Origin of the sequence: Vallitalea longa, assembly GCF_027923465.1 — a bacterium.
GTDB classification, from domain to species: domain Bacteria; phylum Bacillota; class Clostridia; order Lachnospirales; family Vallitaleaceae; genus Vallitalea; species Vallitalea longa.
In genome coordinates, this window is sequence record NZ_BRLB01000011.1 from 57,672 (window position 1) to 173,014 (window position 115,343).

91 protein-coding genes and 1 pseudogene (2 of these 92 cut by a window edge) are annotated in these 115,343 nt (G+C 29.7%); 22 read left to right on the forward strand and 70 right to left on the reverse strand.

Features of this window, described 5'->3' with window-relative positions; all coding sequences use genetic code 11:
• Window positions 1-207 carry the 5' end (the start) of a hypothetical protein gene (locus QMG30_RS16055; RefSeq protein ID WP_281817128.1) on the reverse strand. 1,206 nt of this gene lie to the left of the window's left edge, so only the first 207 of its 1,413 coding nucleotides appear in the window; it begins with the start codon at window positions 205-207; its stop codon lies beyond the left edge, outside the window.
• Between the two features lie 534 nt (window positions 208-741).
• Here QMG30_RS16055 and QMG30_RS16060 point away from each other — a divergent pair.
• Genes QMG30_RS16060 through QMG30_RS16075 form a run of 4 tightly spaced genes read left to right on the forward strand, consistent with a single transcriptional unit; the run spans window position 742 to window position 5,415 of the window.
• Window positions 742-993, forward strand: coding sequence for a (2Fe-2S) ferredoxin domain-containing protein (locus tag QMG30_RS16060; protein ID WP_281817130.1), 252 nt, complete (start codon window positions 742-744; stop codon window positions 991-993).
• Window positions 994-1,015: 22 nt separating this feature from the next.
• Complete coding sequence (locus tag QMG30_RS16065; protein WP_281817132.1) at window positions 1,016-2,728, forward strand: [Fe-Fe] hydrogenase large subunit C-terminal domain-containing protein; 1,713 nt, start codon at window positions 1,016-1,018, stop codon at window positions 2,726-2,728.
• Complete coding sequence (locus QMG30_RS16070; RefSeq protein WP_281817134.1) at window positions 2,725-3,894, forward strand: SpoIIE family protein phosphatase; 1,170 nt, start codon at window positions 2,725-2,727, stop codon at window positions 3,892-3,894. Before QMG30_RS16065 ends, QMG30_RS16070 begins: the two co-directional genes overlap by 4 nt.
• Window positions 3,895-3,945: 51 nt before the next feature.
• On the forward strand, window positions 3,946-5,415 hold the full coding sequence (locus QMG30_RS16075) for a 4Fe-4S dicluster domain-containing protein (protein ID WP_281817136.1): 1,470 nt from the start codon (window positions 3,946-3,948) through the stop codon (window positions 5,413-5,415).
• A gap of 110 nt (window positions 5,416-5,525) precedes the next feature.
• Here the strand turns inward: QMG30_RS16075 and QMG30_RS16080 are convergent, their stop codons facing one another.
• From QMG30_RS16080 to QMG30_RS16100, 5 genes are all read right to left on the reverse strand, one after another.
• Window positions 5,526-5,972, reverse strand: a complete 447-nt coding sequence (locus tag QMG30_RS16080) for a Fur family transcriptional regulator (RefSeq protein ID WP_281817137.1) — start codon at window positions 5,970-5,972, stop codon at window positions 5,526-5,528.
• A 208-nt stretch (window positions 5,973-6,180) separates the two neighbouring features.
• Window positions 6,181-6,540, reverse strand: a complete 360-nt coding sequence (locus tag QMG30_RS16085) for a NifB/NifX family molybdenum-iron cluster-binding protein (protein ID WP_281817139.1) — start codon at window positions 6,538-6,540, stop codon at window positions 6,181-6,183.
• 42 nt (window positions 6,541-6,582) lie between these two features.
• Window positions 6,583-7,428 (reverse strand): ATP-binding protein, encoded by an 846-nt coding sequence (locus QMG30_RS16090; RefSeq protein WP_281817141.1) that lies wholly within the window; start codon window positions 7,426-7,428, stop codon window positions 6,583-6,585.
• Entirely contained in the window at window positions 7,416-8,246 is an 831-nt protein-coding gene (locus QMG30_RS16095; RefSeq protein WP_281817143.1) for a nucleotide-binding protein, read from the reverse strand. The genes QMG30_RS16090 and QMG30_RS16095 overlap by 13 nt, the downstream gene beginning before the upstream one ends.
• Window positions 8,247-8,284: 38 nt before the next feature.
• The gene (locus QMG30_RS16100; protein WP_281817145.1) at window positions 8,285-8,647 is read right to left on the reverse strand and encodes a NifB/NifX family molybdenum-iron cluster-binding protein; all 363 of its coding nucleotides are present in this window, start codon (window positions 8,645-8,647) and stop codon (window positions 8,285-8,287) included.
• Between the two features lie 255 nt (window positions 8,648-8,902).
• Between QMG30_RS16100 and QMG30_RS16105 the strand changes: the two genes are divergently transcribed.
• The 4 genes from QMG30_RS16105 to QMG30_RS16120 all read left to right on the forward strand — a co-directional run bounded on the left by QMG30_RS16105 (window position 8,903) and on the right by QMG30_RS16120 (window position 12,132).
• On the forward strand, window positions 8,903-9,379 hold the full coding sequence (locus QMG30_RS16105) for an RNA polymerase sigma factor (RefSeq protein WP_434784563.1): 477 nt from the start codon (window positions 8,903-8,905) through the stop codon (window positions 9,377-9,379).
• Window positions 9,376-9,690, forward strand: a complete 315-nt coding sequence (locus tag QMG30_RS16110) for a zf-HC2 domain-containing protein (RefSeq protein WP_281817149.1) — start codon at window positions 9,376-9,378, stop codon at window positions 9,688-9,690. Before QMG30_RS16105 ends, QMG30_RS16110 begins: the two co-directional genes overlap by 4 nt.
• 161 nt (window positions 9,691-9,851) lie before the next feature.
• Window positions 9,852-10,568, forward strand: coding sequence for a purine-nucleoside phosphorylase (deoD, locus tag QMG30_RS16115; RefSeq protein ID WP_281817151.1), 717 nt, complete (start codon window positions 9,852-9,854; stop codon window positions 10,566-10,568).
• A 409-nt stretch (window positions 10,569-10,977) separates the two neighbouring features.
• Entirely contained in the window at window positions 10,978-12,132 is a 1,155-nt protein-coding gene (locus QMG30_RS16120) for a GNAT family N-acetyltransferase (RefSeq protein WP_281817153.1), read from the forward strand.
• A 172-nt stretch (window positions 12,133-12,304) separates the two neighbouring features.
• On the opposite strand, the gene QMG30_RS16125 is transcribed toward QMG30_RS16120, so the two are convergent.
• The 3 genes from QMG30_RS16125 to QMG30_RS16135 form a co-directional block, all read right to left on the reverse strand.
• On the reverse strand, window positions 12,305-12,982 hold the full coding sequence (locus QMG30_RS16125) for a hypothetical protein (RefSeq protein WP_281817155.1): 678 nt from the start codon (window positions 12,980-12,982) through the stop codon (window positions 12,305-12,307).
• 126 nt (window positions 12,983-13,108) lie between these two features.
• A complete protein-coding gene (locus QMG30_RS16130) occupies window positions 13,109-14,389 on the reverse strand; it encodes a PLAT/LH2 domain-containing protein (protein WP_281817157.1) in 1,281 nt (426 codons plus the stop codon).
• 451 nt (window positions 14,390-14,840) lie between these two features.
• Window positions 14,841-16,172 (reverse strand): P-loop NTPase family protein, encoded by a 1,332-nt coding sequence (locus QMG30_RS16135; RefSeq protein ID WP_281817160.1) that lies wholly within the window; start codon window positions 16,170-16,172, stop codon window positions 14,841-14,843.
• Between the two features lie 401 nt (window positions 16,173-16,573).
• Here QMG30_RS16135 and QMG30_RS16140 point away from each other — a divergent pair, with 401 nt between their 5' ends.
• Window positions 16,574-17,542 carry a biotin synthase BioB gene (locus tag QMG30_RS16140; protein ID WP_281817162.1) on the forward strand — a complete coding sequence of 323 codons (969 nt, stop codon included), beginning with the start codon at window positions 16,574-16,576 and terminating at the stop codon, window positions 17,540-17,542.
• Window positions 17,543-17,742: 200 nt separating this feature from the next.
• On the opposite strand, the gene QMG30_RS16145 is transcribed toward QMG30_RS16140, so the two are convergent.
• The 7 genes from QMG30_RS16145 to QMG30_RS16175 form a co-directional block, all read right to left on the reverse strand.
• Window positions 17,743-20,301 carry a transglutaminase domain-containing protein gene (locus QMG30_RS16145; protein WP_281817164.1) on the reverse strand — a complete coding sequence of 853 codons (2,559 nt, stop codon included), beginning with the start codon at window positions 20,299-20,301 and terminating at the stop codon, window positions 17,743-17,745.
• Window positions 20,302-20,323: 22 nt separating this feature from the next.
• Window positions 20,324-21,094 carry a copper homeostasis protein CutC gene (locus tag QMG30_RS16150; protein ID WP_281817165.1) on the reverse strand — a complete coding sequence of 257 codons (771 nt, stop codon included), beginning with the start codon at window positions 21,092-21,094 and terminating at the stop codon, window positions 20,324-20,326.
• 1 nt (window position 21,095) lies between these two features.
• Window positions 21,096-22,523 carry a leucyl aminopeptidase gene (locus tag QMG30_RS16155; protein ID WP_281817167.1) on the reverse strand — a complete coding sequence of 476 codons (1,428 nt, stop codon included), beginning with the start codon at window positions 22,521-22,523 and terminating at the stop codon, window positions 21,096-21,098.
• A 16-nt stretch (window positions 22,524-22,539) separates the two neighbouring features.
• Complete coding sequence (locus QMG30_RS16160) at window positions 22,540-24,540, reverse strand: alpha-amylase family protein (protein ID WP_281817168.1); 2,001 nt, start codon at window positions 24,538-24,540, stop codon at window positions 22,540-22,542.
• A 56-nt stretch (window positions 24,541-24,596) separates the two neighbouring features.
• Window positions 24,597-25,439, reverse strand: a complete 843-nt coding sequence (locus QMG30_RS16165; protein ID WP_281817169.1) for a carbohydrate ABC transporter permease — start codon at window positions 25,437-25,439, stop codon at window positions 24,597-24,599.
• A gap of 13 nt (window positions 25,440-25,452) precedes the next feature.
• Window positions 25,453-26,337 (reverse strand): carbohydrate ABC transporter permease, encoded by an 885-nt coding sequence (locus QMG30_RS16170; protein WP_281817171.1) that lies wholly within the window; start codon window positions 26,335-26,337, stop codon window positions 25,453-25,455.
• 107 nt (window positions 26,338-26,444) lie between these two features.
• Entirely contained in the window at window positions 26,445-27,770 is a 1,326-nt protein-coding gene (locus QMG30_RS16175; RefSeq protein WP_281817173.1) for an ABC transporter substrate-binding protein, read from the reverse strand.
• 514 nt (window positions 27,771-28,284) lie between these two features.
• On the opposite strand from QMG30_RS16175, the gene QMG30_RS16180 reads away from it, so the two are divergent.
• Window positions 28,285-30,006: a sensor histidine kinase gene (locus tag QMG30_RS16180; protein WP_281817174.1), complete on the forward strand. Its 1,722-nt coding sequence runs from the start codon at window positions 28,285-28,287 to the stop codon at window positions 30,004-30,006.
• Between the two features lie 18 nt (window positions 30,007-30,024).
• Window positions 30,025-31,533 carry a response regulator transcription factor gene (locus QMG30_RS16185; protein ID WP_281817177.1) on the forward strand — a complete coding sequence of 503 codons (1,509 nt, stop codon included), beginning with the start codon at window positions 30,025-30,027 and terminating at the stop codon, window positions 31,531-31,533.
• Between the two features lie 72 nt (window positions 31,534-31,605).
• Here QMG30_RS16185 and QMG30_RS16190 read toward each other — a convergent pair whose 3' ends face one another.
• From QMG30_RS16190 to QMG30_RS16205, 4 genes are all read right to left on the reverse strand, one after another.
• The gene (locus QMG30_RS16190; protein WP_281817178.1) at window positions 31,606-31,986 is read right to left on the reverse strand and encodes a VOC family protein; all 381 of its coding nucleotides are present in this window, start codon (window positions 31,984-31,986) and stop codon (window positions 31,606-31,608) included.
• Between the two features lie 76 nt (window positions 31,987-32,062).
• Window positions 32,063-33,082: a low-specificity L-threonine aldolase gene (gene ltaE / locus QMG30_RS16195; protein WP_281817181.1), complete on the reverse strand. Its 1,020-nt coding sequence runs from the start codon at window positions 33,080-33,082 to the stop codon at window positions 32,063-32,065.
• Window positions 33,083-33,373: 291 nt separating this feature from the next.
• Window positions 33,374-36,025: a glycosyl hydrolase family 98 C-terminal domain-containing protein gene (locus QMG30_RS16200; RefSeq protein ID WP_281817184.1), complete on the reverse strand. Its 2,652-nt coding sequence runs from the start codon at window positions 36,023-36,025 to the stop codon at window positions 33,374-33,376.
• Window positions 36,026-36,262: 237 nt separating this feature from the next.
• A complete protein-coding gene (locus tag QMG30_RS16205; RefSeq protein ID WP_281817187.1) occupies window positions 36,263-37,312 on the reverse strand; it encodes a uroporphyrinogen decarboxylase family protein in 1,050 nt (349 codons plus the stop codon).
• Window positions 37,313-37,428: 116 nt separating this feature from the next.
• On the opposite strand from QMG30_RS16205, the gene QMG30_RS16210 reads away from it, so the two are divergent.
• Entirely contained in the window at window positions 37,429-38,298 is an 870-nt protein-coding gene (locus QMG30_RS16210; RefSeq protein WP_281817189.1) for an AraC family transcriptional regulator, read from the forward strand.
• Between the two features lie 61 nt (window positions 38,299-38,359).
• On the opposite strand, the gene QMG30_RS16215 is transcribed toward QMG30_RS16210, so the two are convergent.
• The 8 genes from QMG30_RS16215 to QMG30_RS16250 form a co-directional block, all read right to left on the reverse strand.
• A complete protein-coding gene (locus QMG30_RS16215) occupies window positions 38,360-41,875 on the reverse strand; it encodes a discoidin domain-containing protein (RefSeq protein ID WP_281817191.1) in 3,516 nt (1,171 codons plus the stop codon).
• Between the two features lie 95 nt (window positions 41,876-41,970).
• Entirely contained in the window at window positions 41,971-43,962 is a 1,992-nt protein-coding gene (locus QMG30_RS16220; protein WP_281817192.1) for a DUF5107 domain-containing protein, read from the reverse strand.
• Between the two features lie 61 nt (window positions 43,963-44,023).
• Window positions 44,024-46,303, reverse strand: a complete 2,280-nt coding sequence (locus QMG30_RS16225) for a glycosyl hydrolase family 95 catalytic domain-containing protein (RefSeq protein ID WP_281817194.1) — start codon at window positions 46,301-46,303, stop codon at window positions 44,024-44,026.
• A 206-nt stretch (window positions 46,304-46,509) separates the two neighbouring features.
• The gene (locus tag QMG30_RS16230; RefSeq protein WP_281817195.1) at window positions 46,510-47,373 is read right to left on the reverse strand and encodes a carbohydrate ABC transporter permease; all 864 of its coding nucleotides are present in this window, start codon (window positions 47,371-47,373) and stop codon (window positions 46,510-46,512) included.
• Between the two features lie 11 nt (window positions 47,374-47,384).
• The gene (locus QMG30_RS16235) at window positions 47,385-48,308 is read right to left on the reverse strand and encodes a carbohydrate ABC transporter permease (protein ID WP_281817197.1); all 924 of its coding nucleotides are present in this window, start codon (window positions 48,306-48,308) and stop codon (window positions 47,385-47,387) included.
• Between the two features lie 217 nt (window positions 48,309-48,525).
• The gene (locus QMG30_RS16240) at window positions 48,526-49,905 is read right to left on the reverse strand and encodes an ABC transporter substrate-binding protein (protein WP_281817200.1); all 1,380 of its coding nucleotides are present in this window, start codon (window positions 49,903-49,905) and stop codon (window positions 48,526-48,528) included.
• 230 nt (window positions 49,906-50,135) lie between these two features.
• On the reverse strand, window positions 50,136-51,557 hold the full coding sequence (locus QMG30_RS16245; RefSeq protein WP_281817201.1) for a response regulator transcription factor: 1,422 nt from the start codon (window positions 51,555-51,557) through the stop codon (window positions 50,136-50,138).
• Window positions 51,557-53,326 (reverse strand): sensor histidine kinase, encoded by a 1,770-nt coding sequence (locus QMG30_RS16250; protein WP_281817202.1) that lies wholly within the window; start codon window positions 53,324-53,326, stop codon window positions 51,557-51,559. Before QMG30_RS16250 ends, QMG30_RS16245 begins: the two co-directional genes overlap by 1 nt.
• Before the next feature lie 240 nt (window positions 53,327-53,566).
• On the opposite strand from QMG30_RS16250, the gene QMG30_RS16255 reads away from it, so the two are divergent.
• Entirely contained in the window at window positions 53,567-55,186 is a 1,620-nt protein-coding gene (locus QMG30_RS16255; protein WP_281817204.1) for an extracellular solute-binding protein, read from the forward strand.
• Window positions 55,187-55,210: 24 nt separating this feature from the next.
• Here the strand turns inward: QMG30_RS16255 and QMG30_RS16260 are convergent, their stop codons facing one another.
• The 4 genes from QMG30_RS16260 to QMG30_RS16275 all read right to left on the reverse strand — a co-directional run bounded on the left by QMG30_RS16260 (window position 55,211) and on the right by QMG30_RS16275 (window position 60,036).
• Entirely contained in the window at window positions 55,211-56,233 is a 1,023-nt protein-coding gene (locus tag QMG30_RS16260; RefSeq protein ID WP_281817206.1) for a DUF6709 family protein, read from the reverse strand.
• Window positions 56,234-56,491: 258 nt separating this feature from the next.
• A complete protein-coding gene (locus tag QMG30_RS16265) occupies window positions 56,492-57,508 on the reverse strand; it encodes a DUF6709 family protein (protein WP_281817208.1) in 1,017 nt (338 codons plus the stop codon).
• Window positions 57,509-57,656: 148 nt separating this feature from the next.
• Complete coding sequence (locus QMG30_RS16270) at window positions 57,657-58,529, reverse strand: NAD-dependent epimerase/dehydratase family protein (RefSeq protein ID WP_281817210.1); 873 nt, start codon at window positions 58,527-58,529, stop codon at window positions 57,657-57,659.
• A gap of 97 nt (window positions 58,530-58,626) precedes the next feature.
• Window positions 58,627-60,036, reverse strand: coding sequence for a hypothetical protein (locus tag QMG30_RS16275; protein WP_281817212.1), 1,410 nt, complete (start codon window positions 60,034-60,036; stop codon window positions 58,627-58,629).
• A gap of 341 nt (window positions 60,037-60,377) precedes the next feature.
• Between QMG30_RS16275 and QMG30_RS16280 the strand changes: the two genes are divergently transcribed.
• Window positions 60,378-62,441 (forward strand): hydantoinase/oxoprolinase family protein, encoded by a 2,064-nt coding sequence (locus QMG30_RS16280; protein WP_281817213.1) that lies wholly within the window; start codon window positions 60,378-60,380, stop codon window positions 62,439-62,441.
• A 117-nt stretch (window positions 62,442-62,558) separates the two neighbouring features.
• Here QMG30_RS16280 and QMG30_RS16285 read toward each other — a convergent pair whose 3' ends face one another.
• The 15 genes from QMG30_RS16285 to QMG30_RS16355 all read right to left on the reverse strand — a co-directional run bounded on the left by QMG30_RS16285 (window position 62,559) and on the right by QMG30_RS16355 (window position 78,212).
• Window positions 62,559-64,436, reverse strand: coding sequence for a DUF5696 domain-containing protein (locus QMG30_RS16285; protein ID WP_281817214.1), 1,878 nt, complete (start codon window positions 64,434-64,436; stop codon window positions 62,559-62,561).
• 72 nt (window positions 64,437-64,508) lie between these two features.
• Window positions 64,509-65,267: a hypothetical protein gene (locus QMG30_RS16290; protein ID WP_281817216.1), complete on the reverse strand. Its 759-nt coding sequence runs from the start codon at window positions 65,265-65,267 to the stop codon at window positions 64,509-64,511.
• Window positions 65,268-65,703: 436 nt separating this feature from the next.
• Window positions 65,704-66,162 carry a hypothetical protein gene (locus tag QMG30_RS16295; RefSeq protein WP_281817218.1) on the reverse strand — a complete coding sequence of 153 codons (459 nt, stop codon included), beginning with the start codon at window positions 66,160-66,162 and terminating at the stop codon, window positions 65,704-65,706.
• A gap of 22 nt (window positions 66,163-66,184) precedes the next feature.
• A complete protein-coding gene (locus QMG30_RS16300; protein ID WP_281817219.1) occupies window positions 66,185-66,703 on the reverse strand; it encodes an NUDIX hydrolase in 519 nt (172 codons plus the stop codon).
• Window positions 66,704-66,807: 104 nt separating this feature from the next.
• Window positions 66,808-67,734, reverse strand: a complete 927-nt coding sequence (locus QMG30_RS16305) for a carbon-nitrogen hydrolase family protein (RefSeq protein ID WP_281817221.1) — start codon at window positions 67,732-67,734, stop codon at window positions 66,808-66,810.
• Between the two features lie 29 nt (window positions 67,735-67,763).
• A complete protein-coding gene (locus QMG30_RS16310) occupies window positions 67,764-68,438 on the reverse strand; it encodes a class I SAM-dependent methyltransferase (RefSeq protein WP_281817222.1) in 675 nt (224 codons plus the stop codon).
• Window positions 68,439-68,535: 97 nt separating this feature from the next.
• Window positions 68,536-69,060, reverse strand: a complete 525-nt coding sequence (locus QMG30_RS16315; RefSeq protein ID WP_281817223.1) for a GNAT family N-acetyltransferase — start codon at window positions 69,058-69,060, stop codon at window positions 68,536-68,538.
• Window positions 69,061-69,140: 80 nt separating this feature from the next.
• A complete protein-coding gene (locus tag QMG30_RS16320; RefSeq protein WP_281817224.1) occupies window positions 69,141-70,214 on the reverse strand; it encodes an HD domain-containing protein in 1,074 nt (357 codons plus the stop codon).
• A gap of 9 nt (window positions 70,215-70,223) precedes the next feature.
• Window positions 70,224-71,300 carry a toll/interleukin-1 receptor domain-containing protein gene (locus QMG30_RS16325; RefSeq protein ID WP_281817227.1) on the reverse strand — a complete coding sequence of 359 codons (1,077 nt, stop codon included), beginning with the start codon at window positions 71,298-71,300 and terminating at the stop codon, window positions 70,224-70,226.
• A 108-nt stretch (window positions 71,301-71,408) separates the two neighbouring features.
• The gene (locus tag QMG30_RS16330) at window positions 71,409-74,705 is read right to left on the reverse strand and encodes a hypothetical protein (protein ID WP_281817228.1); all 3,297 of its coding nucleotides are present in this window, start codon (window positions 74,703-74,705) and stop codon (window positions 71,409-71,411) included.
• A gap of 242 nt (window positions 74,706-74,947) precedes the next feature.
• Window positions 74,948-75,508 carry a methyltransferase domain-containing protein gene (locus QMG30_RS16335; RefSeq protein ID WP_281817230.1) on the reverse strand — a complete coding sequence of 187 codons (561 nt, stop codon included), beginning with the start codon at window positions 75,506-75,508 and terminating at the stop codon, window positions 74,948-74,950.
• A gap of 73 nt (window positions 75,509-75,581) precedes the next feature.
• Window positions 75,582-76,826, reverse strand: coding sequence for a PDDEXK-like family protein (locus QMG30_RS16340; protein WP_281817231.1), 1,245 nt, complete (start codon window positions 76,824-76,826; stop codon window positions 75,582-75,584).
• Between the two features lie 94 nt (window positions 76,827-76,920).
• Complete coding sequence (locus QMG30_RS16345; protein ID WP_281817232.1) at window positions 76,921-77,316, reverse strand: DUF6979 family protein; 396 nt, start codon at window positions 77,314-77,316, stop codon at window positions 76,921-76,923.
• Between the two features lie 141 nt (window positions 77,317-77,457).
• A complete protein-coding gene (locus tag QMG30_RS16350) occupies window positions 77,458-77,928 on the reverse strand; it encodes a GNAT family N-acetyltransferase (RefSeq protein WP_281817233.1) in 471 nt (156 codons plus the stop codon).
• Between the two features lie 158 nt (window positions 77,929-78,086).
• Complete coding sequence (locus QMG30_RS16355) at window positions 78,087-78,212, reverse strand: hypothetical protein (RefSeq protein WP_281817234.1); 126 nt, start codon at window positions 78,210-78,212, stop codon at window positions 78,087-78,089.
• Window positions 78,213-78,575: 363 nt separating this feature from the next.
• Here QMG30_RS16355 and QMG30_RS16360 point away from each other — a divergent pair, with 363 nt between their 5' ends.
• Both QMG30_RS16360 and QMG30_RS16365 read left to right on the forward strand, forming a co-directional pair.
• Window positions 78,576-79,349 carry a TNT domain-containing protein gene (locus tag QMG30_RS16360; RefSeq protein WP_281817237.1) on the forward strand — a complete coding sequence of 258 codons (774 nt, stop codon included), beginning with the start codon at window positions 78,576-78,578 and terminating at the stop codon, window positions 79,347-79,349.
• 9 nt (window positions 79,350-79,358) lie between these two features.
• A complete protein-coding gene (locus QMG30_RS16365) occupies window positions 79,359-79,610 on the forward strand; it encodes an Imm59 family immunity protein (RefSeq protein ID WP_281817238.1) in 252 nt (83 codons plus the stop codon).
• A 675-nt stretch (window positions 79,611-80,285) separates the two neighbouring features.
• On the opposite strand, the gene QMG30_RS16370 is transcribed toward QMG30_RS16365, so the two are convergent.
• Window positions 80,286-81,056, reverse strand: coding sequence for a class I SAM-dependent methyltransferase (locus tag QMG30_RS16370; RefSeq protein WP_281817240.1), 771 nt, complete (start codon window positions 81,054-81,056; stop codon window positions 80,286-80,288).
• Between the two features lie 90 nt (window positions 81,057-81,146).
• Entirely contained in the window at window positions 81,147-81,770 is a 624-nt protein-coding gene (locus QMG30_RS16375; RefSeq protein ID WP_281817241.1) for a GNAT family N-acetyltransferase, read from the reverse strand.
• A gap of 794 nt (window positions 81,771-82,564) precedes the next feature.
• Here QMG30_RS16375 and QMG30_RS16380 point away from each other — a divergent pair.
• The 3 genes from QMG30_RS16380 to QMG30_RS16390 all read left to right on the forward strand — a co-directional run bounded on the left by QMG30_RS16380 (window position 82,565) and on the right by QMG30_RS16390 (window position 85,715).
• Window positions 82,565-82,747, forward strand: coding sequence for a hypothetical protein (locus QMG30_RS16380; RefSeq protein WP_281817243.1), 183 nt, complete (start codon window positions 82,565-82,567; stop codon window positions 82,745-82,747).
• Between the two features lie 648 nt (window positions 82,748-83,395).
• On the forward strand, window positions 83,396-84,232 hold the full coding sequence (locus tag QMG30_RS16385) for an AraC family transcriptional regulator (RefSeq protein WP_281817245.1): 837 nt from the start codon (window positions 83,396-83,398) through the stop codon (window positions 84,230-84,232).
• A gap of 217 nt (window positions 84,233-84,449) precedes the next feature.
• Window positions 84,450-85,715 (forward strand): Gfo/Idh/MocA family protein, encoded by a 1,266-nt coding sequence (locus QMG30_RS16390; protein ID WP_281817247.1) that lies wholly within the window; start codon window positions 84,450-84,452, stop codon window positions 85,713-85,715.
• Between the two features lie 177 nt (window positions 85,716-85,892).
• On the opposite strand, the gene QMG30_RS16395 is transcribed toward QMG30_RS16390, so the two are convergent.
• From QMG30_RS16395 to QMG30_RS16420, 6 genes and pseudogenes are all read right to left on the reverse strand, one after another.
• Entirely contained in the window at window positions 85,893-87,767 is a 1,875-nt protein-coding gene (locus QMG30_RS16395) for a family 20 glycosylhydrolase (RefSeq protein ID WP_281817249.1), read from the reverse strand.
• An 80-nt stretch (window positions 87,768-87,847) separates the two neighbouring features.
• Window positions 87,848-88,132, reverse strand: a pseudogene (locus QMG30_RS16400) (discoidin domain-containing protein); the annotation flags it as partial.
• A 79-nt stretch (window positions 88,133-88,211) separates the two neighbouring features.
• The gene (locus QMG30_RS16405) at window positions 88,212-89,774 is read right to left on the reverse strand and encodes an ABC transporter substrate-binding protein (RefSeq protein ID WP_281817250.1); all 1,563 of its coding nucleotides are present in this window, start codon (window positions 89,772-89,774) and stop codon (window positions 88,212-88,214) included.
• A gap of 97 nt (window positions 89,775-89,871) precedes the next feature.
• Window positions 89,872-90,753, reverse strand: coding sequence for a carbohydrate ABC transporter permease (locus QMG30_RS16410; RefSeq protein WP_281817251.1), 882 nt, complete (start codon window positions 90,751-90,753; stop codon window positions 89,872-89,874).
• A gap of 12 nt (window positions 90,754-90,765) precedes the next feature.
• A complete protein-coding gene (locus QMG30_RS16415) occupies window positions 90,766-91,686 on the reverse strand; it encodes an ABC transporter permease (RefSeq protein WP_281817252.1) in 921 nt (306 codons plus the stop codon).
• Window positions 91,687-91,874: 188 nt separating this feature from the next.
• On the reverse strand, window positions 91,875-94,202 hold the full coding sequence (locus tag QMG30_RS16420) for an AraC family transcriptional regulator (protein ID WP_281817253.1): 2,328 nt from the start codon (window positions 94,200-94,202) through the stop codon (window positions 91,875-91,877).
• A 369-nt stretch (window positions 94,203-94,571) separates the two neighbouring features.
• Between QMG30_RS16420 and QMG30_RS16425 the strand changes: the two genes are divergently transcribed.
• Together QMG30_RS16425 and QMG30_RS16430 are read left to right on the forward strand one after the other, a co-directional pair.
• Window positions 94,572-96,035 (forward strand): hypothetical protein, encoded by a 1,464-nt coding sequence (locus QMG30_RS16425; RefSeq protein ID WP_281817254.1) that lies wholly within the window; start codon window positions 94,572-94,574, stop codon window positions 96,033-96,035.
• The gene (locus QMG30_RS16430) at window positions 96,035-96,541 is read left to right on the forward strand and encodes a DUF2247 family protein (protein WP_281817256.1); all 507 of its coding nucleotides are present in this window, start codon (window positions 96,035-96,037) and stop codon (window positions 96,539-96,541) included. The genes QMG30_RS16425 and QMG30_RS16430 overlap by 1 nt, the downstream gene beginning before the upstream one ends.
• A 733-nt stretch (window positions 96,542-97,274) precedes the next feature.
• Here QMG30_RS16430 and QMG30_RS25060 read toward each other — a convergent pair.
• From QMG30_RS25060 to QMG30_RS16440, 3 genes are all read right to left on the reverse strand, one after another.
• Window positions 97,275-97,493 (reverse strand): GNAT family N-acetyltransferase, encoded by a 219-nt coding sequence (locus QMG30_RS25060; RefSeq protein ID WP_330680762.1) that lies wholly within the window; start codon window positions 97,491-97,493, stop codon window positions 97,275-97,277.
• Entirely contained in the window at window positions 97,474-97,710 is a 237-nt protein-coding gene (locus tag QMG30_RS25065; protein WP_330680763.1) for a GNAT family protein, read from the reverse strand. The genes QMG30_RS25060 and QMG30_RS25065 overlap by 20 nt, the downstream gene beginning before the upstream one ends.
• Before the next feature lie 259 nt (window positions 97,711-97,969).
• On the reverse strand, window positions 97,970-98,260 hold the full coding sequence (locus QMG30_RS16440) for a hypothetical protein (protein WP_281817259.1): 291 nt from the start codon (window positions 98,258-98,260) through the stop codon (window positions 97,970-97,972).
• A 94-nt stretch (window positions 98,261-98,354) separates the two neighbouring features.
• Here QMG30_RS16440 and QMG30_RS16445 point away from each other — a divergent pair, with 94 nt between their 5' ends.
• Window positions 98,355-98,585, forward strand: a complete 231-nt coding sequence (locus tag QMG30_RS16445) for a helix-turn-helix domain-containing protein (protein WP_281817260.1) — start codon at window positions 98,355-98,357, stop codon at window positions 98,583-98,585.
• A 214-nt stretch (window positions 98,586-98,799) separates the two neighbouring features.
• Here the strand turns inward: QMG30_RS16445 and QMG30_RS16450 are convergent, their stop codons facing one another.
• The 12 genes from QMG30_RS16450 to QMG30_RS16505 all read right to left on the reverse strand — a co-directional run.
• Window positions 98,800-99,786 (reverse strand): peptidylprolyl isomerase, encoded by a 987-nt coding sequence (locus tag QMG30_RS16450; protein WP_281817262.1) that lies wholly within the window; start codon window positions 99,784-99,786, stop codon window positions 98,800-98,802.
• Between the two features lie 2 nt (window positions 99,787-99,788).
• On the reverse strand, window positions 99,789-102,152 hold the full coding sequence (locus tag QMG30_RS16455) for a carbohydrate binding domain-containing protein (RefSeq protein ID WP_281817264.1): 2,364 nt from the start codon (window positions 102,150-102,152) through the stop codon (window positions 99,789-99,791).
• Between the two features lie 251 nt (window positions 102,153-102,403).
• Window positions 102,404-102,943 (reverse strand): hypothetical protein, encoded by a 540-nt coding sequence (locus QMG30_RS16460; RefSeq protein ID WP_281817265.1) that lies wholly within the window; start codon window positions 102,941-102,943, stop codon window positions 102,404-102,406.
• 225 nt (window positions 102,944-103,168) lie between these two features.
• A complete protein-coding gene (locus QMG30_RS16465) occupies window positions 103,169-103,999 on the reverse strand; it encodes a carbohydrate ABC transporter permease (protein WP_281817267.1) in 831 nt (276 codons plus the stop codon).
• Window positions 104,000-104,012: 13 nt separating this feature from the next.
• The gene (locus QMG30_RS16470) at window positions 104,013-104,882 is read right to left on the reverse strand and encodes a carbohydrate ABC transporter permease (RefSeq protein WP_281817269.1); all 870 of its coding nucleotides are present in this window, start codon (window positions 104,880-104,882) and stop codon (window positions 104,013-104,015) included.
• 90 nt (window positions 104,883-104,972) lie between these two features.
• Window positions 104,973-106,298: an ABC transporter substrate-binding protein gene (locus QMG30_RS16475; protein WP_281817272.1), complete on the reverse strand. Its 1,326-nt coding sequence runs from the start codon at window positions 106,296-106,298 to the stop codon at window positions 104,973-104,975.
• Between the two features lie 285 nt (window positions 106,299-106,583).
• Entirely contained in the window at window positions 106,584-108,140 is a 1,557-nt protein-coding gene (locus QMG30_RS16480; protein WP_281817273.1) for a response regulator transcription factor, read from the reverse strand.
• The gene (locus QMG30_RS16485; RefSeq protein WP_281817274.1) at window positions 108,133-109,926 is read right to left on the reverse strand and encodes a sensor histidine kinase; all 1,794 of its coding nucleotides are present in this window, start codon (window positions 109,924-109,926) and stop codon (window positions 108,133-108,135) included. Before QMG30_RS16485 ends, QMG30_RS16480 begins: the two co-directional genes overlap by 8 nt.
• Before the next feature lie 201 nt (window positions 109,927-110,127).
• Window positions 110,128-111,012 (reverse strand): alpha/beta fold hydrolase, encoded by an 885-nt coding sequence (locus QMG30_RS16490; protein ID WP_281817275.1) that lies wholly within the window; start codon window positions 111,010-111,012, stop codon window positions 110,128-110,130.
• A gap of 232 nt (window positions 111,013-111,244) precedes the next feature.
• Window positions 111,245-112,780, reverse strand: a complete 1,536-nt coding sequence (locus QMG30_RS16495) for a multicopper oxidase family protein (protein ID WP_281817277.1) — start codon at window positions 112,778-112,780, stop codon at window positions 111,245-111,247.
• Between the two features lie 314 nt (window positions 112,781-113,094).
• Complete coding sequence (locus QMG30_RS16500; RefSeq protein WP_281817278.1) at window positions 113,095-114,624, reverse strand: hypothetical protein; 1,530 nt, start codon at window positions 114,622-114,624, stop codon at window positions 113,095-113,097.
• 14 nt (window positions 114,625-114,638) lie between these two features.
• Window positions 114,639-115,343, reverse strand: partial view of a M56 family metallopeptidase gene (locus tag QMG30_RS16505; protein WP_281817279.1) — the 3' portion only. 282 nt of this gene lie beyond the right edge of the window; 705 of the gene's 987 nt are visible here — the last part of the coding sequence; its start codon lies off the right edge, out of view — the gene reads right to left on this strand; its stop codon occupies window positions 114,639-114,641.

The window sequence follows — 115,343 nt, forward strand, 5'->3', positions numbered from 1 at the left end:
GTCTGTTATTTTTATTGGTTCAATAAAGTATAGTTCCATATCATCATTCGGATTATCCATATCCCTCGTTTCGTTTTCTTTGTCTATAGTAGGAATTTCAGCCTTTGTGGATTCTTTTGTTTGCTTACTGTCATTAATTTCATATATCTTATAGCCTCCTATTATTACACCTATAATTATAACAATTATTAGCAATGTTTTTTTCATTAGTACACTCCACCTTTATTATCGCTTAATTACTTAAAATAGTAATATCAATAACATCATAATTATATACCAAAGATTTTTTTATGTCTATAATAATATATATCCAAACATTATGGTGTTATTTATTGATTTACACACAATTATTATCAATATTACAATTAATCAATGTCATTATAATATTTTTTTTAGTATTTTTCCATAATATATCAATTCTACTAACTTTTAATATTATAGTTTATTAAATGCTATAGATATTAGAAATAATTTATTGTTATTTTTGGTTAATATTTTTTGTTAATTTATTAACAAAATCATTGACTTTTTTTTAATTTTTGTTAATATATATATGAACATACTACTATTGATTATAATGATTAACTTGATTATAAAAACTTATAGTAATCTATTCTTAATTTCGTTAAAATGTTATAAAATCAATATTTATATATTTTAAAATTTAGTTTAACAATGAAATTTTTTCTTAATTAGTATAATAAAATTTGTAAGTTTCAAATAATTAATTTCACAAAAGGAGTGGTTAAAATGTTAACAATTAATATTTGTATAGGTAGTGCGTGCCATCTAAAAGGATCATATTCGGTCATTTCAAAGCTCCAAGAATTAGTTAAAGATCAATCATTAGAAGATAAAGTTGAGATAAAAGGTGCATTCTGTTTAGGAAGATGTACTCAAGCTGTATCTGTAAAAGTTGATGATAACATTTATTCTGTTAGTCCTTCTACTACAGAAGATTTTTTCAACAATGAAATATTAACTAAATTATAATCAAGGCAAGGAGGCTTTTGCTATGAAAATAATGGATTTTTTACCTGCTAACTGTAAAAATTGTTATAAATGTGTAAGAAACTGCCATGTAAAAGCAATTAAAATAGTTGATGATCAAGCCCAAATTATGGAAGATCATTGTATTGGATGTGGACAATGTTTTGTAGTCTGTCCCCAGAACGCTAGAAATATAAAAAGTGATTTAAACAAAATAAAAAATTCTATGCAAAGCACTAAGAAAATGATTGTTACACTAGCACCCTCTTATAGCGGTATATATAAAAAACCAAAGAAACTAATAGCTGCTCTACGTGCACTTGGTTTCGAAATTATTGAGGAAACTGCCATAGGCGCAGAAATAGTTAGTGATCTCTATAAAGAATATATGGATAACCACAATGACAAAAAAAATCTTATTACTTCTTGTTGTCCTTCAGTTAATTTACTAATTCAACGATATTACCCTGAATTATTACCTTATCTGCTACCTGTGGTTTCTCCTATGATAGCTCACAGTATACTACTGAAAGAAAAATATGGACAGAACTCATTTATAACATTTGTTGGTCCATGTATTTCCAAAAGATGTGAAGCTTTTGGATATCAAGAAACAGGTGATATAGATGCTATACTTTCTTTTGAGGAATTAGATACTTGGTTAGCAGAAGAAGGCATAAAACTTAATGATCTGGAAGATGCATATTTAGATTCATCCGCTTCGTCTTATGGACAAAGATACCCCTTAGAAGGCGGTATTTTAAAAGGTATTGAAGATGACATTACAGCCAATGGATATCGTTCTGTAAGTGTTTCAGGTATTGAAGACTGTAAAGACTTATTTGAAACTTTAACTACCGATAATATAGAAAATCTATTTATTGAAGCAAATATATGTGCTAATGGCTGTATTAACGGTCCTGCCGTAAGTAAGGACAGTGAAAATGTATATATAAGACAACTTCATGTTGATGATTATTTAGAAGATAAAGAATCTGAAGATTATACATTAAATAATAGAAGAGTATATAACAGAGTTTTCACTAATAAAAAAGTTACTAAAAAAATAGCTACAGAAGAAGAAATCACTGAAATATTAAAATCCATTGGGAAATACGATAAATCAGATGAACTTAATTGTGGTGCTTGTGGATACAATACATGTCGTGAAAAAGCTCAAGCTGTTTTCGAAGGTATGTCCCAACCTGAAATGTGTATACCTTATATGAGAAGCAAAGCAGAAAAACTCTCTAATTTAATATTTGAAAGCACACCTAATATCATCTTGTTGCTAGATGAAAACCTTAATATTATTGATGTGAATCCAGCTTGCGAAAGCGCATTTTTGATTAATTCAAATTTATCAAAAGGTAATGCTCTATCCACATATTTAGATGATAGCGATTTCAGACAAGTAATGGAAACGAAACAAAATATCGTTAACAAAAGAGTCCATTTCAAAAATTATAATATAACTGTAAATGAAACCATATTATTTCTACCTAAACAGAATTTAATAATGGCTATACTATATGACGTTTCAAAATTGGAAAAGAAAAACAAAGAGCTTATTCATCTTAAGAAAAACACTTTAGAAGCTGCTGATAATGTAATTGTAAAACAAATGCGTGTTGCTCAGGAAATAGCTAGTCTTTTAGGTGAAACCACCGCTGAAACAAAAATCACTTTAATGAAATTACAACAAGTCGTTTTAGGCGAGGAAGGTGTTACTAAGTGAAATATTTTATTGATATTTTTCATAATAGCATCAATAAATATGGAGAACAGCTCTGTGGAGATAAAGTAGAAATAATACGTACAGATAATAGTGTTATAGCTGTCCTATCTGACGGTTTAGGCAGTGGTGTAAAAGCTAATATATTAGCTACACTAACTGCCAAAATAGCAGCGACAATGTTAAAAGAAGGAGCAAGTATTACTGATACAGTTGACACTATCGTTAATACCCTTCCTGAGTGTCAAGTAAGGAAACTTGCATACTCTACCTTCACTATAATCAAAATTGAGGATTCCGGTGAAGTCTATTTAGCAGAGTATGACAACCCTCCTATATTTATATATCGTAATGGAAAAGATTTGGCACTCAATAAACGGAAACTAGATATTAATGGCAAAACCATTTTGGAAAGTAATTTTAAATTAATGGTTGGAGATAATATCTCAGTTATAAGTGATGGTGCAGTACACGCAGGTGTCGGAGCGCTTCTTAACCTTGGCTGGCAATGGGATAATATTAATGATTATCTACGTGATTTATCAAAAGTAGAAAAAACATCACGAAATATTAGTGGTAATTTTATTGGAGTCTGCAATAATCTTTACGAAGATCATCCAGGTGATGATACGACTATAATGAATATCAGGGTTCGAGAAAAAGAGAATATCGATTTATTTACAGGCCCTCCTGAAGATAAAGATATGGATAAATGGGTTATAAATAAATTCACAAAAAGTACTGGTAAGAAAGTGATCTGCGGTGGAACAACCGCAAACATAGCAGCTAGAGAATTACACAAAGAAATTAATGTTGACATAGATACGATGTCAAAGGATGTCCCTCCTATGGCTTATATGGATGGTATTGATCTAGTTACCGAGGGAGTTCTTACTCTAAAACAAACACTTGAACTACTCAGAACTTACTCGAAAGAAGATTTTACTACCAAGGCTGCTTACCTTAATGATAATAACGGAGCCAGCAGACTTGCCAACTTCTTAATAAATGAATGTACCCATGTACATTTCTGGGTAGGTAAAGCTGTTAATCCAGCTCATCAAAATCCTAATTTCCCTACTAGTCTTAACATCAAGCTTAAGATTGTAGGAGAACTAGCACATGTACTTGAAAATATAGGTAAAGAAGTAACTATAACCTATGTATAGATACCGTATAGAACTTAATATATATACTGTTTCACAACTAGGAGGAAAACAATGAGAAAATTTGAAAACAATGTGCAATTGTTAAAATATAAAGTATTAAAAGAAGTAGCTTCATCTGCACTAAACAATTCATTAGAAAAAGATATACTAGATATACCAAATAGAATTATACCTGGTCCTAAGCCAGATACTAGATGTTGTATATATAAAGAAAGAGCAATAATAACAGAGAGAGTCAAATTAGCTCTAGGTGGAACCCCTGATAATACTAATACAATTCAAGTATTGGATATCGCTTGTGACAGTTGTCCAATACAGAAATATTCTGTTACGGAAGCCTGTAGAGGATGTATTGCACATAAATGTAAGGAAGCCTGCCCATTTGATGCGATTGAATTTTCTGGACAAAAAGCTCATATAGATACCGATAAATGTAAAGAATGTGGTAGATGTGCTAAAGCATGTCCTTATAATGCCATCATTGAAGTTCAAAGACCATGTGTAAAAGCTTGCAAAGCAGATGCTATAAGCATTGATCCTGATACAAAAAAAGCTTCTATTAACTATGATAACTGCATAAGCTGTGGTGCTTGTGTATATCAATGTCCATTTGGAGCTATTATGGATAGATCTTCTATCGTAGACGTAATTAGACTGATTCAAGAATCTAACAATAACCAAAATTATAAAGTCTATGCTATGATTGCACCTGCTATATCAAGTCAGTTTACATATGCAAAAATTGAACAAGTGATAACCGGAATCAAAAAACTTGGATTTCATAATGTTGTTGAAGTGGCACTTGGAGCAGATATAATTGCATATTACGAAAGTACTCAAGTAGCACAAGAATTAGAAGAAAAGGAATGGATGACAACTTCTTGCTGTCCAGCTTTTGTTACTTATATCAAGAAAAATTATCCTGAACTTATTGAACATATATCTACTGCGGTATCCCCTATGATAGCTACCTCACAGCTAATTAAACATACTGACAAAACTGCCAAAACAATTTTTATAGGTCCTTGTACTGCTAAGAAATCAGAAATCAATGAACCGGACTTGAAAGGTGAAGTCGATTATGTTCTTACATTTGAAGAATTACAGGCATTGTTTGATGCTCATGGTATAAATGTTGAAGAATGTGAGGAAGGTATTCTTGACAATGCTTCATATTTTGGAAGGATATTCGCTAGATCAGGAGGCGTTACAGATGCCATTAAACATGTTGTTGAAACCAATAATCTAGACGTAGATATTAAGCCTATCATATGTGATGGACTTACAGAATGTTCTAAGAATCTAAAACTTGCGAAATTTAATCGTTTACAAGGTAATTTTCTTGAAGGTATGGCTTGCGAAGGTGGATGTATATGTGGTCCTACTTCACTGTCACATGGTGCTAAAGATAAAAAAGAAGTGGATAAATACGGTAAATTAGCTGTAGAAACTTCTGTTAATGACGCTATCAGAATCTTTAATATTGATTCACTTAACTTGAACAGAGAAGTCAAGGAATAAATACACTAGTAACTAAATTTATATATATTTTTACTATGTCTATATGATGATTATTTAATGCCCCTTTTCCTAATCATTGTATAGGCATATTATATTTTCTCAATTCTATCCTACTCTTCTTTATCTTTACATTCATTACATACACCCTGCATTACAAATGTTAACTTATCAACATGCACACCATATAGTTCTTCAGTATAATTTCTCAGTTTAATAATATCAACCCCAAGCTTAGGATCATTGCAATCAAATACTCTCTTACATTTTTTACACTTAAAATGGATATGCATACATTTCTCACTAAAAGCCCTTAATTCATAATAATTAACTTTATCAATCATTATTTCATTAATTATATTTGCTTTAGTCAACAATTCTACAGTTCTATATACTGTTGCAAAACCAATACCAGTATGTTTTAGTAAATCATATATATCCTCTACTCTAACATGATCTTTTTGGTTCAAAAAGACTTCTAGAACCGCTCTTCTTCTAGAGGTTAGTTTTATATCTTTTTCGTTTAATAATTTTTCTATCATCAATATCTTATTTTCCATAATATCACCTATATATTAATAATTTTAATCAATAGTTCATACTAATAATGGATAGCAAAGACTTTTATCTATTAGATTAACGTAGAGTGAGGAGAATATATTTCTACCTTTGCTATCCATATATATTGAATCAACTTTCCTATTGATTTGTTATTAGTTCTATTTTAACATATAAATTTTTAATTCCTTATATTTATTTTAGATATAATTAATCTTCACATTCTTGATCATGATATGAATGGTCATGACAAACACTACCTGTAGAACTAAGCTTACCATCTACATATGTTTTGATAACATCGCCAATTTGACCTGAAGCTCCAACAACTACTTCTATATTATTTTCTCCAAAAAGTTGTTGAGCTGTTGAACCCATTCCTCCAGCTATTATAACATTAACATTTTTTTCTCCAAGAAACTTAGGTAAGAATCCTGGACGATGACCTGGATTAGGTAAAAATGAATCACCCTTGATCTCATTATTTTCTACGTCATACACTTGGAAACCTTCACAATATCCAAAATGTCCTGACACTGCATTACCTTCTTTTGCTATAGCTATCTTCATATAAAAATCCTCCTTGATTATTCTATTAATTTTATATTGTAATTATAAATAACTATTTACTGTTTTCCATATTTTTTTGATTTCTTTTCCTGCTATACTATCATCATATACAACAATAGGTTTTAATTCGTTTATTGATTTTTCAACTGTTGAATCAAATGGTATCTTTCCAATCAAGTCAATGTTTTTATCCTTACAGAAATCAACTATGTCAGCTGTTACATCTTCATTAATATCATATTTATTAATACATACTAATGGTTTGATCTCAAAATATTCTACTACCGAAAGTACTCTCTTGAAATCATTAAGTCCTGATTGACTTGGTTCAACTATCATCAAAGCCATATCACAACCAGTTACTGATGCCAATACAGCACATCCAACTCCTGGAGTACCATCTAATAAATAGAAATCATCTTTAGTGCCGTAATCAAGTGCATTTTTCCTGACGTCAGTTACAAGTTTACCTGAACCTTCAGCACCTACAATCATTTGAGCTCTTGACAATATACCTGTACTTGATTTAGTTATAATAGTATCACCTGTAACTTCATCTTCCATAGTAATTGCATTATTAGGACATACTACTGTACATGCTGCACATCCTTCACATTTTAGTTCAGCGACTACACCATCTTTTATAGCGTCATATCTACACATATCTTCACAAGCTCTACATAGAGTACACTTATCCTTATCAACATGTGCTACCTTAGCACCTAAATATGGTTCACTTTTAATATCTTCGCCGCCTAATACAATATGAAGATTAGAAGCATCCACATCACAATCACATTTTATACTGTTTTCACTAAGATAGGCAAATGATGCTGCAACAGTAGTTTTACCAGTTCCACCTTTTCCACTTATTATTACAAGCTGCATCCTATAGCCTCCTCAATGTTGTGGGTTATGTCAGTGAACAGCTTTTTATATTTATCATCATTTATCAGAAGTTCACCTTTAGAATACATAACTGCAATATTCCTATCAAAAGGAATAGTTCCAACAATATTAATATTTTCATCTTTCAAGTACCTAGAAGTGGTATTATCTTCTTGTGACAACCTATTTATAACGACTCCAAAAGGTATATCCATCTTACGTACTAATTCTACTGCAATTTTCAGATCATGTAAACCAAATTCTGTAGGTTCAGTAACTAATACTGCATAATCAACACCTAATAAAGGTTTTACTACATTACATGAACTACCAGGAGAACAATCTAAAATTGTAGTCTTGTCATCTATCATACTCTTTAGCTTACTTATAATAGGTCCTGCCATTGGTTCAGTAACATTAAGTGTACCACCTAGACATTCCATATCTCCATTATAGCCTACTTCTATCTTACCAATGGGTCTATCTTTCTCGGTAATAGCCATAGTAGGACACACTGCTCTACAAGCTCCACATCCATGGCATAATTTTTCAAAAAGAATAACCTTATTAGTATGGACTAGCGCATTGAACTGACATATATCTATACATTTCTTACAGTGTGTACATTTATCTTCATCAACATAAGGAACAGGAATGCTGACTTCTTGACTTTTAATACCTTCTGGTTTTAGAAAGATGAATCCATTAGGTTCTTCAACATCACAATCAATATATCTTACATTAATCAATTTAGCAAGATTAGTGGATACAGTTGTCTTACCAGTACCGCCCTTGCCACTTAGAACTGCGATCTGCATAACAAATTCCTCTTTTTCTCATAATATTTATAGTTAAATTATCTGATACCCATATGTGATGCACCTGGTTTACTGATACTAATTAATTTACCTTCATTATAGTAATCTACTTGTTCTTTTACTTTATCTCCTAATATTTTATATATCTTAATATTACCTGATTCCAGCACTCTCATGGCGTTAGGTCCTACATTACCTGTTATGACAACTTCTACACCGTTATCAACTACTTGTTGCGCAGCTTTTAATCCTGCACCTTGAGCTTCCTTAGCTCCATCATTAGCTACAAATTCATATTCTTTAGTAGCGTCATCATAGATTGCATAGAATGGACATCTTCCAAACCTGCCATCTGTCATACCGTTAATATTGTCTACTGTACTTGATATACATATTTTCATTTTTCTTAACTCCTTCCATTTCCTATTATAATGGTAATCTTATACGAATAACAATTCCATTAATTATTTTATTCTTCCTCTCTATTATATACCCATTATTGGCAAATGCCAATAACTTTTTTCGAAATTTTATAATTTAATGCATTAAATCATATTTAAATTGACAACTAACAGCATAGTGTTACACTACATGTATAAAAAATAAATTCAAATGAAACGTTTGCTATAATCATTAGTCATATATATGGAGGTGAAATGGTGATTGATTTTGAAGAAATATACAAACAATATTTTATCCATGTATATAAATATGTATTATCTCTATGTAGAAATGAAACAATAGCAGAAGAAGTTACTCAAGAGACTTTTTTTAAAGCCATGCAGAATATTAACAAATTCAATGGTAAATGCAAATTATATGTATGGCTATGCCAAATAGCAAAAAATACATATTTTACTTTATACCAGAAGCAGAAAAAAATTATACCTGATTCAGAAATATCTTATGATACTCCTTTTGATTTAGAGAAAAGCTATCTTGATAAAGAAACCTTAAGAAATTTACACAATTTACTTCATAATCTGAAAGAACCATATAAAGAAATATTTACTTTAAGAATTTTTGTTGAGTTACCATTTTCTCAGATAGGAGAACTATTCAATAAATCAGATAGTTGGGCACGACTTATTTTTTATCGAGCAAAAAAACAATTACAGGAGGGGTTAAAATGAAAATAGATTGTGAAATAATAAAAGATTTATTACCATTATACATTGATGGTATTTGCAGCGACAAAAGCAAGGAATTAATTGAAGAACATATTAAAGTATGTGATGATTGTAATAACGAACTTCAATTAATACAAAAAAAATTACCTTTGAATCTTATTGAACTAAATCTGAATGAAGCTGAAGCTGTAAAAAAAATTTCTAAGGAATGGAAAAAAGGAATGGCCAAATCTTTGCTTCAAGGAATATTCATCACTGCTATTTTTGCACTTATATTATTTCTTTTTCTCGGAATAAAAGTTGTTCCAAATTAAGATTATATTTAATCAGACATTTGTCCTAGTCTATTTGTTACGAGATAAGTATAATGATATAATATAACTGAATAAACTAAACGGTTTATTCATAAGACTAACATATATGAGTAGCAACTACTTATTATGTTAAAAAATTTATATTGTAAAGGAGAAAATTTATGAGTATACCAACACCACATATTGAATGTAAAGATAAAAATCTAATAGCTAAAACTGTTTTAATGCCAGGTGACCCTTTACGTGCTAAATTTATTGCAGATACTTATCTTACAGATGTTGTACAATTTAATCATGTTCGTAATATGTTCGGATTCACTGGAAATTATAAAGGTAAACGTATTTCTGTTATGGGTTCAGGCATGGGTATGCCAAGTATAGGTATCTATTCTTATGAATTATTTAATTTCTATGATGTAGAAAATATCATTCGTATAGGTTCATGCGGTGCTTACACAAAAGACTTGAAATTATATGATGTACTTCTAGTAGAAGAATCTTGGTCTCAATCAACATATGCAAAAGTTCAGAATGGTTATGACAAAGATGTTATAGAATCATCAAAAGAGCTTAATGAACAGATTGAAAATTACGCAAAAGAACTTAACATTCCTATTGTTAAAGGACGTATACATTCTTCAGACGTATTCTATAACGGCGATTTTGACGCATATAAAAAATATAGAGATGAATATGGTTGTCTTGCTGCAGAAATGGAATCATTCGCTTTATTCGCTAACGCAAAAGTATCTGACAAAAAAGCTTCATGTATCTTAACTGTTTCAGATAATATTGAAACAAAAGAAGAAACTAGCAGTGAAGAACGTCAGAATGCTTTCACTAAGATGATGGAGATTGCTTTACAATTTGCTGAATAATTAGGTCGCAAAGTATTTGATACGATAAAATTTTTATTACAGATATTTATATAGGACTATATCATAATATATATTGTTTATTATGATATGGTCTTTATTTATTTTAACTTTATACACCTTTATTTTACAGAAAATTATAAGTATAAAAGAGATTTATGCCTTAGATATTTATTGAAATCTTTAGTTAAATTTGATACACTCATTATATTATATATAGCACTTCAAAATACATAGTTTAATTTAATTCGACGATAGTCCTATATATAAATAATATCTAAAATCCATAGATATAAGAAATTTATTCGAAAGGAGTTGAATATATAGTGAAAAATGGACTTCAAATCAAAAGGGTGGTAAGTGTTTAGAAACAAGACATTTTCCACCTATAATTGAAAGGTGGAATTATTTAGTGTTTTTAAAATTGGAAAAAGAAGATTACTATAAAGTCAAAAAATTATATAGCCACATGAATTATTATCTAGAAATCATTTCAACAATCGAAAAAAAAAGTGGTCTAATATTTGTTGATGATGAAAAGAACCCACAAACAGCATGTATATATAATAATCAACATAATTTCTATATAACTGGTAAAGCAACCAACAAGACCTTTAATGAAAATCTATCCAAATATATTTTGAATGATATATGTAGCTCCATGGTTGAGACAGATTGTTTGGACTTTTATATACATTTTAGCGATATGGATTCATGGGAAGAGGAAATCAAAAATATATTTGGACAACATTATGTTAGTAGAATTAATTGGAGATATTATCAATTTGATACAGAAAGATCTAATATTAAAGTTGAGTTACCAGAAGGATACTTATTAAAGAAAATTGATGCTGAATTATTAAACCGAAAAGATTTAAAGAATATCGAGAAAATCATTGAATGGACTTCAACTGAGGGATGGTTAAATCAAGAAGATTTTTTGAATAATGGTTTTGGTTTTTGCATTATAACAGGTCAAAATATAGTAAGCTGGTGTTTAGCGGATTATGTAATAAGCAACAGATGTGAAATAGGAATTGAAACCGACGAAGACTATAGACGTAAAGGATTTGCTTCAATAGTAGTATCTGCATGTGTGAAACACTGTTTATCTATAGGGATCGACCATATAGGGTGGCGTTGTTTTGAATCCAATATAGGCTCTCGTAAAACAGCTGAAAAAGTTGGGTTTAAGTTATTAAAGAATTTTGCTCCTTTTTTTGGTTGGTTTAATAGTTTTGATAATTACTTAGTTCATGCATACGATAATTATTGTAATGCAAATTATAAACAGTCTTCAAAATTATATGAAAAAGCCTTTGAACTAATAGAGATTAATAGTGAAAAAGTTAATATTTCTAGAATATGTAATAATAATAATAAATTTTGGTTTTATTTCAATGCTGCAAGAGCATATGCTCATTGTAATAACATTGATTTATCCATAAGTAAGTTAAGACAGTCATTTAAAACGGGATTATCAAAAGATATGGTACTACAAGATAATACATTTAAAATACTTAATGATATAACAGAATTTACAGAACTTATTAATAAAAATAGATAATAACTTATTAATTCATTATATCAATCATATGGACTATTATTATTAAGTATTAATAGACCATATGATTTTTTTAAGAATTCTTAGATTGCAGAAAAATATTTTTTAGATATTCAATAAACATTTTAATATGTTAATTACCTTATACATGAATTTTTATATCTATTTAATTATTTTAAACTGGAATAAATACCCAAGCACCAGGACTCCATGGACTAACAAAAAAATTAGTCTTCAACCATAGAGTACTCTGAAATAATAAATGCTCTAAATCAAACCATGCATAAGAAGTAATAGTTTTTTCAGCTTGATACCAATCACACATCCTGCCGAAACCATCATAATTCCTTGTTACTTTTGCACATCTTATAAAAACTTTATTGGTAGTAGGTGATTTGATAAGCTGTGCTACACCACCATCTGGTGAACTATCCAGACTAACCCAACCCCAACCATTACCATTAATGAAATCAAAATATTCATCATCACCAGCGAACTTGAAACGAACATCATAACCTGATGATATGCTTTCACCTACAGTATCTTTACCTTTATAAAATACTTGTATAGGATCACCTAATCCATTAGTAGATAATGCAGGATAATCAGTAAACCAATAACTTTCCTTTTTGATACCCCTGCTATAATTTTTTTCGATATCATTATCTACAGAAAGATGACCACCTGCAGGTACTAAATAATACTTTTTACCAGTTAACAAAGGATTACCTTCACTATCCAGTATAAATGATGTAGATGATGGTTCTGCATTCACTTGTGAAGAAAAAGCTGTTATAAACAACGAAATGAACATTAACAAAAACACTAATAAAGAATTACTTAATTTTCTCATATGATGTATGCTCCTTGTCTAATATTTTGTAATTTATTACTTCTTATACACCTAATAAATTCAGTGTATAGTTTTCATTTTTTGTATCTATAAAGTAATACTCAATTTTTATTTTATGAACTTAATTTATTCTATTGGTTCAGTATCTAAATCCATGTTACTGAAATCAACACTATCTTTCCAAGTAGAATTATCCTCATCAATCCAAGATTTGATGTCACTGTTATAAGCTGAATGACCATTGATGTTGACATCTAAATTCTCTAAATACCAGTCACCACCAATACCGCCATGTTTTGTAATTTTTTTTATATAAATATTACTTATATCATCAGGATGAATATCTGTACCATTATATAGGTAATATTCGTCAATATCGTCAACTTCAAAATCATTATATCCTTCTTTATCTAATAACCATTCTTTTGTTTCTCCATCCTTGGTCTCAATACCAAAGTATACATCATCATCAGTACCAGCCCATTCACTATGTAGCAAACCTCTTTTTTCATTACCAGTATGTACTGTAACAGTTAATGAACTTATAGGATTATTATCAAGACCTACATCAATATTCCAACGATCAGTGAATCCACTATAATCTCCTTGCTCTGCCTCGGTTAATAACTTAACAACATGAGCATGAGCTGAATCAAAAGAATTTTCTAATCTCTCTCTTCTATTATTCTCAGATAGAAAATCGTTAGCTTCTTCATAAGTCTGATACTTATAACCTACACCTGTTTTAAGACCTGTCATAAGAGTATAGCACCATGATTTCTCTTCTAATGTAGAAGGACAAGAACCATATATATTCTGTACACTTGTATTGAAAGTATCAAAAGGAATATCTGTTACTTCAGCAAAACAATCGGATATACCATCTGAGTAATCAGAACTGTCGAAACCACCTTTATTGACCCATAGATATGGATCAGCAGCTGATTCAAGACTCATATGTAAATCACGTCCAGATGGATCAATCAAATATAGTCCGGATTCAGGATTTACAAATATTCCATGACAAGCGTAATCGCCACATACATGAGTAAGCCATCCAGCAGCAAATGATATTCTCTTCATATCTTTTGCTGCTAGAGCATCTTGTAATAAATTCTTAGCAAAGCTTCCAATCTTAAAATAATGAAATCTATCAGACCAAGGTGAATATCCAAGAACCTGTCTTGGTTGAATTAATGGTAGATCAGGACCATTGGCTCCCCAAGCTGCTATATCTGGATATTTTTCCATAGCACTTTTAATTAGGCTACCTTCTGGTAGGCTTTTCATAGTTTCTTGCATAAGAACATAATGAGAAGCAGGTTGATAAGCTAACACGTTTTTTGGGCATAACATAAGTAATAGTACTAATGCTAAGCAACTAGTAAAAATTTTTCTTATTTTCATAATAATCCTCCTTTTTTGTATATTATATAATATTGTTTGTGAATAAATTGTCGAAATTAGTAGATAAAAACAAAAAAATTCAAAATAAATACTATGAATCAACATTTATCAACACAATATAGGCTATATAGTCTAGACTTTATTAGGTAATCAGTTATAAATCAGACTGATAAAAAGAGAATTTTAGTATATTTTGTACAAATATAGATTATGAAGTAAATATATTACATTGGCATATTATGTATTATATAATACGTTTTCGTGAAATTATTAACGTGAAATAAATGTGATAATTAAACTGAAATAAAAATTACAAAAGAAGTACTGAAAGATAAAAATAGATGATACTATACATATATAATACATGCAAAAAAAAGCTGGCATATAGTCAGCTTTTGAATCAAACTAATAATCTTAGTATATATTTCACTATAATTAAAGCTTCTTTCTACTAATTCACTTCAATTTTTTGAGTTTCAATAAATTTCATACCCTCTGAATCTGGATATGAAAAAATCTTATCAATAACATAATACAGTTTATCTGTAGAGTAATCATAATAAAATTCATTTACTTCTTCAATTATCTTAGCATTAACAAAACGATCATTCATTTTATTACTTATCTCTTTTATATCAACACCCTCTAAAAACTTGTCTCTCATTATAATAATATCATTTTCATTAACTGGTTCTTTCTTATCAAAACCTAGTTTATTAGAGGCATATTGTAATTTATTATTGTTGACTATGATAACTGTTTGATCGGATGTTTTTATATCATCAATATAGTATGTTATCTTAACTAAACCATTACCTGTTCCCTTTTTGTATTCATTAGAAGTCAGCTTATATTTTTCAAGATTAGAATCCTCATTGATTTTACCTAAACTATTCAATATGTATTCTTTATTTATACTACCTTCATTTTCAATATTATAATCTAATTCTCCTTCTATAGATTTTAGATTATTGATATCATGATCTATACTGAAATCAGTTTCTTTAGAGTTCATTATTGTATCTTGTGATTTCAACATACCATGTTCATCAGATAATTTTGATCTAGTATAATGTAAAACAAGATTTTCATCACCTTTAATAACTATATCTGTTCCTAAATCTGACTCAGGTGAAGCAATAGAAGCTAAATTAACAGCTTCCTGTATACTAGAACCGTTATAAAGCGCATTATGAAAGCATTGTAACCAATAAGGTCCTCCTGTATTTCTTGAGTGAATATTGTCATCAAACCCTATTACAGTAGTTGCCCCATTTGATAGAGCTACACTACATAAATTATGGGTTCTACTAGCAGTATCACATCCAACAAAAGATATTAATTTTGTCTTACTAAGATCTCGTCCTTCCAATCCTGCATATGTATATCCATTATATGATTTAAAATCTTCGCCCTCATACACACCACATTTATGGTCTTCATCATCAATCGTATCCCCTAATATGATATTATTATGACATGCATGGCCATTAATAAATACAACTGCACTTCCTAATATATCATCACCAGCTGGATTATCTCCTCTAAGGTATGTATAAGTAGGATTATAAGCTTTATAAGATGTATATCCCATCTTTGCATATACTCTGCTGGCATAATCCACATTCATTGTAAAATCCCCTTCATAATCTTCAACGTACCACAAATCCTTTCCAAAATTATGTCCTAATGAATATGCATATTCTGTTTCCGCATATACAGAAGTTGGTAAAGTTAAAATACTCATCATAAAAATTAATAATACCCCAAAAATTCTTTTCATTAATTGTTCTCCTTATATTTTATTTTGTTCAAGCATTATTTTCAGTAAATTGCAGTTAATATGTGTCTATAGGAATGATGCAAAATAATATCAAAAACAATAATATCATATTTAATTTTATAATTCAATAATTTATATTTTTCTATTTATTTTAAATTATATCAAAAATCAAAATACATACAATCCATATACAAATTTTAAATTTTCATTTTTAATTTTTTATCAGTAAAGTTTTAAATTTCATTAATCCAATTTTCCCTTTATCCTATAAAAACCAAACACCTATTTACATATATACAAAACCAAATAAAAAATTACAAATAACCCTAATATATTTACATAGTTATATTTTCAATTGAAGTAAAATATATACATAATAAAATTTATTGAGAGGTGAAATTATGGATGGCAATTACATAACACAGCTATTAGAAAAAGAAGAAGTACTAGATAAGAACGAAATAGTACAGTTATTGAATGTGAATATGAATTCAAAAGACTTTTATTCCATTCTGAATAAAGCAAATGAATTGACTAGAAATGAATTTCAAAACAAAGGAATAATATTTGCACAGATAGGTTTAAATGCCGAACCATGCTCAGCAAACTGTAAATTCTGTTCAATGGGCGCTAATCACTATTCTCTAGATAGCACTTGGAAAAAATCAGCAGATGAAGTTTTATTTGAAATAAGAGACTTAGTTAAAAAAGGCATAAATGACCTATTCTTGATGACTACTGCAGATTATCCAATGGAAGATTATCTAAAGATAGGCTCAGAAGTTAAGAGAATTCTTCCAGAAGGTGTAAGATTAGTAGCTAACATAGGGGATTTTGACGTTGACACAGCAAAAGAATTAAAAAAAGTTGGATTTACTGGTGTTTATCATATTCATAGATTAAGAGAAGGTATTGATACAGATATCAAACCAGAAAAAAGATTAAAAACACTAGCAGCAATTGCTCATGAAAACCTGGAGTTATATTATTGTGTTGAACCAATAGGTCCTGAGCATAGCTATGAAGAAATAGCTGATGAAATCATAAGAGCTAGAGAAAATAATGTAAGTGTTATGGCTGTCATGAGAAGAATACCAGTAAAAGGTACTCCTTTATATGATAAAGGACAAATATCCGCTAGAGAACTAGCCAAAATTGCAGCAGTTTCTCGAATAGCTTCAAAACCCAAAAGAGCCATGAATGCACATGAGGTTACACCTATGACTTTAATCTGCGGGGTTAATCAATTATATGCTGAATATGGTGCTAATCCAAGAGATCATCTATCTATCACTGAAGATAGCAGGGGTTATTGTGTTGATGATGTAAAGAAAATGCTTATAGATGCTGATTATGAAATAAAAAATTAAATTATTCATTTTATATCAATAAAAAAGAATTAACTATATGCTAATATTTCAAACTCTATTTAATACAATTCCTAAAATCATTAAATAGAGTCTTTTTTTCTATCAGAATAAAAAGAACTGTTTCAATATCCATTGATACTATTAATATCACACAAATACTGAAAACAGTCCTTAATGAACTCTATTATAGTAATCTTTCTTTAGATAGCTTCAATAATTTTAATTATCAAATCAGACAATCCAACATTATAACCACTAAAAGCATATACAACATTAAGTCCGTTATTGGTTAATAAAATTAATGGTAATTTATCTGGATCTACATATACCCTTCTTGAGATTGGTTCGGCATTAGAAGCTCCTTCATCATAATATATTTTTATATCAGGAAAAGCTTCTAGGGTTTTGTTAAGAGTATTATTTGTGAGTGCTTGTTTATCTCTTAATATAAAAGTTATGTTACAAGATAATCTGCTCAATGCCTCTTGATGCTCTAACATTTCGTTAAGAACATGCTCTGTAGGTTCTTTTCCCTCTTCAATCCAGATAACTATATTCTTATTATCATCTATTATATCTTTCGCCAAAACCTTATTGTTATCACTATCATATAGGCTGAAATCATTTATCTCTATGTTCTTGAACATATCTTCTAATTTGCCTTGTCGTAAAGAAATACCTAACTCTCTTTCAACAAATAGAACAAAACAATATTCCCTAGTGAAAACACTTCCGTTAGGCATTCTATTAGATGTGATAATACGATAGTTGCCTGGTTCTAATTCTAATACTAATTTATTATCAACCCATTTCCTATCAACAAAATCCAATGTTTCATAGACTCCATTATTAAGTTTACCTATAGTCCAGTTGAGCCAATATATCCAATTTGTGTTGTCTTCATCATTAATGGTCAATTTCACAAGGTCTTTTTGTATCACATATTTAACATTAACGAACTCATTATCATTGTAATATTGGATTTCCATGTTCTCTTTATCTATTCTAGCAGGTATGCCTAGTGAACGGCATATAGCTACAAATAAAATTTTCTTGGATAAGTTACTACCCTTTTTCATTCTAATCAATTCGACTGGATTAGTAATCAATGGTCTATATTCCATACTCCCTATCTCATTGATATAAGTATCTATATAATCCCATATTTTTATGGGATGATTAATAAATTCTTCCTTTGTTTTTTCGTCAAAATAGTCTAATATGAATTTTCGATAATTAGTTATCATTTCAAAGTGTATCCTAGGACTCATGATATAATCAACGAATATATCTTCTTGGAAATTATTTTTATATACGTTTGAATATATTAGATGTTCTTTTAACTTTTCACATGTGATATCCGTATAATCTTTATCAACTAGGCTACTCAATAATCTGATTTTATCTTGCGTATTGCAATTATCTATATCACTATCGATGAATTCTTTTATTTCTAGATAATTGCCCTTTGATTTAACAAAAAAATCTTTCACTTCAATAGTATAATTGTTGTCTTTCAATAATTCATCTATATTATCATTATTATAATATTGACTTTCTTTTACTTTTCTTACATTATTAGATTGTTCAAAACGTTTTTTACCATATTCTTTCTGACTTTCTGTTAATCTGACTGCATAACTCATGTTATCTACAGGAGGATATATATCTATATCTTCTGTGATTACTTCATCTGTTATGGATTCATTCCAATCAAGTATTATAGAAGTAGTTTTTCTAATGTCTAGAAGCCTATTAATATATCTGTTATCTTTTACAGCGTGAATATATATATCTCCTAGCCCCAGAGTGATTTCTGCTATTCCTTCTTTGTCAGTAACAACTGTAGCCACAGGGAAAAATTCAGCATAATTAAGGACTTCAAAACGCACTTTCACTTTTTCCATAGGATTATGGTTAAAATCTATTACCTTCACTTGTAACTTTTTAGTATCTGCATATGTATCAAGGCTATTGATTAATGCTGCTTTATCATTCTTGGAAATTACTTCTTCAGTAACTATCATATCTATATTATTAAATGAAGTAAATACTCTACCGTTTATTAGCATTGCCCTTGATGCAGCAGCAGTAAACCATCCAACATTAAGAACAGGTTCTGGTTCACATGCACCTAGATAATTCCATTTACCATCACACCATACCTCTACCCATGCATGATTATCGTCACAGTGTGACCATCTTGGTACATATACTTGTCTTGCAGGAATACCTACACTCCTTAACGCAGTAACTGTAAAAGTAGACTCTTCACCACATCTTCCATAAGCTGATCTTAGAACTGTTAATGGAGAAGCTGTTCTTTCATCAGTAGTTTGATATGTAGCTTGTTCCAGACACCAATAATTCACTTCTGTAACCGATTCAGTCATACTCTTATTTTTTATTCTATCAATGATACAATTGTAGAATGTAGTTCTACAATCTTCAATGTTTTCATTATTTACACGATAGAACATTACGTATTTAAGAAATATATCAGCTGGTATCTTTTCACACCAAGATATGTTCTCCTTTAAAAAAAGACTGTGTTTTACATATTTCAAATACATGTCAAAACTATAATTCGCTATATCACTAAGAGGCATACATGTATATAAGAATTTAATGCAGTCTTGTTCTTCTTCACTACATCTGTCAAGTCCAGTTAGTATTTCTTTTTCCTTGTATTTTACTAATTCTAGAACTTCTTGAAAGTCATTATCAATAATTCTCTTGAGTTCATTAGAAAACAACATATATAACACCTTCTTCTATTTATTATTTGATTTGGTTGGTTGAGTTATTGATTATTGCCTCCAGAATATTTTTAACTCTAGATATGTTTTCACGACTTGTTTGCCATATAGTGTATTCGCTTAATGAATCCAGACCCATATTTACATCCGATGTTCTATATTTCATTAAACTATCAACAACTACTTTACCTGACATATGGTAAGAAATAGCACCAGTCTCTAAAACCATGTCTTCGATTATGTCAGCTTTGACTCCACCTCCAACAAGAATATCAACTTCACCATCTGATCTGCACACTAGCTCTTTAATAAGTTCTCTTCCTTCATAACAATTATTCTTTTGTCCTGATGTAAGAATAGTATTAATTCCTAATTCTTTTGCTTGCTCTAATGATTCTAATGGATTCTTGCACATATCGAATGCTCGATGTAATGTCACATGCATTCCTTTTGCAATATCCATAATTTCTTTCACTCTATCTATATCCAAAGTACCCTCTGGGGTAAGAACACCTATTACGACCCCATCAGCACCAGCTTCCTTAAACATTTCAATGTCTCTTTTGATAATTTCAAATTCATTATCTGTATAACAGAAATCTCCGAATCTAGGTCGTACAAGCACATTGATCTTAATATTAATCTTCTCTCTTACTACATGAAAAAGATTAATGCTAGGGGTTGTCCCTCCTATTATTAGATTACTACACAATTCTATACGGTTAGTACCGCCTTTTTCTGCCTCTACAGCTGATTCAACTGAGTCTACACAACCCTCAAGAATATATTTCATATCATTTCTCTCCTATTCCAAATAGATAATAGAGTGTAGTTACTCCTGCTCCAGTAGCTCCTTCTGACTGATATTCAAAAATAGGTGGCTTAACCCATGCAGTACCAGCTATATCAAGATGAATCCATGGATAGTCTTTAACGAAACTTTCAATGAATAATCCAGCAGTTATTGTACCTAAGTAATCTGTACCCATATTTTTAATATCAGCTATATCACTTTTAATTAAGTCTCTATATTCATCATATATGGGAAATCTCCAATATTGCTCCCCTGATGTTTTATAAGCATTTTTGAAATCATTAAAGAAATCATTATTATTACTTAAGACTCCAGCTGTTGTGAATCCTAATGCTTTAACTACCACACCTGTAAGAGTAGCAATATCAATAACCTTATCAGCATGCTCTTTTTCTATAGCATACGTTACCGCATCAGCTAGAATCAATCTTCCTTCAGCATCTGTATTGATTATTTCTATAGTCTTTCCTGACATAGAATCAATGACATCTCCCGGTATGAAACTTTCTCTTGAAATACGGTTCTCACAGGCAGGAACAACACCCACTACATTAGCTTTCACTTTATTCATAGCTAATGCATATATTGCGCCTACTACTGCTGCTCCACCAGCCATATCACCTTTTATACCAGCCATTGTTTCACCTGGCTTAAGACAATAACCTCCTGTATCACAAGTAACACCTTTTCCTATAAGTCCTGTCACCTTTTCGCTTGTATCATCACCATTATATCTCATGACAATCAATTTTGGTGCATTACCACTACTTTTACCAACTGTCAAGAAAGCATTCATATTAAGTTTTTCCAATGCATCAACTTCAAGAATATCTACGACAAAACCCGCTTTTCTCCCTAGAGACAATACTTCTTCTGAGAAAAGCTCAGGAGTTAATTTATTGGCAGGAGCATTAACCATATCTCTAGCTAATATTACCCCATCAACAATATTTTCAGCTTCGATTATCAGTTCTTGTATATGCTGCGTGTTGTCATCACTTATTCCAGATAGATAAGCATTATAATTAAATTCTTTTCTATCTTTTTTATATCCATAAAATTCGTATGAACCTAATTTGATACCTTCCACTACATGAAATAAACAATCTTCACCATATCGTTTTATAAATAAATTGATATTTATATGGAGTTTTATCATATTATTCTTTTTCATACATTTAATACTTTTAGCTAAAACGGATTTCATCTTTTTAATATTAAATTCTTTATAGCTTCCTAGACCTATGATCACATAAAAATTATTATCAATATAAATATTATTTATTGAATTCAGACTTCTATCTAAAGTGTAATATGTCTGCTCTACACCCTTGATATTGATTGGTTTATCATCATATGCAAAAACTACCTTGTTTCTACATTCCTTTCCCCCACTTATACTAATCATATAATTTCTCCTAATCTTAGTTGTATTCTATACAGAACACCTCATGTCCTTCTATACTATTAGCTGTAAATGTGATATACCCATCTTTTTCATCATAAGCAATACTGATTTCATTAGAGATATTATATACATCCTTAACATTCTTATCTCCAATGTAGATTCTAAATGATATATTGGATAGTGGTATTATATCTTCTATAGTATATAGATTCTCCGCTCTTTTCTCTGCGATATAATGTAATACATGAACGATATCTCTATTTTCATTATTTTGTCTATTAATCGTTGTAAGCACTGTAGAAGGTCCATCATGCTCTATATATTTGTTTTCTAATAAAAGTTTTATTGCATCATTAACTATAATTCTACACCATATAGGACTGTATTGTCTATAAATTTTAAATACTGGATGAGAAAAATATATTATATTATCTTTTCTTGTCACCGCTGGCCTTCCTATTTCACCTGAAGAAGGTGTATGTTGATGAGAACAGAATTTTTTACCTTCTCTATTGAAATATGGTTTTATGGTGTTCATTAGTACTGTGCTATCTTCTGATATAACTTCTGCCCCTCTTAAGTACATAACATATTCTTCTTGGAACAGATCTTTTCCAATGGTATCATTAGGTAATATGAAATCTCTATAATATGGAGATTCTTTCACATAAGATACACCATATAAATCACTTCTGCCGTTCACAGTATCCAGACATGAATGATAACTTCCTATTACCTTTCCACCTTTACTTGTATATTCTTTCAATGTTTTTTCAAGTTTACTTGAATAATCTATATCATCTGGTAAAATTATAAGTTTATATTTTTGCAAGTCAGTATTACTATCGATAATATCAAATTGGTAAGATAGTTCTTGCAACATCCTTACTGTTCCAACTAATGAAGGTGGAAGTCCTAGGTCATGATCTTTTGGTTTATAGTATTCTTCAGGAGTCATAACCCCTATTTCTGTTAATGCCTTAGCCCCTATACAATATGGTTCTTTTTCTTCTACTTGTTTATAAACATGACCTATCAAGTCATATGCCCCTTCTGATAATCTGCCTCTAGGGTCAAGCTGATCACCTATAGAACAACCTGCATTAAGGGCAAGCATTTGAAAACATTCGAATTCAAGAGCTGCCTTGTTTTTAAGTGAATGAAAATCTCCCCAATAAGTATGGAATTTTCCTGTCATACCTAATATTTCTTTATCTAGGTTTCTTGCATATCTGACAGTTGTAGGAAAATGCATATATCCCCAACCTCCACTTGGTAGAGATTCTAATTCAAGATGAGTATATTCATTTAAACTATCTATTAATGCTGGTCCAACATGGGAACTATTATAGAATATACTTGCATCAGGTACTCTTTTACTAATGAACTCTGTTATCTCAGTCTTGAATTCATGTAGCATTTCAAGTGAATAGGAAATTCTATCAGTCTTATCTTTTGAATCAAAGCCTAAGTTAGTCATTTTCTCAACACATTTTGGACAGTTGCAATCAACTTTAAATAGGATATCCATAAAAAAACCATCTATATTTTCAATACCTACCACATCAATAATATCTTGTAGATGATCTTTGAAATATTGTCTATATCCACTGTTGAGACATATCGTATAGTAGAAATGAGGTTCTTCAACATCTTGGCTGTTTATATGTTTTCCTTCATCGTCTACTGCCAACCATTCAGGATGGTTCCTTGCTACATGACCATCCCATTGAACAGTTGTATAAATAGGAGCTTTTATTCCTACTTTGTGACAGGCTTCTATTTGTTGTAACAGCAAATCTTTTTTAGTTAAATTAGGATGTATCATTTCAGGCCATACCTTAGATGGATAATATAGATACCCGTGATGACATCTTGCAAAACACGTTATTGAATTGACATGAGCATCTTTCAATGTATTTGCGAATTCATCTGGATCAAAATCAACCGCTACATTAGGAATATACTCACTTGTATGAAAATCCAAATGTACTTGTCTATATCTTAAATCTTTCATAAAATACCCTCCATTCAATTTATCTATACTTATATTCATCTATTATTATACACGTTCTATCCTTTTATTGCACCTGCTGCCAAACCACTTTCTACTTTTTCTTGGAATAGTAAATATATGATGAACGGTACACAAACAGTAATTATTATTGCTGCCATCAAAGGACCATATTCTGAACCTCTTTCACCATTAAAGTTAAGTAGTCCTAACGAAATAGGTTTTAATTTATTATCATTAATGAATAGAAGAGGGAATAATACATTGTTCCAAGCACCTAAGAAATTAAATATTGAAACTGTTGAAATAGCAGGTACTGTAAGTGGTAACATTACTTTAGAATAAATCTGGAAATAACCTGCTCCGTCAATAATTGCAGCCTCTTCTAATGATGCATTTATACCTTTCATGAAAGATGTAAGCACAAATATACTAAATGGTAATGAAAAAGCTACATACAGTAAAATAAGGGCGAAAATATTATTTTTCAGATTAAAAGCTCCTATAATATATGCTACTGGCACAAGTATAGTATGCATTGGAATCATCATTCCCAATAAGAAAAATATTCCTAAGAATTTGTTCAATCTAAATTTGAATCTTGCTAACACATATGCTGCCATAGTTGATACAAAAACCAATATACCAACTGTTGCTCCAGAAATTAAAATACTATTAAGAAAATAAGTTCCCATATTCGCTTCTTTCCAAGCTGTAATATAATTACTTATCAAAAATTCCTTAGGTAATCCAAATGGATTATCAAAAATCTCTACATTACCTTTAAGTGATGATAACAGTGTAAACACCATAGGACCTATAAATACTAACACCATCATTATCAAGAAAATGTATACTCCAACTTTTTTCATAGAACTATTTGATTTCTTTGTTTTCTTCATTTCTTCACCCCCATCACGCTTCCGTTTTTTTCATTATCCATTTGCTACCTAATGTTAGGACAAGTGCAATCAATAATATAATAACTCCTATAGCACTACCTGCACCATAATTATCATACCTAAAGGCTTCATAGTACATCAATGTTGTCGGTAGATTAGTAAGTCCATTTGGACCACCTTCCGTCATAACAAATATAAGGTCAAAAACTTTTATTGTTCCGATTATATCCATCAATATACACATGCTTATAATAGGTTTCAACATAGGAATTGTTACATGAAAGAATTTTTTGAAACTTGAAGCTCCGTCTATAGAAGCTGCTTCATATACTTCATTAGGTATAGTAGTAAGACCAGCTAACAGAATAACCATATAATATCCGATACCTGCCCATATATTAACGAAAATAATTGTATTTATTGCGGTACTTGGATTAATCAACCAACTTGTAACTACACTTTCTAAGCCTATACTAGTTAATAAATGATTTAGTGATCCATTAGGCATAAATATGAAATACCATAATAATCCAACAGCAGTTAAAGGAAATATTGTCGGCACAAAAAATACTGCTTTAAAAAAACGATACCCTTTAAACTTTGCATTTATCGCTACAGCCAACAATAAAGCTATAGGTGTATGGAATAATACACTAAAGAAAACCATCCTACCCATATTTTTCAGAGATAGAATAAAAGCTGAACTCTGAAAAACTGATATATAATTCTTAAGACCAACAAAATTAATCGGAGATCCTTTTATCCCATTCCATTCAGATGTTGAAAAGAAAATTGCACCAATCATAGGTATTACCATAAATAGTAGGTATATTAATAAAGCTGGAATCAAAAACAATAATATCTTAGTTCCATCTTTCTTGGTTTTTATTGCTCTCAATGTTTTCTCCCTCCCATATATACAAATGAGAATTCCAAGGTTAATAACCTTTTAAGAATTCTCTTTTGTATTTGTATTTTTATATAATAGTTTTGATTAAGTTCTATTTAGTTAGATTTATCTACTTCTGCTTGAATTTCTTCTGCAGCTTGTTGTGGTGTATTACCAACAAACATACCTACAATTGAATTTCTAGTTCTGTCTTGCATTGAAGCTAATGGATCAAAGTCGAATACGTCAACTGCGATTCCTGTAGATGTTCCACTTAACTCTACAACATCTTGGAACAACTGACTCAATGCTCCTTCATCAAGATCTATATTATTTCTTGGGAATATACTTTGTGCTTCTTCTGCATATCTTTTAGCTGCATCAGCAGATGTAAGCATTTTTAATAACTCTATAGTATATTCTTTTTCTTTTCCTTCTAATTTACCATTAACCATTAATGGATTAATAGACTGCATATCATGATCTTTAAATTCTGGTTTTTCTTCGAAATATGGGAATTTAGCAATCTTGATATCGTTATAATACTCAGTCTCTTCTTCACTAGTGAATTTATTAATATTCCATGGTCCTGTTATAATCATTGCAGCTTCACCTTTCAAGAATTGAGTAATGACTATATCATCACTTAATCCTGCAACTCCTTCTGGGAAAGCACCCAAATCATATAGCTCTTTAACGTAACTTAATGTTTCAACAACTTCCTCATCTGTCCATTTCATTGATCTATCACCAAGTTTTTTAGGTGCATCTGCGCCTAACCATTTGTATAGAATATTATTGTGTAAATGACCTGCCATATAAGTTGATTTTGCACCTAATGCTAATGGAATTTTATTTATATCTTTCAACTTCGCAATAGCATCTTTTAATTCTGTCCATGTCTCAGGAAATTTATCAATTCCTGCTTCATCAAATATTTTTTGGTTGTAAAAAACTCCTATTAATCCTGATTCAGCTGGTACACCATAAGCTCCGTCAAAACCTGGAACCTTATAGTAGTTTACTGCACCTTCTGTAAGACCTTCACTCCACTCTTTATCTTCCTCGTAAATTGGAGCCATATCCATTATCATACCATTTTTAATGTATTCACCAAGATTAGAAACTCCTTGAATTCTAAAAATGTTAGGTAATGTTCCAGATGCCATATCTGTTTTCAACTTGTTGTTGAATGATGATTCATCACCTTGTGATTCATCAATAATGACCACATCCGGATGTTTGTCTTCAAATTCCTTTAGAATATCTCTGAAAATCTGTGCTGACATACTAGGTCCTGCTGATCTTGTAAGTAATCTTATTTCCACCTTATCATTATTAGAACCGTTAGATGTATCTTTTTCTGTAGTATCTTTACTTCCACAAGCAGTTATACTTAAACCCATTGCCAGTATTAAAAATAATGCAATAATTTTTTTCATAGCTGTACCCCCTTGTCAAATTTTGTTTTATAAGAATTATCGCAACTGTATGATATCAAAAATTACACAATACAGCCATAGACATTTTCAATATCTTTTGTACTTTTTCTATATATTTTTTACATTTTAATATGTTTCATGTATACTTATAGTGTTTTTACATAATTTATACTTATAAATCAACTTTACTTTGTCAACATGCACAAAATCAATCTTAAAACATTAGCTGTATGGCTTTAATTTAATACAGTAATGCTATGTTAAAAGTTAATAATTTTTTTACTCATTAATATTTCAATCATATTAATTTTTATAATATTTTTTTATAATTTAAGTTAAGGTAATTATTATATTTTACCCAGATTCAATGAGATAATTTCATAATTCCTAATTTAATTCTATAAGCACGATATGTAGATTATAATAGTAGATGCAATCCAACATATGGTGCTATTGAAATCAGCGGAAGGTAATTATGCAATTGTCTTAAATAATTATTAAGGTGGTATCGGTAATGACTAAAATAACAAACAAAGTACATAATATAGCAATTAACACTAAAATATTTTTAGGAATCATCTTGACTTCAGCCATAACAATTTCTCTTATATTTATAATAACTTCAATTATCATTGTAAGTCATCAATTCGACTTGACTACAACTTCATCAATAAATGAACTTAATTATATATCTAAACAGCTAGATTTCTCACTTACTACTGTTGAAAATTTTGGTAAAACTATAGCTGTTGACCCTATAGTACAAGAAATAACCAGTAAATATAATGAAGAAGGAGAAACATTCACCTATCTAGATTCTATAGCATTAAAAAACAGAGTTGATACTATCATACAATCAACTAAATTCATTCACTCAGTATCAATTTATAGTGCTGATAGAAAATTACTGGCTACGACTGATACATCAGCAACTTCTCCAGATATAGATGGCATTGATATAACTACAACTTCATGGATATCTAGAGAGAAAATGCTTCCTTACTTGGTTAAAGACACAATAAATGTTTTATCCTATTTGCAGAGCTTCTATAGTTATCAACTGGGACAACGTTTAGGCTATATTGAAATTTCTATTCCTGAAACTGCAATATCAGATATATACAGCTATAATTCCAAACATGGCTATGGGAACCAATTTATACTTAATCAATATGGTCTAGTACAAAGTACTGACGGATTTTATAAACTTTATCAATACTATATTAATTTTTTGGACGTTATAGATGATAAATCTTCTGGATATACATTTATTGATGATCATATTGTTTTTTATAAGTATTTTCCAAAATTAGATTGGTATATAATGCACGAGATAAATAGAAATTTCTTTTTGAAACCTTTTTATACCATTATATTTATTTCTGCACTTATTGCTTTGTGTGGTATAATATTAGCTATTATATTTTCACATAGAATATCAAAAACCATTACCTCCCCAATTCATAAGCTGATTGGGCATATACAATACGTTATAAAAGGTAATTGGGAACCCATGCAAGAACCAGATGTAGGTGAAGAAATAGGTTTTTTATATCATGAATTCAACAAAATGCTTACAGCCCAATCAAAATTGACTAATGATTTAATAAAAGAGCAAAAAATGAAACAAAAATTATCTTTGGATTTATTACAACAACAAATCAATCCACATTTTCTATACAATGCCCTTGATAATATATGTTCTTTGGCAGAAGTGGGTGAAAAAGATAAACTTACAGATATAGTTATGAATCTATCACAATTCTATCGTGAAATATTAAGTAAAGGAAGTTCTTTCATAACTATCGGTAATGAGCTATCTATTATACAATCTTATCTACATATCATGTTGATTAGATATTATAATAAATTCGAATATACTATTAATTGTCCTGAATCATTAAAAAATCACACCTGCCTCAAATTACTTTTACAACCAATAGTCGAAAACAGTATTTATCATGGTATAAAAGAAATTGAAGGTAAAGGTATTATAGAAATAACAGTATCAGAATCTGATAATGATATAATATTTACTGTTACAGATAATGGTATAGGCATAACCAAAGAACGTTTAGCTAAAATATGGAGTGAAGATAGCCATAGTTTTGGTATCATCAACATAGATAAACGAGTCAAACTCTATTATGGTAATGATTATGGCCTTGATATCAATAGTGAACCTACGAAAGGCTGCACTGTAACTGTAACTATTTCGAAGAGAGAAAAAACATAGTAGCTGGGAGGTTTTCTTATGTTAAAAGTCCTGATAGCGGATGATGAATATTTCATAAGACAAAGATTAAAGAAAATAATTGACTGGGATGAACTTAGTCTAGAATTTATTGGTGAAGCTGAAAACGGTAAAGAAGTCATTAATAAAATAAAAAACAATCAAGTAGATATTCTACTTTTAGATATTAAGATGCCCATAAAATCTGGTATACAAGTAGCAGAATATATTATGGTCAATGACATAAAAACCAAAATTATTATTTTAACAGGATATAATGACTTTGATTATGCTCAAAAAGCAGTTAAGTACAAAGTAGAAGATTATCTAGTAAAACCTATAAATAAAAAAACATTAAATGAAGCACTCAACACATGCAAAGAAACTATATTAAAGGTTAATGAAAAACAGCAGAAAATATATGATTATAATAAATTTCAGAAACGTACTAATATATATAACACCATTTTAGATTTTAATAATGTGAAAAAACTATATAAAGAATATAAGGAATTCAATAATTATGAATATGTTCAATTCATAGGCATCTTCTTTCCAGGAAACCACGATATATATGTAGCCTCTTTTATTAATTATCTACTACGCAACATTAATAAATTTAATAATGAAAATATATCTATTGAGTCATTTAAAGAAAATGAATCAGTTTCTATATTACAGTTGATAATAAAAAGCCAAGATGCAATTACACTTAATAACATAAAATCAGTCATTTCCCATTTCATAACTGATACTAACGTAGTTTTTATTTCTATAGGAGACATTATACCTATCGGAAAGAACTGGACCAAGAATTATAAATTAGTATGGAATCAACTTTACCAAAGATATTTTATTAACGATAATATGATAATAAGCAATAAGCTTAAGCCTAATAATAAGTATAAATCTATTGCCATACGTAAGAAATTGTTATTATGCTTAAATTCTAAGAATAATAATGCCCTCAAAAAATTAATCAACGATATATTCACGAATATAAGCAAAAGCGGTTCAAAAGATTACCTTATATTATCATTAACGGAGATATTTGTAACATTACAAATCAATTATCCTGATCAAGTTAATTCTAACAAGAGCATAAATAGTTTTGTTCAAGAATTAATTGCAGAAGATTATTCTCTAGAACATTTGAAGGAAATCGTTTTTACCTATACTGATCAATGCTTGGAGTATGTTAATCATGAAAAACCTTCTAATACATCTATGGTCAGTAAGATAATTAAATATATTGAAGAAAATTATACTGATCCATCATTATCAGTATCAGAGATTTCCAATTATATTGACCTCACCCCTACTTATATCGGAAGTATATTCAAAAAAGTTACAGGTCAATCCATTCTGCAATATATAACAGAACTTAGAATGGACCATGCCAAGAAACTTTTAAGAACGGATAAATACAATATTACTGAAATTTCTCAGATGGTAGGATATTCTGATGTATTTTATTTCAGTAAAAAATTCAAGAAAATTCATGGTTGTTCACCTAAGAATTTCTCTTGATACCTACAAGAAATGTCACGTTAGAAAATAAAAACGCCGTTGGAATGGGATTCTTCCCAACGGCGTTTCACATTAGTTCATCTTTTGATTGACTACCCATATATGCCCGTATATATCCCTGAATACTGCATTTATGGCATTGCTCTCCGGGAATTCTGTAACTGGTGAAATAATGACACAACCAGAATCTTCAGCAACCTTACACTGTTTATTTATATCATCAACAAAAAGATTTATCCACATTGAACTGGGAACGTCTTCGGATGGGGCTACCAAACCAAACTCATTATTCTCATTTAGAACTCTGATTTCAGTATCGCCTACAACCATTATCATTTCATTAAGTGTTTTATCCAAATCTGTTTTTAATAATATCTCTGCACCGAATAGATCTTTGTAAAAATCAGCTGCTTCTCTTGCATCCTTTACCACCATATTAATTTCCAATTTCATAATTATTCCTACCTTTCTTTTCTTTGAGTTATCATATACTTATCATTTGATATGATGATTGTTTCTCCCATAATACTTATCTGTTAAGATATTTATCTGTACACTCAACTATATAATCAATATCTTCTTCTTTAACGTCGTTGTTGGTTACAAAACGCATGACTCCATTTTCTGGTCCATTAACTTTTATTCCATTATCATTATAGTAATCAACAAGATGCCTATAATCGATATCTTTAGTTATTTCAAAAAAAACCATACTGATATGAGTATCTTCGAGAAAAACATTAACGTTATCAAGTTCATTAAGTTTTTCTCCTAATAATTTCGCATTATCATGGTCTACATGTAGACGTTTTGTCATTTCTCTCAACGCAACTAATCCTGCTGCTGCTAGTATTCCTGATTGACGTAATCCTCCACCCATTAATTTTCTGTTCTTTCTGGCTTTATCAATAAAATCTCTACTTCCAGCTACAATAGAACCTACAGGGGCACATAGTCCTTTTGATAAGCAGAACATAACGGAATCACAATGCTTAGCAATTTCTTTTGCTTCTGTTTTCAGTGTACAAGCTGCATTGAATAATCTTGCTCCGTCTAAATGTACTGGTATATTATTTTCTTGTGCAACAGCATATATATTTTTCAAAACATCTACTGGTATGACTCTACCATTAGAATGTGCATTTTCAACACATATAAGTCCTGTCTTAGGAAAATGAATGTCTTCTTCTCTGATTTTACTTTTTATTTCAGCTACATCAAGAATACCTCTATCACTTTTTAGAGTTCTAAGTTGAACACCTGCAATAACAGATGATGCTCCAACTTCATGTTGAACAATATGGCAGTCATCTCCTAATATAACTTCATCTCCGCGATTACAATGTGTCAATAGAGATACTTGGTTTCCAAAAGTTCCGCTTGGTACGAAGATAGCGGCTTCTTTACCAACAAGTTCTGCTGCATATGATTCTAATTCATTAACTGTAGGATCGTCACCATAAACATCATCTCCCACAACAGCATTATACATTGCTTCTCTCATTTCCTTTGTAGGTTTAGTTACTGTATCACTTCTTAAATCAATCATACTCTTGTCCTCCCTTGTCATATTAAAATATATTATAACATCATTTCTTACTATCTGACATATGAATCTATTATTAAATATTTCCAAACATAGTTTTAGTTAATTTAATAAAAACATTAACTTCATGAGCCTATATATATTAATTTATAACTGTTAACAAGATACATAATTACCTTATTATAGTACTAAAAATCCGCCCCAGCTTATTTAGCTAGATTGGATTTTTATTGTTGTATCCCTATTTGTTTTTTTAACTATAGTTATATAACTATTTCAACGATGTGACTAATTCTAATTATATACTTCTATTTCATATATTGATGGGTCCCTACCCCAACCATAAGAATCTTTTTTGGATGATGTAAAATATAATCTCAATTTATTTGACTCTATAGGGTCAAATATGTTGACACAATAGTGTCCTATAGTTGCATCTTCAACTATATCCACCCACTCATCACCATCTAGATATTGCAACTTATAACCTGTAACCCTGTCCAGATATTCCTTTAATATAACTTTATTAAATTCAGTTGGCTCACCGAAATCAATTTCAAGCCATTCACCAGGTCCTGTGCCACCTGCTGCATTCCATCTGGACATAAGATCATTATCTGTTACATTATTAGGATCATAGAAATAGTCATTGTTATGCATACTTGAACAAGCAACTGTTTTACCTGTTGCAAGATTTTCACCTGATTCACTTACAGGTAACTCATCACTCTCACTATATAATTCGAATTCATATATTGATGGTTCACTTCCCCATCCATTAGAATCTTTCTTGGTATCAGTCATATATAACCTTACTTTGTTGGAAGTTATGGAATCGAAATCAAGGGTATGTATGGAATCAGAAACATCTACTTCAACATTGATGTTATTCCACTGAGAACCATCCCAGTATTGAAGATCATAGCCTTTCATTCTATCCAAGAATTCTCTTATGACTACTTTATTGAAAGTCACTTCCTCATCAAATTCAAGTTTTATCCAAGAACCTACCCTATCGCCAGGATCTGCATTCCATCTAGTATCTGATAAACCATCAACAGCATATTCATCCATATTACTTCCATTTTCATAACTAGATGTACTTACATGAGCGAAAGGAGCAATATTCTTACTTGTATAATCTGGACTATTACCAGTTGCATCTATAGTCATATCAACAGGTCCATTATGATTAACTGTTATAGTATACTCTTGTAACTCTTCCTCCCAATCTGTAATATACTCAAATCCATTATCTCCTACAATATCTGAAATAACAGGTTCTCCATCAGTAGCACCTTTTATTATTATGATACTCTCACGCAACTCATCATCTGTAGGATTAGCGATATATTGATTACGTACATACTCTTTGATATCATTCTTGAATTCATAATTAGAATTATTCCATACGTCCGTTTCAGCATCAATACGGTAATTGCTCAAATGTATATCAAGAGAATCTTCACTCTCTTCAACAATACCGAAAGTATGAGGGGCTATTTGTCCACCTAGACTTGTACATGTATTTATTTTAAGAGGGAATTCAAATGTAGTAGCTATATCTTCATTTTCATGTGGGTTAGCAATAAACCAGTTGTTGTCATTATTCACGAACCATGAATCACCTGTTCCGATTGATGGATAGATTGAATTCATGAGATTGACTTTCTCATATACAGAAGGAAAATGTCCATCATACTTATCTGAATGTAGAATAGTGGTAAAGTCATCAAACTCTTCTTCTCCTGATAGAACCGGTAATATGGGTATTCCGAAATATCTTCCATTGGATGGCATCCACTCATGTTCAGTATTATCAGCACCATATAATTTCTTGAAGAATTCATCATCCTCTAATGAACCTGGCTTCTGTTCATTAGGATGGAATGCAACCTTAACCTTATCATATACTTCTTGTTTACTTGGAATAATAGAGTTATTGATCATTTTCCTTATCAATGGTAGAACAACATTATTGAATGCTGGTGTCAACTGATCAGATTCCATAGATGTAAATCCATGATATGGACATTCTAACGAAAAAACATTTGCCCCGAATGCCATATCCTGTAACCAATCCACTCCATATTGGGCATCTGGAAAAGTAAATACTTTCTTCCATTCATCTTTCCTGAATATATCTGTCCATATTACTGATTCAGGTTCTTCATACAACCTAGAATATCCTGCTTCAGCCCATAACCAATCCTCTGAATTACTACCCCAATTACCTGCTAAATCTGATAACCAGAATCCCATTGCTGCCGCTGGTGTAACAAACCGTTTACTTTTACCGTTGTGCTTATCCATAATAATAATATGTTCACTGTTATCCTTGAACTTGTTGAAAAGGTCATTATCAGCTCCAACTTTCAGAAAAACATGTGTCGTGAAAGTGGCCATATCCTGCCATATGAAGTAGCCACCCTTCTCTGCTACTGTATCAATTGTATCTTTCATTGACTGTATTGTGCTAGCATCTGGAGTAACTACACCTAGATTGGCTACACTAAGTTCAGCGAAACATAGTCCAATAAGTACCGAATAGTCATCAAACAACTGTGAATAATAGGACTTCGGTATATTACTATGAGTATTGAAAGCTTCATTTTGAATGATTACAGGAATGTTTAATTCTTGCGCTTTGTCCAACATACTTTCAATCCAATTCCTATTGACTTCAGTATAATCATAAGGAGATTCAGGTAGGATCATGATAGCAAAATAGTCTTTTACATCATCAGGCAGTACATTCCAGAACGCTTCAATATTATCAGGTCCTTGTTCTCCATAATATAGGTTATAGAAAAATAATGGGTTATCTTCCGATATAGGTCTTCTAAGAGGTGATTCGGCTCTTGCATCAAGATCAAAATTGCACATAGAAGTCATAGAACATAATAAAAATACTAACATAATAGATAAACTTATAATACGTTTCATGAATTTCCTCCATATTTTATATTTTTTCTTGCTTATGTAGTAATCGTATAAGGCCTATAAACTAGAATTGACATATAGTTACACAGTATTATAGCTCATATATTATCACCTCTATCTTCAAATATTTATTCCTAATTCAATTATATTGAAATATAGATAGTGAACATATGAGCTTTTTTTTACATTTCTTATCTTTTATTTACTGAATTAAAAAGCTTGCCTTTTAAGTTGAGTCAATTAATAATAAAACGCATACTTTTCCATAGCATCCATTAACGCCTTAACATTTTTCAAAGGAATTCCCGGATAAAGTCCATAAATCATCATGAGACCGCCTTCTTTACTCCCTATTTTTTCTACTTCTTCTCTAATAAGTGCATCAACTTGTTCAGGAGTACCATTAGGAGTAACAAATTGTCTATCAATATCAAGCTCTATACACACTTTTCCAGCAAACCTATCAACTATCCAATCGACACCATTAACATTATCCTGCATGTTAATTACTTCGACACCACCATCAATAACATCATCAATAAGATTATGTAAATCTCCATCAGAGTGCATATGAACAATAACCCCTTTTTCTCGAGCAGGTTTCATTAATCTCTCATAACTTGGTTTAATATATTTCTTGAAATATTCAGGTGATATCATAGGTCCTTTCTGCATTCCTAAATCCTCTGCATAACCCATTACATCAACACCTATTTCAAGGTATTTATTAACTATATGACTGTTAAACTCTTCAATCATATCAATTAATTTCACAAGGTTCGGATGATTATCAACCATATCAAAAATAAGATTTTGATAACCTCTGATATCACACAATTGAAGGAAAGTATGCCCATGACGTAGTCCTCCAAAAACCAAGTCTCCATTTTCCTTAGTTTTCCTTATATCATCAGCTACTTTATCCCAATCAATTCTACCGATACCCATACATTTTGTAGGATCTGGTGCTTTATAATTTGTAAAAGCTCCCCAGTCAGCTAATGGATGCTTAGTTACAGTACCTGTGATTCCGTCCATGGATGTTTCCCATAAACACCCCCAATCATCTACAAATGGTTGATCTTTACGTGCACAATTAGCAAATACAGGTTTATAGACTCCTTCTGGTCTCTTAAAATCAGGAAACAGGAATTTATGTGTCTCCATCAATTCAAATAATTCTTCTTGGGAATAATACTGCCAACATGAATCATTAATGTGAAATTGCATAGGAATATACTCAGGTCTCTCAAATCTTACCGCTTTTTGATAATTTATTTTATTAATCATAATAATTACCTCCTGCTTTTTGATACATTATATCAAAATCATCTATAACTTTCTTTCAAAATAGTAACGTGCTATAATATCATACAAATATATAAAATATATAGGAGAGATTGTTCGTGAATAAAAAAAATAGTGTCAATGAACGTTGTATTGTGGATTTTTCAATTATAGATAAAGATTTTTCTTTTACATTAGGTAAAGTAAACTATATAAAAGCAAGACAGCCTCTTAATTCACATATTCATGAAAACAAAATAGAAATAGTATATATTGTAAAGGGTGAACAGATATATAATGTAAAAGATAAAGATTATATGGTAAGAAGCGGTGAATGTTTTATCGTTTATGATAATGAGCTTCATAGTACAGGGTCTAATCCAGAAGATAAAGCTGATTTCTATTATTTCATTATAGACCTCTATAAACATAAAAATAATTTTATCGGGTATGGAGATATTGAAGGAGATAATATTGTCAATTTAATCAATATAGATAAAAAAAGAGTCTTCAAAGGTTCAACAAAAATAGCTGACATACTTGATAAATTGATACAAATTCCATTTATGAATGTTCAATATAAAAAAACAATCATCAGAAACCTAGTCTCAGAATTATTACTTAATATAATAGAGTGTAAAAATACTCATGATACTGGTTATTATAATAATACTATGCAAAACATAACAGACTACATAGAAGAAAATATCTATAGTAACATCAGTATTTCTGAACTAGTAGCCATTTGTGGATTATCTGAAACACGATTCAAAACTAAATTTAAAAAACAATTCGGTATGCCTCCTCATGAATATATTTTGAGAAAAAAAATCAGCACTTCCAAGATTCTATTAAATTCAACTGATATGACAATAACAGATGTTGCATTCACCTTATCATTTTCTTCTAGTCAGTATTTTGCAACTGTTTTCAAAAGATTTACAAGTATCAGTCCAAAAGATTATAAAAAATTATCTACTAGAAAATAAAAGTAGTCCTAAAAAATAGAATGGGCTGTAGGATAACCCACAACCCATTCATCATTAATATTTATTTATCATATTGTATTCCACCTACATCATAAATACAAAATTCCTCTATCTTAGGTTCAGCCGACGCTGAATCAATATATAGTCTCACCTTATTTCCTTGAGCCTTATCAAAATCTATCTCTATTGAACTTCCTATTGTTGTACCTGAGTAAGCATCAAGCCATGTAGAACCATTATAATATTGTAAACGGAATCCATCTATTGCATTATCCCTCTCATTAATGACCGCTCTGTCAAATGACATTAATCTACCGAGATCAACTTCTAACCATGCCCCAGAAGTCTCTCCATCAGCAGACCAGAATGATTCAGTTGTTCCGTCTATAGCACAGGCTGGTATTGTTTGATAAGTATAGCTAAAATTATCAACACTACTGAAAAGATAATCATGTTTTGATGATGCATTAACACTTTTACCTATCACTAGGTTTTGATCACTGAATGTACCAAAATGTGTAATACTAGGATTAGATTCCGCTGTATCTATATATAATCTTATTTTTTTTGTACTTACTGTTTGGAACGACTTATTTACATATGCACCTATAACTTGGTCACTATAAATATCAATCCACTCATTACCATTCCAATATTGAATACGATAAGATGTTATATTGCTGCCATTCTCTTTAATCTGTACTCTATTTACCTGAGTCTCATGCGAAAATTCTACTTCTAACCACTGCTCATTAACTCCATCAGCAGTCCAATAAGTTGAATCATCTCCATCAACAGCTTTATCAGATATATCAGAACCATCATTAGTAGATGACTCAGTATTTTGATATAACGAAGAATCAATTGGACCAACATCTGGCTGACCATCACCTCCATTAAGAATCATGTATGGAGTATGACTCTCTGCATATATATCAACCTTACCATTTATTACCGGTACCCTCTTGATATATGATCTTCCGCTTTCTGTAAGCTCATATAAGTCAACAAACGAGTAATCACTCCAACTAGCTGGTAATGTCCATTCACGTGATTTGGCACCATCATAGAAGATGAATATTTTTTCTGAACCATCAGGTGAAGGAATAAATCTATCGTAACCATCAGCTATAACAACATCTCCATGAGTAAGATTATATTCGTTTTCTCCCTTATCCCATCTTGATATTACATCATCCGTAAAAGTCAATTTATACTCACTATCATTATCAGTCCAGCTTAATGCATTATAGTTCCTCATATATGCTGCTGGTAGAGCATAGATGAATGTGTCTTGTACTATATCATCTTTAAGATCTATATTCATATTTCCCCATCTTTCGTTGGATGATAGTACACCCCAAGTCTCTTTGTAACCTGCACCTGGATAATGATTGGAGTCTTCATAATATTTAGCATATATGGTTTGTCCCTCATTAATGAAATTATCTACTTTGGAATCTCCCCATCTACTCTTAAATACAAATATACCGTTTCTACGATGCAAAGGTTGATAATATTCTGTAGCCATATAGACTCCCCTTTGTCTGAAACCATCTGCTTGCATCTTCATTGCGAATCTTTCTTCTGCATCATAATAACCATCATAAGGACTATTTTTCACAAGCATTACATCTTGATATATTATCAATGGCTCCCAATATTTGTCTAGAAATTGATTCCTTCTAGCATCCATAGTACCTTTTTTATAGTCTTTAAAATGTGATATTGCATAAGCTGTTGGTAATGAACCATACTGCCATGATTTAATTCTATTACCGAATTTATTCTTAGCTAGGATATCATCATCATAAGCAGCTGAATCTTCATACATATCATCTGCATTTACATGGAAAGATAATTCACCATTATACTCTTTAACTTTTGGATAATATTCTACAGCTGTATCTTTACCGCCTAATCCAGGATTGAATACTTGATTCCAATCAGGATAATCATCATCATGTCCATGTCCATTCCATCCAACATATGCTAATAATTGATTAGAGCCTTCTGTTTGGTAATAGATTTGTTTCATAAAAGCCAAAGCTTGTGGATAAGTGGTTTTTATCTGGGAAGCTCCTAATGAACCATTTTCATCTTGAAACGCACCATGAACCTGATGCCAATTACCTCCATTTTGGAAAAAGTTCTTTAATTCTATTGGCAACTGAGGTAACTGTTCACGTACCCATATAGCTCCATCTTCCCAATTCACATAAGAATTTTTGTTAGTATCATTACCGATATAGGTTTTACTTTCGAACATTAGATCTGGTTTAATACCTTTAACCCTATAATGATACTGATTGTCATAGATAGCTAAACATCTTTTACCATCTGCTCCAGTTTTACCAACAAAGACAAAGGGATAATCGTAAACATTGTTATAGACAGCTCCAACAGCATTATCATTCCATATTATTGGCCAATCAGTATATTCATAAGTGCCTTGAAAACCTGAAACGTTGTTGGCGATATCTCTTATAGTATGACCACTACCTTCTAAAAAGGTATATATGCCATAAGCTCCCGATTGTTCTTCTACAGTTCTCATAATAGCTGTTGTAATTTTAATCGTCTCTACATTTGGTTCTCCATTACCACTTATACTAGTAATCTTTCTAACCAATGCATTATCTTCTAGAGTGAAAGTATAATGTATAGACACGTCAAATCCCGGTACATATACATCATAATCTGCAGAATCCTCATCTGTTTGAAGAGATGTTACATTAATGTCATATGAAGTACCATTGATATTAATCTGAGGATGCTCCTGTGCATCTGCACCAAAAAGCATTGCTTGTGAATTATTGATTCTATACTCCAATGGCTGTGGAAAGAATTTATCCAATTTCACGGTTATCAAATCATTTGTGATATCGGTTGTAGCCATAGCATCATTGGTCTGTAGAATATCATCAAATAAGTTATCAGTTTCTGACCAGCCAACAAATCCTACCTTACCACTGACAGCTGGTTCACTATTATTTAACTCACCTTCATAGACTACTGTTTTATTGCATGTTACTTTTATATATTTGTCATCATATATTACTCTTACTGTATACCAATCATAAGGAGTCAATTCATCTTTTTGGATATATATATCATCACAAGTAATACCATTTATAGTCTCTCTAATTCTCCAATGACCATCTTTTTCATAACCTACCCAAGTATAAGTATCATTGGATGTATACCTGAACAGACCTCCGCATCTTGCTTCTTTAGATGGTCTCATACGAAATTGATAGAGACCGTTCTTTATATCCATTGAATCATTATCTACAACAAATGCATCTCCGCTAGTTCCTAGAAGTCTTACAAATCCATCATTTCCATATATATTAGCCGATTGATTATTGACTATTGTAAGATTATCTATATTGTTATCGTTAAAATCATCAGTATAGATAGAGTCGTTTGTTGATACAATGGTATCAGTATCAGATATTGCATCACTTGCATGAACTTCCTCGGATATACTAAGATTAATACTTGATATCATACATAATACTAGTAATAAAACAAGTACCTTCCTTATGTTTTTACCTATTATACTATCTCTCATATACCTTCTCCTCCAAAATATATAAATTTGTATTAAAACCCCAAAATAAATAAAACATTTAAAGATGTTATACCTCTACATAAATATTCTATAATCTAATTATCACTGTAAACTTTCATCTTATAATTATATTTCTTAGGAACTCTTATATCCTCTCCTTTAACGTCAGGATTCTTTAATTTGAATATTTGTTCCCATAATTCTGTGATAGATATTTCTCCTTCACGAATATCAACCACATCTAATCCCTCTTCTTCATTCATCATCTTATCAGCTTCATCAACTTTTCCTGTATTAACGTAAGCAAAAGCTAAATACATCTTAATACGGTTATTATTTTGTAATTCTTCCCCTATTATTCCATAGGTCTTAATTATAAGTTCATAGAATTCATTATTTAATAGAAGCTTCATACAACTTTCACATAATGAATAGTCATCGGCACCTAACTCTATAGCTTTTACTGCATACTTTGCTGCTTTGTCTATATCATTCATTTCATTATATAGGTATGCTACTCCATGATAAGACCATTTATTTGCTTCTAGAAACAAAGATTCCTTAAAACATTTTAAAGCTTCTTCAAGTTTGTTGATATACTTGTACATAACCCCTAATTGATACCATACATACCAGTTGTCTTTTCCTTCTCCTTTAGAAGATTTTTCTAATATTTCTATCCACTCATTACCGACTACAAAACTTATTGGAGGTATATCAACGTCTTTATCAGCAAAAGTGTTCATTTCCATAATATCCAACCAATCTCTTACATCTTCATTTACTGAAAATTCCAGATGTTGGCTTATTGAAATTTCACCAAGTTTCTCTCTAAGCATATTTTCTAGAGCACCATAACCACTAGCAGTCTGAACAAGATTGAATTTTTTCTTTCCTACTGAATCCTTAGTTTCAGTAACCATAGCGTTTAGATCATATTTATTCCAAATATTTTCTACTTGAGCATCCACGGTTCTTACTGCGTCATCATACTCGTTGAATATATTATCTGGATCAGCATCTAGACTTGTATAGCATTCTATCCATTCCCAGACAGTATTAGGTGGCATTGGAATACATTCATATTGAGTTTTCGCAAGACCAGCTTGAAGTTCAATATATTTTCCTGCATTTTTAGTCAATACATCTTGCCAATTATCAGAACCTTCTATATGTCCCCATGAAAACAATTTTCTCCCTTGTAATCGATCAGAAGATAACTGCAAAAGGCCGTAGCCATCATTATTGACATTAGCTATGTATTTCTTAGTGTCTGATGGAATATCAAAGAAATAATCTACTGATGATACAGTGTTTCCATAGAATGTGATATCATAACCAGCTTCATTATCAACAGGTACTTGAACTTTCCTTATACCACCACTTGTAGAATTTTTATATGCTTCTGTTGCAGGAACAACAAGTCGTCCGTGTTCATATTCAGGAGCAGCTATATTAGACCACCAATACATAGGTATCATATCAGAATTTCTATTATCTATACGCATTCTACAGAACAATATGTTAGAATCTTCTTCTAACCAGAAATCCATCTGATAAGTCACTTTTCGTATCCTTTCAAATTCATAGAATCTAAGTATTGGTGTACCATCTTCTCTAGTAGTTTCAGCAGCATATAACTTATCACAGGTAAATGGTGAATGTCCAATTACCCCTAGATTCCATTCAACTCCACCACTGAACCATGCATTTCTTAGAGCCAGATTTCTAGGTTGTATTACATCATTAGTGTACAACAGATTTTTTCCTGTCTTCTTATCGATTAATTCCCACAGCCTAGCCCCATACTCTGATAGGAATGTTGCCTTCAAATAATCATTTTCCAGAACAGCTACTGCTACCTCTCTTTTTTTTAGATTAGTAGTATACTGATTCTGCTCTTTATAAGGAAAACAACCTACTATTTTACCATACCCTATATGTAGTCCTTCATCTTCTGATAAGAAATTTTGTTGTTCGTCTTTGTTTTGAACATTAATCATCTCACAAATTGATGGTACAGAAGATTCTTTGATAGAGTCTTCACATTCATAATAATAATTAGTAAATACAAGTGATGGTTTCATTTTAATTCCTCTCTTCAATTATCAATTTTGTTTGTTAAAGCTTTGTAGACCTTTAATAAAATTATTTAGCTATAATAGTACACTCTTCCTCTTTCATTAAATTAATCTTAAAGTTCATTCCTACATTACAATTGATTTTTTCGATATTATGTTCTTTTTTGATAATAATACAATCCGAATCAAATTTATTTTGGATTGTGTATTCACCTTCTTTGTCTGCTTTTAGATGTATATATTCCACTTTATCATTTATGATTGATGCAGATATCAAGATTCCTTTCATTCCTCTGAAATCATTGAAACTAGCACCATTTTTCTTCCATTCATATGGAATAGCAGGAAATACCCTTATAACTTTATCAAATGTCTGTAACAACATTTCTTGGATGGAATCAGCAGCACACATATTGCTTTCTAATGTGAACGGTCTATAGTGCCAATTAGTCAATCCTTTGCTTTTGTAATCTCCATTTAGATGGAAACCATTTTCTGAACAAAGATTTTCCCAGAAAAGTTTCAACTGAAAAGCTGCTGCATCACCATTTCCCTGTCTTGAGTAAAATTTTGACATCCATGTGAATGAAAATCCTACCCAAAAACCTTTACCTAATTTTTCTAAATCTTCAATAGTGCTGTCAATTATTTTTTTATCTCTTCCACCTAGATTATAATTAAAAAGATCTAATGGATATATTGCCATTGCATGACCATGATGTCTATGACTTTCTTTTAATGATTCGTCCTGAGACAGCATAAGTACATTATTCTCGTTAACAGCCAACTCAGGCAATAATTCTAATTTTTCTTTCCATAGGGATTTTTCGTCATATTCAAGGACATCTGCCATAGTATACAAAGTTGAAAATAGATATCTTAATAATGACAGGTCATAATTACTGTTAGGTGTTAACCATGCCTCTAATTCATCATCATGAATTTCTGGTGAACTGGATAATGGAAGATATAATTTTCCATCCTTACCGGGTTTCAACCATCTTAACATACATTTTGCTGTCTCTTTCAAATAGGGATATGCCTTGTTCTCTAAGAACTCATCATCTCCTGTATATTCCCAATGTCGTTGAAAAAATTGACATAACCATATCTGATTGGTCAGGTTCAGACTGTACATGGGCCATCCTCCAAGTGGTTTACCATCTATAGTCATTACTGCTGGCAAACATAAACCATCTGCATCAAAGAATTTTTTTGCAAACTCTTTTCCTTCAGGTACAAGGTTCCATAGAAAATCTATAAAACTTTCACCTTCTTCTATATGATTAGCTTTCAAGTAATGGAGATAACTTAATTGTGTATTCAAATCATTATGGTAATCACCCTTCCAAGGTGGCAATTCACCATTATCAGCAGTCCATACTCCCTGCAATGGCATAGGTGGAGCATTTTTTCTTGAACATGATCCAAAAAGATAATTGGTCAAATACCACATTCTTTCCAATTCTTTATCATATAAATTTATTGAACTTTTTCCCCAGAATTTCTTCCACCAATTTTTGTGATCCGCCAGCATAATATCATAACCAGATTCTAGCGCTTCACGTATATTATTCTTATGGTCTTCAAGCCAATTTTCACCATCTATACTTGAACCAATACTATAAACAATATATAGATCATCAGAAATAACTTTCTGTCCTAATATTATTCCATACTCTAAGTCTTCTTCTGTTTTCTGTACAAACCATCTTAGATCTTCTTCCTCGTATAACTTAACTTCAGGATATACCAGATTTTTTAATGATCTATGTAATTTATCTTCATTCCTATACTCATAAGCATCTTGTTTTTCACATTTCACTCCAAACTTAGGAGCTACAATTTTTAATTCTTTCACCATTTCATAATTAGATATTGTTATTAATCCTATCTTTTTGGTAGCATGGATAAAACTTTTTATGTTAGAGGTTTCTTCCTCTTTTATTACACTTATGTCAGTAACTGCATTTTCAAGATTCAAATGGCTGCTTATATTGATTACATTTCCATAGTCCAATATTATTTTCCCTGCTGGAATTTTTGTCGGAGTTGGTTTATTGTAGCAGTTATCAAATAAATCTCTAATGCCCTGCTGGTCTTTGTTTTCTACTAGTTCTATCAATTTCTTATAATTGAAATCATCCCTTAGAGTCTCATTTGCTGGACGTTTATCCCATAAATCTCCTCTGTCTAGACTGAAATTTAATGGTGAACCATTTCCCCAGATCAAACAACCTGTTAAACCATTACCCAAAGGTATTGCTTCATCCCAATTCAATATAGGCTCATCAAAGTTAAGATTACAATATGACTTTGGTACCTTATATTCTTTTTTAATATCCATATCTTTATTCTCCTCATATATCTTCTATCAATAGTACTCCTATAATTTACTAATCTTGTACTGGTCATTTTTTGAATATTACATATCTCATCCAATTTTCATGACTCATCATTTGGCACATAGATTTTAATGTCATTATACATAATTTAATAAATAATACTATAGATAAAAATTATATAATCAATGTACATATGTTAGATAAAAAATCATCCTTTCACTGAACCACCTGTTATTCCAGTCATTATCTTGTTTGACAATATGATGAATAAGATAAATGTAGGTAAGAAAACAATGATTACCCCTGCAAATAGTGAAGCATAATCTCCAGTAACACTCATGCTTTGAACTATAGACTGTAATCCTATGGCTAATGTCCTCTTTTCAGCTTTACTGGCAAATATCAATGCCCATAGATATTCATTCCATATACCGATGAAATTAAACATTGTAACTGTAACAATACCTGGTTGAGCTAATGGAAAAATAACTTTCCAAAACGCTTTTATGTGACTGCACCCATCAATCAAAGCTGCTTGCTGTATATCATTAGGTATCGTTGTGAAAAATCCTGTCAAATAAAATATCGTAAAAGGAACTGATGTAAAGATATAGATAAAAATCAGCGTCAAGATAGATTCTGTCATATGTAATTTTCCCGCTAACATAAACATAGGTACCATAATCATTGCCGCAGGTATTCCCATTGCGGAAGCATAAGCTAACCTGACAACATTTTTGCCTTTAAAAACATATTTAGCCATGATGTAAGAAGCTGGCGCAGCTACAAAAATGACTCCAATACAAGCTGTCACAGTATATATAGTACTATTAAGAAAATACCTGCCTACATTATAGAGTTGAAAAGTCTTAATATAATTTTTGAACTGCAATCCACTATGTAATAATTTATTAGTGAATATCTCTTTCGTTGTACTTAGGGAAGCAATGAATATCCATCCAATTACTATTATCGTAAATAAAACCCATGCAACAACTATTAATCTCCCTAGAAATCTAGGAAACATATTTTTGATATTAGATAACTTGAATCTCCTTAATTTTTCCTGCATAATATGCCTCCTCAATACTCATATTTTTCTTTGCTTATTACGACATTTAGAATAGCAAAAGCCAGTATAACTGATACACATAGAGTCACACCTATTGCCGCACCCATTCCAACATTAATATGTTCTGCTACCTGCTGAGTCTTACTACCACCGAATATCATATTAAACATCAAGTTGGCTGGACTTAGCGTCTTTGGATCTAATCCTGAACTACTGAAAACTCTAGACCATAAGAAAAAGTTAATTGCTCCTAGACACCAAAATGTAATTGCGGTTCTTAATATATCTTTCATTAGAGGCAATGTAATACGAAAGAATTTGGTAAAACTTCCTGCTCCCTCCAGATCAGCACATTCATAAAAATCTTTAGGTATTTTATCCATGGCAGCCATTATTATAACCATATAATATCCTACAGACCCAAAACAAAAAGCTACCATCATTGATTTGAATGCCCAATCTGGCGAAGTCCAGGGTATAGCTGCAAGACTGTCAAGTCCAAGAGCTCCAAAAAAATTCTTAAGAAAACCGAATCTCGAGTTAAATACGTATTGAGTCCACATAACAACTAATGCAACTGGTGTTATAACATTTGGTAGATATATAGCCGCTCTAAAAAATTTCTTGGTCTTCATCTTTTGCAGTACTACAGCAAACAAAAATGCTAAAACGAAAACTGCTAATCCACCAATGAAAAGTATTGCCATTATATTTTTATAAGATATAACAAATAATGGATTCTTAGTCAGGTCCATATAATTTTTGAATCCAACAAAGCTCCATTCATTTACTGGACTTGCAAGATTCTTTACCTTATAAAAAGACATATGCACAGTACGAATAGTTGGATATAAAAAGAATATAAGATAAATCAGTACCACAGGAGCCATGAACATAATAATCATTTTTCTTTCATTTTTTTTCATATTTCCCATATCATCATTCTCCATTTTATATAAAGTTAGTCATACATTCAAAATATTATAAGAATGCATGACTATGTAATTAGTAACTAGAACTATTTAAATATCATTTGAGATAATTGCATAATTCCTAATTTAATTCTATACGCACAATATGTATATTTTAATTGTAGATAAAGTCCAACATATTGTGCTATAGAAATCAGCGGAAGGTAATTATGCAATTGTCTTATTTAGCATAAGTCTTTGCTTCCTTTTTCATTTTTTCTATGAATTCTTTTGCAGTTGACTTACCAATCATGACATTAACCATCTCTGGAACTACTATTGCTTCTGCAAAATCTCCACTCAAATTAGCACCCCAGTTAATATTTTTATCTGCTTCACTAACAATAGCTTGAGCATCAGCTATTGATTCAGGCCATTTAGTTCCGACAGTACAAGCTGTTAAACCAGCATCTGAAAAAGCTTGTTGTGTTTCTGTGTCAACAAAATATTTTAATAATTCAAATGTCGCTTCTTTATTATCAGTCTTAGCATTAGCTAAAAATGCTTGACCACCAAATGTTAGATCTGTTATTTTCCCCTTTCCATTAGGTACAGTAGGGAATGTGAATTGTCCCCAATTAAAATCTGGACCTGTTGTTGCTGATACTTCTGCTGGTAACCATGTTCCGTTGAAATACATTGTAGCTTCATCAAGGGCAACTTGTTGCTGTCCTGCTGGATATTTGTTAGTTTCAACCTCTGATGCAAAATATCCTTTGTTATAGAAATCTTCAAATGCTTCAATAGCTTGAACGACTAGAGGATCATCCCAGCTTTCACCAGTATTATCTGATACTAATTTTGCTACTTCATCATTTGTTATTGCTCTATCAAGGTAATAAGAGAACATCATAGAATAATATGCATCATCAACTGTTATTGGTTTATATCCTGCTTCTTTTAGGCTCGCACATACTGCATCTAGATCTTCCCAAGTCTTAGGTGCGCTTTTAATACCTGCTTTTTCGAAATGGTCTTTGTTATAGAACCAAGTTACAGCGTATGGTGCATAAGGAACTGAGAAATGTCCACTTAATTCTACACCATCAGCTAAAGATTTATCCCATTTTACTAATGATGGTAAAATAGTTTCTGCTAATGTTTTAGATGGGTCACTAACAGATGGTGATGCATATAATTCATCTAGATTCAACAAACTTTCCCCTAGAGATGTATACATACCAACTGGATCAGAATCAAATATATCTAATTTTTGACCACCTTCAATAGCTGGTATAACTAAATCTCTTACACCTCTACCTTGCCATTGAACATCTACTATAACATTAGGATTAGCTTTTTCAAATCTTTCTATAGCACCCTTTAATATTTCTGCTTGTGGCTCATTTTCACTCCACATTGACCAATAAACAACTTCACCGCTTAGATCACTTTCTTTTTCCTGTGCTTCTTTTTCATCTGAACCATTATCCTCAGTTTCTTCAACTTTTTTGTCATCTGTTTGACTGCTTTCTTTTGTCTTATCATTACCACAGCCAACAAATGTACCCATTACAAGCAATGTTGTTAATAACAAAGCTATTATTTTCTTGATATTCATAACTATCGCTCTCCCTTTTTTTGTATTTAGCCAGTTGTTACTCCATCATTTCATTTTCTCTGACTGATTATATTATAATATTTTGGAAGTTTGTTTTGTATTAACTATAGTTAGATATTTATTGTATATTCCTTAAGCTAATTTGTATACAAATTAGCTTTCTATTGTATTTTTTTTAGTATTTTTGAATAATAAAAAGCCACCCTAAGGTGGCATAATCAATAATATGATTAGTTTTCTTCTCTATAATTACCTGGAGTCTTTCCAGTGAATTTTTTAAAGATCTTAGCAAAATAGAAGTAATCATTATACCCTATTTTATCTGCAATCTCATTAATGGTATACTCTGTTTCTTTTAATAGCTCACATGCGTCAGACATTCTAAGACTTGTCAAATATTGAGTAAAAGTTTTTTTTATCTCTTTCCGGAACATCTGACTTAAATAACTTGGATTGATTACGAATTTCTTGGACACACTCTGAATTGATATATCATTACAATAATTTTTGTTAACATATTGTAGTACATCTCTAAAAGTCTTGTTTTTTATTTTTTCTGGTTTATATATGGGTTTTAGTTTCAACTGGCAATTAATCAACTCTTTAAGATATATGACCATATCATCAGCTGATGTGAATATTCCTGTTAATTGTTCATAGTTATAAACATATTTCTCATAATAGTCTCCATCAATCCTATAAAATAAAGACATTATCGCATTATACATGCGAAATATAAGTTTTATATTATAATCACCTTTTTTTATTAATATAGAAATATTATCTAGAATCTTATTAATAGTATTTATATCTTTTTTACCAACACTATTTTCTAGTTTTCTAACTAGATTATCTATATCTTCATTAATAACATTTTGAGCATTATACAAACCTTTTTTACCAGTAATGAAAAATTGATATGCTGCCATGGTGGCATTTTCTATGTATACATTCATATTGTTATCTATAGATATCATTGAACTCATTCCAACTGATTCAATATCTTCTGACACATCTAGGGTATCACATATGATTTGGTTTTTATCAGAAGAAATAATATATACGTATTTGTTGGTCCCTAATCTAAAATCAATATGATTGACATTAGTTGAAAATTGCAGCTCCTTTTTTCCAATGGAGACTAATATTATTACTTTATCATCATTGGTTGAATCTAATACTTTGTTATCTTTTAATAACTTGATTAGTTTTTCTCTATTATCTTCTGATGTTGTATCCAACAATGCATAGTCATTTGTGTTAGTAGTTATTCTCAGTTTTTCTAGTTTTGATGTAACTTTTTTCAATATATTTATTATTTCATCATCATCAAAGGGTTTTAGACAATATCCCATAGCACCATATAACATTGCCTTCTGAGCATAAGCAAATTCTGCATAACCGCTTACTACAACGAATTGAGTTCTGACTGATATACGTTTCCCCTTTTTAATTAATTCAAGACCATTCATTTCCGGCATTCTTATATCAGTGAATACAAGGTCAGGTTTATGCTTATTAATAAATTCTAAAGCATCCTTCCCTGAAGTTGATTCACCAATAACACTAAAACCATATTCCTTCCAATCAATACTAGCTTTTAAACTTTTAATTACTAGCCTTTCATCATCAACAATTAATATTCTGTACACTATTTCACCTTCCCTGGTAATTTATAAGTTACCTTTGTCCCTTTTTTATATTTACTATCTATAGTCAAACCATAATTATTGCCATATCTTAACCTTATTCGGTTATTAACATTACTAAGTCCAATACTTCTTGTATTTTCCCATAATATAGAACTCTCATCATTATCTAACTGTTCTCTGATAGCAGCTAAAGATGAATCATTCATACCAATTCCATTATCTTCCACTACAATGATTAGATTATCCCTTGAATCTATTTTTGCATCTATTGTCAATTTCCCTTTATCCGTTAAAGGCTCCAATCCATAATAAATGGAATTTTCGACTATAGGCTGCAATATCATCTTTGGAACATTGCATAGTAATGCTTTATCACTAATATCATATGTAACACTGAATCTATTCTCGAAACGTATGAGTTGTATATATATGTACGATTTCACAACTTTCACTTCGTCCTCTAGTAAAACAGTATCTGATCCTTTAGCACTATACTTGAAAACTTTCCCTAATGCTTTTGTCATATTAATTATCTGTGGTATTTCATTATCTGCTGCAATACCTTTAATGGACTCTAAAGTGTTATATAGGAAATGGGGATTGATCTGACTTCTGAGATATGCTAATTCTGCCTGTTTAGTTTCCAATTCTGCTTCGTATAATCTAGAACTTGTATTCAATAATCTATGAGTCAGACTATTTATTTCCTCCATCATGGAATTGAATTCATGGGAAACTGATACCATTTCACCATAACCACCTAATTCTATCTTAGATTTAAGTCCTTTCATGTTACCTGAATTAATCTTAGCTGTAAATATTTTAAATTTCCTGAGAGGTCTGATTATATTACGTATGGTAATGGAAAAAGGTATCGCCAGTATTAGAAACGCAATAATCATAATTATTATTTGTCTATTCTTAATCACTGAGATGTCATATAAAAGTTGATCTTTCGGTATTCTACTTACTATTTTACCATGAATATAAGGTAAATTTGCCATACCTACTATATATCTTTCATCATCAACTTCATCAAGAAAAGCTTCTTCATCTTCAATATCCAACTGTTCAACATTTTCATCTATCCTATTATCATTACTCAAAAATATTCTTCCATTACGATCAATTAGATATAGATTAGTATTAGTCTGCTTGGATAATATTTTTTCCATATTACCAACAATACTATTTACATCTAAAAATAAATATATCGTACCTATGTTTTCATTATATCGTCTATTGGGATCTATAGAAAAAACATTTGTAGCTACCACAAAACACTTTTTATAATCCTTATTATCATTATATTCCTCCATACCACTATAATAAATGGAAACTCTATCTTTCAATATGTAATCTCTATAGGCAGAGATATTAGAACCTTCTTTTTTATAATATATACTTCCATCAGAATTCTTGATAGCTATGTCAATTATACCTTCTTTTAAGTTCATCATATTATTTACATATTTGTCAACTTCTTTGAATATCTCATATTTATCATCTAATTTTTCCTCTAACAGATAATCTTGTACTATCTTATTGAATGCAATATTCTTGACTATATGATTGACCAGATCACAATTATTATCCACTTTATTCTCAATCTGGTATATCAACTCTTTTGCATATTCATCATTTTTTTCTGTAATAACATTATTTATCTGCGTATACACTGATAAGATGATAAAAAGTATAATCGCTATTGTAGTAATTGCAATAATGAATAATTGAATTTTTATTGAAACCTTCTCTAGAAATTTCATTATTTATCCATCCTAACTTTTATCTTAAAAATATAAATAAAGGATATCATAAAATGACAGCATATGAAAAGTGTTTATTTCTTTAGTCAATATAGTATTATAAGTTTTTTTAGTAGATTATACTTATACAATATTTGACTAAGTACATTTTTTGTGATATATTCACAATATAATTATTCTTTTTTTGTTAAAAATATTATTCTTTTTTCAATTTAAATTTATTCTGGGGGTCTTATGCTGATGCATTTTTTCAAACAATCAATTGCTGTCGTTATAACATTTATGCTTATTTCTGCAATACTAACAGGTTGTACAAAAAGTAAAGAAACAGAAATAGAAAAAGATGTAATACAAAAAATTCCTAATCCATATGAAGAAAAATTAGAGATTTCACTTTCGTTCTGGGATATTGAAAATTTTTTTAGAAAAGATAGTGACGACGCTCTTTTAAAAGAAGTGGAAGAAAAATTTAATGTAACTTTTAAAGCCATACCAACTACATGGTCTGATTGGAGCGAAAAGTATATCACATATGCTGCATCTGGCGAATTACCTGATGTATTCGCTCATGATATAATCGGTAATTCCATCTATCACAACTGGATTAAGGAAGGACTTATAAGGGCTATACCAAAAGACCTAAGTAAATATCCTAATGTAAAAAAAATATTTGATTTGGCAGACGTAAAGAAAACAAGATATATTGACGGCAATTATTATATGATTCCAAGGCAGACATATAAGTCAATCAATAAATGGGCTCTTGATAGAGTAATCATGGTTAGAAAAGATTGGATGGAAAATCTAGGTATTGATGACCCACAGAATTTTGACGATTTCAAAGCAATGCTAAAAGCATTCGTTGAAAATGACCCAGATAATAATGGTAAAGATGATACTATAGGTATGGTAATTAATAATATGAATTTTGCTGCGCTTCTTTTTCTAGGTAGCTACCCAGAATTATGCAATATTCCAAGATGTTGGGTTAACGAAAACTCAAAGTGGATGCCTGCCTATGCTAATAAAAAAGCCATAGGTGCTATTGGACAATTAAAAGAACTCTATAGCGAAGGATTGCTTTATAAAAATTTTGCTATTGCTAATTCACAAGATGCTAAAAATAAGTTTGCTGAAGGTAAAGCAGGTGTATTCTTACATAATAATTCCTATTCTTATGTTCCCAATATCTGGAATAGATACAATCCTGATCTAAAATTTATTGATGCAGTGAAATACTTACATATGTGGCCTTCTCCAGATGGTAATATATATAAATATACAGAAGCTACATGGTGGTCAGAAAGCTATTTCAGTTCTAAATGTAGTGATAAAAAAATGGAAAGAATATTGGCTATTTATGATTGGATGCTGTCTGACGAAGGTGCATTGACTTGCAGATTAGGCATAAAAGGAAAGGATTGGGATGAAAAAGATGGACAAATTATTATAACTCGTCCTAAAAATTATGATGGTAGTTATATTAGTATGTTTGAATATTACCCATCTTCTGAAGTTCTTTCTAACATGGCAGCATGGCAACAAGATAGAATGTATACTAAAAATGAAATTATTAATTCTATATGCGGAGAAGATATTGTAGATATGTCAATCAAAGAGATGACATGGCATAATAATAACGCAAAAATCGTTAACTATAATTATGATATTGTTTTTATGTCTACTCCCGCTAAGGATAGATTATCTAGGGTTAATATTAATGATGAATTAATTAAGGTTATCTTAAGTGAAAAAAGTGTTGAGGAAGCTTATGCTGATATGATTGAAAGATTAAATGAAAATGGACTGCAAGAAGCTATAGAAGAAGTTACAGCTAAAGCAGCCCAATTGGGTTATTAGATTAATTATGTATTTTTTATTCTATTACTGAATGTCATTAATGTTATATTTATTATTCCATTGCTGAATAAAGGCATCAGTTTGTTTCCTGTACATCTTATCAAGTTCGTCTGAATAACCAACAATACATTTGTAACTATCTTGTGAAAAATGCTCAATGAGATCATCAATGTTTTTATTATTAATTGAAGTAATCTGATATTTAGTTTTATTCGCGAACACAAAAGTTATATTAGTTCTTTTTATTATTCTATAATACCTAGTTACACCCTTATATACCCACATTAACTCATCTTTAGGTAATACAAAAAACGTACAAGGACTATTAGCTATAATATAGTTTTGAGTTACAGTTATAGCTCCTTTTCTTAATACAGTAGTAGCTTTCATCTCTGAATCGACTTTTTCACAAAACATATCAAAATCACTACCATGCTCTTTTTTCAGTTTTCTCAAACTTCTAGAATTCTTACACAATATATATATACATACACATATCATTAAAAATGCAAAAAACATTATTATCAACTTTGATGTAAGTGCATCTAAAGGTGTTTCGCATGATAAGAAATAATCATACATGATTTCATGTAGTTCTTCTGGAGTTGCTACATCTTCACATAATTCTTCTAGTGTTCCACGTAAGTTACTATTTATTTTTCCAAATGTACCTTTAAGTATATATGAATCATTTGTATCTCTAACAAACTCGTAATATTCATCCTCTTTTAGAGAAATAACAAGCATTTTTTTATTAATACCATATCCAATATAATAAGTTTCCGAAATCTTGGAACCATTACGTTCAGTTGCAACACTACCTAAATCATAATACTCACTTATTTCCAAATGTACATAATCGTTATTGACCATTGCATTATTCAATTCTTCAAAATTATTAATTATAGTTGGGTCATTTGTGTTATTGTCATACGATGTTATACATCTATCAAATAATATAACTTCACTAATCAATAATATTGCTAAAATTAAAATACCTATGCGTTTTCTTTTCTTGTAAATTTTAATAAACTGTGGCGTTTCCATTTGTATTTCCTCCTAATTATGTGTAATTAACACTCCATAGGATATTAGCATATATGATATTATTTTGTCAATTAGGCTAAGTAATCATATTAATATATTTATAAAGTCCTATATATTATATTATTTTACTACAATAAAAAAACTTATATCGAATATAAGTTAAACATCAAGAGATATGACTGTCCGAAGAGCTATAGTATAAATTATAGCTTGAACAGTCATTAATATATCAAATAGTATTAAGCTCGTTAATTATGATTACTGAGCATCTTTATATTTGTTTCGCCATTGCTGAATAAAAGCATTAGTATGTTTCTTGTACATCTTATTAAGTTCATTTGAATAACCAACAATACATTTAGAACCATATCTTGAAAAATATTCAATAATCTCATTTATATCTTTATCACTAATCGTACCAAATTCATATTTACTCTTATCGGCAAACACAAAAGTTATATTAGAACTTTTAAAAACTCTATTATATCTAGTTACTTCCTTATATACCCACATTAAATCACTTTTAGGATACACAAAAAATTCATGTGAACAATTAGATATAATATAGTTTTCAGTTATGATTATAGGATCTTTTTCTAATATATTTTTATTTTTAATCTCTATATCAACTTTTTCCAAGAACATATCAAAATCAGTATTATGTTGCTTTCTTAGTTTTTGGAAATTTCTAGATTTCTTATATATCACATATATACGTATTATAATTATAAAAAATATGAAAGACATTATTATAAACTTTGATGTAAGTGTATCTGTCGGTATCTCACAAGATAACAATTTATCATACATCATATTATTTAGCTCTTCTGGAGTTACTATATCTTTAAGTAATTCTTCTAACGTACCATGTAATTCATTACCAATCTTTCCAAATCTCCCCTTAAGCAAATATGTTGGACTAGTATTTTCAGCCAGCTCATAATAGTCATCATTTTTTATTGACACAACGAGTATTTTATCATTAATATTAATCCCAATATAAAAAGTTTCTGAGAAAGTAACATTTTTACGCTTTGTTTGTACACTTCCTAAATCAATATAGTCACTTATTTCCAAATGTGCATATTCATTATTGGCTATAGCTTTATTAAAATCTTCAAAGTCATTAATTATTGCAGGATTATTTGTGCTTTTGTCATAAGAAATCAAACACATAATAGCTAATATAACTTCTACAATTAACAATATTGCCAAACCCCAAATACTATTACGTCTATTTTTATTATATCTTTCAATAAATTGTAATGTTTCCATGTATATTTTCTCCTAATTTTGTGTAAATAACACTCCATAGGATATTAGCATAATTAATACTATTTTGTCAATTAAGCTCACTAATTATATTAATATATCTATAAATCTTATACATTATATTAATCTTGCCACAATAAAAAAACTTATATTACGCTTGTCCACTTTTCTGTATATAGCAATCCATTAACTTATATATCCACTCATCTAATTCAGTGAATCTGTGTCCTGAATCTTTAGCATACTTTGTATCAAGATCGAATGACTCCACACCATTATATGGTCCTTCTGCACCTTCCAACGAATATATTGCTTTTTTATTGGTTTTCCTTTCTACATAATCTATTATCTCATGTAAAGTTATAGTACCTACATTATTACCATTTATAGGGCCAGTAAAATCCCTCTCTGCTATCCATGCAATAAATTGTCCTGCTTCTGAAGATTTTACAAATGGTATCTGTTCATCTAATCCATTAATATTCATAGGAATGCCATTAACGATGCTATTAACATAAAAATATAATCTTTCTGTATAATCATCTTGTCCAATCACATAAGGGAATCTAACTGCTACAGCTTGTACATGAGGATAAGCTCTAAATAATGCACATTCAGCTTGTCTCTTTATTTCTGGATAAATATAATCATTACGAGAACACCACTTGAGTCCATATGTATATGGGTCATATTCACTTTCTGTTATACCCATATGCAAATTGTCATAAACTGAAGCTGAAGATGTCATTACGTACCTATTACATTCAATATTATCCAATAGATATTTCACATCATTAGAGCAATATGCAAGATTATCACATACGACATCATAATGTTTGCTTCCAAATGCTTTTGCCATGCTATCTGAACTTGTACGTTCTATTATGATTCTATCTACTTTCTCACCGAAGTTATCTTTTGTAAGTCCTCTTGTAGCTATTGTTACATCATGTCCATTCTTTATCAACGCATTCACCATATGCACACCAAAAAAACGTGTACCACCTAGTACTAAAATCTTCATTATAACCTCCTGACTATCATATAGAATAAACGAAAATTAATTCATCTGCTATATAACATCTTGTGTAATTTTATATTCTAAATTATATCATTTATATTTATTGAATCCAAATACTAGTTATTAGACTATCTTCCTCTAACTCTTGTGTATTTATATAAAAAGAAATAACCTCAGTATCAGACAACCTGTAATTATAATCTCCATACATATAAGCATCTTCATCAGATTCATATTTTTCTCCAAAATATTCAAATACCTCTTTAGCTCTATCCCCTACTTTGAAACCGCACTCCAATTGGAACTGAGGTGAGTTAGTTCTAATTGTTGAAACTCTGAAATCATTATCAACAAAAGTATCTAATGTTTTATTTCCAAAAGGTCTGTTCATAGCATCTGTTTCCACATAATTATCATCAGGGAAAGAATATATACATATGTTTTCACTGATTACTGTATAATCACGATCGAGAGTTCCAATAAGTTTTTCTATTCTGTCTCCAGTTCTAAATCCTCCTAATGACTCTACAGTAGATATTGCATTGTCACTATCTTCAACTTTGACAAAATCTTCAATAGGTGCAAATCCAACCTTTGCATCACCATAATTATTTACTAAAACCATTCCCCACGTTATATCATCCACTAATACGGAATAAATGCAATTTACTAATATATCTTTGGTTTCCAGATTTAATGCAGGAGCATCTAGACTTGGGTATATTCTTAATGGTACTTTGCCAGTATATTTTCTTATACCACTTTCTTCGCTATATTTAATCACTCTATAATCCGGAAGACTCTCCTTAAATTCTTTGTTATTTCCTTTCAACACGTTGTATGCACTTTCGAAGTTTTTTGCTTCTCTTTCAAGCTCTTCATTTTCTTTCTCAAGTTCATGGATACGTTTTTCATAAGAGGTAAATTTCTTTAGTAATCCTATATCTGTCTCAATATCCCAAGGTTCGACTTTTCCTGGTTCATTATAATTAATGTAATTCCATCTATCCCCTGTATTAATAACAAGCTCCCCTACTACACCAATACTTGCTATACCATTAATACTTCCTATATTACCTTTAATATTATAATTATCCCTATCAATAGTAATCTCTTTTTTCTCTTTTGGTTCAAGATGAAATACTGCTTCTGAATTGGTCTTATCCAAAAATATAAATATGGATTCATTTTTAGGAACATTCTTCTCAGTAAAAGGTATTCTTATTTTCAAATCTACTGCTTCTTCATTATTATTAATTAGAGTAAATTGTGCTCTGAATGACTTAATATTGTACTTAATTCCTGAACAGGTCAACTCATTCATTTTATCTTCTGCAATTGTTATACGACCATCAAGATTATCTGATTCCGTCTCTTCAAAAGTTTCTATTTCCGCCGAAGTGACTTCGCCTTCATCATTAATATCTCTTTCCTTAGCTGTAGTATTGCAACTGGTAATCAAACAAATAGTTAATAAAACCATAATTATCAATTTAGACTTATTACTCATAAAATACTTTCCTCCTCATTCATTTACTATATTCTACCATTTATTTATTAAATTACTATTACGACATATTAGTCGTTTATTAAAATTCTGTATTATTTTAGTCAAAAAATACTAACTCACATGAATTTATATAGATAAACATGCTTTATTACTAATTTAATTTCTTACTCTCACTTGATATACCAAAATATAATTTTGCTGTAACAAAGTTATAGAAAACACAATTATTGTTTGTATAAGTAAAGAAACTTCAAAAATCAGCAAAATATTAATAGAATCCAAATGACTATTGAGCTACAATTTTAATCATAGGCTTACAATAATAAGGAAGGGTGTTATTAATGAATAAAGTAATAGGTATAGACACAGGGGGAACATTTACTGATTCAGTTATATATGATTATGATAGCGAACAGATCCTTGCTTCAAGTAAAACCCCTACAACAGTAGAAAATCTAAAAGAATGTATTAATAACGTATTAGATAAATTGCCCCAAGAACATATGAAAGATGTTAGTACAGTATCTCTATCAACAACTCTTGTAACAAATGCCTGTGTAGAAGGAAAAGGTGCAAAAGGCAAATTAATCTTAATAGGCTCTAAGTCAGAAGAAATAGAAAAATACGGCAAAGATTATGGATTTCCATCAACAGATGAAATATTATTCGTAGAAGGTGAAGTTGATACTCAAGGTAAAATAATATCTACACCTGATTGGGAACAATTCAATATTGATATAGAGAGTTCAAAGAATAGTGTTGATGGTTATGCGATAGTTCAAGTTTTTGGCGTCATAAACCCTGTATTCGAGTTGAAAGCTAAAAAAATAATAGAAGAGGTAACTAATAAGCCCGTAATCTGTGGACATGAACTTTCTTCTAAACTCAATTATATGAGAAGAGCTGTAAGCTGTTTACTTAATTGCAGAATCGTTCCGTTGTTCAACAATTTTCTTGATGCAATAAAAGATAATCTATTAAAAAGAAATATGGATGTTAAAATCATTATTGTACGTAGTGATGGTTCTATTATGACTGAAGAATATGCAAGACAAAAACCTGTGGATACCTTGCTTTCCGGACCAGCTGCCAGTGTTTGTGGTGCTCTCAGATTAAGCGGTCTAGATAAAGGCATTGTGCTAGATATGGGAGGAACTACAAGCGATCTTGCTATAGTTGAAAACAATCAGGTAAAAATGGAGGAAGCAGGAGCTAATATAAGTGGTTACAAAACTTCTACTCCATCTATTGATATGTCCACAATAGGTTTAGGAGGCGACAGCGAAATCATTCTAGACAAAAATGATAATATCCTTGTTGGTCCTAGACGAGTAGTTCCTATATGTACTCTAGCCAGTAAATATCCTATAATAAAAAACTATCTAAAGGAACTAATTAAAAAAGGCGAAAGTCATTCACGACCTTTAGGTATATTCTATAACTTAATCAAAAGCAAAGATAAAATTGGTTATTATGATTCATTGACTGACCAAGAAAAAGCAATTATAGAAGCTCTCAATAACGGTCCTATGGATATTACATCATTATGTAAAATCTGTAAAATATCAATATATAATCTTAAGATAGAAGGATTAATTGATAATAGCATCATTATGAAAAGCTCTTTGACACCAACTGATATTATGCATGTCAAAGGTGATTTCTACCATTGGGATGTAGAAGCTTCAACTCTTGCTACAAAACAATTTTCATTGCAATATGAAATAGATGAACAAGAACTTTATAAAAGAATCTATGATACAGTATGTTCCAATCTGTATTTAATGATAGCAGATAAACTTATGGATTATGACAACATAATGCAATTACCTATACGCTCCAGTAATAAACATGAATATGAAAAGAAAATATCATTACAAACAGAAGCCAAGTTATTAAAACATGCCTTCACCAGTCAAGGTAAATATTGCAACATTGATATAAAGACCAATTTACCTATTATTGGTATAGGTGCTCCTGCCAAAATATTCTTACCGAAAGTTGCAGAAAAGCTAGGAACTAAATGTTATGTCCCTGATTATGCTCATGTTGCCAATGCTATGGGAGCTGCATCTGGTGAAATATCAGTAAGTATTGATATTATAATTAACCCTGTATATGAAAACAATACATTCCTATACTATAACGTTATTACTCCAAAAGGGATTAATCACTATAAAGAATATGATGATGCCTACAAGGCTGCATATGAAAAAACATCCCTATACACGAAAGAAATTGCAATAGAAAGAGGAGCTATAGAGCCTTGCGTTACAATAACAGAAACTGAAAAAAGAGCTAAAATATCCAATAATAATGATAACAAAATACAGAAAAACTTTCTTATATCTGTTATCCTTACTGGTAAAGCAAATTGTAATCTAGCTGACACTAAAGCATTATAATATAATCTTATATTTAATTAAATCTGATTGATATACATAGAAATCATTATTCTCTAGCCAAAACGGTTAATAACAATTATAAAATGTTATTAACCGTAGAATTGTTTACATATATATTTATAAATCACAATGACCAATTATGTAGTCATCTTTCTCAAAATCGACTTCAATAGAAGTTCCATCAGAAAATATAGTTTTCTGCTTATTATACGTATCATCTAAAAATTTATGACTTATCATTTCACATGTTGCTACCTTAGTTGATAAATCACATACAATTTTATTTTTTCCTATTTCTTCTTTATCTGCATCGACACCAAGATAACCTACTCCACCATTTAGGAGTGCATACAAAAATCCATCCTTCGATTCTGGTATTCCCCAAGCTGATTTTGTGAGAGCCCAAGGTATCACAATACAATCATGATAAACTAGATTTAGTAAAGGGACTGGAATACCTCTAGCATTACCTTTATCTATATTTGGATACAGTGCATGTGGAGCATGATGAACCAGATTCATATAAGGTATTGCCCAGTCACAGCCTTCCTCTGAACTTGTAAGAATCCCCTCTGAACTAACGTAATTAAAACATTCAATCCTTTTGCACATACAATTACGACGAGACATCTTATGTTCTTTATGAAAACATTCATCAAGATTGACTACACTAAAAACATCTAGATAACTTCCTCTTAGTTCAATACCTCTACTTTTTAGTGCTTCAAAATTTCTCTTTACATAATATGGAGCAAATGTAGTACATAGATAAGCTTGCTTACCACCTTCCCATGTTGCTTCCATATCTACATCCCCTTTTTCATCAACAACCGCTTGATTAATATCAAAAGTCTCAGCATCCAGATAATAATCTCTGTATTGGTCATGAGTTGCGAAAATATAATCTAGTTCTTTACAAGTATCTGTTAATTCCTTCATACCATCAAATCCACCCGCTTTTTCACATGGTGGTAATATATCTGGATGTTGATTATCATATCCCATTTTTCCCCAACCGTCTAGATGAACATAAGCTTTTTCTACTCCCATGCTCTTCAATCTCTTTAATTGATCCGCTCTCTTACTGAAAGTTGTTAACTCCTCATTATTACTTGGATTTTCTTTATCATAAAATATGCTTTCAGGTACTATATGCTTATAAATATTAGTGTGTATGATAGGACTACCTATCAATTTTTCCACATTAGAATTTCTTATATTCTTTTCTTCCAGTGTGATAAATGAACCTTTCTTCTTAACATAATCCTTATATATCTTACACAATGAATTGTAATCACAGTCTACTAGGAATCTATATATAAGTTCTCTATTATATCTAATAGAGCCTAATGAAGGTTCCCAGTATGGATATACATTAGTATAACCTTCTCCCGGATGATCTAATTCATATCCACCATCCCAAGGAGTACTAGCGATAGCTATATACCCATTATTATCTTCTATCTGCCCCCACCATGGCATATATGCATCTCTTGTATAATAACGTCCATCCTCAATATTTTCCACTTTCTGATTCCAACCAGTAGGAATAATACATCCTTGCATCATTGGTAATACTGTATAATTATCCCTATCTGGTTTATTAAATTCAAAAGGTCCCGGCCATACAACTTTTTTGATAATTCCTTTTGACTCTTTAATTGGAATAAACTGAAAATGTACATCATTGAAAGTATTATCAATCCATATGTTAGTTTCAAAACTTATATCTATATCTTTTTTATCTATACTAAATTGTGAAAAAGTAGATCTTATACCATGTCCAAATCCTGTTCTATATTCTTCGTGTGAAATATCTCTTGCATCACAAAATAATATTTCATACATTTTATCATTACTTTCTACCTCAATATGTGGTTTGTATGATTTAACATAATTCCATTCTTTATTGCCATTATATATAACTACCTTCAGATCCTTAATGTAGTATTTAATCTTTAAATCATTACTTCGAAAAATTATATGTTCTTTCATTCCATAACCTCCTCATATCAATTATCCATTTTGAATAACTAATTAACATTAATAATACTTATTTTTTTGCTGCTAATATTTTAGATCCTCATCAATATAACATTTATATATGGACAAGCCAACGATTTTAATTATTGGAGCTAATACCAATCCAATTACAATCAATCCTATTCTTGTAGATAAAAAAGCTGTTTTACTTAATTCTATATTCATCCAATTAGGTAAAGATGTCAATAAAACAGTAGGTATTATTTGTATGATTAAAGTAGCAAAATAGTATTTAACCATTATACTTTTATCGATCAAATATAATTCTTTACTTCTACTAATAAAGTTAGTGCCTTCTTCCAGAATTAATACATAACTTAACAAACAAAATCTAATCATTATATATAAGAATAATATAATAAAAATTATTATAACAAGTGTACCCAAAGTCCCTCTCAAAGCTATTATGGTAACCATACATATCAATAAAGCTACTATAATAAATGAACCTACTACAATATATCCTAGAATATATTTAGGTAATTTCTTGAACGAGTTTTTAATTATATTCGGGTAGTTATCATTTATCTTCTCATAACTGTTATCTATTATAAGTATTGAAATGATACTCAATACAGCCGTAATAACAATTCCTAATAAATTGTATATAGATTGACTTAACTGCCCCACTGTATCATTACTAAAATACGCAATATATGCCTGATATGTATTATAAGAATTGAATATGCACTTAATAAATTCAACAATATAAATAGCAATTCCACATCTTTTTACTATTTGAATTACATCATTTTTAATTCTGGCTAATGTTAGCTCTTCCATTACTCCATCCTTTCATAATTAATTTCAAAAAAATAGTTATTTCTTCTCCTTCCATATAACATATGTTTATAATTACAATTCAATTGTAGCAAAAACAATTACATACGTCAATTATGTTTATAATATATTATATTTCTACATTATACGTATCATAATCATATTATTAAAACTTAGTAATTTTCTCAAATGAGAGTATAACAAAAATCAGATTAATAAACCTGTAATTATTAATCAAAGTTATTAATTATTTCAATATATAATATAAATAATGCAATAATTTATCTAAATAACTTAATATTATAAATTATTATTATGCATTTATTTCCAAACCCAAACGAAAGGTCATTAGGTTAATATTTATCCCAATGACCTTTTATTATTATTTATTTTCATTCATATTTGATTAATAAAATTCCACTTGCTAATAGAGTAGTATTTACCATATTATATCAATTTTCCCTTTAGCTTTTTCTCCTATTAATGCAACTTTTATCTTATTATCACTACTTTCAATAACTATGTTTCTACAAAATTCCTCTATATTTACATCTCCATCACATTCTTGTTGCAATTGTTCTAGCTCGTTCATATATTCTTTTTCTGATAAATTAATATCACTAATTATATTATCTTGTGAATCTCTAAATTGCAAATTAAGATTTCCTTCTTTTATTAGATAATTAAATTCAAATTTATACTCTTCTCCTTTTTTACTACTAAAAGCTCTAATATCTTCCCCATCCAATTTTGCAAATTCCATACTAATTTCTCCATATTTAGAGTTTTCAACTAGCTCTGTGTGATTCGCTATACTAGTAATTTCAAGTGTTTTTTTCCCACAACCTGTCAACATCAAAACTATCATTAATATTATTACTATTTTGGTTGATTTCATAGTATCCTCCTTATCATCAGAATTATATCCTATCACTATATAAAAAATCCTCAAATTCTTTTCTTAATGGTACTAACCTTTCTGCAACTGGTAATGCAATGACTCTAGATTTAATCATATCATCTAGTTTATCTAGAGTTACCCATTGTGCTTCAACAGTTTCCCCATCCTGCAATTTCAATTCAGAAATTTTAGGACTTTTTCTGATAATATATGTATCTACAAATGCTGTTTTTTCTTTTCTAGTCCCAAGAAAAAACAAATCACTTTCATCAGCAACTATTCCAGTTTCTTCATTTAATTCTCTTATTGCTCCTCCTTTACTGGTTTCACCAGCTAATACAGATCCACCAGTATTCTCCCATAAATTAGGATATTTTTCCTTGTTGGGATGGCGTAATGTCAATAATATTTTATTATCATCATTTACGGTCCAAACATTTATAGCAATGTGATATTTCCCAATTTCCATTTTATCTTGTCTATTATGAGTTTTATCTAGCAGTTGCCTTTTATCATTATATAAATCCCATATTTCCATTGAATCTACCTCCATTAATTAAGACATTTAGTACTGCAATTATTATACATATATTTTTTCAATATAAATAGATCATTATTTTAAATATTAGTTCTTACTAGATTTCATATATCTAACCAATCTTTATTATTACGAATAAAAGGGGCTTTCACATCTGTCGAAACAATTTCTTTATACGTATTGGGCTTTCTATATGCATTACCCCATGTTTCCCTTTTTCTGTAATCTCTTAAGGATTCAAGATTGAAATCAGCCATATATATTCCTTCATTTTCATCAGCCTCAATTATTTTCATATCTCTACAACCATTTTCATCAAAGGCTATTCCATCAAAAGCAACTGAATGTCCTAATCCTTTTCCTGCATAATTACAGACTGCTATACCTACCATGTTTTCAAATGCCCTTGTCCTAATCTGTGATAATCTATTAATCTCTAATTCACAAGCATTGGGAACTAGAACAATTTCAGCACCTTTTAGCATTAATACACGAGCGCTTTCTGGAAATTCCCTATCATAACATATCATAGCACCTATTTTCACTCTACCTTTCGATGTTTCTAAATCTATTACTTTGAACTCATCACCAGAAGTACAATGATATTCTAACGAGAAATCACATGTATGCACTTTTGCATATGTCATCACTATGTTACCATTATGATCAATTATTGATAAGGTATTTCTAGGATTTTGGTTACCATATGTTTCTAAATATGTTATGCCTATCGCAATATTTAACTCTTTTGCTAGATAACAGAAGTGTTTTATATAATCACTGTCAGTTGATATACTCTGTCTCTTCCATTTCTCCAATAACTCGGGGTATTTAGGATTACATGGGTTATAATCATAATCATTAACTTCATTATGATATGGTGTATATCCTATATTCCACATCTCCGGCAACAGTACAATATCCGCTCCTTCCTTTGCTGCTTGACGGCAATAAGAATCAGCTTTTACGGTATTAGCCAATTGGTCATTTTTATTAGGTTCCAGTTGAAGTAATGCTATTTTCAGTTTCATATAAACACACCTCTTTTAATAATTGTTTTTTACACTTTATGTATAACAAGAAAAACACTTGACTTATCTATCTCTTCAACATAATAATCATATCCTGATAAAGCTCCTATTTCATTCAAGTCATTCATAGTGTATGTTGTCGCTTTAAATCCATCTTTACATATTATAACTCCATCTTTTGTTTTATCATAATCAATTTTGCCTAACAAGCTCTTCTCGGCTTGCTCTTCAAACCACCTAAGCCTGTGATACCAAAATTTTTCACTATACGTACTAAAATATATTTTTCCTCCATCTACTACCAATTGTAAAATCTTCTTTATCAATTCATTAGATGTAATATTCATAGCTGATAAGCCATTCTGGAGACAAATTATCGTATCAAACTTTTCTTCTAATGTTATATTATGTATATCCATATTGATAATTTCCGCATTTGGAGTATCCTTTAGATATTCTTTACTTAATGATACATTCTCTTTTGAAATGTCAATTCCAACAATTGACTTACAATTACTTGCAATTTCCTTGACAATACGTCCATAACCTGCACCCAATTCTAGGACTCTTTCACTTCCTGTAAGATTGTCTTTGACAAAAGATATTTCTGCATCTAAGTACTGTTTTACTCTTGGGATATCAGTGTCATATACTTTAAAGAGATTTGCAGAGTTTAATTTTTGCTCATAATAATTTTTGTTCATAATGCTTCCCCCTTACTAATATGTTCAGGTTAATACAATAATACTACTCTCCTTATCTTTATCATGATAAAGGATTATTGATTATCCAATAAGCATCTTAATCTAAGGTTATCCAATATCTTTGTGAAACTCCCTCTGCATCCGATATTTCGTTTTCTAATACTCCACCATTATTCATTATTGTTTTTGCAGATGCAATATTATCATTATCACAAGTTACTAGGACCTTATATATATTTAATTTAGCACATTCTGTCAATGCTAATGACAGCATTTCTGTAGCATATCCTTGTCTTCTTTCTGATTTTCTAACACTATAACCTATATGTCCACCATGCCTAAGCAAAAAATCATTCAATCTATGTCTTATACTAATCATACCAACCAAGCGACCATCATCATTAGATATCGCCATATATGTAGAATCAGGAACTAGTCCTTCCCTTACCGTTTCTTCTTTTGAATTATCACATAGTGCACTGTACCATTCTTCAAAAATCTCAGTATTTTTCAAGCCAGAAGTACCATCCAAACTATCACCATTTTCAATAAATTCTCTTCTATAGTCAAGTATTGCTTCTTTGTAGTGTGGTGTAGGTACAACTAATTTAATTCTATTCATAACATTCCTCCCATTCTATTATCAATCTAATCGTGTATTTATAAATTTGTCATAATTTTATATTCTATCAAAAATCACAGCTAATCTAATTTGGGTTCATATTCGCCATTAAAACTATATTTGAAATCATTGTCTATACGGATATACCCTGAAATTCTATCACAACTAATTCTTTTTACTATACCCGATTCATTTTTATTATCTACATTACCTTCTGCAACAATAATACTATCTTTATCACTAGATAAAACAATTCCAGTGTGATCATGCGATTTATTCGTAATCAATTTTTCATAAATAACAATGTCTCCTCTTGTTGGAATAAAACTATCATCATTAATACTGTAAAAATAATTAACATTTTTGAACTTGGCCCATTCTTGCCAAGCCCCTACACCAGCAAATCTAGTAGTCCCATAAGGATGTCTTATTGGCAATAAGAACCCAGCTTTTCTACAACAATAATATAAAAAAGCAGCACACCAGCCATTTTGTAATTCCTTATAAATATTATCTCCTGTCCAGAATCTGCATATCTCTTTATAATCATCATCTGAAGTGATTCCGACAATACCTTTAGATGCTAGAGTTTCAGCAATATCTCCTAATAGCTTTCTTTTATCTTGACCTGTTTCAATCTTTTCTTCATCTATATTTTCATTGATCTCAAAATCAGTAACTAAAGCTAATTCATTAAGTATATTCTTAAGACGTACAGCTTCTCTTGCTACAATCTTCTTATCCACATTATATAAGTAGTGCTGCAAAACATCAGCATCTTTTATAAGCTCGTCATATTTTGAATGTATAGTCTGCTTATCACTATGATAAAAGATTGCTCTGAGAATCGTTTTTTGCTCTTCTTTCGTAAAAACACCCATATCACGAATTATTGGTCTTACTGTCTCTGCTCCATTTTGAGCATGTAATTCGGTTATTCCAGTAGCATATGAATAATAATCATGAAACATTCCTATAATTGCTGCAATCTCGGGATTCAAACTTCTTTTTATTGCTAATATTGTAGCTGTTTGTGATACTCCATATAGATGTATATATGCACAACGTCTTTCATTAACATCATTCATCTTCATAAGCATATCATCAATAATAGCTCTAACACTTTCTAAACGCATAGATTTTTTCATATTCATAAATACCTCCTATATCTGTGACCACTTTTCAATGAAATCCCAATCTTTTATAGTCCCATTTTTATTTAAAATTTTCAAGTAAACTCCATCACCTTTTCCGACCTGCCATATAGCTTGTGCGGAGTTATATTTAGTTGATATATTATTAATTTTAACATACTCAAAAAATTTATCTTTGCCTTTTCCATGCATTTGTGAGACATATGCTACTAAATATATATCTATACAACTAGCACCAAACTCTATTGGATTACCATTCAAAATATGATTCCTTATTATTTGTACCCATTCACTTGAATGTGAGTATATTATTTGTGATTTTATATCTTCAATTTTATATGCCTTATAGCTTCTTTTTTCCCATTGCTTCAACTTAGAAAAATCTCCATGATAATCGTTTAATTTATTTAACATTATTTCTAAATTACATACTGTTGGTATAATATGTTCATGTATACTACGTCCTCTTAAATTATTAGGCAAAACATAACCAAATGATTTTTGGTCATAATTATTTTCTTTTACCTTAATAGGTTCATTATTAGTTGAATGAATTATGTCTCTTACATGATTATTGCTTTTATTAAAAACTTCATCCTTTTTTTGGCCATTATTATTTATATTTAAATTAGTAGTCTCTTTTTTATTAAATCTATTCACTATACTTCGTGCACAACTTATTATTTTGGATGTATTATTTGAAAACAAGGATAATATCTCTATCATATCATCTTCACTATATATACTTGCTAATCTATTATTTGATGTAAATAACCCTTTTAATAACTTACTATAGTCTTCATTTTCAACTCTTATGGGAGTTATTTTCTTATTATAAGCATAGGCAATACCCATTTCTATTTGACATGGTATACTATTATAGAAACTCTCTGATACAATTGCTAATATGTAATCACTTTCCTTTATGCCTTTCTTTATTGTTTCATAGAAATTGTCTCCAAATGCAATCGAATTGGTGTAAGATTTAGATGAATAGAAAACATCACATTTTAGCCTTTCTAGTGCTAGTATTAATCCTTCAATCTTGTCTTTATCATTAGTTGAATGACTAACAAAAACCTTCATTTTAAAATCCCCCTATAATTAATTTTTTAACGATAGTATTACTATAATGTGTAATTTTTGTCTCTCTTCACCTTTTTATTTCTGAATTATTATATAGTTATTTGATTCTTATTCATCTAATTTTCCAATATTGTATTTAAATTCTTTTCCTTCATAATCATAATAGATGTATCCATCCTTAATATATTTTAAATCAGTTGAATTAAGATTAATTTCCTTTGATTGGTTTGCATCTACATTTAAGAATATACATTTCTCCGAGTCATATTGTTTTATTACGATATATTTATTATCTGGTGATATAATTATATCCTCACCCCAAATTCTCAGAACTTCTTCTACTTCGTAACTATTAATATTAATCCTCTCTATTACAATGTCCTCATAGTCATCTTCAATTAAGTATACCCATTTATCTTGAGCAAATGAATTAATCAATCCAAACGCCCTAAAAGTTTTTTCAAGCTTATTGTTATGTTTATTATATATACCACATATGAAATCACCATATTCATAACATCTTAGGTAAGTATCAAAAATTATCAACTTATCATCTTCATATATTATTTCTTCTGGTATTTGACCTTTATCAATAGGAATTGTATCTATAATAAAACTGTCTCCGGGCATTTCATGAATAAAACAAATCTCATGATCGTTTAATTGAAATATTCTATCTACACTTGCTACATCTATTAACTTGATATATTCAGAACTATTACCAACAATTTTATATAATACTGGTCCATTTTTATTAACCAAATAATATACTTCATCATTTACTAAAAAAATATCTTCCACTATTGTATCATCATCTGTAATCTGGGTTTTATTGCCATCATCAATATTTAATTTATATAAATTTCTATCTAAATAATCATCTATATAATATATATATGAACCTATTACCTGATATTTATAAATATAGCCATCAATAATTTTATTAATCTTATCAGTTTTTATATTATACCTGAAAATTCCCTTTGACTTATTGCTAATATATATATTGTTATCATTGATCTCTACCCTATCAGATGTAATATCACCAACAATTTTATTATCATTCGTTATTCTATTAATGACATGTACTTTGTTTTTCTTATCTGTATAAACTATGTATTTCTCTGAGTAATCATAATCATTATAAGCTTCATTAATTATATTAGCTATTTCATTATGCTTATCCATGTTTTCAAATTTATTTTTCTTATTTAAGAATAATGTTCTTTCAGTATTTAAAGAATCTATAAAAGGTTCTATTTTAACTATTGAAGCTTTATTTTCTTGATTACGATTAAGTTTATAATTCTCTCCATATTTACTAAACATCAATTCATTATTTACCAAATACATTTCCGATCCCAAATTATTATCATACTCATTTTCCTTAGTATATATCTTAACACTATCGACTACATCTAGATTATCTGGATTCACTATATATATATATTCGTTATAATCCTCAAAATATAATTTATCACCAAAATACCAAAACAAACCATGTGTCGAATAATTATTATTGTAGAAATTAATGTTTTCGATACTATCTTCACTATTCCCAACTACACCTTCACCGAAAGATTTAAAATATAACTTATCTTTCCATTCTACGATATCATATTTCAACTCACATGATGATTCTATTTTATGTGATACAATATTATATTTCCAACCATCAAAGTATAGATTATCATTTATCAAGCCTTTACACTCGTGCTTAGATGACTCTTTTAAAAAACTATTATAAATGTCCTTATCTAAATCATAGTCAAAAATTAGTGTATCCTCTTCATTCTCATATGTTCCTACAACATAGATATGATTATTCCAATAATATGTACTATCTATATTTACATCTTTTTCAATTATTCTTTTGTTTTCCATTGTTACATAATTATAAAAATATACAGATTCACGATACTTATACACCAACCCTTTATCATTGGTAGGAAAATAACCATTAATATAATTTTCACCTGCATCTACGACAGTCATTTTTTTACTACCATCTTGATTTATCAGGTAAATACCTTTATAATTCCATATATAGTTCCATTTTTTTAATGGCTGTGTTTGAGTTCGTACTTTTTTATCAATTTCTATCTTTTCTCCTGTACTTAAATTTATATTCTCAATACTATCATCATATCCACTAGTTATAATCCATTCACCATTATCTCGGATAACCTTATTATCATCAAGATAATAATTTTCCTTAAGTAGTTTATCTTTTAAAGCATTTTTATCAATAAGATTATTGGAATCTACAGTTACAAATGAAACAGTGTCCCTATTATTTTCACTATCAGTATGGTTAATAGCTAACTCATTGTCTTTATCGGTCCATCGTATATTTTTAGCTACTCCTTTGAAATCTAGAGTGAAACTATCAGTGAATTTACTACATCCTATATTATTAGGGTACATCATATATGCTAAGATACCATTGATACTTTCATATACCACATGTGGACTTGTTACATCTAGTATAGATATATCATAACCTTTATCTGAATATTCCTGATAACCATTATCGCAAGTTGCTATTATCACTTTATCCACAAAATTTATTTTAAAGAAAAACCCTAATGTTCCTATAAAAATGGATTCATCATCATCTGACCATTTATTATATCTTCCATATCTTGGAATAGATTCAATCACTTTTCCATGCAAATTGATAATTTCTATATTATAACCGTTAAAACACGAGATCTTCTTACCGTCGTGTGACCATTTTGGTTGAACACCATCTTCAGTATCTTCAACATTACTCTTTAATAGTTTTTCTTGTGAAAAATCAATTTTAGAGATATATATATTATTATTTTTATAGTAACAAAGCTTATCACCATCATAGCATAAGTCTGGATACATTATATCCTCAGGAATAATAATATCATTGCTGACTATATTCTTATTCACATCAAAAACTATTATTTCATCACTTAAATTCAGTGAAATATATTCCTTATTAAATTTTCTAATGAAAATAGAGAATTCATTCATAGGAGTTATATGATCTTTTTTATATAATTGTGTAAACTTTTGTTTTGGCATATCATACTTAACCAACTGAACAGTATTAGCACATTCACAATCATCTACAAGCATCAAATATATATAATCATCATCAACTAAATAATCTGCTATTTGTCTTCCTTCTACACTAAGAGATTTATCATCATTATTAAAATATATGGAATAACCTAAACTTTCATCTATCTCTTCTTGTACTTCTTTTTCAATATTATCTAAGGTTTTTTCTTTATCAATTGATTCAGCTTGATTATTGTCCTCTTTTGAATTGTCCGCTATGACTACATTATTATCTGGAGTATCCTTTGAACATCCTGTAAATATTATTAATATCAAAAAAATAATATAGCTTAATTTATATTTCATTATTTTATTCTCCTTAAAACAAAAATATTTAATGATTAATTATACCATATCTTTCCACCTACTTACATATATCTTTATGAACCTTCTTTTTCTAATAATATAATCATTATATTGCATTTTTTCATATTATACAAAAAAGCTATCATTTGGATAGCCTCTTATATTCGAAAACATCTTGTTTGTGCCTTAATCCTTAATATTAAAGTATCACACCCTAAATAAACAATTATTTAAAATACATATTATGAGATACTATACTTCTTCACAATGTACATATGATATTGTGAATTGTAATCTGGATAATCTGTATAGCCTTCATTAATAATTTTCCAGTTTATACCAGTATTATTAATCACAGTTTTTAAATGTTTCTCCCTGCTTGCACCTTCAATCATAAAATTACATAGTACCCCTCCAACTTTTAATTCAAGTGCTATGCGTTTTATAAAATCAGTTTCTTTATGAAATTCTGCTTTATAAAAATGTAATATGGAATCAAGAAGTACTATGTCGTACTCATCTGTTATACTGTAACTGTAAATATCCCCAACTTCTCCTATGACTTGTAATTTTTCATTACGAGCTATGTTATTCATTTGATCCAAACCTACTTTTGAAATATCAATACCCTTGACTTTATATCCTAGTCTTCCTAGATATAATGCATCTCTTCCTTGACCACATCCCAAATCTAGAACATTACCTTTATATTTGTATTCAGCAAAAAATTTTTGTAAGCCGGGATAAGGTTCGCCAAAATAATTTTGTTTTTTATAGTATTTGTCATAAATTGGTTTTGACATTGTAATGCTCCTTTTAGTAGCTTATCATGAAAATTTATTGGTATACACATCCATCTGTGTCTAATTATTGTTGTTATTTTTTAATATTCATAGCTACCTCTAATATTTTATTTAAATCTTTTAATGAATTTCTATACAATTCATTCATATACTTTAAAATCTGATCTTCTGTAATATCGTTAACAACAATACTTTTTGAATAAATTCTTGTATATCTGGATTCAGGATTAAATGACCTCTCCTTTATATGAAATTCATCCAATTTGTTTAATTCATGTAAAAATTCTTGTCTCTTTTGATAATTATCTCCAAAGCTTTGTACTTCTATAAACATTCTTAGCCTATTATTTTTATTTAATCTATTGTTAAAAATATAGTATATTGGTGTACCTTCACTACTTAATGATTTGATCTTGTCCATACTGCTATTTATAAAGCAATAATATGTATTGCTCTCTTTTTCTAAAATAACATCATTATTATGTTTAATAAATTTATTTGCAGCTTCTAAAAAAGTAGTTGTCTTACCATGTCTAAAAATCATATCTATTGATTTTTCATAAATATTATAGACATTAACAGCTTTTTCTTCCATACTTCCTTTTGTTATATGTATTTTATTTTTATTACTAGCTATATAGTCTATTATCTTTTTATTTTCTTTATAAATTTCTCTACATAAATCTATAATTTCTTCATCTTCATCAACAATATCTTCTAATACTTCTATGTAATAGTTGATAAAATCTTCAACTTTATCATTTAAATTTCCACTATTCAATTTCATGATATTTGTCAATATTTTAAGTATACTATAATAGTTACATATGACATATTCGTTTTCTGTAGGTTCTTCACCTTCTACAGTAAGTAACACTTTTAGTTTTTTATAATCCCTGAACTTCGTTTCTACTACATCACTATATCTTTTTAATTGACCTTCGCTTTCCTTAGCCTTGACCTTGTTTTCTATTAATATAATCATTTTATTAGAATGGGATATTGCTAAGATATCTATGTTTTTCCATTCTCGTAGTACTTGTATATCATAAAAATTATTTAAATAAATATCTACAACTGATATCTCTAAATTTATATCTTCATTTAATAGGATTACTTCTCCCAGAAATTTTTTTATAAATTCTTCTCCTAATCCATGATTTTCATTTGGGTCTAGTAACCAAGCCAATACATTCGAATGTCTTAATTCATATTCGTTTACCTTGAGTATATTTAATGGATTAAATTTATTAAGTCTTGATTCTAGTTTCTCAAGTTTTACATTATTAATTATAAATTTATTTAATGAATGGTTCATAATTCCTCCTGTCATTGTTATATGTTTACAAGTTGAACTAGTAATATTATAAACATATAATAATATATCTATTACATAAAAACCTTATATAATCTTATCTATTAGTCTCAATAAGATTATAATTCCATAATGCTAAAACTACTTCCATCTGTGAATTACTTTGTTTGTCACCAGCGACACTTTTCCATAGATTATCAGCACATGAATTGCTATTAGCTAATTGTGGGGTTTCTTGAAGTATTTTAACCGCATCTATACCATATTTTTTATTTTTTTCTGATCTTGTATAGTTTCCACGCTTTACACCTTTTACATAACCAGCTTCACATAATCCCAAAAATGTACTTTTAGGACAGCCTTTATCAGCACCAGCTGTATTCTTTCCAAATACTTTATCTGCTGTTATTTCCCATGATTTTCTAATGTCATAGTTTTGATTATTTTTGTAAAACTCTACAGTTTTAATCGTAACTAAAGCATATTTATTCATTGTATTTTTCTCCTCTATAAATAATTTTTATATCGTATAATTATACTCTTCAAAACTAAATACTTCAATATTATCAAGGTGTACATACATTATTAATTTAAATGTTTTAATATTTAACAATTCAATATAAAAAACTACATTTTATTGTAATATGTCCAATTCCATAGGCATATATTTTATCCCCTTATACTCACACACATCCCCCATTTCATCAAACCCAACTGCATGATAAAATGGTACTGCATAAAGTGACGCATTAAGTCTTATCCTTCTCACCCCTGAATTTTTCACCTCTTCAATAATTCTATTAATAAGCCTAGTCCCTATTCCCATTCTATGAAATTCTTTCTTAACAAATATACATGAGATAGTATTATGATTACTAATAGACAGAACTCCCGCTAATTGTTCTCCGACATAAGCACCATACATCTTTTCTCTTCCATCACTGAACTTGTCTATAAAATCATCATTATTTATAAATTCTTCTTTAAATGTCTTGATGCCTTTCTGTGTATAATCATGAGCGACAAACTCATTAAAAACCTCTTCAATAAGTTTCATCGCTTTTATAATATCACCATATTCAATCATTTTAATTTCTATATCCATAAACCCATCCCTCAATCTTAATATATTTAATATAAACTATACTCAGAAAAGCACTAATAACTGTCACTATTCAGTTGTTCAATGATTCAAATTAAATTAATTTACTTAAAAAAGATAAAAAATACCCTAGTAAAAATATCTACTAAGGTATCCTAATCTCATATTTCAAGTACTACTAAATGTTCATCGCAACCTGGTTTATATTTATTCCAAAATACTTCTCTTGTTACATTCTCTACTTCTTTATATTCACTTTGTTTTTCCAATCTAATAATTAAATACATTTCTAGTATACTCCTTTGTTATGTTATCATATTATTTACCTATTTTGAGGGTGGTAAAAGAATAACACTCCAAAGTAATAATAATTTTTCAGAAGTATCTTTGGCGTGCTATTCAAATACCACGCTCAATACAATGCTCCATTTTTTCAAATAACATATTCCTTTCTTTGATTATGATGTTAAGATTATATCATAATTAATACATCAAAACAATTTATGCTATAATAATAATTTCAAAAAAGCTGTTGGAAAAGTTATTAAGAAAGCTAAATATAATCTTGGCAAATTAAAGAACATGAACTCATCTAAGATTATTGACTCAATTAAAAAAATAATAAAAAGAAAAATCATTATGAAGTTGTAATGAATAATGATGACTTAGTAACAATATCTTTTGATGAGTTAACGAATGTACAGAAGAGTAAATTTGATGGTTTAGCCGATTCATATAAGAGTAAGGATATTGTTCGTGATAGGGTTAATGGTGAAGATGGTCTTGGGGTTGTAGATGGCGTTATATCAAACTTGTGGAAGGAATCAACATGTTCTAGCGATGAGTTATATAATTATTTGCTTAAAAATGTAGATGCAGATGCAGCAAGAAAATTTGTTAATGACGGTATTTGGCCAGATAGTATTCAAATACCAAAAAATTCTTCAGTTTTAAATCCAGATGGTTCTATCGATTGGAGTAAAGCAGCACAGGGAGGTTATATTTTAGATGCTGAGAGCAAAGTAATTAAAGAAAGTTTTTCTCCAGAGATTGGAGAAGTAATTGACAGATATGGTAATTCTCATGGTAGATATACATCTCCTGTAATTGATGGGAATTCTTATTCATATACAGAACGCTCATTGCCATATGTTGAAGATTTATCCAATTATCATCAATATGAAGTAACAGGTAATTTCAACGAAATTGAAAAGTATGTTAGTAACTGTCCTGATGTGGAACTGAAAACACAAATAGATGCATTAGTAACTACATATTATAATGATGATTACAGTAAATTATTAGTTTATAAAGGTGAAGCTGCTAAGATTGATGGCTGGGGAGCAGGAAGAGCAATACAATATGAGTTACCTCTTACAGTAGACCAGTTAATACAGATTGGATTATTAAAAGAATTGAATTAGGAGGATCAAATGACAAGAGAAGACGTAATTAGAATTATAAAAGATGAAAATTTGGACAACTATAATTTAAATGAAGACAGGTACAATAGAGAAAATGAAGTAGGTATTAGGAGTGAAAACGGTTATTGGACTGTATACGCTACAGATGAAAGAGCAAGTAAAGTGACAGGTTCAGAAAAGAAATTTGAACACGAAGAACAAGCTTTAGATAATTTTATTAAACGCCTTAGAGCAAGTAAAGTTTTAAGGAAATTTAATTAATATTTCAGAACATCGAAATTACCCAACCCAGTACCGAATTAATCAAAACATTATTACTAAGGGATAACCCTTGTAATACTTGTAAATATTTTTATTCATCAGAGTAGCTTTAACTATTCTAGCTAATAGTTGGGCTTCTCTTTTATTGGTGAGAATGCAAATTAGATTGTACTCAATCTTCTTTTCACAAATACATTTTACAGCCTGGGAATTTCATTGTTATAATTACTCAATTAATGTTGACTAATTAATAACTAACTATTATATTTTAGCCAATACTTCTTATTAATATTAAGTCACTAATAACAAATAAAAATACCCTAGTAAAAACATCTACTAAGGTATCCTAATCTCTAGATTTTATAATAAAGTTCTTATTCAAGTACTACTAATCAATGATCTATACTTAATTGTCTTCTAGTAATACGTTTATCCTTATATGGATATTACTTTTCTGATTTCTCAAGTTCTTCTGCTTCTGTATTATAAGCAAGATTTTTATAGAACTTGCTATTTATACCGTCAAGTGAACCTCTATTCAACTCTAATGCCATAAAATTTTGAAAATTATTTCCTCAAGCTATTTAAATACCATATCTGTATAAGTTCTAAATGTTTGTCTATATAATAATAAGATAGTTTCAATACAGATACATAATATATCTTAACGTGAAGTTATTTTTTTATAGCTCTCGTCGCAATAAAAGATTTTATGTATTTATCCAATAATCTTACTCCTCCGAAATCATCTTCATAAAACCCTTGAATAACAAAGCCTACTTCTATCTGTCCTCCGATTTGTTGTTCTAGACTATGTCCAAATTCAAGAGCTTCTCCGTTTTCAAGAGATTTACTTAGCTCTTCTTCAGTTAATGCTGAAAATGGTGAATAAGGGATTGAATATTTAACTTCTAATACCCCTTTATCCTCTTGCTCATCATCAAACAAATATATTACAGGATTACATATACCAGAAATCAAAGTTCCTCCATGTTTTAAAATCCTATGGCATTCTCTCCAAACTGGAATAATATCTTCTACAAAAACATTAGACACAGGATGTAGAACCAAATCAAAACTTTCATCACTAAACATATCTAGTTTTGTCATACTTGCCTTAACAGTGTTTATATGTAAATTGTTTTGTTTGGCAACATAAATATCCTTTTCTAGCTGCTTGTCTGAAATATCAACCAATGTAACATCAGCACCTGCAGCTGCTAATATAGGAGCTTGCTGTCCTCCACCTGATGCTAGACAAAGAATTTTTAATCCTTTTATTGGTGGAAACCAATTCTTGGGAACAGTTTTATTTGCTGTTACTATTACTTCCCATTCACCTTTTTTCGCTTTTTCTACGATCTCACTGCTGACAGGTTGAGTCCATACACAACCACTTTCTACTTTTTTATCCCATACATTGCTATTATAATGTACAACATTCATTATAGATTCCCCCTTAATAAATTAATCGAGACATTATCCTTATTATGTCTCGATTAATTATACTATTTAATGTAAATTACTTCAAATTATCTATATCAATTTTCTTTCCATCTTAGTATATTTATAAACGCCAACTGCCCACTTACCCAAACGAGTAGTGATATTCTTCACATCTATAAACCCTAACCTCTTATATAATTTATGGGCTCTATGATTTTCATCAATTACTGCTAAGCTGACTTTGTCTATATCTTGCATAGATTCAGCCATATTGAAAGCCTTCTCTAATAGTATACTTCCAATCCCAAGCCCCCTAGCTTTTTCTGATACTGCTATATGTTCTATAAATAATTCACCCTTTTTAGGATTATTATTAACTAAATTTATCTTAAAAAGAACTTTTATAGTTGCTACTAATCCGTACTTCTTAACTAGTTGAACAAACCCCAGATTTTTATTTCCTTCCATTTTTTGTCCTATCCACCTGACAAGCATTAATCCTAAAATCTCACCATCAATTTCTGCAATAAAATAACCTTCTTTATAATAATTTTTCAGAATTCCAAAATCGACTAGAAAATCATATGTACGTTCTTCTGGTAAATATAATATATTTTTCACCTTATTATCAAAACCTTCTAAAAAGACTTTTGCAATATCTTCATTGTCTTTACTATTAATGCATCTGATTTTTAAATCATTGATATTATACACATTCCCACCCCTTCAAATAGATTAATATAGCACAACTTATACTATTTTTAATTATACTAGTTTTGCTAATTTAAATATAACTATTTTCACAAAATAATTCAACAATTAATTAAAATATATTCTAGTCAATTATTGATTTCTTTCAAAAACTTAGAACACAGCCACTCAAATACATGTTCAGTATATGTTATTAAAAAATGCATTTCATCTTATAAATACTGTCGTTCGTCAGGATTTGTTGAAATTATAAAATAAAAGATATAGTATTTACACAGAGAAAGGAGCACTATTATGGGGTATACAAAATATGATTTGGACAGGTTAAGTGATAAGAAAATGATATTAAGAGAATAACAGAAAATATAGGCAGTATATGTGATAGAATATATTTAATACCTATAGTTTTGATGCAGGTGTTGTTGATATTGACCCTCAAACAGAACAAATTATTATTAATCACAATTTCATACCTACCATTGGTAAGTTACTATAAAGACCAAAACAATTTAAATAGAATAGATAACGGTATGATTGGTACAAAATATCACCTGAATATTAAAACTATGCCATAAAAGGAGCTATTCAATATAAAACAGAACCCAGTGCAGAAGATGCATTAAATAATTATGTTTATGAATTAAAACAAAAAAAATACTCGTACTGGAAGGATTATAATACGAAACTAGATACTATTGTTTCGTCTTATTCGAATAAAGAATCATCGCTATTAAAAGAAAAATACTATCATAAAGCTATAGTAGACTATGCGAATAATATGAGGAGGTATGATTAGATTGGTTAAAGCAATATTATTTAGTAATACAATATCTGAATGGAAATTCAAAATAAGTTATATGATATATATTCTTGGTGCGATTTTGTTAGTATTAATATTTATATGGATTAAATATCAAGAATATAAATCTAAAAAGTACTGTGAAAAACATGATATAAAGCATGAAGATAATAGAGACTAAACTAATTCTAAATAGAGAGAAACAGAATATTTAATGTTCTTTCCTTTGGTAGTAACGTATTAAATTGTTAAAGTTAGACAGAAATGGGGAATTATTATGTTGAACAGAAAAAGAAATATTACTGAATATATACCAATTGTATTATTATATACTCTAACAATTATTTAAAATCGAATTCTTTAAGTGGTGAATTTGACAAATGCAGTCAATTCGCCGCTTTGCTCTATTCAATTTAATAGTAAAACTTATCCTTGTACTCTTAAAAATAATTTGAACGAGTAATTTTGGTAATTTACATATGAAGATTATATGGACAGAAGTTCTTGAGTTACGAGAGATTTTACACATGAATTAATACAGATTCTACAAGGTGGGATATCGGTGATTTTACTTCTGATGTCGATGCGATAAATATATACAATAGAATGATAACCGGAAACAGTAATACCGATGAATAAAACATAACAATTTAACTTTAATAAAGGTTGTTTCACAAAACATACAATAAAAAGATTATGAAACAACCTTTTCTGTTACGCTAACTTTCAGATCTTATTATTAAACTTACTTCTTTCTATTTTTAATTAACTAGATTTATGATATATTATTTATATCAACCTTTACTTATTCAAAAGGAGAGAATCCCTTATGCTCGTATTTAATGAAAATATCAAAATTGATAAACTATATACCTTTTTTTATTTTGAATTTGCTAAAAACTATGTTTTTAGAGGAGAAAAACATGATTTTTGGGAAGCTGTTTATGTAGATAAAGGTGTACTAGAAGTTATGGCAGATACAAGACATTATGTTCTTAATAATGGTCAAATGATTTTTCATAAGCCTAATGAATTCCATTCTCTATGGGCTAACGGTGAAATAGCTCCTAATGTTATCGTTTTTTCATTTAATTGTGATTCTCAAGCTATGAAGTTTTTTGAAAATAAAATTATTAAGCTAGACATTGAGCAAAAAAATATATTGCAAAAGTTCATTAAAGAAGCTAGAAGCTGTCTACAAAATCAACAATTAAAAGCTGAATCTCCTTTTGGTTCAAATCAGCTATTAAAACTATACATGGAAGAGTTTTTCATTCACTGTATACGTAATCAAAATGTCCAGAAATTAAAAGAATCAATTGTAACAAAAAATAGAATGGAAAAAGATATAGCTGTTACTATAAAAGATTTCCTGAAAGAGAAAGTAAATGATAATATATGTCTAAAAGATGTGGTTGCACAAATGAGTTTAAGCGCTACATATCTTAAGGACTTATTTAAAAAGAACTATTCTATTTCTATTATGAAATATTATCGTACATTAAGGATTGAGAAAGCTAAACAGCTTATAAGAGAATCCTCATTAACCTTTACAGAAATCGCAGAACGAATGAATTATACTTCCATTCATTATTTTTCCAAACAATTCAAAGATTGTGTAGGTATGACACCAACTGAATACGCTAAATCATTAGTACATTTCTAGATTATATATAAGATATCCAAGAGGGTATCTTTTTTATTATTTAATATCTTCTAGGCATATTTCAAAGTCTAAATTGATAAAATTCATGGCTGAATTAATAAAGACTAATAGGAAACTAAAGATTATAATACAAATTAAGAAATAGTTAAATTATTGCTAGACATCAACAACTATCGTATGTTTAATAATTATCAAAATGTTAAGGAGAGGATTATTAATGAAACCAGTAACAGCAATACTTATTGGAGCAGGTGACAGAGGAAAAGACGCTCTTGCTTCATATGCTTTAAAACATCCAGAAGAAATAAAATTTGTTGCAGTAGCAGAACCTGATGATAAAAAACGTGAACAATTTATAAAATTACATAATATATCAAAGGAAATGGCTTTTACTACTTGGGAAGATCTTCTTGCAAAACCTAAGTTAGCTGATGCAGCATTGATATGTACACTAGATAACATTCACTATGAACCTGCAAAATTAGCACTAGAAAAAGATTATCATATCTTGTTAGAAAAGCCATTATCAAACAATGCAAAAGAATGTGTCCTATTAGGAGAACTTGCTAAGAAATATTCTCAAAAAGTTTTCTCTGTATGCCATGTTCTACGTTATACAAAATTTTTTACCAAGCTTAAAGAATTACTTGACTCAAAAATAATTGGCGATATTATAACTATTAATCACAATGAATATGTTGGGCGTATTCATCAATCCCATAGTTTTGTTAGAGGTAATTGGGGTAATTCAAAACGAGAAAGTCCAATGATTCTTCAAAAATGTTGTCATGATATGGATATTCTATTATGGTTGGTAGGTGACAATTGCAAAAAAATATCCTCTTTCGGTTCTCTAGATTATTTTACAGAAAAAAATGCACCTGAAGGTTCACCTGACCGTTGTATAGAAGGATGCCCAAAAGGAGATACATGCCCCTACAATGCAGTAAAGATATATCTTGGCGATAATGTAGAATGGCCTACATCAGTCATAAGTGCCGATACTAGCTATGAAGCTCGTAAGAAAGCTTTACAAGAAGGTCCTTACGGAAGATGCGTATTTAAATGTGACAATGATGTAGTAGACCATCAGGTAGTTAATATGATATTTGATAATAATGTAACCGCTCACTTAACTATGACTGCATTTTGCAAAGATGGTGGACGCCATATAAAAATCATGGGTACTCATGGTGAAATAACAGGTAACTTTGATTATGATACAATAGAAGTTAAACATTTCCCTTCAGAAGAAATAGAAACCATCCACATAGAAAAAGATATAGGTGGTCATGGTGGCGGCGATCTAGGTATAATGGAAGATTTCGTGAAACTTGTAAAAGCTGATGGTAAATTAAAAGGTAAAACTGAAGTAAGTATATCTGTCCAAAGTCATGTGATGGCTTTTGCAGCGGAAGAGTCAAGACTTACTGATAATGTAATCACTATAGATGAATTCACTCAACAAGTTCTAGAATCCTAATACTTCTGCTGTATGGAAAAATATGTAACTTTTCTTGATATTTTTTTGAGTTGTCTTCATAACAATTGTTTTAGTAATATTATAATATAAAATCTAAGTCTCAGTATAACTTAAAGAAGGTTATGCAAAATAACCTTCTTCTTATATACTATAATAATATATGAAGTTCTAGTATAATTATAATAATGAATAATAGTAATTTTTTAACTTTAGTAACTGATTAAGACTATCATTAAGACCTCCTATTCGATTTCTTTTAATCCATAACATCTGATGTTCAACAATAATAACACCAATATCATTAAGCATTTGATTTAACAATTCCTCTTTATTCTCTATTTCTTTTTGATCCATTGCTAGTTTTAATTTGCCTAATTTACACCCATGCCTAATGAATCTTATAGTATTTTTAAACTCATTATAAATAAGGTTGGCATCTTCACATCTCATATTAGTTTTATCAAGTTGTCTTTCTAATTGCTCTATATATTCTTCTATACTTTCAATATCTTCCTCTTTCATATCCTTTATATCAGCAGAAACATTTAAAAATTTGTTTATCTCTATATCAGTAACTAGTATTTTAGATATATAGGTACTATTAAACATCTTTTTGGTCTCCTTAAGATAATAATTACCCAAATCCAAAATAAATTGTCCCATTCTATTATTTTCATCCCTAAATACCATTTGATTCAAATATTCAGCAATATCAACATCTTCATTTTTCTCAACACCCCAGCTTAACGCTGCTCCATATATAAATCCTGGATAACTTACGCAAGGATATTGCCAATGTCCATTACCTCCCCAATCAGTGTTTAAATAACCCATTGCATTATTTTTCTTACCATTGATGGCTGCATTATAGAGATTCTTTTTCATATTATTCATTCTACCAGCAATTGATTCCCAACTACTTGTTCCAGGGCAAACATAATAAGGTATACCTGATTTTTGATATTGTTTGCACCTTATATCAAATGGATGTTCTTCTTCATATCCCCATTCTAAAGTAATAATATCTTTGGGAAGCTCACCTATTAATTCAGGATACTCGTTAATTATATCTCCCCAGAACATCATTTTCTTACCATGCTTTTGCACTAATTTATTTAATTTCAATAAAAATTCAAGATAGACTTTTCCTCTTCCTTTTTCTTCACATACATCTTTACTGAATCCTCTACCCAATTCATAAGTTTCATCACATCCAACATTTATCCATGAAGATGTAAAATAAGGAAGAAAATCATCATACATTTTTCCTATCAGTACCAATGAATTATCATCAATTGGATTCAAGGTACCTGGATCTCTATGCACATTATCTATTGAGTTTGTATAACCATCTGGACACTCAGCTAGATGATTAAATTCTTTTCTTTTCAACCAATCAGTCATATGTCCAAAACTATTATGATTAGATACTAATTCAATATGTCTTGCTCTACAATATTCATCAATCTCCATAATTTCTTGTCCTGTTATAGGAGTTCTATCTTTCCAAACCTCAGGAAATGAAGGATAGGCAAAAGAAAATCCTTCTACATACAATTGTAATTGATTGAGCTTCAATTCAGCCATGAAATCAATTAATTTAAATAATTCTTTCATGGTAGGAATTTTGTTCCTGCTAATATCTATCATAATACCTCTTACTTGATAATCGGGGCTATCTTGTATTGTTAAGCAAGGTAAAACTCCTCCATATTGAGATATAATTTGTTTTAATGTCATTACACCATAAAATGCACCTGCTGGTTTTGAGTAAATTATTTCAATACTATTTGAATTGATTTTCAATATGTACTCTTCACATTTTAGTGATTCTTTTTGAGTAAATATGATTCCTGTATTTTTCGTTTTCCTTTTTTCTATAATTATAGGAAAATATTTCTTTAATTCTTCATTAATAATACCTTGAATCTGTTTAGCAATAAAAAACATTTCTTTCTTATTAATATTATTAATTATGATATGACTTTCATTAATATTATAAAACTCTTCATTGAAAATTTTTATCTCTTTTGGAACTGGTACTAATAACATAATAATCCTCCATACATTGAATTGAGAAGAAGATAAATAATAATTTATCTTCTCACTCTTACTCTTTTAGTTATATAAGTTTAATTTCCATATACTTGAAACTCAAATATTGAATATCCACAATCTATTAATCCTCTCTCAATACCATACACTCTTATATATCTCGCATTTACAGGTTCAAATGTAATATTATCAATTCCTCCATCACCTGAGGATGTAGAATAAACATCATTCCAGTTAATATTATCATTTGATACTTGTATCTTATAAGCTTTTCCATAAGCTGTCTCCCATAATAATCTTACTGTATCTATACTGTATTCTTGACCCAAATCTACATCTATCCATTGTGGATCACTAAATTCACTTGACCATCCCTATAGATTGAGTTAAATATATATGGAAACTAGAGAGCAATGTTTTCTTGCTCTCTAATAAAACTATTTACTTAGTTTTTTTCCATTCATCAATTTGTCTTTGAAGCTCTGCAACAATTATCTCACTACCTGCTTTTTCTAACTTATCAATAAATTCATTATAATATTTATCCAACTCAACGGAACCTGTTGCAAGCAATGGAACAAATTCATCAACTATTGCCTGACATTTAGCAATTTCTGATTTTACTGGTTCTGAATCAAATGAAAAACCTAATACTGGAGATGGCTTTGCTGCTTCATTAAGCTCTATTGTTTCTTCCCAAGTACCATTTTTAACTCCCTTTTTATAATAAGCATTAAATTGATATCCAAATTCCCAGTCAGTATTTGGATTATATGTTGAATTCTCAACAGGTTCTACATGATTTTCATCTATTTTATTATAGTGTTTTCCTTCAATACCATAGCATAGCAAGTTATATAGTTCTTTATCAGTATTGATAAGTTCTAATAACATCATGGCACGTTCAGGATTCTTGGATGTCTTGCTTATAGCATGCATAGTACCTGCCCCTTGATTAGAACCTAAATATGGATCTCCAAAAGTTATGGTAATCCAATCTGAAGGTTTACTACCTGCTATTTGTGCTGCAAGATCACCTTCTACTCCTGGTTTATATGTTCCACCAGTTTCTATAACAAATTTTCCTGCCTTTCTTTCTGCAGATGTGTCTGTAACTGTAGCTAAATCTTTTCTCCAGAAATTCATATCATGCCATCTTTTAGCTAATTTGAAAATATTATAATATTCATCAAGCTTATACTGATTGACTGCCGTTGCTGTAGAATCATCTATTCTTATAGCACCAGGAATACGTCTTCCTGTAAGTTCTTCAATTTTTATTTCAGAATCATAAAAAAGTGTATCAAGACTACTATTTCCAGAATTTAAGTTCATAGGTATTTTATCTGGTTCATTTTCAACAATATTTTTTACAAATGGTTCAATATCTGCTATTGTTTTAACACTGCTTGTATCAAAATTATATTTCTCTGCATATTCTTTATTTATAAATATTACAGGCTGGTGACAAGCAATTTGATAATTAATAAAACCATATATTTTGCCTTTTACTCTTACAGTATCCCATAATTTCTCTGGTATTTGTTTATAAGCATTAGGAGCATATTCATTCAAGAGATCATCTATAGGAATAAATGCATTTTTACCAACATTCTGTAAGTAGTTATTTAACCAATAAGATGTAAAACATAAATCAAATTCTTCTCCAGAGGCAATCATCAATTGAATTTTCTGCTGATAACTTCCCCAATCCGTTACTGTTATATCAACTGTAGCATTGATCTTTTCTTTTATCCTTTTATTAAATTCTTCAACAACTTCAGATAATCCAGGTTGTTCTGAACCAGCTATATACCACTTTAATACTACTGGTTCAAGTTCATCTGCTGATTTTGTGGAATCATTAGAATCTGTTTCAGTATTACTAGAATCAATTTCTTTTTCTTTAACTTTTAATTGTGATTCTGATTTTTGACATCCTGCCAAAGTACTTGTTAAAACAAAAACTATTATTAATATAAAAGATACAAATTTACATTTCATTAAAAAGTCCCCCTTCGGATAAATTAATATTTATTTATCATATCTTAATCTATTTGCCACAGTTTCCTTCCGCTAGCAAGAAAAAAACTGATGAAGCCTAACCTTTTACTGATCCTACTGTTATCCCTTTTACAAAGTATCTTTGGAAAAAAGGAAATAATATCAACATTGGACCTGCTGCAATAACACACATTGCCATTCTCAGCGATTCTGTAGGTATTTCTTTTACATTTACACCAATAGAAGATGCTGCCTGTCTACTTAAAAAGTCTACATTTGCCATAATCCTGTATAACAAATACTGTAATGGCATTATTTTAGTTTTGTCAATATAGAGTAAACTTAACCACCAATCATTCCAATAGGTAAAACATATCAGAAGACCAACTGCAGCTAATGCTGGTTTAGAAAGTGGAATTACTATTTTGAAGAACGTACCCACTTCCGAAGCACCATCAATCCGTGCAGCTTCTACAAGTGCTAAAGGTATTGTAGAAAGAAAACCTTTAAGAAGTATTACATACCAAGCATTAATTGTATAAGGTAATATTAATGCCCATATAGTATTTTTCAAATGTAGATAATTAACAATTAAAATATAGGTTGGAACAAGTCCTCCATTAAATAATAATGTAAAAAATACAACAAATGAAGTAATTTTATTATACCTATAATCTTTTCTTGACATAGTATAAGCAAGCATAGTACTTAAAAAAAGACTTAATAATGTTCCAAATACTGTTATAAAAATTGATATTCCATATGAATTAATAATCTGCCACGGATTATTAAAAACATATTTATATGCGTTAATTGTTACATTAGTAGGCAATATTTTATATCCATATTCTATAATATCTCTTTCACTTGTTAATGATATGGATACAATATATAAAATTGGTATTAAAAACAATATACTGATTACAATAAAAATGGCATTGATTATGTATTTATTTAAATTACTATTTTTACTATGCATTTTTTTCACCTTCTAAAATAAAGATTTATCTTTATCAAATCTCTTAACTATAAAATTTGATATCATTACAAGAATAAAGCCCATAATGGATTGATAAAATCCAACGGCTGAAGCCATTCCTATATCACCAGTAGTTTTTAGTGACCTATAAACATAAGTATCAATAACATCAGTTACTTCAAAAAGAGCTCCAGAATTTTTTGGTAGGAAATAGAACAAACCAAAATCTGCGTAAAATATTTTACCAATATTTAAAAGAACAAGCATAATTACAAGGGGAGATATAAGTGGTAGCGATACATTCCAAACTTGCTGCCATTTAGATGCACCATCAATTTTTGCAGCCTCAAAATACACAGGATCAATATCAAGTAATCCAGTATAATAAAGCAGACAAAAATACCCCACATTTTTCCATATGTATGCTATAAACAATATCACTATCCAGTATTTATATTGTAAATACCATTCTATTGGCTGCGAACCTATGTTTGTTAAAAATGAGTTAATACCTCCAAACTCATAATTCATGAGAGCGTATGCAGCATAGCTGGCTACAACCCATGATATAAAAAATGGGAAAAATAAAATAGTTTGATATAACTTTACAGCTCTTCTGTTTAACTCATATAACATAAGTGCACAAACAATAGCAATAATAGTTCCAGCAATTATAAATAATAAGTTCAATAAAATAGTATTTCTAGTAACTCTAAAGGCGGCATCTGAAGTAAAAAAGAATTTGAAATTCTCAAATCCAATCCACTTACTTCCAAATATGCCTTTATCATAGGTATAATCTTTAAAAGCTATTATTAATCCTACCATAGGAATATATGCAAAAATAATAATAAAAACCAATCCTGGTAAACTCATAAAGAATAACCCTTTATTCTTCTTAAATTCCTTTGATGCTTTTTTGTAAGAAATCATAGAGCTATTCAACCTCTCTAATTAATATTACCAGCAATCAGGGCCCTAATTTGCTATAACATTAGTATAGAGTTGATTTAGGAAATTGTATATTATAAAAAACATAATTTATTATAATATCAATTATAATTTTTAACATTTATTATAAAAAATAAAGATAGTAATAGAAAATCCCTTATTTTAAGGGATTATAGATAAGGAGAAACAGCAGCTTTTAATGAATATTGTTTTGGAGTAACACCATATTTCTTTTTGAATAAGGTATAAAAATAAGTTTTATTTTCTATCCCAATATATTCTAGTATCTCATTAATAGACATTTTACTATTTTTTAATAATTCTGCTGCTTTTTCAAGTCTTACATTATTTATATATGCGCCTATAGATATTTTCATATATGATTTAAATACATTACCTAGATAACCTTGTGAAACTTTTAATATCTCTGCTATTTGAGACAGGCATAATCCTTTATCAGAATAATTTTGATGTATTATATCTTTTACTGTTTCCACAAGAATAACCTGTTTTTTTTCATTTCCCTCGTTAGGTTTAATGGAAAAAGATTCTATCAGTGATTGAATAAAAGTTTTATACTCATCAAGAAATTCTATTTGGCTTGCTTTCATTACTAGATTTTCAATATCTATATCCACAGGTTCAAACCTCAAAAGGTTTATTTTTGTATAAGTCTCCTTAATTGTCGTAGTCAATTTCAGTATTGAAACAGTAATATGATCATGATGAAGTCTTGAAATTTCTTTGTATATTTTGATTAAAACTTCATTTATATCTTTCTTAATACCTGAATTTATTGCCTCTAATAATTTCTTTTCAAGTTCATTAGAGTAACTATAATCGGGATTACTTCTATTCTTTTCAACCATTTCAGGTTTGATAATAGTTTTATTGCCAAAGATATATTTATATTTCATATTTTCTACAGCTTCTTTATAAAACTTTTCTAGCATTTGTATATCATTGCAAATAGTACTCATAGAAATTGAAAATGACATATTAAAATAATTCAAAAACTTATTCTGTGCAATGATTAGTTTATCAATTAAGTCTTTGTCATATTTTTCTTCCTTAATATTACTAACAATTATAGCTATATTACCTTGTCTCATATCAATAGCCGTATTCTTATATATATTAGATAATAGTTCTGTAGTTATATTCATTATTACAAATAAATATAATTCTTTATCTTCTTTGGATTTATGTTGAAACTCCAATTGATTATCAATGTTTAGAATGCATATTACAAACTTATTATCAAAGTTCAGATCTATACGTTTTTCTTTTTTTGCCTCACGTAATTCGTTCTGGGTTATAGCAGAACTATTAATCAATAATTTTCTCAAAAAATAATTTTTGTATATTACATCTTTCTTATTGTTTTCAGTATTTAATCTTTTTAATTCTTGACTATAATATGAATAAGTATTTTTGAGTAATGCTATTTCATCATTGTTATTAACATGCTCATCTTCTTTTTTTAATTGAGATATCAGACTACCTACCGGCTTATAGATTTTGCTTGTTATTATTATCGACAGTATGATAGTAATGAATAAGAATAATATTGTTATTAGCAAAATCCCTATTTTCATTTTAGTAATATATTTAATAACTTGTTTATGAGGTTTAACATTAATGATAGTCCAATTAACCTTTTTTATCTTCATATATGATACTAAAAACTTTTCATCAGATATTTTGCTTGTAAAATATCCTATATTACCATTCATGTTGTTAACTACTTCTTTTTTAATATCTGATTCATATTCAGGTTTCAGGCTAAAATTATTATCCAAATTAATTATTTCATTCTGTTCATCTAGGATATATATACCTTCATCACTATAGTCATTCAATGAATTAATGAGCTTGATATTATCAAAAAGCCAATCAGCTTTTATATTGAAGATTATTGAACCGTCTATTCCTCGCTCTTCATCATAATTATCATATAAAATATATGTAAAGACATCGTCAACATTAAATTCTTTTTCATCTTCATTAATTAATTTAATATTTCTATAAATAGGAGTTAATTTAGGTGGACATTGATTACTGTTTATCATATTTTCTAGATATTTATCTTTAAATTCTAATCCTTGATATGTAGAAAAGAATTGTTTATTACTTTCATTATATATATAAATAGAGTGGATGAAATCATTAGTATTTTGTATTGTATCTCTTAACCTATTAGTTAATCTTAATAATTCTCCGTAATCTTGTTCTTTTTCATACATCATATATTTAATATAAGGTGTAGTATATGTTAATAAGCATAATTTCTTAATCATATTATCCATATACTCAACATTATATTTTATCTGATACAGTACTTTTAGATTTGTTGTATATTCATTTTCAATAGCTTTACCTTGGAAAAAATTAATTATACTAAAAGAAAAAAGATTAATGATGATAATAAAACTACAAGTTATTGATAAAAATATATAACGAAAATATTTTCTTAGCCTAACATTTGAAATAAACATTAATAAACCTCTTTCTTATATATAATCTTATTCTCTTTTATAAAAAATTCTACCAAAAATAACATTATATTTCAATGAAATAATAAAACTTTTTATTAAATTTATTATAATACATAAATTTTAATTACTAATTTTTAAGTTTTGCTAATTTAAATATACTATTTTCACAAAATAATTTAACAATTAATCAAAATATATTTTAGTCAATTATTGATTTCTTTCAAGAACTTAGAACGCAGTCACTGTAATACATTCTCACTATATGTTATTAAAAAATGCATTTCATCCCATAAATAATGTCGTTCGTCAGGATTTGTTGAAATTATAAAGTAAAAGATATAGTATTTACCCAGAGAAAGGAGCACTATTATGGGGTATACAAAATATGATTTGGACAGGTTACGTGATAAAGAAAATGATATTAAGAGAATAACAGAAAATATAGACAGTATATATGATGAATTTAAAGGGATTAATAATGCCATTGACATTGATATTAAATTAAGAGACAATATATATAATCAATTTAATACTTTGATAAAAGACTTAGAAAATCTTGTTGAACGAACATACAACGCTGATAAAGTCATTAATGCCGCTATATTTGAATACAGTAGCGGTGAACAACAAATCAATACTATATTTAATGGTTTAGTAGATATAGCAAATATGTTTCATGATAAGAGCCATGCTCAAACCCAACCTGATAAAACAAGTATAACTGGTATCAGTATTATACAAAAATGGTTTAGAGGACTTAAAGATTATTTCAAAAGTAAAATAGACCATATAAAGAACTTTTTGGATGGGGAAAGAATACGTATAAACAACAAAGCTTATTCTAAAACAAATAATAATAGTGATATCAAAATAAGTTATTTGTCATCATCACAGAACAACTTTGATTATACTAGCAAAGAGAGAATTAAGAAGATACAGCAGTTCCTTAAAAATAAAGGGATAAACATTGAAGTAACAGGAAAGTTGGATAGAGCTACATTTCAAGCTTCACTGATGGTTGGAATTAATGAGTTAAAAGATAATGGGTTTATTCAACAAGATAGTTTTAGAGAAGACGATAATATCTATACATACACACAGAACAATAATTTAAATTATAAAAATCCTAGGAAAAATTGTAACGAAAATTGCGATACGCAAACAATTACTTTATTTGACTCAGAAGCATATGATTATGAAATGAATATGTGGGAACAACATATGAGAAATGATCTTAAAGAACATGCTTATGGTACTATTATAATGGATTATATTATGTGGAAATTGACATCTATCAGTAAAAGTAAAGATTACATAGTTGGAGTTGTTTCTAAATCACAATATGAGTCAAATGGTACACCACCAGAAATAACCCAAGCTGCCTTAAATTCAGCTCTTACTTATGATTTATTTATTTTAGGTCAAAGCGGTATTAAACTTTTTAATAAAAATAGTAAATCTGTTATTACTAAGGAGACGAGTAAAGCTGAAGCTGAAAACGTTGCAGATTTTGAAAAGTTAAGATCTTCTCTTGCAGCAGATGAAATTGTTGATGCAGATCGTGTAAGTACGGCACTATCAAAAAGTGACCCATCTCATCTTTCTGGTAGTTTTTTAACAAAAGAGCAAATAGCTGCAGGAAAGGTTTATAACATTCGTGGTGGAGATGGTATTCAACGGACTCTTCTACAAACAAAAGGAGCGTTGAATGGAAAGACAGGGATATTTGAATATATTTTGACTCCAGTAGGAAATGTATCACATCAACGATTTATTCCGGGAGGTATTTTTACTGGATACCCAAATCAAGTAGTACCAAAAGGAGGATGGTAATGAAATATAATATTATGTTAAGCTATGATTACATAGCTAAAAAAATTGAGATTACTTGGTATGATATAAAATATGCGATCGAGAGAAATTTGATATCACCAGTAGTTGCCATAGAACGGGCAATAGCTGAACTTAGTGAAAAAGACGAATGTTCTCAAGAAATAATTGACTTAGCATGTTTAAGACCAGAAGAACCAATTAAACAGCACCTAGATAAGGTTATCAATTTTAATATATCCTATGATGATGATATTGTTATAGATAAATGGTTATATTTGATTTTGGATTGGTTATTTTATAATAAAGATGAATTCGAGGACCCATTGGGATTAGTCGAACAGATTTATGCTGATTTTGATTACCCACAACAAATTTCTGGATTCGTTAGGTATATGCCCTCTGATGAACCAGATTGTGGCTCATTAGAGCTTAATGAAAAGCGTATGTATGACAAATGGGAAAAATACTTAACGAAACAAAAAAAGAAGTTTTGTAAAAAAAGATAGGTATAAACTCACTACATAATCTAAATATTATAGTAAAATAATGAGCTAAGAATAACTTATATTATAAATGGTAGTAATAGATAATGATACTGTTGCTATCATTAATTTTTTAGCTACAGTTCTCACCTAAAGGGGACGACTAAAACCAATTTTTGAAGTATCAAAAAATTAAATCACACTTTAGAAAACATGAAAAGAATTCAAGAGCATTTATAAGAACACGGATAAATACTTACATAGTGCAAGAGATTGTGTCATAAAAAGTGTGTAAAATATCTTCTACCTGGCTAAAATTCAAATATTCGCCTTACATAATAGAGCATCTTGTCAGCTATTACAGTTGCCAAGATGCTTTCAAACACTTCCCATTATATTATTGACAGAAAAAATATCTTATATACCTCTAACATTTAAATATCTACTTTGAACTAATTATATAAAAATCAACTTTTATAACCACGATTATCCAAATATGTATTAGATATACTATTCTAATAATTTACTTCTAATGCCTATAAGCTTTTTCAAGTTTAACTAAATACCAATTGTAAATATTTGTAAATATATTCCCATTGAAAATTTCATATAAAATGCAGCTAAAGAATCATGAATCTCTAACTAGTTAAATAAAACCTATTAATTTTTTATATATAACATATTTGATTTATATATATTATTTAATACGTTTAAATACAATCCATTTCAATAATTAATTATCTATTATCCACCTTAATTACTCCTCAAAACTCATCATATATTCCACAGCATTAGTCTCTTCATTCACACATTCATCTTTAACAACAAACCCAACTTTTTTATAAAATCCAACTGCCTTCTTATTTTCCTTATAAACCGCTAATGTCAATTTATCATACTTATCTTTCGTATATTCAATCAATTTTCTCCCAATGCCAATACCTTGAGAATCTACATCAACAAATAAATGCCCCAATATATTCTCCATCCAATATACTAATAAACCCCTTTATCTCATTCTCTTCTAAATATATGTACGTATCAGCTATTGGAATATATTTTTCCTTTACAACATTATAATTTCCCAACCAATAATCTTTTGGAATAAATTCATGAGCATTGATAGTAGATTCCTTCCATATAGTCATTACCTTATCAATTTTCTCTACATTCATATCTAATTTTCTTATCATAACAATATCCTCCTACCAAAATCTTTCTACCTAAAACATTTTTTAAGATAAATATTCGACCAAATTTTTTCATAGGAAACTAAGTAACTCAACTTTCCCACCTTTAATTTAATGCAGGTAAATAAAAGGTTATAGGTTTGATTTGTAGAATAAAAAGATAGAAGGAACACCTATATTTTTATTCTACAAAGCCTTTTAATTAGCTTCCCTACATAGAATATTGAAGTGGGAAAGTTGAGTAAGTAACATTATTGTACCTTTACAATATTCTTAAATACTTTAATATCTTAACACAATCCTTTAATCCCTGTACATAAATCTTATTATTATATTCCCCGTTCAAACACTCGACCTGCCATGTATATTCTTCTATAGTCTTCCTGCTTTCCTCATTCAATAGAGGCAAAACCGCTTGAACTTTTTGACTCTGTTTAGATAATTTTCCTTCCAGTTCTCTTATTTCAGTAGATTGATCAGCTATGTCTTCATAGGCGTATCCAATTAAGTCTTCAATTATGCCATTAATTACTTTCTCATAATTTATTTTCATAAAAATCACCTCAAAAATATAATAGGCTTATTACGCCTATTTGTCAATACTACTAATATGCCTAAGCTATAATTTAACAAAGGGGTGATTACAAATGATATTTGAACGTATAAGAAATATTAGAGAAGATAACGATTTAACACAATCTCAGATTGCTGAATTTCTCAATATCAATCAAAGAACTTATTCAAGATATGAACGTGGTGAAATCTCCATAACAGTTGAAACTATGTGCAAGTTAGCTGACTATTACGGAACTAGCCTTGATTATCTAGCTGGTAGAACAGACAAAAAAACTCCCTATACACCTAAAGACTTAAAATAAATAATACGTAACTAAGTGAATTTCATGTAAACAAGTATCTGAATTAGAAATTAATCAATCAGCTCCTTATGATAACTAATTATATACTAACTAGTAAACTAACAAACCTAGACCTAATATATTATTAAAATGAATTCTATTTATTGCTATAACATCTAATAAGAGGCTGTCAGAAATTATTATCATCAATTTCAGACAACCCCTATATTTTATATCAATTTACCTCTTGAATCTTTGCTTTTATACTGTCATCAACAATCTTAACTTCTGATTCATTCATCAGTTTTTGTATCAGCTCTTCATATCTTTCATCAATGTATCTAGTCCTTATATAATCTTTCTTTTCTTCGAAAGAATAATAATCGCCTTCTTTTCTATCAATACATTTGATTATATAAAAAGCTTTATTATACTCTATAACATCACTTACCTCACCAATTTTCAATTTGGAAACAGAGTCATATATACTAGATTCATTTCTTATATCATTCCTTGCTGTAGACTCATCAAATACTCTATCAATTATATCCATCATATAACTTTTTCCCTCTATCATTTTCTGGAAAGCCATTTGATTATCAAATATATCGTCATAAGTATCAACCAATCCTTCTATATCTGAAATAGTCAATTTTTCACCCTCTCTATTTTTTGGTGAAATCTTAATCAATCTAGCTTCAATATAATCTTGTTTCTTATACTCTGGATATATCTCTTTACTATTATCATAGAACATCTTTAATTTTTCATCGTTAATTGCAAAATCCTCTACTGCTAATATTTCTTTTAATAGTAATACTCTTTTACTGTGTAAATAGCTAAAATAATCATCTTCATGAAATTGCTTAGGACCATAGATGATTTCACCTTTATCAACAGCTTCTTTCCTTCTATCATTTTCTTTGATAAAACTGTTGATAAAAGATTTGTAAGAAATGTCTTCCACAATATTCTTATCTCTGAATAATAGTTGTTCTAACTTTACTCTTATCATATAATCTAAAACCTGATGAGAAGAATAACATTGATTGAACTCTCTTGAAGATATAGGTTCATCATTGATGTAAGCAACAGTTTTATTCGCATTACCACCTGCTTTATCTTTAGCTGCTATAACAATAAATGATAGTATAAGAACCATAATGACAGTAACAAAACCCGTTATCTTCTTTATATTTATGTTCCTCTTTTTATCTCCCATACTTATTCACTCATTACCTGAAAATCATCTCCGTACCCTGCTCCAACTCCTGTATCGGGTCTATACATGTATATTATTGCACTAGTATTGAATCTTCCCGTAGTAAATTGCACAGTACCCTTAGTATAAGATGTAGAATCAATAGTAACGCTAACAGCGTCACCACCATAATCCTTGACTCCCAATCTAAAATCATCACCTTGATTCTCAACTTTCAACCATCCTGTAAGAGTATATGTCTTTTGTGGCTCAACATTAATAACCTGCTCCCATGAACCATATTTATTGACTTTTCCACAATAACTGCCGGAACGTTGATTATTGCTGGAGATTGATGCATTCCAATCATACCATGGTTCTTTGTTTCCTGTTTCAAGTCCTTCATTTCTAACAAGATTGATGACTGGTTGTTCTTCGTCCATTATTACTGACAAATCATCAACATATCCTGATCCTACTCCTGTATCAGGTCGATGCGCATATATTATAGCTGTACTGGCAGATGGTCCTGTTGTGAACTGAATACTGCCTTGTGTATAAGATGTAGAGTCAATTGTTGCATGGATTTCATCTCCACCGTAATCTTTGACACCTAACCAGAATTCATCTCCTTGATTCTCTACTACCATCCAGCCTGTTAAAGTATATGTTTTATTAGGTAGTACATCAATTACTTGTTCCCATGAACCATATTTATCAACTTGTCCACAGTAATCGCCCGTACGTTGATTACTATTTGATACTGATGAATTCCAAGGATAGAAAGGAGAACCTTCTCCAGTTTCAAACCCTTCATTTACAACTCTATTAACATATTCCGGAGTTGTAATACCTCCTACTGGATACTCAAAAGCTCCAATATCAGGCTTATCATAATATAACTCATTTCCCCAATAATCCTTGCCTCCACTATATAAAATAGGGGTACCGGAATTGATTAGACTTGAATCAGGACTTAGTTTATATCCATCTAATGTGTCTATTCCTATTCCTCCACTACCAGAATTGATGAATTGTGGATCATCAGTGTTCTTGAATGAATCATCTGGATAATTATTGAAACCGTAATAATTGTTATGACTATATGTAACATTGGAAGGCCACGTTACTGATTTTGAATTGCCCACGTTATAAAAGATATTATTGGATACCTTTATATCACCTGAACCGGTAAATCTCCATGGAGTAGTACTTAACCCCTGTCCTATATAAAATACGTTGTTATAGATATGTCCAGATGATTTGCCTGAAGTAGATAAAAGACCTACTTGATCGTTTTGACTTATATTATATCTTACGATAGAATCATTAGATTCATCTTGACACATCAACATAAATCCACCTTGATTATCGTGACTGTAATTATATTGGTATACTGTTCTATTGCTATAGTCACAATCAAAAGCTTGACCATCACCATTATACTTAGTACCGTATACTTCATTATACTGGAACAAAGCATCATCACAACGCCATGGCCATATTCCTGCACTGTATTGTCCAGCATTAGCTGAAGTTATATTACAACCATTAGCTACATTATATTCAATAATAGGATGATTACAGAACATAGGAACTATAGCATCTCCACCAGCTGTCTCTACATAATTATTTCTAATGACTACATTATCAGATGAATAATCTTCCACTATATGATTAGGATATCTGCCACCATAACCGTCATATAATGCACACCATGAAGTAAAACCAACAGAAATACCTGTTCTATTGACATTTTTCACTGAACAATCTTCTATTAATATATCATTAAACTTGGTTACTACAGAATCTCCTGTTATAACAAAGAATATTCCACCATTACCTGTATCTTTCTTAATACTATCACCATTGACATTATGTACATCCAGATTCTTGAGGTAGATATGGTTTGCTACTCCATAGTCATGAGCTTCTATTTTCACTCCTGTTCTACCAGTTAACTCTGAAGCACCTTGATTAGTTATCTCTAAGTTATTAATTTCCCAGTACTGTTCATTATATAGATGTAATGTAATCAAGACCTGACCCTGTCCATTTATAATTGGTTTATTTTCTTCACCATACATATCAATGATTATAGGATTTCCTTCTGTACCTGAACCCTTAGGTTTCAATTGACCGTTCCATACACTACCAGCTTTTAACAATATCCTATCCCCAGGTGAAAATACCATACTATTAACTTTGTCTAGAGATTTCCAAGGAGTACTAGTACTTTTACCATCATTAGTATCATCTCCGTTAACAGAATCAATGTAATACGTTGTCTCGGTCGCTCGGACTGATAAAGGATGTACAATTACCATAGTTAAAATCAAAAAACCCGCTAGAATGAAATTAAATGTTTTAAATACCTTTTTCCTCATACAATATTATTCCTCTCTTGTTTTTATTAAAAGAATATATAAGCTTAGTTGAATTATACGTCATTATCCCCAATATAGTATAAATACATATTCTTTTAAACATATTATCACAAAATTATTATAACAAGTATGGACTATTGTTATGATTTTATATAAAATTCTTAGATTTTACAGAGTACAATTATAATATATTGAAATTACAAAAAATATTCAAAATGCTCATAAGTGAAGCATATATTTTCATATATGCATCATAATCCTATCCCATAAACTATTTCTCCATCACTATCTAACCCAGCTATATCCGGTCTATGATTTGTCTCCTTTTCCATAAGAAAGTACCATATTCTACCCAAATCAGTATCCACGATCTCAGCACTCTTAGCTTCTTCATCCTTTAACGCAACTGTCACTTCTACTATATTATCATTAGTTACAATACCATGTGCCACTTGAAGAGCATCAGGATTTCCAATCTCATTGGACTTACCAATACCGGATAGACACCATGTTAGATCTTCTTCTTCAGAAAAATCGTCAACTACAGCACCGTTAACCCATTTATACTTATTAAGGGATTTCTCCAGTAATCCAATATTACAGCCATTAGGGTGTTCTTCAAGTTCATAAAAAACTAACGTACCCTTATCACAATCAACCTTATGTAATATCTGATGGACATGTATATTCGCATCATTCATAGCATCCGTTATGGTGTTTTTACTAAATGTCTCCAATAAAATCAATACTATAATAAGTATTCCAACTACTAAAGTCTCTTTTTTCCTCATATTATCCAACCCCTATTCTTACCTTTTACCTAGCTACATATTAATACATTATTTTAATTATAACACAAATATCCATCAATATACATATTTCACAATAAAAACTCTTTTATATACCAATAATATGGCAAAATAAAAGATTTCTTACTATAACTTTAGTTAAAATAAGAAATCTTTATCATTAATATTATTTAATTATTCATTTTTATTATTATGTCAACTATAAACTTATCCTTTTACCGATCCAGATACAAGCCCTGAGATAATCTGTTTCTGCATTAACATATATATTATGATACTAGGAATCGTAACTAATACTGTAGCTGCAAACATTGCACCATAGTCACTGGCGAATGAACTCTTGAAATAATAAAGTGCTATAGGAAGAGTTCTGTTCATTTTGTCCCCTGTGAGAGTCAATGCGAATTGGAATTCATTCCAGCAGAATAGAAATTGAAGTACACCTGCTGTTGCAAAAGCTGGACGAGTAAGTGGTAAAATAATCTGCATAAATGTTCTGAAGAAACCTGCTCCATCAATATATGCAGCCTCTTCTAATGTATACGGTATCGTCTGGATATAACTCATCATTATATAGAAGGTTGTAGGCATACCAAGGGCTGCGTATACAATAATAAGTCCTGAAAGTGTATCATACAAATGTGTTGCAGAAAGTGTGTTGTATAATGGCTGTAAAAGAGCTGCTCCAGGAATTACTAGTGCAAGTGAAAATGCAATTATGATTGTTTTCTTCAATTTGAATTTACACCTAACAATTACATACGCTGCCATAGAAAATATAATCAAATTCAGTGCTGTAGCAATAATCGAAACCACTACACTATTTTTATAAAAAGTAACAAGTGGCGCAATATTGAATGCTGATACATAATTACTGAATTGTAATCCATTTGGAAATCCCGAAACTGATGACATAATATCTGCATTACCTTTAAATGAAGATGCGAATACCCAGATAAAAGGAACTACGGATATTATGACAATAAATGATACGAATATGAATGTCAATATTTTTTTAATTGGTGTTATTGCTCTCATTATCTGTCCCCCCTTATCGTTCTTTATCCATTCTATAGATTTTACGAACAGAAATAAGTGTAATAAGACCTAATACTATTAAAATTACACCTTGTGCATTTGCAAGTCCGTAGTTATTGTCTACAAGTGCTGTCTTATAGAGATACATCGGCATATTCATTGTTCTAGCCCCAGGTCCACCACCTGTTGTCATAATGATTATATCAAGTTTCTGTAACATACTTGTTGCTGCTAATATAGTAGCAGTACCAATGATATTTCTCATCATAGGAAGTACAATGTATATGTTCTGTTGAAAATTCGAAGCACCATCAATTGATGCGGCTTCATATATTTCTTTTGATATGGATGCCATCTCTGCCATAACCAGAATAGTTACTAAACCTGCATAAGGTAACCAAGTCATAGTTACTGAAAAGAATGCTGTATCAGGATTCATAAACCAGTTGTGAGCAAATTGATTTCCCGTAATCTTAGTGATTATATTGTTAACCATTCCGAATTGAGGATTCATAATACATAGGAACAACAAACCAAGGGCAGCACTTGAAATAATATTAGGTATGAAAAATATTGTTCTGACAATTGATGTATACCATCTAGCTCTTGATAATATAAGCGCTAAAACAACCCCAATAAAAATGTGTACTGTAGACTGTAATCCTATCCATATGATTGTATTGAAAATACTTGTTATGAAATCTTTATCTTTTGTAAATAGATATATATAATTTTTAATTCCAGAAAATGATATACTTGATCCAATGGACCAGCTAGTAAACGAAGTCCCTACCAGCAAAACGATTGAAATAAGGAATACGAATATAAAAAGAATTATACCAGGAGTTAAAAATAAAATTATCCATTTTCTATTTTTAGTCATATATGCCCTCCACTCTGCTATTTAAAAACCTCACCTTACGTATAGTAAGATAAGGTTTCCATTGATGTATATATTTATTGATACTACTTGTTATTGTTCTTTGTGTTTATCAGCAGCTTCTGTTAGTTTTGTAGCCATTTCTTCAGGTGTAATTCCTCCATATACCAATTCTGGATAACTCAATGAGAATTCTTCTATAACACTTGAATAAGCTGTGTTGTCCATGTTTTCAAATCCGTATTTTGCTTTTGTACTTAGGTCTATTAAGTCTACTACAAGTGGATTAGCTTTTTTGTATTCATCTGATAATTCTACATTGGCTGTTAATGGTAATGCACCTGATTTTTCTAAGAATATCTTCTGAGCTTCTTTTCCTGTCTTGAATTTCAAGAATTCCAACGCTGCATCTTGTTCTTCTTTTGATTTATCGTTAGTACATAATACATATCCTATTTCATATTGTGTAACGATACCATCGTTAGGATATAATGACACGCCTACTCTATCTGCTAACCCTTCTTTTGCTTTAGACGTATCAGTGAAATCAGGAACCATCCAAGGTCCATTAGCTATAATAGCTGTATTTTCTTGTAAGAAATTATTAGCGGAGTTAGCATAGATAGCACCTATTGCATCTGGTGTTGTATAATCTTTCAAACATTTTTGAACCATTGTAAGAGCATTCACTACTAAATCATTATTATAACTTTCAGGGTAATTAGTGTTCATATATTTATTACCTTCTTCGCCATTAGTACCGATAATTGCTGCAAGCCAAAGATTAGTTGTCCATGCATTCTCTCCAGTCATCATAGCAAGTGGTGTATATCCATTTTCTTTTAATTTTTCATTGTTTGACATGAATTCGTCCCATGTCTTTGCAGGAGTGATTCCTGTCTTTTCAAACATATCTTTATTATAGAAATAACCTACTAATTGTTGTTGATTGGCTATTGAATATAATTTTCCATCATCTGTTTTGCTATAATTGATAGCTCCTTCTCCTACATACTTATTCCATTCTTCATCAGCTTCAAGGAAAGGTATTAGATCTACAGCTTGACCATTTTTCACTGCTAGTTCTCTTAGGCCATTTTTACCGTTAATAACATCTGGTAATGCGCCTGAAGCAGCAAGAGCTTTCATTTTATTTACATAAGCATCATCACTTGGAAGCTCTTCAACTTTAACTTTTATTTTACCTTCATATTTTTTGTTGAATTCATCTAATACTTCCTTTTCAGCAGCTGCTGATACGTGTGATCCTACCATGAATGTTGCATAAGTTATTTCAACTGGTTTGCTTCCATTAGAACTTTCATCTGATTTCTTATCTTTATTACCGCAAGCAGCTAAAGTAAAAACCATTGTAAGAGTTATCATTAAAGCCATTGCTTTCTTTAATATTGATTTCATAAGTAAATCCTCCCTATTCGAAAATTTTATTTTCTTTTGTGATATCAGTATATATGTAAAATCTTAATAATTGAATAGACTGCTTTTCCTTTTGATTGTTCAATTTTTACCAAAAATATCTAAGTTTATTGAAGTTTTTTTGACCTTGTATTATTTTTACCTATTATACTAATAAAAAGTAAAAAAATTACCTGCTCTAATATTTTAATCAAATCGTTATGATTATATTATTTAATAGAGCAAGTTATTTATTGTTTAATTTAATCCGATATGAGAAATATTTATCTACTTATCACTATTTCTATATTCTGTTGGATTTTGATTATTATATTTTACGAAAACATGTGAGAAATACGCAGGGTCACGAAATCCAACTTCTAGCCCTATTTCATATATCTTCAACTCACTATTTTTCAATAATGATTTAGCTTTTGTTATCCTATATATATTGATTGCATCAGTTACTGTAATTCCTGTTAACTTCTTGTACGCTCTACTTAAATAACTGCTGTTAAGAAATAGTGAGTTACTTATGTCTTGTAAAGAAATATTATTTTTATAATTATTCTTGATATAGTTGTCTACGTTGGTTACAAGTTGGTTTCTTATATCTTTTTTATCTCTACACACATTTATTGCTATCTCCACTATACGTGTACATATTGTAATTAGACTAAACATTGTCTTGGCTGCATTAATGCTCTCATACAGTTTTTTCTCTATTTGATTGAAATCTTGACTTATATCATATTTCACGACATTACGCATTATTGAACTACAGATGATTAGTATATCCATTTTACATTGTTCAAAGCTTTTATTAGCTTTAACTAATTGGTCGCCAAGATCTTTTATTTTGACTACTGCTTCTTCTCTATCACCTTTTAATGTTATATCACATATTTCTTTGGTGAATTCTTCAATATTAATATTAATCATCTTTTCATCTTTTAACAGTGAATCATCATGGATATATAACGCATTTCCCTTAGTGGTTATTCTGGATAATGCCTCATTCGCCTTTTCATACGAATCACTTATTTCACTGAAATCATTAATAATCTGACTTGTCCCAAGTTTTATATCTAATCTCATGAATTCTTCAACCATAAGAAGAATCTCATTAAAATGTTGTACTACCTTGTTCAATGCAATGTCTTTATCTTTGTCTATTAATATTACAATCATGATATGATTATCTTTTATAGGTATTACTTCAGAATCACAATCTTTCATAGTGATGTTCAAAAAGTTTTTTAGCATTTTTATAGAAGCATTATTATCTTTTTTTTCATCATAATAATCTATCTCACAAGCATTTATACAATAATTATATTTATTAAGATCATATTTTTCTATATCTTCAATACTTACATCTTGTGAAAGAGCCGATTTCATTAATAGATGTTGACGATAGTCGTTATAGTCGTTAATTGTTAATTCTATTTTCTTACTTTCTTTCCTTTTATCATTTATAATAGCCTTAGCCTTATTGACTGCACTTGGTAACTCTTCAATGAATTCATTTTTAATAACAAAATCAACTACATTGTATTTGATGGCTTTTTGTGCAAAAGTAAAATCCGAATAGGCTGTTAGAATAATTACTTCTATATCATATTTGTTCTCATTGATTTTCTTACATAACTCCAAACCATCAATGACAGGCATTTTGATATCTGTCACAACAACATCAACTTCATTTTTTGCTATATAATCAAGAGCTTCTTTACCATTTCTGCAATCTATTACAACTTCACAATCTAACTCGTCCCAATCAATGAGATGTCTTATACCATTTCTAATATTACGTTCATCATCAACAAGCATTATTTTATACATTTTCTGCTCTCCCTTTATTCTTCGGTATTATTATTTCAATGGTCGTACCAACATTTTTTTCGCTGTAAATGTTTAGTCCATAATCAGGTCCATATATCAACTTTAATCTATGATCTGTATTTTTTAATCCCATTTTTTCACGTTCAACTTTTCTATCTGTAATATCATTATTTTTAGCTTGCATTATTTCTTCAACGTTAAAACCTATTCCATTATCCATTACCTTAATATATACCTTTTGATTTTCACTCTTTATATCAACTGTAACCACAGCTTGGTTATCAGTTTTTTCAACACCATGAACAATAGCATTTTCAACAATAGGCTCAATAACTAATCTTGGAATTTTACATGTTTTTATATCTTCTTCATCTATATTAATAGTATAAGTCAATCTATCTTCATATCTCATTTTTTGTAATGACAGATAGTATTCTACATATTTCAGTTCTTCTTCTATAGTAATAATAGAACGTTTATCTCCATAAATTCCAGCTCTCAAAAGAGCTGATAATGATGCTATCATCTGATATACCGTTTCATCTTTACACATTTTTGCTTTAATCTGAATAGTAAGCAATATATTAAACAAGAAATGTGGGTTCATTTGATATTGTAAAAATTTGATTTCCATTTCATTAAGCAATAATTTTGACTCATATGTTGTTTTCAAGAGTGTCTGTATTTCAGATGTCATAGAATTAAATGTATTCACAAGGGTATCTAGTTTATCATCATCATATTTAGTCATTCGGTAATCATAGTCTTTTTCTCTTACCTTATTCATTGCAGTTGTGAAATCTTTGATGAATACAGTAGTTCTCATAGATATTATAATAACAAATACAATAGATACAATTGCCAGTATTATTGCAATTATTATAAATGAATTCATCCCATTAACGGTCTGTTTGATCAAATTCATTTTAGGTAACATATATATAAGTCGGAAACCATTCTCTTTAATTTCTCTAGACACAGTTACATATTTATTATTGTCATAATTAATTTCATCCATCTTATGGTAATCAATATTGTTAGTGATATCATCTGATATTTTTTTACCTAGTAAAGATTTATCATTAGAGGAATATATAATGCCATCTTCATCTATAATATATGCTAATGCACCGTCATAACTTAATAGACCGTTGTATTTATTCTTAAGATATCTTTCATTTATAGCGGCAATAATTATCAAACTATCGTCAGTCGTAAAATCAGATTTTACTTTTCTAGTATAATACATGGTATTATTATTAGGTGATGGTGGTATGTAATTTATATATTCCCCTGTATCACCTACAATTAATTCATTTATTCTTCTTGAATCATCTGTTATTTTCTTAGTACTTACTTGTTTCGTGTAAGTATAGCCAAGCAAACTACTATTTTCATACACTGTAACATATGCAAAAGAATTCATTTCCCATACATTGTTATATGTTAATATATTTTGGAATTGTTTATTAAGATTCTGTACGTTAAGATAATATCTTTCATTTTCTTTATCAAAATAACTATCATCTTTAATCCATTCTTGTACAGCATCACTCGCAGATAGAGCAATAGTTGTATTAGTAATTATACTAAAAGATTGGTTTAGATTTTCACTATTGGCATCAATCATTAAATTCATATTTTTATAGGTGTTCTTCATGATATTGTTGTACATATTATAAGTAGCATATGTCCCGAATACTAATATTAAGAGCAACATTATTGTAATAAACATCAAAACTATACGCCCTCTAACAGATAGTCCTCTAGTTCGCATCAATCTCATAAATCCACACACCTTATGCATAATTTTAGAATTAATAAATATATTTTTTCAATCATAATTAGAGTTTTGACAATTAAACTCTTATAACATTTTATAATTATACTATTTTATGTGCAATACATCAATTTATTATTATAATAATATATAAAAATGCATATAAATATTTATTTTATTGAAACTATAAGACTTATTTTGGTAATATTAATTTAATAAATATTGTATTATTTTACTATTGATTTTTTGTGGCTGTTCATGATTAATTCCATGTCCAGCACCTCCTATAGTTTCATAATTAAATCCACCTTCATTTAAAATACATGTAAATGCTTTTTTATCTTCTAATCTATATTCGCCAATTAAAAAATTAAGCTTATCCTTTACCTGCCTACCCTTATGTTTATCATATTTTTCTAACTTATGTATAAACATAGCCTTTTGGTTATGTTTTCTCATTAACATAATCATATGCTCTACTACCTCTGGACATTGTTCAAAAAAGTTAGATTCCGGTGAAGTCAATTTCTTCATGATACTAATTAAATTATTTCTATTTGGAACTAATATTTGAGGAAAAAGTAGAAAAATAGTTTTCAACATAGATATCATAGGATTACCAGTTACCATTCCACCCTCTAAACATATTACTTTATTTACTTTTTCTTTTTCATGTGTCAGATAATTATATGCCATATATGCCCCGTTGGAAATACCAACTATATTAAAATTATTAATTTGCAACTGTTGTACGATTTCATTTATCCACTCTACTTGATTAAATTTATTCTTAACGAAATTCTCGTTTGGAATACTTTTTCCTGGTCCACCAATCGTATCTACAGCTATACAATAAAAATGTTTAGCTAATTCTTTTATATTCAATATCCACATTACCGCAGAGTTATCACCAACTCCATGAAACATTAATAGGGGTGGATTTGCCTTATTCCCCGATTTAATACAATGCGTTATACCATATCGAGTTTGTAAATTAACTTCTTCAATATCAGTATCCCATAATTCAAGTAAATTATCATATGATTTCAAAACCTGTTCTCTACCCTTTTGATTTTTAAATACTTTAACCATACCTATTCTCCTTTTATAATCAGTATTTTTTATTTTATATTAATCAAAACGTTCCCCATAACAATAGATATTACCCAATCAAAATATTTTAATAACTCATTCATATTCTATTTTATATCAATAACTGATTTATTTAAATATATAGTTCAAGAAAATATGAAACTGCTACAAATATTATAAATAATTCATTATATATAATATCTATTGTCATGTGATGAAATAGGATATTGTATTAAGTTATAATCTCATAAGGTCTCATCATCTCATGGTCTTCATGCTCCAATATATGACAATGCCAAGGATACAAACCCGAATAGGGAACGAATCTCATTATTATCCTTGTAATCTCACCAGGATTGGCTCTTACTGTATCTTTCCAACCTCTTTCATTGAGATCAGGTAGTACTGCCGGTCCAGTAGTTTTAATCTCTCCTGTTTCATTATAATAATCAACATCAAAAGGCTGTCTATCCAGTATCTGAAAATTGACTAGATGGATATGTATGGGATGAGTAGAATTAGCCAGATTAATTAAAGTCCATACTTCAATGCTACCTAAAAGTGGCTTAATCGTAATAGGGTCATCCCATCTTTTATCATCCAGTAGCAGAAAAGCTCTTCCATATCTATCTGTTTCCCTGACTAGGGTAAGATTTCTTTCTAATCTTGCATCCCTTGCTTGCAAAGGTATTATTGTATTTAATTTGAATGGAATAATACTATAATCATAGCATGATAAATTCTTGGAAACCCTGAATTGCATAATATTACCTTCAGTATCTACATCAACTGGATTGCCTCTAGGGTAAGGTGATGGAGCGTTATTGGTTAATACTATATTCTCACCTATATGCTCAGAAAAATCTATTATCATATCTACTCTCTCTCCTGGAGCTATCAATATTTCATTGATTACTACTGGTGATTCTAGGAATCCGCCATCAGTACCAATCTGATAGAATGGCTGATTAGAAGATAGTCTAATACTATAGAATCTTGAATTGGAACCATTAACAACACGAAATCTATATTTTCTTGGCTCTACATCTAGATATGGCCAGACTTTTCCATTGACAAGTATGGTATCTCCAAAAAAATCAGGTACTACAGAAGGACATACACCTGGTACAGGAGGTTCTGGTCCACATGGATAATATAGGGAGCCATCCTCATTGAATGATCTGTCTTGAATCAATAATGTGATCTCATATTTGCCTTTTGGAAGATTCAAATACTTTTCTTCAGGATCACGGATAACATACGCACCAGCTAATCCTGCATATACATTAAGACGTGTAATCCCTATTGCATGAGAATGGTACCATAGGGTTGTACTTCTCTGCATATTGGGATAATCATATATTTTTCTAGTAAAATCTGGACCTACTATCTTATAACCATTGGTAAACCATGCATCTGGATATCCATCACTCTCTGGTTGGACTACTCCTCCGTGAAGATGTATGACTGTCCTTACTCTTGGTTTATTTGGCTCCGCACCATGTATGGTAGTATCTACTGGCAGCAGATGTCTTTTTGGGAGTTCGTTTATCCACTGAACTTTGATTAACTGATTCCTATGAGCTTCAATGGTTGGACCTGGATAGTTACCTTCCAATCCCCATACTGTAGTTTCTGGAAAATCTCTATGAAGTTTTTGTTTGAACTGTTGCAGCCTGATTTGATAATAGGAAACTCCATCCATTCTACCTACAGGTTTTACAATTGGTATAATGGGTAATTCATCAACAAACTTAGATAAATTCATTATAATAACCCTCAAATAATGTTTTCATAACATTTTATGTGATAATATTTTATACTATGAACAGTAAATGTATTGAACGTTATATAATATAATCTTATGTAATAACTCTATTTTTACAATGTATAATATACTGCAGTCAGATTTCATTATATTTTTTTTACCGTAAAAAATACAATTTTATTATTTCAAAATAATTAGCACCCCTTAGAAACCGATTTCTAATGGGGTGCTATATATAATATATCCCTCACATATTACATTATTCCATTTTTAATAATTTTCATTCATGAATTTAAAAAACATCCTATTCAATGTTAATCAATACAGGACTTCCTGTAATCCGTTTTTATCTCAGTTATCTGTTTTCCATTGTTTAATGGTATAACACAGTCCCAGTATGGATTGTTTTTATATCTATCATATGTTTTCCGCCATTCAATGTTGTAATTACTGTCATATTTCATCATTACCAGTTCTGTATCATACCATATACATGATACATATATTGGCTGTGGTACTGTTTTTATCTGCCTCCTGCTCTTTACGATAAAACCTCCATCATCTGTAGGTATTATCTCATCAGGAACCAAATTAATATCATGAATGACTTTTTTTACTTTACCTGTATCATCAAATATTCTTAGAGAACTAATATATTGATTACCTTCTCCAATAACTATATCACCATTTTGTAATATCATAAGCGAATTGAACTTATCCACCATTTGGTCATATGTCTGAGTTATCAGCTTACTTGCATTACCTTTATCATCAATTGTTATTAGAGATTGGCTATGTTGTCTATTACGGTTATTTTGGGTTACAATCATATATACCATACCGTTGTTGATTGAAAATCTATTATTAGTAGTATACTTTCCTCCAACAAGTCTATATATCCATTTAATTTCTAGATTTTTTTCATCTATACATGCTATGAAATCATTATTCCATTTGTCTATTATATCAACTGCAAAGGGACCGTCATTTGAAAAGGAGATGGCTTCAATTATTATTCCTAGTTTTTTGTCATATCCAACTATATCTACATGTTCGTCATTACTTCCTCCAAAACTTTTCTGTTCTATCATATTCCCTTCAGCATCTAATTTAGTTATGACTATATCATTGTTTAATTCCTCTTTCAATCCTTTATCTATATCATCATATTCCTTACCATCTTTTGCTTTCCATTCTCCTATAATCAATATTTCTTCTGAATCCGATAATAATATGTTGGCAAGCATATCTCTATTAGAATTACTATATTCTTTTGTCCACTCTTCCTCTCCATCTTTATTACACTTAATTAAATAGCAATTATCATTAATCAATCTTCCCTCATTCCAATCTTGATAAGAATCAATATGAAATATAAAGCTGTCATCATCAAATGTCAATACTTGACCTATCTTTCCTACATGGGTTTTATAGTCATAATGCTTCTTCCATGACAATTTACCATTTTCATTGAATCTATATACCATAGGTGATAAATAATCTTCTAATGCATTTTCGTCTTCATATTCCTCTAGAGAAACACATATATACCCGTCAGAAACTTTTTTTAATATAAAATCACCATCTTTTGGATAATACTCCAAGTCTATCTCAGGTACATTATCTTCATTCAAATTTTCTAATTCGACGTAGCCAATATCAATATCGACACTATTATAGATATCATCAATATCAATAACAATTTCTTTTGGAGTTTCCTCAACTTCTTCACACTCTATCTTTTTTTCTGTATCTTGGACCTCACCTGCTACAATATCTTTTTTACAAGATGTGATCAATACTAATATCATAATCACATACACTAATATCTTATTTAATTTCATTATATCTCCCCTCTTCACACTATAGGATTGGTAATCAACAATATGGTGATAATCATACATAAAACAGAAGTCAATATAATCATTATAGTGGATAGTTTTCTATAATTAATGATATTCATCAATCTCTGTTTGACTATCGTATTCCCCATTGCAGGGAATAATGTTCTTTGGTCATCTGCTAATTTCACTAAGGATAATGCATAATCCTTTCTCCTATCATATGGAATGTTTCTAAGAACTTTCAAATCACATGCACTTTCCATATCTTGCCCTGAGAAATACAGAAATAGCCATGCAAAAGGATTAAACCAATGAATACATACTGCCAATATTGATAGGAGCCTCCATATATTATCTTTTCTTTTGATATGTGACAATTCGTGCAACAAAACATAATCCAACATATCTGAATTAATGCCATGTGGAACTATTATTCTAGTACCTGACACACCTATGACTATTGGTGTGTTTACATGAACGGATTCATATACTTCTACTTTTCTTTTGATCTTAAGCTGTTTCTTATACTTATATAAAATATTCATATCATAATTTAGTTTAACAGCTCTATTAAGGTCCTTCATAGTTATTATATAAATAGTGATCAATGTAATTAGAAATATGCAAGTAACTATTAACCATACGCTACTAGCTATATTTATTACTTTTTCAATCCTATCACTCTTATACACTATAGGATTATAGTTTTCTGCTAGTTG

What these genes read in the sequence shown, in the direction of transcription:
- QMG30_RS16065 (WP_281817132.1), top strand. Translation starts at nt 1,016, where the DNA reads ATGAAAATAATGGATTTTTTACCTGCTAACTGTAAAAATTGTTATAAA.
- QMG30_RS16075 (WP_281817136.1), top strand. Translation starts at nt 3,946, where the DNA reads ATGAGAAAATTTGAAAACAATGTGCAATTGTTAAAATATAAAGTATTA.
- QMG30_RS16080 (WP_281817137.1), bottom strand. Translation starts at nt 5,972, where the DNA reads ATGGAAAATAAGATATTGATGATAGAAAAATTATTAAACGAAAAAGAT.
- QMG30_RS16085 (WP_281817139.1), bottom strand. Translation starts at nt 6,540, where the DNA reads ATGAAGATAGCTATAGCAAAAGAAGGTAATGCAGTGTCAGGACATTTT.
- QMG30_RS16090 (WP_281817141.1), bottom strand. Translation starts at nt 7,428, where the DNA reads ATGCAGCTTGTAATAATAAGTGGAAAAGGTGGAACTGGTAAAACTACT.
- QMG30_RS16095 (WP_281817143.1), bottom strand. Translation starts at nt 8,246, where the DNA reads ATGCAGATCGCAGTTCTAAGTGGCAAGGGCGGTACTGGTAAGACAACT.
- QMG30_RS16100 (WP_281817145.1), bottom strand. Translation starts at nt 8,647, where the DNA reads ATGAAAATATGTATATCAAGTACAGTAGACAATATTAACGGTATGACA.
- QMG30_RS16105 (WP_434784563.1), top strand. Translation starts at nt 8,903, where the DNA reads ATGGTGATTGATTTTGAAGAAATATACAAACAATATTTTATCCATGTA.
- QMG30_RS16110 (WP_281817149.1), top strand. Translation starts at nt 9,376, where the DNA reads ATGAAAATAGATTGTGAAATAATAAAAGATTTATTACCATTATACATT.
- deoD (WP_281817151.1), top strand. Translation starts at nt 9,852, where the DNA reads ATGAGTATACCAACACCACATATTGAATGTAAAGATAAAAATCTAATA.
- QMG30_RS16125 (WP_281817155.1), bottom strand. Translation starts at nt 12,982, where the DNA reads ATGAGAAAATTAAGTAATTCTTTATTAGTGTTTTTGTTAATGTTCATT.
- QMG30_RS16130 (WP_281817157.1), bottom strand. Translation starts at nt 14,389, where the DNA reads ATGAAAATAAGAAAAATTTTTACTAGTTGCTTAGCATTAGTACTATTA.
- QMG30_RS16135 (WP_281817160.1), bottom strand. Translation starts at nt 16,172, where the DNA reads ATGAAAAGAATTTTTGGGGTATTATTAATTTTTATGATGAGTATTTTA.
- QMG30_RS16140 (WP_281817162.1), top strand. Translation starts at nt 16,574, where the DNA reads ATGGATGGCAATTACATAACACAGCTATTAGAAAAAGAAGAAGTACTA.
- QMG30_RS16145 (WP_281817164.1), bottom strand. Translation starts at nt 20,301, where the DNA reads ATGTTGTTTTCTAATGAACTCAAGAGAATTATTGATAATGACTTTCAA.
- QMG30_RS16150 (WP_281817165.1), bottom strand. Translation starts at nt 21,094, where the DNA reads ATGAAATATATTCTTGAGGGTTGTGTAGACTCAGTTGAATCAGCTGTA.
- QMG30_RS16155 (WP_281817167.1), bottom strand. Translation starts at nt 22,523, where the DNA reads ATGATTAGTATAAGTGGGGGAAAGGAATGTAGAAACAAGGTAGTTTTT.
- QMG30_RS16160 (WP_281817168.1), bottom strand. Translation starts at nt 24,540, where the DNA reads ATGAAAGATTTAAGATATAGACAAGTACATTTGGATTTTCATACAAGT.
- QMG30_RS16165 (WP_281817169.1), bottom strand. Translation starts at nt 25,439, where the DNA reads ATGAAGAAAACAAAGAAATCAAATAGTTCTATGAAAAAAGTTGGAGTA.
- QMG30_RS16175 (WP_281817173.1), bottom strand. Translation starts at nt 27,770, where the DNA reads ATGAAAAAAATTATTGCATTATTTTTAATACTGGCAATGGGTTTAAGT.
- QMG30_RS16180 (WP_281817174.1), top strand. Translation starts at nt 28,285, where the DNA reads ATGACTAAAATAACAAACAAAGTACATAATATAGCAATTAACACTAAA.
- QMG30_RS16185 (WP_281817177.1), top strand. Translation starts at nt 30,025, where the DNA reads ATGTTAAAAGTCCTGATAGCGGATGATGAATATTTCATAAGACAAAGA.
- QMG30_RS16190 (WP_281817178.1), bottom strand. Translation starts at nt 31,986, where the DNA reads ATGAAATTGGAAATTAATATGGTGGTAAAGGATGCAAGAGAAGCAGCT.
- ltaE (WP_281817181.1), bottom strand. Translation starts at nt 33,082, where the DNA reads ATGATTGATTTAAGAAGTGATACAGTAACTAAACCTACAAAGGAAATG.
- QMG30_RS16200 (WP_281817184.1), bottom strand. Translation starts at nt 36,025, where the DNA reads ATGAAACGTATTATAAGTTTATCTATTATGTTAGTATTTTTATTATGT.
- QMG30_RS16205 (WP_281817187.1), bottom strand. Translation starts at nt 37,312, where the DNA reads ATGATTAATAAAATAAATTATCAAAAAGCGGTAAGATTTGAGAGACCT.
- QMG30_RS16215 (WP_281817191.1), bottom strand. Translation starts at nt 41,875, where the DNA reads ATGAGAGATAGTATAATAGGTAAAAACATAAGGAAGGTACTTGTTTTA.
- QMG30_RS16220 (WP_281817192.1), bottom strand. Translation starts at nt 43,962, where the DNA reads ATGAAACCATCACTTGTATTTACTAATTATTATTATGAATGTGAAGAC.
- QMG30_RS16225 (WP_281817194.1), bottom strand. Translation starts at nt 46,303, where the DNA reads ATGGATATTAAAAAAGAATATAAGGTACCAAAGTCATATTGTAATCTT.
- QMG30_RS16230 (WP_281817195.1), bottom strand. Translation starts at nt 47,373, where the DNA reads ATGCAGGAAAAATTAAGGAGATTCAAGTTATCTAATATCAAAAATATG.
- QMG30_RS16235 (WP_281817197.1), bottom strand. Translation starts at nt 48,308, where the DNA reads ATGGGAAATATGAAAAAAAATGAAAGAAAAATGATTATTATGTTCATG.
- QMG30_RS16240 (WP_281817200.1), bottom strand. Translation starts at nt 49,905, where the DNA reads ATGAATATCAAGAAAATAATAGCTTTGTTATTAACAACATTGCTTGTA.
- QMG30_RS16250 (WP_281817202.1), bottom strand. Translation starts at nt 53,326, where the DNA reads ATGAAATTTCTAGAGAAGGTTTCAATAAAAATTCAATTATTCATTATT.
- QMG30_RS16255 (WP_281817204.1), top strand. Translation starts at nt 53,567, where the DNA reads ATGCATTTTTTCAAACAATCAATTGCTGTCGTTATAACATTTATGCTT.
- QMG30_RS16260 (WP_281817206.1), bottom strand. Translation starts at nt 56,233, where the DNA reads ATGGAAACGCCACAGTTTATTAAAATTTACAAGAAAAGAAAACGCATA.
- QMG30_RS16265 (WP_281817208.1), bottom strand. Translation starts at nt 57,508, where the DNA reads ATGGAAACATTACAATTTATTGAAAGATATAATAAAAATAGACGTAAT.
- QMG30_RS16270 (WP_281817210.1), bottom strand. Translation starts at nt 58,529, where the DNA reads ATGAAGATTTTAGTACTAGGTGGTACACGTTTTTTTGGTGTGCATATG.
- QMG30_RS16275 (WP_281817212.1), bottom strand. Translation starts at nt 60,036, where the DNA reads ATGAGTAATAAGTCTAAATTGATAATTATGGTTTTATTAACTATTTGT.
- QMG30_RS16280 (WP_281817213.1), top strand. Translation starts at nt 60,378, where the DNA reads ATGAATAAAGTAATAGGTATAGACACAGGGGGAACATTTACTGATTCA.
- QMG30_RS16285 (WP_281817214.1), bottom strand. Translation starts at nt 64,436, where the DNA reads ATGAAAGAACATATAATTTTTCGAAGTAATGATTTAAAGATTAAATAC.
- QMG30_RS16290 (WP_281817216.1), bottom strand. Translation starts at nt 65,267, where the DNA reads ATGGAAGAGCTAACATTAGCCAGAATTAAAAATGATGTAATTCAAATA.
- QMG30_RS16295 (WP_281817218.1), bottom strand. Translation starts at nt 66,162, where the DNA reads ATGAAATCAACCAAAATAGTAATAATATTAATGATAGTTTTGATGTTG.
- QMG30_RS16300 (WP_281817219.1), bottom strand. Translation starts at nt 66,703, where the DNA reads ATGGAAATATGGGATTTATATAATGATAAAAGGCAACTGCTAGATAAA.
- QMG30_RS16305 (WP_281817221.1), bottom strand. Translation starts at nt 67,734, where the DNA reads ATGAAACTGAAAATAGCATTACTTCAACTGGAACCTAATAAAAATGAC.
- QMG30_RS16310 (WP_281817222.1), bottom strand. Translation starts at nt 68,438, where the DNA reads ATGAACAAAAATTATTATGAGCAAAAATTAAACTCTGCAAATCTCTTT.
- QMG30_RS16315 (WP_281817223.1), bottom strand. Translation starts at nt 69,060, where the DNA reads ATGAATAGAATTAAATTAGTTGTACCTACACCACACTACAAAGAAGCA.
- QMG30_RS16320 (WP_281817224.1), bottom strand. Translation starts at nt 70,214, where the DNA reads ATGAATATGAAAAAATCTATGCGTTTAGAAAGTGTTAGAGCTATTATT.
- QMG30_RS16325 (WP_281817227.1), bottom strand. Translation starts at nt 71,300, where the DNA reads ATGAAGGTTTTTGTTAGTCATTCAACTAATGATAAAGACAAGATTGAA.
- QMG30_RS16330 (WP_281817228.1), bottom strand. Translation starts at nt 74,705, where the DNA reads ATGAAATATAAATTAAGCTATATTATTTTTTTGATATTAATAATATTT.
- QMG30_RS16335 (WP_281817230.1), bottom strand. Translation starts at nt 75,508, where the DNA reads ATGTCAAAACCAATTTATGACAAATACTATAAAAAACAAAATTATTTT.
- QMG30_RS16340 (WP_281817231.1), bottom strand. Translation starts at nt 76,826, where the DNA reads ATGAACCATTCATTAAATAAATTTATAATTAATAATGTAAAACTTGAG.
- QMG30_RS16345 (WP_281817232.1), bottom strand. Translation starts at nt 77,316, where the DNA reads ATGAATAAATATGCTTTAGTTACGATTAAAACTGTAGAGTTTTACAAA.
- QMG30_RS16350 (WP_281817233.1), bottom strand. Translation starts at nt 77,928, where the DNA reads ATGGATATAGAAATTAAAATGATTGAATATGGTGATATTATAAAAGCG.
- QMG30_RS16355 (WP_281817234.1), bottom strand. Translation starts at nt 78,212, where the DNA reads ATGTATTTAATTATTAGATTGGAAAAACAAAGTGAATATAAAGAAGTA.
- QMG30_RS16360 (WP_281817237.1), top strand. Translation starts at nt 78,576, where the DNA reads ATGAATAATGATGACTTAGTAACAATATCTTTTGATGAGTTAACGAAT.
- QMG30_RS16365 (WP_281817238.1), top strand. Translation starts at nt 79,359, where the DNA reads ATGACAAGAGAAGACGTAATTAGAATTATAAAAGATGAAAATTTGGAC.
- QMG30_RS16370 (WP_281817240.1), bottom strand. Translation starts at nt 81,056, where the DNA reads ATGAATGTTGTACATTATAATAGCAATGTATGGGATAAAAAAGTAGAA.
- QMG30_RS16385 (WP_281817245.1), top strand. Translation starts at nt 83,396, where the DNA reads ATGCTCGTATTTAATGAAAATATCAAAATTGATAAACTATATACCTTT.
- QMG30_RS16390 (WP_281817247.1), top strand. Translation starts at nt 84,450, where the DNA reads ATGAAACCAGTAACAGCAATACTTATTGGAGCAGGTGACAGAGGAAAA.
- QMG30_RS16395 (WP_281817249.1), bottom strand. Translation starts at nt 87,767, where the DNA reads ATGTTATTAGTACCAGTTCCAAAAGAGATAAAAATTTTCAATGAAGAG.
- QMG30_RS16405 (WP_281817250.1), bottom strand. Translation starts at nt 89,774, where the DNA reads ATGAAATGTAAATTTGTATCTTTTATATTAATAATAGTTTTTGTTTTA.
- QMG30_RS16410 (WP_281817251.1), bottom strand. Translation starts at nt 90,753, where the DNA reads ATGCATAGTAAAAATAGTAATTTAAATAAATACATAATCAATGCCATT.
- QMG30_RS16415 (WP_281817252.1), bottom strand. Translation starts at nt 91,686, where the DNA reads ATGATTTCTTACAAAAAAGCATCAAAGGAATTTAAGAAGAATAAAGGG.
- QMG30_RS16420 (WP_281817253.1), bottom strand. Translation starts at nt 94,202, where the DNA reads ATGTTTATTTCAAATGTTAGGCTAAGAAAATATTTTCGTTATATATTT.
- QMG30_RS16425 (WP_281817254.1), top strand. Translation starts at nt 94,572, where the DNA reads ATGGGGTATACAAAATATGATTTGGACAGGTTACGTGATAAAGAAAAT.
- QMG30_RS16430 (WP_281817256.1), top strand. Translation starts at nt 96,035, where the DNA reads ATGAAATATAATATTATGTTAAGCTATGATTACATAGCTAAAAAAATT.
- QMG30_RS25065 (WP_330680763.1), bottom strand. Translation starts at nt 97,710, where the DNA reads ATGATAAGAAAATTAGATATGAATGTAGAGAAAATTGATAAGGTAATG.
- QMG30_RS16440 (WP_281817259.1), bottom strand. Translation starts at nt 98,260, where the DNA reads ATGAAAATAAATTATGAGAAAGTAATTAATGGCATAATTGAAGACTTA.
- QMG30_RS16445 (WP_281817260.1), top strand. Translation starts at nt 98,355, where the DNA reads ATGATATTTGAACGTATAAGAAATATTAGAGAAGATAACGATTTAACA.
- QMG30_RS16450 (WP_281817262.1), bottom strand. Translation starts at nt 99,786, where the DNA reads ATGGGAGATAAAAAGAGGAACATAAATATAAAGAAGATAACGGGTTTT.
- QMG30_RS16455 (WP_281817264.1), bottom strand. Translation starts at nt 102,152, where the DNA reads ATGAGGAAAAAGGTATTTAAAACATTTAATTTCATTCTAGCGGGTTTT.
- QMG30_RS16460 (WP_281817265.1), bottom strand. Translation starts at nt 102,943, where the DNA reads ATGAGGAAAAAAGAGACTTTAGTAGTTGGAATACTTATTATAGTATTG.
- QMG30_RS16465 (WP_281817267.1), bottom strand. Translation starts at nt 103,999, where the DNA reads ATGAGAGCAATAACACCAATTAAAAAAATATTGACATTCATATTCGTA.
- QMG30_RS16470 (WP_281817269.1), bottom strand. Translation starts at nt 104,882, where the DNA reads ATGACTAAAAATAGAAAATGGATAATTTTATTTTTAACTCCTGGTATA.
- QMG30_RS16475 (WP_281817272.1), bottom strand. Translation starts at nt 106,298, where the DNA reads ATGAAATCAATATTAAAGAAAGCAATGGCTTTAATGATAACTCTTACA.
- QMG30_RS16480 (WP_281817273.1), bottom strand. Translation starts at nt 108,140, where the DNA reads ATGTATAAAATAATGCTTGTTGATGATGAACGTAATATTAGAAATGGT.
- QMG30_RS16485 (WP_281817274.1), bottom strand. Translation starts at nt 109,926, where the DNA reads ATGAGATTGATGCGAACTAGAGGACTATCTGTTAGAGGGCGTATAGTT.
- QMG30_RS16490 (WP_281817275.1), bottom strand. Translation starts at nt 111,012, where the DNA reads ATGGTTAAAGTATTTAAAAATCAAAAGGGTAGAGAACAGGTTTTGAAA.
- QMG30_RS16495 (WP_281817277.1), bottom strand. Translation starts at nt 112,780, where the DNA reads ATGAATTTATCTAAGTTTGTTGATGAATTACCCATTATACCAATTGTA.
- QMG30_RS16500 (WP_281817278.1), bottom strand. Translation starts at nt 114,624, where the DNA reads ATGAAATTAAATAAGATATTAGTGTATGTGATTATGATATTAGTATTG.